Below are 115,343 nucleotides of genomic sequence, written 5' to 3'. Positions count from 1 at the left end.
TCAGGTATAAAATTTTCTGCAATTTTAATTTTGTAAAATACCAAACTTCCTAGAACAAAAGCGGCATTGAAAATATTTGAACCGATAATATTTCCAGTGATAATATCCGAGTTCTTCCCCTTCTTGCTTGTCATGATGGCCGTAACAAGTTCAGGAAATGAAGTTCCAAAGGCAACAAAGATGGCCGAAATAACATAGCTCGAAATTCCAAACTCGAGAGCGACGGCCGTACCACTCTTAACAAGTAGCTCCCCCCCACCATATAAAAGAGCAAATCCAGCAAAGAGATGAATGATTTCTTTTGGCCCAACTTTCTCTTCCTGACTTTGAGGCTGCTTCTGGTCTCCAAGGTGAGCACGATCCTTTTTCATAGAAGCGAATGTATCCCATAGATAGAAGGCCATAAATCCAATAAGAAGAGCACTTCCCCACCAATAAACTTGATCTTGTAGAAGAACAAGCGCAAGAATGGCCGTAAGAGCTAGATGTAGCAGGAGCTGTTTCTTAATCTCTTTCCCAGAGATAAAAAGTCGGCCCATAAGGCCAGATACACCTAGAATCAGAAAGAGGTTTGCAATATTTGAACCCACAATATTTCCCAGGGCAATACCCGGCTCACCGCGATAACTTGCCAACTGAGAAACAAAGAACTCTGGAAGAGATGTTCCGAAACCAACAATCAGGAGTCCAATAACAAGTGGTGATAATCCAAGGGCCAGTCCAATCTTTTCTGCAGATTCCAGAGCGAACTCTGCACCATAATAAAGCATAACAATAGCAAGAATTAATAACACAACTTGTAAAACCATATTTTATTTCCAATAATTAGCTTATGACTAATTCAAATAAGACATCTAATAAAAGTCTCAATGACATTTTTTCTAAGTTTAACAAAAAGACATTCAAATATCTAAATATTTCGACATGCTTGATTGCGGATACCTTTGTCGCTTTTTATCTTTATTTAGTTTACGCTAACCCGAAGACCTATCACGAAAGCTTCAAAATTGCTTATCAATCACTAAGACTAGTTGACCCAAGTATTGCAGATGGAATTAAGGATCCAAATTTTCAAAATCAGCTTATTCAACTGATGATCCAAACAGTGATTTCAATTATTTGTATCTACCTTATCATTCACTTTATTGTTTATATATTCCGAATCTATAATAAGAAATTTGCTTACGGCTATATTAAACTCTATGCCTGGACAGGAGGAGTTCTCATGACAATTACAGCGCTCTTCAACCTTGAAACACCAAGGGTTGCCATGTTTTTAATTCCTGGATTACTTCTACTCTTTAACGCACTGGGATTTAAGCACGAGAGTCAAATGAAGGAAGAATAAAGTTTGTTAAGTGAGGAAGGGTCCAATCTGGCATGCTACGAGCTTGCCCCTTAGCTTTTTGTAGCCCACAAACTGCTAGTAAGAATGAATCAAAGGCCCTTACATTCTTTACAATAACCTCTAGGTCATTGTCGTAAATAAAGATTCCCAATTTATTTTCAATCTTTTTAACAATATCAAGGCGGGCCTCAACTCCAAGATCAAGATCCGTTAGGTTTTGAATATTCTTTTTAAGAATGATTCGACTCTTTAGTAATTCTAGTAGAATTAGATTCACATGCCCTTCATAGAATTGGCACTCTTCAGGAAAGTGTCTCTTCATATAAGAAAAACGTGAAAGCATCATAAGAGATGTATTTCCAAATGAATCGAAAGTTGTATTAAATAGCTCTAAGAGTTGGTCGTGGTAAGAACACCAAATCCAAAAATCAAGTGAGCGATTCCAATAAGGAATAAAGCCTTTCTTAAGTCTTCTCTTAAAAGATTTAGAAAGCATAAAGTCATTTGAGTCTTTTCCGAATGTGTCGCGATCAAAGTGAGTGAGGTCCTCAAAATTTCTTTTTCGTTCATACTCTTTTGGACTCGATTCTTCCATCTTGCGATCCATCTCTAGGATTGATGCAATATCTTCGCGAACCTTCTGCACGTCTCCTACAGGACACTTCGCAACTCCAGGGCACTTAAGATCACAGTTATGACAAGGAGGCTTTGAAAGTGGAAAATCGATAATAACATGCTCAAGGTTATACTTATCAATCCACTGGTTGAGGATATCGTCACCATCCTCAACATCTTCATCACGAACTTCGTCTTTTACATGAAGAATCGACTTAAGAAACCAGCGTCCGCTTCCCTCGTGGTGATCAAGAAGACAGAAGAAGAAATTATCTCTTCGCCCACCCTTCATTGAAAGTCCTGCTACACGATTGAAGCTTAAACTCATAATGGCTTCTCTACACTAAACTCTAACACCTGCATATCTTTTGCACGTGAGAGCTCTTTTAAAACTTGGGCCTTATGTTGAGGTCCATGTGCAAGTAAGAAGCATCCGCCTCCACCTGCTCCACATACCTTCATTCCAATAACCAAATCTTTTTCACGTAATTTATTATAGACCTCACGCATATCATCTGTGACGATACCTGAGAAAAGTTTCTCTCTTTGGACACCTTCTTGGCAAAGCATTCCGAGGAAGTCATCGTACTCACCATTTCGAATTGCATTGTAAGCACTAAAAGTCAGATCACGAATTTTCCCAAGCCCTTCTCTTACACCATTTTGGTTATCAAAGAAGTCTTTATAAACTTGCCAATTATTAATTGCCGACAGTCTAAGTTGTCCCGAGTACACAAGTGTTAAGTGTGACTCCACAAAGGTTTTAAACTCTTCATTGTAAAGTTGCTCAACTTCAATACAACTATTTGTCGCTATTAATGCAAGCACGCCTCCGTAAAGAGCAGGATAGTAATCCTGGTATCCACATGGGCCCTTATTTAAAATCTTTGCCTCAATATTTTGAACTGTATTAATCGCAATTTGACGATCAAACTCAATACCAGCGTATTCACATAGTGCTTTATAAACAGTTACTCCCATTGATGATGAACCACCAAGGCCTGCCCCTGGAGGAGAACCTGACTCAGTAGTTAAACGAATACCTGTTGTTAACTTAAAGTGATGAAGGATTTGAGCAAGAAAAGACAGTGGTCCAAAAGTATCACTATCAAAATCTTCATATGTAAAATCAACGCTTGAGTGTCTAGTAACAGAGTCGTAATCTATTGAAACAAACTCAACACCTTCAAATTCAATCTCTTCAACCATAACCTTGGCCTTAAGAGAGGTTGCAAGGTTTAGAGTTATTGTATGTCTTAAAACCTGATTTAGTGGAACGATATCAAGTGTTCCACCAAGAAGGTCAACGCGAACTGATCCTTCGGCTCTAGCAATCTTATTATCCATTATAAATTCCAATATACGGAAGCTCTCGGTAGCGGCCATCAAAATCAAGTCCGTAACCGATAACAAATTTATCTTCAATCTCAAAACCGAGGTAATCGATTTCAACATTATGTTGTGTTTTAACTTTCTTATGTAAAAGAGTCGCTAATTTAATTGTCTTAGGTCCTCTCTCTTTTAACATCTTAGTAAGCTCACTAATTGTTAATCCAGTGTCCACAATATCTTCCACAAGAATCACATTCTTATCTTTGATATCGACTTTAATATCTTTGGTGATTGAAATCTTTCCAGTACTTTCAGTCCCCTTATAAGAGCTCGCTCCAATGAAATCAAAATATACAGGAGAATTCATTTGGCGAATGAGGTCGGCGACGAAGATGAAAGCACCGTTTAAAACTCCAATGACGACAACCTCCTCTCCTTGAAAGTCTGAATCAATCTTAGCGGCTAATTCTTTAATTCTTTCATTAATTTTCTCTTCAGAGAAATAAGTTTCGATTGCCATGAGTTCTTCCTTAATTCCTATACAAATGAATTATTTAAAATTTCTCCAACGCCACCTGCGCCAGGAACAATATACTGTTTTCCAGTAAGGCCAACTTCTTCATCCCACAAAGTCCCTGGGGCCGTCTTTAAGACGTGATCAGGAGATAATCCACGATCCAAGCGTAGAGCATAGATCTCAACATCTGGATGATCTTTTTGCATTCTCTTAATATACTCAGGAGTGACGATAAGATTAAGTGAAATATACTTAAGAGCACGCCCCTTAATTTTGTCTTTATAGTGATTAATCGCAAATGACATTGAACCACCAGTGGCCCCCATTGGATCAGGAAGAAGAACGATAGCGTTCTCTTGTCCACCACCAATCTTTGATCCTGAAACATCAACACCAATCACCTGTTCGTTCTCATCAACCTTACGTTGAACATAGAAATGATCTTGACGTATAAGCTCTGGATTTAAAAAATAGTTTAAGTTTTCAAAACAAACGTGACTTGGAAATGTTCCGGCCCGAGCAAGGTCAACACATAGAACAGGTTGGTCCCTCTTTATAACTTCTTGCTTAAAAATTGCCTTATCAGTGAGCCCGGCCATTCGAGATCGAACCTCAACAACCTCTTTTGGAAAAGAGTTTCCAAGTACTGATTCAAGAAGAATAAAATAGAGTTTGTGGATTAAATGATTTAATTCCGGCTGAATCACACCTTCACTGGAAAAGCGCGCTAATAAGCTTTCAGCAAGAGGATTGGAGAGAATAAAAACATTCTCTCCATATTTGTGTTCGATTTGACTTATTTTGTAATGATTCGAATTTTTAGATTGTGTTTTCATTATTCAATTTCACCTCGCCAATAGAGTTTACCTCTTTTAGGCCTCCAAGTGAAATCGAAAATGCCTTAACATCTTCATCTTCTTCGTAGTAATCAAAGTGAGCACGACAACGTGCTTCGTAAAGATCAGCTTCACCTACTAAAACTGTTTTTGAATTGTCAGTTGGTAGTCTGTATGACTTCGAAGCAGGTGCCCCACAAACAGTACAGATCGCTTGAATCTTCATCACATCATCAGCAATGCATAGTAACTCAGGCATTGGACCAAATGGCTTTGATTTGAAATCCTGATCTAGGCCAGCACAAATAACGCGAATTCCACGACGTGCTAACTTCGAAACAACCTTAATAATTGTTGCATCAAAGAATTGAACCTCATCAATGGCCACAATACGAGTTGAATCATATACCTTCTGTAAGATTTCAACAGCGTCTTTAACTGGTTCAGCTTCCACGTGTCTCTCTGAATGACTTACGACATTCGTTTTGTGATAGCGATCATCAATAACAGGTTTGAAAATTTGAACTTTTTGACGAGCAATTTGTGCTCTAGTTACTCGACGGATAAGCTCTTCCGTTTTTCCAGAAAACATTGGGCCGCATACGACTTCAATGCCACCAGTTGCGTGTGCGTGACTTGCGTACATTGACTTAAACTCCTCTTAATGTCAGATATTTTTTGTGTTGTGTCTCTATATTCTATTATGACGGCCGGGCCAGTTTTAGGCCACTTACATCTTCTTTCAAAACTGGAAGGCAACGCGCTCAACGCGTAAAGACTAAATAAAGCTTATCATCAACATCAGGTACATCATCATAAAGAGCATGAAGCCTACAATGAGTAAAATCGGAGACATAAGAATAAAGAAGCTCTGCACAAATGAGAAGCGCAGGTTATAACGCAGTCCAAAGTATAGGTAGATTGCCTGAGAAATAAATTTTAAAAAATCTCCAAAGATTGGAATAATTAAGAAGAAGTTCCCAACTAACGCACCTGCAATTACGTCTTCTAACTCAATATCCTTTAGGTCTTTATCAAAGAGACTAGCAAATATTGTGATAATCAGACGCCAAAACTTTACAAATACCCAAGCAGAAAGTGGAAAGAACACGACTTTAAATAGTGTCGAAAAGAGAAAAAGTTTTTGTTGGAACTCACTCGAAGAAAAAACAGCGGGTAAATATCCATCTTCGGCCATCTTGCCTGCTAAATTAATTCCAATATGAATTTGTGCTAAAGAGTAAAGGCCATAGATAAAAACAAATGGCCAAGAAGCTAGAGCGAAGTCAGCGAATTTTAAATTAATTCCGCGCTCACTCTCCTCTTTTACGATCTCAAAAAGCCTAGCTTCTTTAATACGATCAATCTCTAATCTATGCTCAGCAATATTTGAGTTCACAAGTTTAGGGTAAAGAAGATATTTAATGTATTGAATATATATTTCTAGCACGTCTTTATTTTAATCGAGTTCCTAATAAATTGAAACTAGGCAATGACCTACTTTTTCAGTTCAGTAAAGAAGAACTCTTTTGGTGTTTGTAAAACTTCACGAAATTTCTCGTATGGAATACTTGAGCGATCGCGATTCTTATCCTTTGCATCTGCTGGGAAAGCCGTTTCAAAGCGAGCAATAAGCCACGTCGTCTTTGCACCATCTACAACCGCCAAATAAAATGATTGATTTAATTCAATCTTTTTGCCCACCATGAAGCTAACAATTTTACCATTAGCAAAATTAAATGTGATAGTCTCTGCCCCATCAAACTTTAATAAGTCCTCGTTAACCTCTTCACTTTCAAGTATTCGATCAACCTTTAGCTTCTGAAGTTCATCGTAAAAAAGATTAAGATTTTCCTCAATTGCGTCTTTAACAATAATAGTATTTCCGGCGACACTAATTGAATTAATTTTTCCATAAGTTGAGAAACTTAGAATACTTCTTTTTTGATTTATTAATGCCACTTCTTTTTGTTCATCTTTTTCAACTAAGAAGTAAGCTGCAAATATTGAAAGAACTAATATGATAAAGAGATAACGATTCTTCATTAAGCTGAAAATTTCCTTCTCTGGAAAAGAACCAGAGCAATGACAAGGTAAGCAAGAGGCAGAACAACAATCGAAAAGTAAAAGATCACTTTCTTTTCAATATCTGAAACTAAAAGTGGAACCTCTTTAAACACCACTGAATTAAGTGAAGTTAATTGTCCTTGACCTGATAACCAGTGATAAAGGTTTGAAATATACTTAAAGTTACTTTGGTAGCTAAAGAATTTATTAGAAATAAAGGCCGAGTTCCCAATGGCCACCATTGCTGGTACACCATCTCTTGTAATTGCCGCTGCCATATCAATAGGCCCTTCAATATCTTCACTATCTTTTTTTACATCCCCTGCAATTACAGAGATCATCTTCTTCTCCGCCCAGCTCTCTGGAGTGGATGTAGCTAAAGCGTGATAATTCCCTTGTTCTTCTTGTGAAAGAGTTGATGAAATTGATGCGACAAGAGGAAAGAAAACTCTCTCTTTAAAATCAGAGTTAATATTTAAAGAATCAAAACGAGAAATAATTGGCGCTGTTCCCTTTGATGACTCAAGCCCATTTACTGGATCCATCACAATATCATTTGCTATATTAAGACCATTTGAAGAGAAGAACTTCTTAAGATTTGGAAGTTTCTCACCATGAAAATTTGGCATTAACGCAGCAAAAATACGCCCACCATTAAAATAGTAGTTTTCTAATTTTGAAATATCTTCCTTTGAAAAATCATTCGTAGGCTCAAGTATTGTGAAGACATCACATGATTTAGGAATTTCATTTGCTTTAAGAAGGTCCACTATATTTAAGCGATAAGCAGATTGCTTTAATACGTGTAATAGTCCTGTAAAACCGTTGTCAGAACTATCTTGAAATTTTGCATTATAGTTAAAACAGATTGCAGGATCTTTATCTCTTTCAAGACGAATTAGGCCATTGGTAATTCCTAATTCTAAGATTCGAGTCACCACGACTTTCTTAAGCTCTTCACCATTCTGCTTTGCTAAAACAATTGAAGGTGAAACTGTTACTCCATACTGAGCAATCATATCTGGCCTTAACTCTGGGTCATAGAATTTTGTCACAATTGATGAATTTTGATTTTTATAAAGTTCAAGAAGAGAAAGAATGGCATTCTTTGAGTCTTTATTAGAAAAGACCACCATCTCAACCTTATTATCAATTTTCTTTACTGTCTTTACAGTAAGTTCAGAAAGAGTATTGAGTTGCCTCTTGCTTAAATCCCAAATTGGCCCGCGTTTAAAGACAATTAGGTTTAAAACAGCAAGGATACAAAATAGTAAGAAGAACGCGGTAAAATTAGAAAGAAGATTCTTTCCAAAGGTACTCCTTACAAAATTTCTAATTTCTTCAAGATGAAAGTAGAAAGTTAGCAGCGTTAGGCAAAGAGCGATAATAAATGTCGCACCAACTAAGAATATATGCTCAGGGATGATAAGAAATAAGAAGCAAGCAATTAAATAGAAAATTGCACATAGGCTTAGGGAAATCTTTTTCATTTTCTAACCCCCAAGTTGCGAATGCCAATGAAACTAAAAAGGCCAATAAAAGAGAATATATAAACTAAGTCAAAGCTTGAAACTGCTCCTCTAGCGAAATAGAAGATATGTGAACTGAAACTAAAGTATCTCATCATGGCCTGAATCATTTCATTATCAATAACATTCGAGCTTGCATAAACAATTAAGAAAGAAAATAGTGCACCAAATGAAATAACAATAGATGCAATATAAGATCGACTCAATAACGAAGCATTAAGACCAACAATTAAGTAGCATAAACCTAGGCCGTAAATTCCCAACATATTTGTAAATAAAATAGCAAAGTCATTAAAGCCTTTTGGTGCTAAGAAAAGTGGAATAATAAAGATTGGTAAGGTAATAAAAATGAGCTTTGTAGCAGCGGCCAAATACTTAGCAAAGAAGATTGAGTCATCTGTTAAGTTTGAAAGCTTTAAGAGTCCAAAAGTATTTTCTCTCTTCTCTTTAACGAATGCGCCCATCGTAAGCATTGGAGCGAAGAAAAGTAGAATAAAATTGAGTGCTGAGAATGTCGGAGCAATCACAAAGTCTACTATTGTCTTATTAGTTAACTGTGGGGCCATTTGTAAATTATTATAAAAGATTGCAGACATAATAAAGTTTGAAATGGCCGCAAAGATATAAATAATTGGCGAAGAAAAACTTTCGCTAATTTCTTTCTTATAAATAAGTTTAATGCCTTTAAGGAGTGGAAGTTTCTTATTCACGAATCTCCTCCTTCTTTGCGGTTAGCTTCTTGAAAATATCCTCAAGCCCAACTTTGATATTTTGTTGCGATAAGATAGCGAGATCATTTTGAGCAAAGTATTTTGAAAGAGTAATTCTTAAATCACTATCTTGAGTTTGCCCACTAAATTCGTAAATGCCATCCTTATTACTAAAGTTTATTCCCATCTCTTTTAGGCCCTGAAGCTTGTCTTCATCAACTGACTCAAACTCTACTTCAACTCTTTGAGAGACCTCAAGTTTCTTCTCAATATCTTTAATTGGCCCGTGAGCAACAATGACTCCTTCGTGTAAAATTGCGATATCATCACATATTGAAGCAAGGTCACTCAATTGATGAGAAGAAATAAAAATCGTATGATCTTTTGAAAGCTCTTTGATCACATCTTTAATTTGTATAATGGCATGGGGATCAAGTCCAACAAGTGGCTCATCTAGCACAAGAAGCTTTGGGTTGTGGCAAATTGCCGCAGCAATCCCTACTTTTTGTTTATATCCTTTGGATAAATTTTCAATTCTTTGGTGTGCTACTTCTTTAAGTCCACACTTTTCGATGACTTCCTCAATTGCATAAGTATTATCTGCAATTTGGTAAATTTCTTGGACAAATTCTAGAAATGGCCTAACGCACATATGACGATATAAAGCAGGCTCTTCCGGAAGGTATCCAATCGTAAGCTCACTATCTTTAGTAAGGCCACCAGTTGTATACTCCTGCTCTTCAAGAATAATCTTCATAAGGGTCGACTTACCTGCACCATTTGGCCCAAGAAATCCTAAGACACCTTTTCGACCGATTGTGAGATTCACCCCTTTGAGAACATCTTTACCAGGAAATGTTTTTCTAATGTCCGACAACTCTACAAGGTTATTGTCACTCATTCTATAAGTCCTTAAATTAAAAATCCTTCTTTAAAATCCTAACAAAAAATGAAACAATAAGAAAAGTCTTAAAATTTAATCATTTACCTAACTCTGCCGACTAGGATAAATATGACCAGAAATATAGATCGCTTCAAAAAGCTTATTGAAAAAGCTAATAATATTGTTATTACAACTCACATCTTTCCAGATGCCGATGGTATTGGAAGTGAGATTGCCCTGTGCATGGCCTTAAGAAAATTAGGTAAGAATGCAATTTGTATTAACGAAGAAAAATTATTCGATCGCTATCGCTACCTAGATCCAGATGGTGTGATTACAAATTACAATGATTCAAAAGACTACTTTGATAAAATCGATCTATTTATCGTAACAGATACTAACGCTCTTCCAAGAATTGGAAAGAATGTACAGGAGCTTGTTTTAAAATCAAGTGAGCTTCTATTCATTGACCATCACCCTTGCCCAAAAGAGATCGCGGCCATTCATTGTGTGGATTCAACTAAGGCAGCTACAGGTGAGTTGGTTGGAGAACTTATTGAGGCGCTTGGAGTAAAACTTGATAAGAAAATGGCCTTGGCCCTTTATACTTCAATTATTATCGATACAAGTTCGTTTAGGTACCCTACAGTAACAGGTAACACTCACCGAATTGTCGCCAAGCTCATGGATACAGGGATCTCGCCTCCACAAGCATTTAATCAAATCAACGGTGTTAAACAAGTTGAGTATATGAAGCTAATTGGAAAGGTACTCTCATCCTGTCAAATGAGCCCAAATGGTAAGGTCGCTTGGATTTCTTTAACAGAAGAAGAGATTGAAAGCTTTGGTTGTGAAACTGAGGACACGCATGGCTTTATCAATCACCTTCTTATTCTTGAAGGAATTGAAGTTGCTTGTATGTTTAGAGAAGTTGGCGATAAGGTTAAAATTTCATTTCGCTCAGTTAATCAGACTGTAGATGTTGGTGTCATTGCACAGGCCCTTGGAGGTGGAGGTCACAACCACTCTGCAGCGACAATCATTGATGGAAACCTTGCTAAAGTTATTCCAGAGGTCATTGAAAAAATTGAATTAATGATTGAGTAGTAGGCCCTATTGATTCAGAATTTTTGCCAGAACATCTCTTTCCTTATCAGAGAAATTAAATGCACCTGCAGTTAACACACCCTTAAGCTTTTCTTGAGTTGCCGGATCTTTTGGATCATTCTTTGCTATATCACCAAATGGCTCACCTTCTGGAGTAATCTTCACTTCCGCCTTTGTTGCCTCTTCGATTACCTCTGCTTTCTTTTGCTCTTGAGAAGGCGTTGGTGCCGGAACCTTTGGTAGTTTTTGAGCCTGCTTACTCGCCTTATGATCAGCAATAGCAGCTTTCATTTTCTCTTCTTTTTCTCTTTTGTGATTTTCGATCTTTGCTTTAATTTCACCGCGACTAAGCTCAGAAGGCTTTTCCAGGCGTACTATCTTTTGTCCACTATTTGATCGAGAAGAGATTGAATCCGAAGAAACCTCATTGCGAATAACCCTTTTTGTTGTCGGAGTTGAATTCGTTCGTAAATTTGTTCTGTCACTTAATAATCTCACCCTTCTATTTTAACCTTTTCCATCATGGGATGTTAGGTGGAAAATTTCGTGAGGTCCCCTCTAATCAGACAAGGTTTCGACTAGTTAGCAAGGCGGTGTCCATTTTTTACGGCAGTTTTCAAAGTAAAACTCTCAAGTAGCCCACAAGATTTTCACCCTCAAAAAAAAACATCGACACCTCACCTAACCTTTTAAAATCACTGACGAAGTTTTCAAAAAATTTACACTTTTTTCAAAAAAAGTTAATTCTGGCCAACATCACCTTGTTTAAATTCTTGATTTCTTCATAATGCATTTATCGAAATTGAAGAGAGAACGATTTGTGGTCTTTGTCGTACGTCAGTGGAGTTCAATTAGTTGTAAAAGAGCACAAGCCTTCAAAGAGACTTCTATTAAAAGGAAAATTATTAATCAATAGAAAGTCATTTGAGGTAATTATGAAAAATTCTGTAGTATTTAAGCAATCGAAACTTTTAATCACATCTGCACTTATGACCCTGTCGCTACTAACGACGTCATGTGGTTCAGGAGACAGTTCTAAAAACTTAGACATTCCAGGTGTTGATGGCCCAACAGTTGTCCTTTTAGGTGATGATATCTTAGTTGATATCGTTCTAGAAAACATTTCTGTAGAAGGTGGTGCACGTTACAACATCCCTAACTACAATAACTCTTATGTTGAGATATCACCAGACCTTCAATCAAGCGGTACACTACTTGCGTTTTCTGTATCGTTAGATGATATTTTTGGAGACAAAGTTGATCGTTTAGATCCACTTACACTACCAGGTGGACGTGCCATCCCAGGTGTTTCTGGTGGTGCCCTTCCAGCTGTTGCTTTCTCAGTACCAAGTATTAAGAATATTGCTTTTTACGTAGGTCCACAAATCTTTGGTATTTGGGTACCAGTAAATAAACTTAATATGGCAGGAGCAATGCTTACAACTCGTTTCTACACAGGTAGTAAGAGAGTTGGTAACCTTTCACTAGTTGGTGAAGACGAAAATGGTGAAAACGGTGGTTTCTTCTTAGCACTAACAGTTTCAAGTTCACAAGAGAGAAAACTTGAAAAACTTGCTGATAGATACTAATTAGCGGCCCAAAACTTTCTGTAATATCTGACCAAAACATTCTATACAGGAAAAATACCCCTAGGAATCTAGGGGCTTTTTTTTCTTCAAAAAAAATTAAGAACCCCTTCATATCTGTCGATAGATGAACATACGAGAGAATTTTTTCCTATAAACTAGTGAGGTATGGATATGGAAATCACATTAAGAAAAAGACTACTGACAGTCATTGCTCTACTAAGCTTCTCTTTCTTCTCTGTTTCATGTGGAGAGGGAAATGTTGACATCCCAGGTGTTGATGGACCAAATGTTAATCTTCTAGAAGATAATGTTGTTGTTTCAATGGTACTTGAAGATGTATCAATAATGGCAGGTGCTACTTACAAAGTACCAAAGTACAAGAAGTCATTCATCGGACTTAACCCTAACCTTGAAGGTGCTGGTTCAGTTCTTACTTTTACAGTTTCACTTGATGATATCTTCTCATCAGATGTAAACAGACTAGACCCTAAAACTCTTCCTGGTGGACGTATGATCCCTGGTGTAGCAGCAGGTGCTCTACCTGCAGTAGCATTTACTGTAGAAAAAATTAAAAACATGGCATTCTATGTTGGTCCAAAAGTTTTTGGTATTTGGGTACCACTACATAACTTTAACCTTTACGGATTTGCATGGACAAAATCATTCAAAGCTGGTGACAAGAGAGTTGGAAATATCTCACTATTTGGTCAAGATGAGAATGGTGAAAACGCAGGTTTCTTCCTAGCTCTATCTGTTAAATCAGCATACGAGAAGAGACTTAAAAAACTAAGTCGTAAATACTAAGCATCTGCAAAATTGACTGGCTTAGGCCAGTCTATTGTTTGCAGTGCTAGCTCCCCTGCTCTTTAGCTAGACAATAGGAGCGAAATCGAGGGTTCAAGCCCGAGCAGTTCGACTCAGGAGCAATGGGAAAATTAAAGCACAAAAACAAGGCCCGCTTAAAGCGGGCTTTTTTTATGTTCAAAAGTATCGACGTACCGATCTATTCAGTTTGAGTAACCCATATCTTCCATCTAAACTTTGTCTCTTCATTATTATCAAGAACAATCTTAATAGGACGACTTCTCCCCTCGAGATCATTAATAACAAAGAATTCATTACCTAGAATACTTGTCATATTATAGAGACCTTGATGAAGGTTATAATCGATTAGATACTTAATAAAAGTTAAACTCATTGGAGCTTGAAGACTTCCTAAATTATCAATTCTCTTCATTTTAGAAAGTTGCTTTCTTGTTTGATAACTTCTTAACGAACCATTGAATCTCTCAAGAGTCTTCTTTGAAAACTTATAATCATTCTTAAAAGAAGTCATGGCAACTTCTGTCTGCTTCTTTGACTTCTCATAATTTAAGACGGCCGTTTCGAATGCAGAAAAAACAATTTCCTTAACAGGTTCTGGCTTCTTTGGTTCTGGCTTAGGCTTTCTGACAATCTTAATCGTCTTAATATCAACAGTCTTTACAACTTTAGGCTTTTTAACTTCAACCTTGGCAACGATCTTTGGCTCTTGCTTAACAACTTTTTCTTCAACGAGAGTAATTCCTTTCTCATCAAATTCACGTAGAGAACCAAACCAGAATACCTTTAGATCATCCTCATCTTTTAAAGCAGTACGAATTATTTCAGCACTCTTATTATCAATGGCAACCTGATCCTTAGTTAATTCTTCATAGCGAGAAAAACAAGCTTCTCCCTTCCCTCTAGCATTAATGATTTTATAAGCACTAGTCGTTAGAATTTCTTTTTTAATTTCTTCAACGTTAATCGCAGATAAGTAATAATCTTCTTCGCTACATAAGCTTTGAATTTCACTTTTAACAAATTGGCAGCTTTTAATAAGTGAAGACTTACTATCCCCACCAAAGCTCTTATTTAAAATTTTAACTAAGCTAGGGTGGTAATTGACCAAGTCAAAGCGACGATCTGTTTGTAGCTTGATTGGGTACTTCCCCCAGTCCACAATATCTGGAAAATAATCTGAGACCCTTTTAATGAAGAGCTTCATATCTTTTGACTTTGGTTTACATGACTTAAAGATACCATCATAATTTAGAGAGCAGCTTTTTTCATCACCTAATTGGTAAAGAGCAATGCTCGACTGACGATAGAACTCGTATAAGCTAGCAATACTTGTTAAACGAACAAGATAGCGCATATACTCAATATTCTCGGCCATTTCATGCTTTGAGCAAGCAAAGTTTGGATAGATATAGCGATCAAATTCTTGTGTTAAATCAAAGATAGCAGGCTCAAGCATTTGGCTAAAGTAAGTACGGCCAGTTACCTCATCTAAGAATTCTTGTTTTTCATTTTGATAATCAATAACTAATCTTGGATCCAGTGGACCTTCATAAATCTCAAAGTCCCACTCACCCTTTTTTACATCTAGGGCAGAGGCTGAAAATCCCAAGGCTAAAATTTGTAAGTATTTAAAAATATTCATCCTCTTTATTTTACCCAGATAAGACTAAGAGCAGGAACATAGGTAATAATGGCCAAACAAATTAGTAAAATAAAGAGGAATGGCAAGGCCGAGCGATATAGTTCAGTAATAGGTCTTTTAAATCGAATCGAACTAATGAACAAGTTAATCCCCACAGGAGGAGTGATATAACCAATTTCTAAATTTGTTAAAAAGACAATGGCCAAGTGAATTGGATGAATATCAAACTCTTGCGCCAGCGGTAAGATAAGTGGGACAACTACAATTATCGCACTAAAAATGTCCATTAAACTTCCTACGATTAGGAGGAAGATGTTCAAAAATGCTAAGAAAGCATATTTATTCGTAAGGATATGATTGAAGGCACCAAATAATTGATTTGGAATCTCTTCATCAACTAAGAAATTTGTTAGTCCAAGTGCACAGCAGAGGATTATGAGGATAGCACCTACCATGGTCATTGAGTCCACAACAATTTTTGGGACATCTTTAGTAAAGCTAAGATCACGGTAGACAAAGCACTCAATCATTAAAATATAAAATGCAGTAAAGGCGGCAGCTTCAGTTACTGTTACAACCCCACCGTAAATTCCTACAAGAACTGCCGGTACTAAAAATAACTCAAAGGCCGCACCTTTAAGTCCAACTAAAACCTCTTTTAGATCAAACTTCCCTTTTTCACTATTCTCTTTTGGGGCCTTTAAAATTGAATAAATTGCAAGTCCAATAATAAGAAGCATCCCTGGCACAATTCCAGCTTTAAAGAGTTGATCGATATCAACACCAGCTACAATTCCATAAAGAATAATTGGTAAGCTTGGCGGAAAGAGTAGCCCTAAAGATCCCGAAGTCGTGATAAACCCCATCGTGAATTTATCATCATGGCCACGATTCATAAGAATCGGATAAATAAGTCCACCAAGCGCAACGATTGTTACCCCACTTGCCCCAGTAAAGGCGGTAAAGAAGGCACAAAGTACAAGTCCTACAATCGCAACACCACCAGGCATCCAAGAAAGAAGTGCATTTGTGAAACGAAATAATCTCTTTGGTGCATTTGATTCAGCAAGTAAATAACCTGCAAAGGTGAAAAGTGGAATCGTTAAAATTGTTGGAGCAGATGCCAGCCGGTAAATTTCAACAGAAACTGCCGAAGGCTCTATACCACTGTGAAAGAATGCAGCAAGTGCAAGTCCGCCTAGAACGACAAATAAAGGCACTCCAATTAGTGCCAAAATAAGTGCGGCAATACTAATTGCTATGAGGCTCATACTCTTCCTTAAAATTCAAAAAGGCCAAGATCGTACGAAAGAAGATCAAAGCGAATCCACATGGAATAATTGCAACTAAAACAGATGAGTGTAGACCAAGTGAAGTTAAATTTCCAAATTGTTTTTCAACATTATAGAACTGAACACCTGAGGCAATGAGCCAAGTTGTTCCCACAATAATACATAATTGTGTCAGCTTTCTTAAAAAGAATAAAGAACGATACTTACCTTCACTCTCCAAGTATTTTGGTAGAATTTCGATTGAGATATGCCTCGACTTACCACTAGCAAGAGCTGCTCCTAAGAAAGCAAGAGCAAAAACCAAATGGCGAACAATAGGATCGACCCAAGAAAAAGAAATATCAAACCAACGCAAGATAATGGCAAAGACACTTAGTCCTAGCATAACAGCAACGTTGACTACAACGAGCCAACCAACAACCTGATCTGTAACTTCTTCTACTTTTTGTATCATACTTACTTCTGAGCTTTTAAGCTCTTTTCTAACCTCTGATAAGCTTCTTCAGAGAATAGCTTTCCCTTAAGTTTTTTAATTGTTACTTCACGAACTTCATGGCCACGCTTGATATCTGCTTCACTGAATTTAACAAATTCAACACCTGATGCCTTCATTAGATCGAGAGCATCTTGATTATCTTTTTCATTCGTTGCCTTTACAAGATCAATATACTTCTTAGAAATCCTAAGAACCTTCTTTTGATTTTCAGGTGAAATCTTTTTAAATACCTTATCATTAACTAGAAACGCCCCAACAGACATTGTTAGAGGGAAATCGATTAGGTACTTTACTTTTGTATTCCATTGCATTGAAAGAATCGCTAATGGCGGGGCATAAGCCGCCTCAATAATACCAGTAGAAAGTGATGAGAGAACATCTGGAAGAGGAAGCTGAACTGATACAAGCTTCATTTCTTCTAGAATTGTTTCGACTAATGGATCCCCTTCCCAAGACCAAATTTTTACACCTTTAAGACTGTCGATTGAAGAGATCTTTGTTTTTGAAACAAAATAAACCATTCCAATATCAAAGAAGCCTAGATTAACAAAATTACTTTCATTAATTTTCTTATTTAAAAAAGGTGTTAAGTCATCAAGAGTTTTAAGGGCCTTTTTGCGATTATGAAAAAAGTTAAATGGAATTTCAACAACACGTACATCGCCGTTGATATCACCTAATGTCTTTGCAGTAAAAACACCACCGTGAAGTTGACCAACTCGAATCTTTCTTAAAACATCAGGCTCGTCTCCTTGTGATCCACCAAAGTAGAATTTCACTTTTACTTCACCATTAGTTTCTTTTTTAATGGCCTTTGCCATCTTCTTTAAATTCTTCGCCCAATTCGTTCCTTCGGGAGTTAGAACACCAACTTTCAAAGTCAGGGCCATAACATTAGTCGTTAATAATAGAATTAGTAGTGCTTTCATTTTTGACATAATTTTTCCAATTAGAAGATCTCGTCTTCTAAGCCTTCAATTATTTCTAATCTCTTACGTGCAATTAAATTAAATAGGTTATTGTAATCAACTTTTGGTAGTTCAACTTTTCCACCACTCCAATAAGTTGACTCCATATTTTCTCTGTTAAATTTATTCATTTCTAACTTTTGCACACGGTAAATATTTTCTTCAAACATAGGTACTGCATAGAATTGAATATACGAGAGTCTAACGAGCATATTATTTGGCCACTTTTGGATGGCCTCTTCAAATAAGCGTTTGCCTTTAATTGGATCCCCGCCGAGACCACGTGGTCTTGAAGCTGCATAAGAAGCATTGAAGATATCACAAGCCCCTTGAGCAAGGTTAGCATTCTTCTCACATGACCAGTCATACATCACTTTTGCAAGAGGCAGATAAGCTACGGCACGCATATTATCTCTTTGAAGATTAATAATTGCGGCAAGTGTTTGTCCTGTATAGAAAACACCTTCAATATCTGTGGCATCATCGCTGAAGTTCTCATTTAATAATTTTTGAAATTCCTCAGGCGATGAAATATAGCGAGTAAAATCAAAATCTTTGAAACCCTTCACTTTAAAAAATAGAGCTGAGTATTTAAGAGCACGTGTGTAGTTTGCTAATGCACTTGTGCGATACTTTGAATTTGATCGTTCTTGTAATTGATCCTTAAGATAGTAAGTTTCGTCAATGGCAAATGCCTTACCACTATAGGCCTTCATTAGAGTTACAATGAATTCAGGATTTTCTCGATCAGCAGCGTAAAGGTTTTCAACTAATTTAATATTGCTATTAATTGTCGACTCAAATAAGTCCCAATTATCTTCAGTAAAAACGGCTTCAGATGTTTCAAAAATCATATCCCCCATCTGATTCGTGGCAACTTTCTTGATACTTGAGCAAGAAACTAAATTTATGAACAATACCACCACTGCCAATATTTTTTTGCGATTCACGGCCCATCCTTATAATTAATATAGTAGTAATTTGCCTTATCTATTTAGTAATTACAAGTGGTTAATGCATTTTCATTGACGCCCAAATCCCTTAGTGATAGCTGTGTTGCACCATTTCTAACCTCGTGATATAATTGGAAAATATTTGGAAAGGCTTAATTTCTAGCGAGATTGTGCCGAGTAGATATTTAAGTTATTAAACTTTGTCACGGAGTGACCATTGAGAGTAGTTTTTCTACGAGTAGATGAACTACTTACCTAATCGGATTTGAGTTCTGGAGTCTCTTGAATCTTATTACGATTAAGGTAAGTGATTTTTTAACCTTTAATCGTTTAATAAGGAGATGGAGATGTCATCACAAGAAACATCTAATGAAAAATTATCGTCTAATACTAACAACAGCGTAATTGGGCAAATTAAGCAGCAGACTCTTCGTAAGTCAGCTTCACTTAAGCCAAGAAAATCACTTTTAAAAGTGAGAAGCTTAAGACCAACTCGCGCAGTTCTTGGTAGAACAGCAACTCAAGAAGACGCGGAATAAGAAATAAGCTTACAGCTTTCTTCCTACTTATCTTCTCTTGCGGTTTCGCTTAGGCGAAATTAGCTGCTTGTCGTACGTAGCTTTTAAGCTACGTAGAGTTTCCTCGCGTATCTCTTCTAATTTCTTTAGCCTTTCATCATGTAAATGGTTTAGGTAATTCTTTTTGGCAATGAATAAATTATTGATATAAGTAACCTGAAAAGCTCTTAGCTCTCGGTAGCATAGATCTTTCTCTATCTTCGTTAACTTATGCTGACTCGATTCGATATCCTTATGATCTAAGACAAATGTCGAGTAATCCCCAGAACAAACACCTTTTTTAAGCTCAACATACTTATCAATTTCCTTTCTGATGACCTGAGTTTTTGTCACATAATCCTTTGGTGGGATATTCTTCACCTCTTCGATTTTTGCGTACATGGCCTTACTCATCTCTTTTTCAGATGGAGTCTCACCTTTTTCTGCTTGAGCATAAATAGTCAGAGTCGGTATGAATAAAAGAGTCATTAAAACTGATTTCAATTTAGGGCCTTCTTTATCTTTGATAAGTAATATTCACTATCTTTATTATGCGCAAAGACGAAGCTTATGGCCATTTTTTTAAACTTCGATTGAAGCCCAAAGGTAAGTTGAACCTGATTTTTCGCTACGCCAAATCTCTTTGCAACAAGCTTTACAATACCGGCGTTGGCCTTACCATCCTCTGGTGGTGATTGAGTGCTGACAATAAGTTGTCCAGTTTCAGCAACACTTACCTTTTCAACTTTTGCACCAGGCTTCGCCCAGACTTCAACCTCCAAAACCAATTCTTCTTCACAACTTGAAATAGTAGTGAAGTTTAATTTTTTTGAATGTAGAAAATCACTTATACGAATAACTCTCTCCAATTCTTGCTATCAAGACCCATCTCATCAAGAAAGGCTTTCATCTCAGCAATAAAGTCAGCAAGAGGAAAACCGACAACATTTGAATATGAGCCACTCATATGTTCAACAAAGAGAAGGCCCTGTCCTTGAATTCCATATGATCCGGCCTTATCGAGTGCCTCATCACTTTCAAGATAGAGATCTAAGATCTCCGGTGAGATATCTGTAAATTTAACTTTTGAGCATCTAGAAAAAGTATATTCTTTATCACCGCATGCCATATAAACAGCAGTGAAAACATCATGCTCTTTCCCAGACAACTCTAATAACATCTGCCTTGCATGCTCTCGATCATTTGGTTTTCCTAAAACCTTATCACCAAGGGCCACAAGAGTGTCAGAAGCGACAACAAAGACATTGTCATCTTTGGGAAACTCTTGTGAAAAGATGTCTCGCCCTTTTAGCTCGGCCAACTCTTCAACAATATCTTTAGGATGTACTTTCGTTGTTATTTCTTCAACATCAGATGGTTTAATTTGAATCGGAACTTTCATCCAAGAGAGTAGTTCCTTGCGACGTGGACTTCCTGAGGCCAGGATAAATTTCAGTGTAGATACCATTTAACTTCTTCCATAGTTCTTGTTTTTCAGAATTAAGCTTTGGAAAATAACTTCTCGCATTCTCCATCGCACCAACTTTATAGTAACTTTCTTGCGCCTTCGTGTAAAAATCTTTTCGTAAGACCTCTTTATCGCGACGATTGGCACGACTTAAGACAGATTTTCGATAGCGATCAGCAATAGCGAGATTAGTCGTTTCAACTTCCCTGACGTTAGTCCATAAAAAATCGAGACGCTTCTTAAGCTCTTCTTTACTCCACAGTCTTAGGCCAAAATTTCTTGCAAGCTGAACTTCATTACCTTCAGCAAATAGAGGCTTTCCGTAGCGCTCCAAAAAGATTTCACGAGTGTAGTAAATCCCATAAATACGCTTAGTAAATAATTCATTTTGACTTAAAACTTCAGTGTCTTTAGTGACAAACATATTGCGATTAATGAATGAGAACTTATACCAGCTTCCATATTCTAGATCTTCAAAACTATCATTTTCATAGCCGCGTAGATTTACTTTAGGAGTCGTTGCGAATTCATTCTTATAACCAAGTTGCTCTTCATCTCTAAACTTTAGGTAGCTATCACCACCTATTGAAACATATGTTTCAAATGATGGAGCGTAGGCCTCAAAAGAATAAAGTGGCGACTGAATAAAGAATCGACTCTTTCTCACAACACTCTTGTTATTCTTTTCAATGGCCTCATTAATGAAGCGAGCACGAGACTTATAACGTAGTCCATCTTTAAAAAGATATTCGTTCATTGAAACATTTTTATCAAATACGACAGGATTCGTTTTATTAATAGGTAATGGAAAGAAAACTGCATCTGTATCTCTTTGTTCGAGATCCGCAAGTTTTTCTTTTGAGCGTGAGATTAGAAGAATATTTCCGACATTCATTCGAATATTGAAAAAAACTTCTTTTTTTAGAACATTCATTTCTTTAAGTGAAATTGAGCTTTCAGGGGCCATGCGAATAAGGGTACCGTCAAAGAGCATAAGCCAAAGATAGCTATCAACTCCTGTTTCAATATCATCATTTTCTTTTATAAGTGATCGGTATCCAACTTGGTTATTCCCAAGAGCTCTAAAAAGAGTACACTCACCTACGCATTTTATGACACGACCTATTTCTTCATCAATGCCCGAGATTTTTTCAAGGTCACGCCATAAAGGGTAACTTTCCTTAAAGCGTAGCTCTTCTTTCCACTCATCAAAGTCTAACCATTTCTTGGCCTTAATTTGATCCCACCTAATTAGGGACTTTCTATCATCCTTGAACTTAGTTTCAAGATCTGAAGGCCCAGCGAGGGTTGAAAGTGTAATAGTTAAAATCAATAAAATACGTAGCATCATGAACTTTATCGACAATTTCGGCCACTGGCCCTAAATCTGTAAGAAATTGAGACTTTTTCGGCACTTTATGCCCTATCCAAACTGTCAAAATCATAGGTTTCGTGATAAATTTTGGGCCAAATATTAATTTACACAAAACTATAACAGACAAGGTTGATACGATGAGTCAGGATAACGGACAATTTTCTTTTGTTAACACAGAACATGAAGTCTTAAAATTTTGGGAAGAGAATGAAATCTTCCAAAAATCACTAGAACAAACAAAAGAGAAAGAGCCATATATTTTCTATGATGGCCCTCCATTTGCCACAGGCCTTCCTCACCACGGTCACCTACTTGCGGGAACTTTAAAGGATATCGTTCCAAGATATTGGACAATGAAAGGCCGCTACGTTCAAAGAAGATTTGGATGGGATACGCACGGCCTTCCGATTGAGCAAGAAATTAATAAGAAGCTTGAAATGACAGCACACGAAGCACTAGAGAAACTTGGTGTTGCTGGTTACAACCAAGAATGTCGCTCGATTGTTGATCGCTACACAGCGGAGTGGCGTAAAACAGTTACTCGACTTGGACGTTGGGTTGATTTCGACAATGACTATAAGACAATGGACCCAACTTTCATGGAATCATGTTGGTGGGTATTTAAGTCTCTTTGGGATAAGGACATGGTTTATAAGGGAACAAAAGTTGTTCCTTACTCAACAGGCCTTGGTACAGGACTTTCAAATTTTGAAGCAGGTCTTGATTACCGTGATGTGCAAGATCCGGCCATCACAGTTCTTTTTAAATTAGATGATCCCGCAAAAGCAGGTGCTGATTATGTTGCAGCATGGACAACAACTCCATGGACTCTTCCTTCAAACCTTGCTCTTTGTGTTGGCCCAGATATCGACTACGTACGCGTAAAAGACAACGATCGTGGTGTCACAATTATCTTTGCTGAAGCTAGAGTTGAGGCATTCGCTAAGAAGCGTAACCTTGAAGTTGTTGGTGAGTCTTTTAAAGGAACTGAGCTTCTCGGTCTTACTTATGAGCCACTCTTTGACTTCTTCGCTAATCTTAAAGCAGAAGGTGCGTTTACAATCTTTAATGACGACTACGTAACAACTGATAGTGGGACAGGTATTGTTCACCAAGCACCAGCGTTTGGTGAAGACGATAATAGAATCTGTAAAGAAGCTGGTATGATGGCCGAAGTTTGCCCAATCGATGATGCTGGCCAATTCACAAAGGAAGTTCCAGCATACGCAGGAAAGTATGTAAAAGACGCTGATAAAGAAATCATTAAAGCATTAAAAGATAATACAAAGTTATACGATCACGGAAACCTCGTGCACAGCTACCCATTCTGCTACCGCTCAGGAACTCCACTCATCTATCGCACAATCCCTCAGTGGTATGTAAAAGTAGAAGAGATCGTGGACAAACTTGTAGCTAATAACAAAGAAATTCACTGGGTACCGGGACATATCAAAGCAGGTCGCTTTGGTAAGTGGTTAGAGAACGCTCGTGACTGGGCCGTTTCTCGTACTCGTGTTTGGGGAACTCCACTTCCAGTTTGGATCAACGATGAAACAGGAAGCATGAAGTGCCTTGGTTCAATTGAAGAGCTAAAAGATCTTTCAGGTGTTGAACTTACAGATCTTCACCGTGAGTTCACTGATGAAGTAACATTTACAATCGAAGGTGAAGAAGGAACGTATAAGCGTATCCCAGATGTTTTCGACTGTTGGTTTGAGTCTGGTTCAATGCCATACGCACAACTTCACTACCCATTTGATAATAAAGAAATGTTTGAAAATGGATTCCCTGCTGAGTTCATTGCTGAAGGACTTGATCAAACTCGTGGTTGGTTCTACACACTAACAATTCTTTCAACTGCCCTATTTGATAAGCCAGCTTTCAAGAACGTTATCGTTAACGGTTTAGTTCTTGCTGAAGATGGGAAGAAAATGAGTAAGTCTCTAAGAAACTTCACAGCTCCAGATGAGCTAATGGAAGAATTCGGTTCAGACGCTCTAAGACTATACCTAATCAACTCAGGTCTCGTTAAAGGTGAAGAACAACGCTTTACCGATGCAGGTGTTAAGGACATGGTTCGTCGTGCCCTACTGCCATGGCAAAACTCTTTTAAATTCTTCCAAACATATGCATCAATTGATGGGTGGAATTTTAACGAGCACGCAGAAAGTGGTGACAACATCACTGACAACTGGGTTATCTCAAAGCTACAAACACTAAAAGAGAATATTGAAGCGGAAATGGCACAGTACCAACTGTACAATGTTGTCCCAGCGCTTTTTAACTTCATTGAAGATCTTACAAATTGGTATATTCGTTTAAACCGTTCTCGTTTTTGGGGAGAAGGACTAACAACGGACAAGAAGCAAGCTTACACAACTTTATATACAACGCTAAAAGAAGTAACAATTGCCATGGCACCATTTGCGCCATTCCTATCAGAGCATATCTTCGCTGAACTTAAGAAATTTGATTCAAGCGAAGAAACTCTTTCAGTTCACCTATGTGACTACCCTGTTGCAAACACAGAACTAAAGAACTCTGTACTAGAAGATGCAGTTGATAGAATGCAACAGATTATCTTACTTGGACGTCAAAAGCGTAATCAAGTACAAATCAAGGTTAAGACACCACTTGCTCGTCTAAGTGTTATTCACAAAGACCAAGCGCTCCTTGATGAAATCAAAAAACTTGAAAGCTATATTCAATCAGAACTTAACGTTAAATCTGTTGAGTACACAACTGATGAAGATAATTACATCAAGCTCTACGCGAAACCAAACTCACCAGTTCTAGGAAAACGTCTTGGAAAAGAATTTGGTAAGTTTATGGGAATGATCTCAAAGCTTGGTGCGGCCGAACTTAGTGAATTAGAAGAAAAAGGAAGCCTTGAGCTTGCAGGTGAAACTTTTGCACCGTCTGATATTCTAATCTTTAGAGAAGCGAAAGAAGGAACACAGGCCCTATCTAATCGTTATATCTCAATTGATATCGACACAAATCTTTCAGAGGATCTGATCCTTGAGGGTCTTGCTCGTGAGGTTGTTAATAGAATCCAAAGAACAAGAAAGGATTCTGGTTTCAATGTTGAAGATCGTATCGAAGTTAGCTTTGCTGCTACAGAACTTCTTGCAAAAGCAATTGAAACTCACACTGATTACATCACAAAAGAAACTCTTGCTAACTCACTAAATGTTAGCAGTGAGACTTTAGATCATGAATTTAAGGTTGATGATGAGAATCTTAAAATGACAATTACGAAAGCTTAATCAGCATATAAAAGAAAGCCTCCACTACGGAGGCTTTTTTATTTCCTAAGAGCAACTAGGACAAATTCCCGTTATTTCAATATGATGTTTAAGTCCAGTGTAACCGGCCTTCTTCAACTCCTCTTCTTTTTTTGAAAGAAAGCAGCCATCAAGAGGCTCAATCTTATTACACCTATTACATTTAAAATAATGTTCGTGATGGTGGTGGTGATCATGATCATCCCCATGTTCGGCACATCCGCAAAGAGAGTACCTTGCGGCCTCACCTTGAAAGATACTTTTTTTAACTATTCCCAACTCCTCAAAAGAAGAGAGAGTTCGATAAACTGAGGCCTGGTCACATTGAAACTCATCAGACTTTTTAATTGATTGAAAGATTTCTTCAGGCGTTAACGGGTGCTCTTCACTTACCACAAGAACAGCAGCAACCCCCTGACGGGCCTGGGTAATTCTTAGGCCACGGGATTTAAGAATTTCAATTAAGTCCTGAACTCTACTCATTATATACATCTCTCAAATATTCAAACTTCATTATATAGCCTATCCATTGTAATCAATTTTACACATTGTATCAATCTCACTCCAACCTTATTGCAAACTACTTGCAATAAGATCCCTACAATGGTAGAAATTGTTCACCAAAGTTAATAACTAGCTAAAAACACGGAGAAAATATGAAACTATTCTCAATGCTAATCTCACTACTATTAATTACTAATGTAAACGCATCAGAACTTAATGGATTAAATATTATTGAAACAACTGAGACTGCCCTCACAGAAGCTTCAATTGAAGTTGGAGCAGATTCAATCATCGCTTGGAATGCAGAATTAGAAGGTCATGAAGTTGTTGTTAGTGTCCTTAATGAGCACGACATCAATATCACTTATGGTTGTCACTACCATGGCCCAGTGGCCGCATGTCATGAAGAATCATACACTCAAGGTGATGATCACAAACATAAAGATGCACAGATTACTCTAGACTATATAAAAGCAGCAAATCAAAGTGCGCTTTCTAAATTTGAAAAAACATTAAGTCGCAAAGGAAATGACCTTTCAAAAGTTGAAGCTGTAAAAGTATGGCTTAGCATTGAAGATGATCACGACCACGACCATGGTCACCATCACCTAGCAAAAGCAGATGACCATGATCACGGCGCTGATGTTTGGACAAAAATTAATTACAACATTACAGGTAAAACTCAAACAATCTACGTTCTTTGCCACACTCATGGTCATGAAGCAGACTTCAGCTGCCACTACAGACTAAGTGGTGAAAACGAGCCTTCACTTTAATAAAAGGCCTTTGGAGAAGTTGTGAAATATATCGCCAATATAATTTCAATTTTTATTCTAAGCTCACTACTCATTTCATGTGGTGAGCTTAGCGGATCAAATACAGGTGCTAACCTACTTCCAAACTCTGCTGAGTTGGTAGGAGGTCTTGACGCTGTTAAGTCCGGAGACAACCGCTATCTTTTAAGTGGAACTGTCGATAACGGAGGAAACTCAGGGCATAGTTTTAGAACAAAATTTAAGCTCAATAATGGAGAGACTATTAAGTTCTACTTCTTTGCTTCAAAGAAATTAAGTGGTGGTGTTGTCTACACATTCACTAGAGCAAATGGTGTTGTAACATTAGAGATGACACTTAACGGACTTACTGACACAGTCGAATTATCTCAATTTGAAAATATCGAAATAATCGATCTTGATATCGATATTCATAATGATCACACAGATATTCACCACCTCGTTTGGGACTACAACGGTGAACACAGTGATGCAGAGGAATGCACATTTGATGGTGACTGTCTTTACAATAGCGAAGACTTCGCTTTTGATGTCTGGCTTGGTGTTGGACGTGCAAGTGGTACATTCTGGGGATTTGAAGGCGATAAGTCTCAAGTCATAATTTTAGAGGGACCTTTAGAGGCCATTTCAAATGCATAAGATTAAAATATTATTTTACTTAATACTAGTTTCATTTAGTTATTCTTCATACGCAATTTTAGGAACAGGTTTAGAAATTTCTGTTGCTGGAGATCTTGTCTATGAACAAGGTATAAATAAAGATAGTCAAGCGCAAGATAAACTTATCACAAGAGTGGGTGAGTTTATGTTCTACGCTCCTATTGATCATCAATTCGATGGAGTTTTAAGTGCTGCTGCTCACGATGAAAATGGTGAAACAGTATTTGAACTTCACGAACTCTATATTGCAACTTCAAAACTAATTCCACGCTCTAACCTGAAGGTTGGGCAATTCTTCCTTGGAGTAGGACGATTAAATCGTTTTCATCAACATGACTGGGCATTTACAAGGGCCCCAAAAGTTCATCGTACATTCTTTGCAGAAGAAGGTGTCTTTGATGCTGGAGTTGAATATAATTACCTTATCCCCTCTAGTATGAATATGAATCTAACTGTTGGTGTAACTAGCGGCCATCGTTATGGACACTCTCACACAGCAGGTAGTAAGCCAAAGTCCCCTACTCACTACACAAGGCTCTCAAGCTTCCTTCCATTTAGTACAACTAATGGAATGGAGTTCGGTTTAAATTATCTTGGCCGCACAGATGCACAAGATAATCAAATGATGCTTGCGGGAATTGACTTAACAGGAAAGTGGAAAGAAGGAAAAACCTTAAATTACCTTCTCCAATCTGAACTTTGGTATAAGAGTGAAAAAGATATAGATGGTGACATCACAGAACAAGTTGGTCTCTATGTCTTTAATGACTTTGCAACAGGAGCCCAAACGAGTGTTGGTTTTCGCCTCGATGCTTTTAAAGATCTTTCAAAGAGAAACTCATTAACAGGAAAGAAAATTAATAATATTAGCTATGGTGCTCTTCTTCAAACAACATATACATCGAGTGAGTTTGCAAAGATACGTCCAACAATTTCACACGAATTTGACCGAGAAGAAGGTGCGACAACAGCAAAAGATACACGTTTATCACTACAGTTTATCTTTATTTTAGGGAGTCATCCGGCCCATGAATTCTAAAATCATAATAATTCTATTTCTAGCATTTAGTTTCAATGCAATGGCAAAACTAAAGGTCATAACGACAACAACAGATATCGCTTGGCTTGCTCAACGTATTGGTGGCGAGAAAGTTGAAGTTGAATCACTTCTTAACGGGACTGAAGATCCACACTATATCGATGCCATGCCTCACTTTATTGCAAAGGCCGCAAATGCTGATATCTTTTGTATGGTAGGACTTGACCTTGAGGTCGGATGGGCGCCAAAGATTCTTACTCGCTCAGGTAATCGAAAGATTCAACCAGGAGGAAAAGGATACTGCGAAACAGGAAAAACAGTAAAAGCACTAGATGTTCCAACAGGAAAAATTGATCGTTCGCACGGAGATGTACATCCACAAGGAAATCCTCACTATCATCTAGGGCCAACAGCTTTTCTTCAAGGTGCTGAAACAGTCTTAAATGTTCTTATTGATATTGATTCAAAGAACGCTGCCTACTATTTAAATAATTTTGAAAATACGAAAAAAGATATCAACAAACTTAAATCAAAAATAGCCAATCAACTTAAGAATGTTAAAAATTTAAAATTCATGGAGTACCACCGTGAATTTTCATACTTCTTAAATGAATTTGGAATAAGTAATATTGGTGCCATTGAATCTGTTCCAGGTGTTCCACCTTCAGCAGGGCGACTTGCTAGAGTATCAATTGAGGCCAAACAAAAAGGTGTCTCACTTGCTCTTGCTGCTACAACTTCTCCAAAGAATTTAACTGATAAATTTCAAGAAATGAGTGGAATTCATGTAAGCCGCGTCCCAATTAGTATTGAAAAGGAAGGCAAGGTTAAAACCTACGAAGATCTACTTAGCTATATCGCTAAAGATATCCTTGAGAATGCTAAGGTTAAAGCTAAATAATGAAACACTGCTACCTCAATATAGAAGAGCTGGCCATTGGCCACAAATCCCCACTTTCAAGTGGCATTAACCTAAGCCTAGGTGCTGGTGAAATCCTCTATATTCAAGGTACTAATGGAAGTGGGAAAACAACTCTAATAAAGACGATTCTGGGGGCAATCCCTAAAATATCTGGTTCTTATAACTGGACGATCCCTAAATATGCAATTTCATACCTTCCACAAATAACAAACCCAAATACAAACTTCTCATACACAATTGGAGAAATCCACGATCTTTATGAGGCCATGGATTCAAGTAATGAGCTTATCACAGACTCTCTAAGAAAAAAGAGATGGATTAATGCAAGTGGTGGGGAGAAACAAAAGGTCATGATCTTAACTCGTCTAACAAAGAATACGAAAGTTCTTATCCTAGATGAACCATTTAATCATCTCGACAAGGACTCAATTAAGATTGTCTCTGATCTTTTAATTAAAGTTAGTACGGTTTTAGGAATTTCTATCATTCTTGTGAGTCATCATGTCATCGATATACCAGAGAATCGATTAAAGGTCCTCGAGGTGAAGCGCCATGACTAGTCTCTTTGCCTTTTACAAACTCTCATTTATTGTAGCGGCCTTTTCGGCAGCAGGACTGACTCAAATTGGTAAGCATTTCTTTTCTCGTGGCAATATTTTAGAAATCTTCCTTCTTTCACAACTTGCCATGCTTGGAAATCTTGTAGCAAAACTCTATTTCCATGATCAATACTCTGGCTTTCTATGTAGTTATACCCTTTTTGCAGCAGGAAAATATGCTCTTTATAAACTAGAGATTAAGAATGATAAGAAGAATAATTTTATGGTGGGAGGATACCTTGTTCTAACGTCCCTACAATATCTTCTTATTAGCTACTTTCCACAACTCGACTCACATATGAGCATTGGCTTCTTTGGCAATATGGTAACGGCCTCAGGTTTTGAAAATATCTTGGCCATTTCAGCATTTTTTCTCTTTGGAATTCTTTATAAATTAATGGCCAAGTCAATTAATAAGAGAACTTTTGAGATAAGTGTTCTAGGTCGAACAAAGGACTCTCTTATTGAGTTATTTCTGTTTACGATTCCCTTAATTACGTCCTTATATGTCCTTGGATTTCTCTATACGATGAGTTTTTTAATGCTTCCAGCACTAGTTCTAGGTTCATCATTTAAAAGTGAAAAGAAGGCTACATTAACATTACTACCGACTGCTATAATTGCTGCACTACTTGGTCTTGCAGCTTCTATTATATTTGAAAGGATTAGCACCACACCAATTCAAATAATTATATTAACCTTACTTCTATATGTAATTAAAACTATCCTTTCAAAGCGCAAATAAAAAAGCCTCCATTTCGGAGGCTTTCATTATTCCTTAATAAGGATATATCCGCTTAATTTAGGTTTAACCGGATAGCACCTTTTAACTTTATAATTACTTTTAAAATCAATATATTCACCATTAATATGAACCGATTGAAATGATTGTTTTCGTGCAGATTGGTCGTCAAGAGTCATCCATTTCTTTTTTAATTCTGAGTACGACTGTATTGCTAAGATTCCTTCTTCTTCACAAATTTCATTATCTAGTTCTTTGATATCAAGTCCAAACTCGTTATTTACAATATTATAAAATCTATTAACTTCTAACTCTTGTTCTTTCATATATTTAAAAATACGGTAATTTAAACGAATAAGAGGGGCCGGTATTGTATAATTTTTTCCATTAAATGGATTTTTTCTACGAGTTGCAGGAATGTAATAATCAACGTTTTCCATATTAAAGTCAGAGTTTTCATTATAAACAGGAGCATTAACCACTGCCTTAAAATTTGTGATAACCTTAAGGTTTGGACACTGACCACGAAGATCTTCAATATTTACATCTTCGACATTAAATAAACCAGTATCACAATTTTGGTCTTCTTCATCACGAACAGAAACAGGCCTTACTCCACTTGTATAATAATCTTCCAATTTTAAATAAACCTCATGCGCAAGGAAGTCTCCAATATTCTTCTCTTTAAAATTCAGATCACTCTTTCCATCAAAGAAAACAGTTTCACTTAGACGTTTTCCATATTTTGAAACGAGGTAAAAACGAGCCTGAAGATCAGCCTTGGTAGAAATTCTAAGAGTGATAAGTGAAAGATCATTTAAAGTATTAAAATCGATATCTTCTTGATCAGCAGAGAATAAGAATAGCTTCTCTTCATTGATAAATGTCGTTGGACAAGAAATTTCTTCACTTGAAAAATTGAATTGAATTGACTGACATTGAATTTGAGTTGCAATAAGTGACTGGCCTTTAAAGCTCGGATTAAGGCCTTGGTCAACAAGTACACTTTCATTTGGTTTTCCACATGAAAGAAGTAGAATCATGGGAATCAGAAAAATTGAACGCATAAAAAATCTCCTTAGAATTATTTTTTGCCGTTATAGCGAAAATCAATTCTAAGGAGACTATATTTCTAATTTGAAATAGAACTTTTTAATTGTGGGATACTTAAGCGCCAAAGCCTTTAAGTTGCTCACCGCCAAGTACATGAAAATGCGTATGATAAACAGACTGACATCCGTGATCGTTAATATTTGAAACCACACGAAAGCCATTATTCTCGAGTTCATTCGACTGTGTGAATTCTTTAATGGCATCAAACACCTGGGCCATATCATCGCGATCCATCTCATTCACATTCTTTGAGTGATTGCGATGAATAAAGAGATAGTGCTCTTTTGCAAGTGGTTGAATATCCTGAAAGCCATAAACGCTTTCATTTTCAAATACTTTTGTTGAAGGAATTTCACCATTTAGAATTTTGCAAAATAAACAATCACTCATTACGCTTCTCCCTATTCGTTTACGAGTTCAACACTTGCACCAAGCTTCTTAAGCTTCTCCGGTAGATCTTCATAACCACGCTGAAGATGGTAAACACGATCAATTTTCGTTTCACCGTATGCACAAAGAGCGGCAAGAACGAGAGCTGCTGAGGCACGAAGATCTGTACACATTACAGGAGCTGCCGTTAGAGGCTTTCCACCTTCAATAAAGACAGAGCTTCCTAATTGCTCAATACTTGCACCTAGACGAGTAAGTTCAGGCACATGCATGAAACGATTTTCAAAAATATTTTCTGTCACAAGAGAGTTCCCTTCAACAACAGTTAAAAGTGCAACCATCTGTGCTTGAACATCAGTTGGGAAACCAGGAAATGGCTCAGTAATAACTTTTGAACCTTTAAGTGAAGATGGGTATGTCTTAACAAAGTTATCACCGATCTCAAGCTTTGCTCCCATGCCTTGAAGGTTTTCAAGAACATTAAAAAGATGCTTTGGATTGAAGTTCTTTATCGTAACCTCAGACTTTGTCATAAGGCCTCCGATAATATAAGTTGCGGCCTCAATTCGGTCACCAATTGCTTGGTAAGTTCCACCATTAAGTTCCTTAACTCCGTCAACAACAATACGAGATGTTCCGATTCCTGAAACCTTCGCACCTAGTGAGTTTAAGAAATTTGCAAGGTCATCAATTTCTGGCTCCATTGCTGCATTCTCAATAATAGTCTGACCGTCAGCAAAGACACCCGCCATAATTAGGTTCTCCGTTGCCCCAACAGATGGAAACTTAAGCTTTACATGAGCACCTTTAAGGTGATCTGTTTCTGCGTAAACGTAACCACTTTTCATTTCAATCTTAACATTCATCTTCTCAAGGTTGTCGAGGTGAATATCAATTGGACGAGTACCAATGGCACAACCACCAGGAAGTGATACTTTAGCTTTTCCAAGACGCGAAAGAAGTGGCCCAAGAACAAAGATCGATGCACGCATTGTTTTAACAAGCTCATAAGTTGCTTCGTGAGAACTTAGAGAAGAAGCATCGAATGTAATATCCTTTCCATTTCGATCACATTGTACGCCCATCATCTCAAGAAGCTTAAGCATTGTATTAATATCACGAAGCTTTGGTAGACTCGTTAATGTAACTTTCTTATCTGTTAAAAGGATTGCCGCTAAGATTGGCAGACAGGCATTCTTGGCCGGAGATATTTCAACTTCACCAGAAAGACGTGCTGGTCCTTTAACTATAATTTTATCCATTTTTAATTCCTTTTAGAAAACGGTAGCGATCAGTGTAGTCCTTAATCAGTTCAAGATTAGAGAATTGATATTCACTTAAAATATCTTTTAAGTGTTCTAAATGCAATTCACTACCTTCCATTATGAACAGGCCACCGGTATTCAACTTTTCCTCCACTTGTTGGAAGAAATTTTTAAACCAATTATCGTAATCTTCATCTTTTAAGTAAAGAGCAAGATGAGGTTCAAAACGATGAACCTGTCCATGTACTTCACTTAAGTCAGCGGCTTCCTTAATATATGGAGGATTACTAATGATGATGTCGAATTTCTCATCGAGATTTGTTAATAAATCAGATTCTTCAAAGACAATTTTTACAGTCTTTGGATAGCGGTATCGGTGAAAGAATTTATTGGCACGAGCAACTTCTAAGGCCATAGGACTAATATCACTGGCCACAATTCTCGCTTCAATTTCTCCAATTTCTCCTGCTAAACTTAGGGCAATTGCCCCACTTCCTGTGCCGATATCTGCAATAGAGATATCATTGAGCTTATTCTTCTTAATATATTCAGATGTCCACTCCACCATGATTTCCGTTTCACTTCGAGGAATAAGAACATTTTCATTTACATAAAAAGAAGAGCGATAAAAGAAAGCACGATTGCTAATGTATTCGAGAGGTGTCCCCTGTCTGACTTTTTTTAAGAACTCTTCAATGACACCTTTATTTTCAGAAATATAAATGTCATCGAATTGAGACTCGAGGATACGACAGAAGTCCTTCAGCTCGGCCTTTAAACGAGAAAGAGTAATTCCAGGGTAGTTTGCCGCTAAGAATTTTTTATTCTCATTAAAGAACGAGCCGATGTAGTCCCCAAGTGTAGTGAAGCTCATGCTACTACTTATTCCTCTTGGCCTTTAAGCAACTCTGCTTGGTTATGAGCAATTAGTGCATCAAGAACCGGGGCCATATCACCCTCAATAATCTTATCAAGAGAGTAAAGAGTCAGACCAATACGGTGGTCAGTTAAACGCCCCTGAGGATAATTATAAGTTCTAATACGCTCAGAACGATCACCTGTACCGATTAAGCCTTTTCTCTCAGCTGCCTCAGAAGCATTCTTTTCTTGTAGCATTTTATCAAAAATACGTGCTGCAAGAATCTTCTTGGCCTTTTCTTTATTTTTAAGCTGTGACTTTTGATCTTGGTTATAAACTGCAATTCCCGTTGGAATGTGAGTCATACGAACCGCAGAGTCAGTCGTGTTAACGTGCTGCCCACCTGAACCAGAGGCACGCATAACCTCAACACGAACATCATTCATGTCGAGTTCCCACTCAAGATCCTCAGTTTCAGGCATTACTGCAACTGTAATCGTTGAAGTGTGGACACGCCCTTGAGATTCTGTTTTTGGAACACGTTGAACTCTGTGGACACCAGATTCATATTTCATCTTTGAGTAAACTTTCTCACCAGAAATTGAAAAGATAACCTCTTTAATCCCTTCATCGTTTTCAGAAAGAGAGTCAATTTCAACTTTCCAGCCTACCGAGCGAGCGTAGTTCTGGTACATTCTTAGAACATCACCAGTGAAGATCGAAGCTTCGTCCCCTCCAGCACCGGCACGAATTTCAACCATAACGTTCTTATCATCTAGTGGATCTTTTGGCAGAAGAAGGATCTTAAGCTCATCTTCAAGCTCAGGAATTAATGGCTCATTCTCATCGAGAACTTCTTTTGCCATCTCCTTCATATCAGGATCACTTTCCTTAAGCATCTCTTTTGCTTCGGCAATATCCTCTTTAATTTGCTTATATTTTTTGTAAGCAATGACAACTTCTTCAAGATTTGCACGTTCTGCTGAAATCTTTTTGAACTCCTCTTGCCTATCATATAATGTTGGGTCTGCCATTTTTTCAGTCAGTACCTCAAAGCGCTGTACAACTGAATCAAGCTTATCAAACATGCTCATTTAAAATCCTTTTAGCTTTTTCTTAGCTATTCATTGAGTCCATGAATTCTGCATTAGTTTTACTCTTCGTAATTCTTTGAAGCATAAATTCCATTGCATCAATAGTACTCATTGGGTGAAGAACCTTTCTTAGAACATAAGTTCTTTGTAGATCTAGTTGATCCATAAGTAGATCTTCCTTACGAGTTGAAGATTTGTTGATATCAAGAGCAGGGAAGATTCTCTTCTCAAGAAGCTTTCTATCAAGTTGAATTTCAGAGTTACCCGTTCCTTTAAATTCTTCAAAGATAACTTCATCCATTCTTGAGCCTGTATCAACAAGTGCAGTAGCGATAATTGTAAGAGAACCACCATTTTCAATATTTCTAGCAGCACCGAAGAACCTCTTTGGTCTGTGTAGTGCATTTGAGTCAACCCCACCAGAAAGGATCTTTCCAGATGGTGGAACAACAGTGTTATATGCACGCGCAAGACGAGTAATTGAATCAAGAAGGATAATAACATCTTTGCCAGCTTCAGTAAGACGCTTTGCTTTTTCAAGAACCATCTCCGCTACTTGAACGTGACGGTTTGCAGGCTCATCAAATGTTGATGAAACAACTTCCGCGTTAACATTTCTCTTCATGTCAGTTACTTCTTCCGGTCTTTCATCAATTAGAAGAACGATAAGAACTGATTCTGGGTGATTTTCAGTAATTGCGTTTGCAACCTCTTGTAATAAGTGTGTCTTACCAGCTTTTGGAGGAGCAACGATCAGACAACGTTGTCCGAACCCTTGTGGCACGAACATATCGATCATACGAGTTGAGTAATTGCTTGGATTAAACTCAAGGTTAATCTTCTTTTGTGGGTATAATGGAGTTAAGTTATCGAAAAGAACTGTCTTCTTGTGAGCAGCAGGCTCTTGATCGTTGATTGTGCTTACTTTTAAAAGAGCGAAGTATCTTTCGTTATCTTTTGGTGGACGAATTTGTCCTTCGACAGAGTCTCCTTTTTTAAGGGCAAACTTTCTAATTTGACTTGGTGATACATAAATATCATCGGCACCAGGAAGGTAGTTATAACCAGGAGATCTTAAGAATCCGAAACCATCTGGTAAGATCTCAAGAACACCGTTTCCAAAAATGTCCTGTTTTTCTTTTGCGTGTGCTTTTAGAATAGCAAAGATTAGTTCGTGTTTTTTCATTCCCGCAGAGTTTTCAATTTTTGCCTTTTCAGCAATTTTGTTTAACTCTTTGATTTCCATCTCTCTCAATTCACTTAAATGCATAAAATGTACTACTCCTGAAATATCTGAATATATAAAATTGGATTTATTTAGAATTTGCCTCTATTAATGATCCATTAATGGCATGGATTTATTAGATTAAATTGGTTGGTATTGATTTAAATAGATAAACTCATCATAAACCCTCCCCCCTTGCTAGTCAAGCTGACTTTCGAGATTGACTTGAGGCACCAAAATGGGCATAACTATCTAATATGAATGAGTTTTCTAGCTATCCTAAATTTGAAGAACTTCGCGGTCTTAATATCCTCTCAATCGACTACGGTGAGAAAGTGATTGGTCTTGGCTTCTACTGCCCTGGCCGAGAGCCATTTCCTATTGGTGCCGGTAGAATCATCAATAAAGGGATCGGCCACTTTTATAGTGAACTTGCAGAAGTTATTGAAGAGCAAGTCGTAGAAGTAATCGTTATGGGTATACCTTACTTTGTTGATGGTAATGAAAGTGAAAAGACTAAAGAACACAAGGCCATTTTCAACGCATTAGTTGAGAAGTTTCCTAGTGTAAAATTCTATCAACAAGATGAAACCTTAACGACTAAGTCGGCCAAGGAACGAATGTTAAACTCTCCAGAATATAATTTTCAGTTTGACCCAACAAAAATTGATGAACTTAGTGCCGTGATTATCTTGGAAGATTTCATAAGAAGTTAATTTCACAAAATCTAAAAATAAGATATCCTATTGCTATTATGACAAAGAAAAACTTATTTATTTTTTTGGTGCTTGCACCTGCATTATCGATCTGCCTCTTAGTGGCACACACTTACTACAATATTTATCATTGGCAATACGGTGGACCCGAAACCGAATTCCAGATTAACAGTGGAGACACTTTTGGAACGATTAACTATCGTTTAGCACAAGATAAGATCATCTACTCACCGCGCCTCTTCCATCGTTATGTAAAATTCGAGGGGAAGCTAACAAGTTTTAAGGCCGGTCGCTATATCATCCCAAAAGGTATCACAATGGATGAGCTACTTGCTTTACTAATTAGTGGTAAGAGCTTAACTGTCCGAGTGACAATTCCAGAAGGCTATAACCTATTTCAAATCGCCAAGGCCTTGGCCGATGAGAAGATTGTTGATGAAAAAGACTTTATCAAGGAAGCAAAGGATAAGAAGTTCGTTCACTCTCTAGGTATTCCAGCAGGTCGAGTAGAAGGCTATCTATATCCTGACACATATCAATTCCATGAGAAGATGAAAGCACGTGCAATTATCCATCGCATGTATGATAACTTTAAAGATAAAACAAAAGACTTAGACTTTTCAAAAGTAAGGCTAACAAAGCATCAGCTAGTAACTCTTGCCTCAATGGTTGAAAAGGAAACGGGTGCAAAATTTGAAAGACCAACTATTTCAGGTGTTTTTCACAATCGTCTTAAAAAGAGAATGCGTCTTCAATCTGACCCAACAACGATTTACGGAATCTGGGAGTCATATAAAGGCAATATCAGTAAGAAACACCTTAGACAAAAGACTCCATACAATACTTACAAGATCTCAGGTCTTCCAGTTGGACCAATTGCTAATCCTGGTCTTGCGGCACTAAAAGCAGCACTTAACCCCAAGAAGCACGACTTCCTTTACTTTGTCTCTAAAAATGACGGAACTCACGTTTTTTCTAAAACATATAAAAAGCACAGTCAGGCCGTAGACTTTTGGCAAAAGAACAGAGCAAACCGAAAGGGACGTAGCTGGCGAGATCTTAATAAGAAACAATAAGTATTAAAGAAGTATAAAAATATGAAACTATGGTCATCTTTCGATCAAGAATATATTCTCAAAAGGCTCACTGAGCTCCACGAGGATTGTGCTGTTTTGAAGTTTTGGCAAAACAATGAAGATATGCGTGAAGAATACACTGCAACTTTTAAATCTGTTACAGTTGAGAAATGCTCAATTAAATTAACAAAGGAAAGTGCACCTTATTACACTCGTATCGCTCCCCTTTCTCCAGTTTTCTTTCACTATCCAGCTGGGGATATGATATTTAAAAAAGATATCTTCAAGTTAGAAGATGGTGGACTCTCATTTAAGACACCTAGTGAAGTCCGAATGCGTGATCGTCGAAGTGTGGAGAGATTTACATACAAATATCCAGACTTCAAAAATATCTCTTACGAAGTTGAAGGCGAAAACGAAGTCCAACATGATATTATTCTCGACATCTCACTTAGAGGGCTTGCTTTTGTTATTGATGCCAAAAGAAAAGCAAAGTATGAGATCGGTAAAGTAATTTATATCACTTCTATTACGGATCAAGAGTTACCACAGCAACATGAAGCCAAGATCGCTTCAGTAAACCGCTACCGCCTCTCAGGAGAAGGCTTACAAACTCACCTTCTTCGCATTGGCGTTGAATTCACCCAAACGCTAAATTCAATTACATATGACTCAATTGGTTCTCTTGTTAAAAAGAGAGAAAATAAATTAAAAGGTCTTGATACAAACCTTTTCAATGGTTTAAATCCTGATGATTATCAAAAGCAACTTGCTAAGATTCACGACAAGAACCCTCAGCTTGCTATCAATATTTCTGAGTCAGTAGAAGATATCGATCGACTCCGATATATGACAACAGATATGAAGCGTGAATTCTTCTTAAACTTCAGCCTTGACCTTATGGCCTGTGCTTTAAGAATGTCATCCAAGGAATTAATTAACGACCTTCTATCTGAGGTTACCGCAGGTGTACGAGAAGAGTTTCTCATGAAATATGATCAACCCAAGCCTGCATCAGCTATCAATAAGGCACAAGACGAATTAAGAAAGTATATCCATGAAAAGGAGCGCTTGGGTGAGCTAGTTCTAAGCCCGAAGTCTTTTGTTAAATATGTATAATTTGCTCCATTGGCAAATATACCTCGTAACGCTCATTCTATCGCTCAGTGAATAGACTCTTATCTAAAGCTGAAGAACTTCCCCTAATTATTGGCACCCCCTCTGGTTCCTTCTCCACTAACATACTGTAATCACGATAGGTTTAGTGAGAAGCATATTAAAGTTTATTATTGAGATAGACGATAATTTATTTAGTTAACTAGCTGCCTGAGGAATTTATGAAAGTTATCAATATGCTACTTATTCTATTTACTATCATCCTTACTTCATGTGGAGGAAAGTCCTCAAGTGTTAAAGTTAAACTTCAGGGTGCTTTCTCTCAAGTAGCAGGACTCTTTGATAATGGAGCTGTTATGTTAGCTGTTGGTGGACCGTCAGACCGGCCACCTCTTCTTCATGTTGTTCCTCTCTCACAAGCAAGCCTTGACCACGAATTTGATAATGGAGTTTGGAAAATTATGGTTCTAGGCTGGCATGGCTCGAGCGCCGGAGAAATGATGAAGGGTGACCTTTATTGCTCAGTCGTAAAGAATGCTTCAATTCCCGAACAAACAACCTTTAACTTTAATCTGACAAAAGTTGATGGAGTGGCACCGGCTAATGTTGTAGACACAGGCCATCCTTGTGCCGAATTTATTGATGGCCTTCAAACTGCCAAATATATGTCTATTTGTGAAACGACAAATTGTAATATGGGTGAATATGTAAGGTTTAACGCGACAGACTTGTCTTTAAAATTTGGTATTCCTCACTACGAAGGACCTATAAACCGCAATCAAATCCATACCCAATCAAAGTTCACTGAAGCAATGAATACGTGCTACAGCAGCACTAATGGTAACCTAGTAGATGGAAGCGACTACGCAAAAATGGTTCTTGATTCTTCTATTGGACTTGTTCTACCTATTAGACTTAAAGGTGGCTTTTACTTACCTCTTAGAATTGAAGGTTATGAAGACAGTAACGGTGGAACTACAAACTGTTCAAGCGGGCTAAATGGCAAACTCACTACGATGAATAGTATTGGGGAAAAAGATGCTTCCGGTAACGATCGCCACTTCTACGATGGGACATATTTTAAATATATAATGCCACCTACCCCTTTTGAGATCTCGCTTTCAGGTTCAACTTATTCATTTGAAAGAAACACTTCACTTACAGTACAAGTTGGCGGGCCATACGATGTAGACAACGATAGCTATAAAGGAAGTTCAATAAACTATACCTGTGAATATAAGGTGGCCGGAACAGATGACACATCATTAGTTGCATGTAGCTACCCTGTTGGCTCTGATCCTATTTCATACGATGAAAGCACTGGTGACGTTCTTCTTGATGGGAGTTCATCGAACTTTAATATTGATGATACATTTGAGTTCAAGTTAACAGCAAGCTACTTTGACTCTAGCCTAGGTACAGATGTCACATCACCAGAAAAGCGCTTTACTGTTACGGCCCAAGAAATTGTTACGGCCTCGCACTCTGACCTAACACCAGCTCCAAACACTAACATTAATATTTCTACTTATGGATATGCAGATATTTATGTAACAAATAATACTGACAACACACTACACTTTATAATCTCTTCAAGTCCTGATTCGCTAACACTTGGTGGAGATACCTCTTGCTCAATTGGAACGACATGTTCAATTAGAGTATCTGGCACACCTACTCAATCAGGTAACCTAACCTTAAGTACTAATACTGGACAGGAATTCATCTATATGTATGACTAGAATGACACTATAAAGTGGCATCTCCTTGACTAATCATTCACCTAAAACTCTGAAATCCGGTATTTTTTTGTCTCTGATTCTTTAAAGGTTACTATTTTCTTAACCGATAGGTTTTGTGGATTATATTGAATTTGGGGACCTTATGCACCGTCATATTTTTGGATTATTTCTAGTATCACTACTACTTTCTTCATGTGGAGTAAAAACATCAAATACTAAAGTTACATTTTCTAAGTCACAATTTCTAGTTGGTGATTTAAGTTCAAATTTTGATGGTGGTGTACTTATATTTGGACGAAATAATACGACAAAACAAGTGTTTCAAATTGGGCTTGATCCTAGCTCATCTTCTGAAATTGAAATTGAACTTCCTTTTGGAAATTACGATGTTAAGGCCATTGGTTGGCACAGTGGAGCAACTCCATCAAATCTTACAGGAACAAAGTACTGCTCTCAAATAAACACTGATGTGAATTCATCTCAAACACCAATGAACCTAGTAATGACTACCTCAAACTGTGCGTCTCTTACAAATACAGTTGTTCACGACAGTTCGACTGGAAATCAATTTAAGGTTGAAACTTGTCACGGTGTTGTTCAGGTTGTGGGAAAAGGAAAAAGAGATAGCTGTGATGAGGCCCCAAGTAATGCTCAATCACTTAAGATTCGCTACCTGACAACTAATGCGGAAGGAGTTGTCGATCCTAGCCTAACTCTAGAATCAAAATGTTTAACGCCAAATGCTGGAAATATCTATACTTATAACCTCACTAACGAATATAACGTCGTTACAAGTGACAAAGGGTTTTATAATCCGGTTGAGATTATAGCTTATTATGATAATAATTGTTCAGGTGCATCACTCTCTCAAAAACTTCCAAAGTCATTAGGCCTTCCATCTAAAGATTACTTACTAGCGAAAGAAGACTCAATAAATGGCTTAACTTTCCTTGTCGGCTACAATTCCTGCGCCTTTGATGGTGCTGCTTCCGGCTCCCCTTTTGCCGCCGATAGTGCTGCTTCAAGAGGAATTAATATAATTTGTACATCAACTCAGTTTAATAATATTGTATCGTACCCTTCCGATGGCTACATCATCGGGAAAAAGATTGATTTCGCAGGAAGTACTCCAGCAACAACTAGTACAGACTTCACAGGAAGTATTCAAGGAGACATTCTTTTAAGTGTTAGTAGTAAACCTCATATCGTTGGTGCCTCTGATACATTATTTAATAGCATAGGAACTAATGTAACAGATGAATCTGCTAGTATTGAACATTTAAATATCGATGTGAACTCTCTAACTAACGGGCCTATTTTTGCCAAGTACCTTGGAGACTCTTCCGAATTTCACGAATTAATGATCACAGGATCAATGACGAACTCGACACCATCGACAACTCCTTCTGGCCCTAGTGTTGGTTACTCATGTGGTGCACTTGTAAATCAATCTTACTTTGACGGTACGATATCAAAAAATGTGAATACAAGATTCGAAAGAATTTCTTTTGATGAATTTAAACTTAAATGTACTGGACTTCCGACTTCTGATAGTAATTACATAGGTGCACTAGTTGGTTCCTTAACGAGTGGAGCAACCGATACGACATATAATCGAGAAGTTCAAGTCTATGATATAAAAGGCAGTATCAATATAGAGATTGACTCATCAAATATACAACAATCGGTAGGAGGACTTATTGGTTTCTCTGAGAACAATACCAATATAGATAGCTATAGCAATAATTACGCATTTATTAATTCATACACCTCTAATGCTCCGGCCGTTATTGGTGGAGTCCTAGGGCAACACATGTCAACTGCCGCAAATAACTATGGCCGACTTGAATTAGGTGGAAGTAATGTACACCTTGATATCAATAGTGATTTATCTTACGGCCCTGCACAAGCAGCAGGAGGTATTGTTGGTAAGATATACAACCCAGAAACGTTACAGATTCGTTCATCTATAACAACTGGAAGCATAAATACAACATTAAAAAATGCAGGTGGAGTTATCGGTCATGCATCATATGCTAATACTAGCGATTCACTTAGAGTATATAACTCATCAACAAGAGCAATTGTAAGTGCTGATGGAAGTGCTGGTGGACTCATTGGTCATTTAAGCCTAGATGAAAGTTCAGCGAATTTCGGCCTTAATCACGTTGAATCAAGTTCAATCTCAGGAGCGTCTATAAGCTCTTCAGGACTTGAAGGTGCTGGTGGTGCGCTGGGAACATTAACTTCAACTATTAATTACTCTTCTGTTAACTTTAATAATAACTTCTATTCAGGGTTTCTTTTTACGGACCTTGGTTATGCCACAGGGAACTCAAGCGGATCTCTTATTGGAGTTATGCCTAATTCAAATAGCCACGTTATAGTAAATGGTCACCACTATACAAGATGGGGAGCTAGTACTTCTAATATTGTCGATTACATCGGATTTATCAACGAAACATCATTATCAAATATATTAAGTCGAATTACGGTAAATGATATTGTTTATCAAGGCTATACAGATAGCTCAACGGCCCTTGCTCAAAGAGCACTAAATTATGGAACTCCTGGAGGCGAGATTAGTATTACATTTAACGACCTTACAAATAAATCTCTACCTTCTACCTTTACTGGAAGCCAATTCTTCACAGCAGATGGAAACTCGAGATTGGATATTGCATTTAATCGATTTATGAGATTTACATCAAACGGACGTGCTATAGTAACAGGCTCAGAATTTAGTCCATTTTTAATTTCAAATTCAGAAGATTTATTATTCATTAGAAATAATTTATTCATGAGTAACTTCAATTTTAGATTAACGGCCAATATTGATATGGGTGGACAATTCCTTCAACTGTCTGCTGATAATAGTCCATTTAACGGTTCATTTGATGGTGCCGGATTTACTATTTCAAATATTAATAATGACTATACTGGCCTTTACAAAAGCTATAATGGAATTTTTCCTTATGTTGAATATGGACGAATTAAAAACCTAAGAATTGCCAATTCTACGATGAGTTTTGATTGCGATACCTCTGGTGATGCAGGTTTATTAATGGGTAGAATCAATCACTATAATAATTATGGTGATGACCGTGCACAATTTTTCAATATTCAATTCGAAAATAATACGATTGAAGGCAGTACAGGATGTGCAGCAACAGGCTTAGTTGCCGGAACATACTCAACTGAGAATACTGGTGACTCTTTAATATTTGAAAATATTAGTGTGAAGAATAATAACTTTGCATCCCCTATTGGTTCACTCTTTGTTGATAAGATTGATTATTCAATGTCGACTTCTGAAACATTTGCCTTTAAGAATCTTGAGTTCATTGGCAATATGTTCACTGACCCAGCTCCAGTTAACACATATGCATTCTTCTCAAACAAAGGAACAAATACGTTTAATGTTAGTTATGAAAATGTTCTATATATAGGTCATACTGATGGGTATAATCCAACAGATATTCATAGTAATAATAATGCTGGTTCGGCCATTTCTCTAAGTAATCACTATGTCTTTATCAACCCCAATTCATTCGTTGGAATACTTGATACTGGGGTTCTTACAAATGGTACGAGTTACGTCCTAGCAGATATGGCCACGACAACTTTCGACCAGTACTTCATAGTCAATTCAAACACTGGCGCCGTTAGTCTTAACCGACCGTATATCAAAGAAGAGATGGATCAACGATAATCATAGTTTAATGCCAATAAATTTAGGCGAAAAAAATGAGGACGCGTTCAGCGTCCTTTTTTTATTACCGGCAGAACTTACCGATATTATTAGTAAAAAGAAATTAACTTAATTATTTTCCACCCACATACGAAGAGTGCCTACAATAGGTTCCCAAGGAGCTTCAGAGCGAAGCAAAGGCTGAGGTTTTAGGGCAACTATTGAAAATGAATTAAAAGCAACAATTGCCGACTTTTAAAACAACTTTTGAACTAAATAAATTCAAGGTTAAAATTAAGTGTCGCGTAATAGTTTAACCAACAAACTTTGCTTGTTTTACTTCGTTAAGGAGGAGGACTAAATGGAAGCTGAAAAACTAGATTATTTTAAAAAGAAGTTATTGGCCGCTAAAGCTGAGATTCTTAACGGTGGTATTCTAACAAGTACTGAAGACCTTAAGATGTCGACAGATGATCTACCTGATGAAGGTGACGTAGCAAACGCAGTAATTAACCAACAGGTTACATTTAATATGCGTGCTAGAGCAATGACTAAACTAAGACAAATCGAAGAGGCCCTTCACCGTATTGAAGACGGTACTTACGGACACTGTGAAGATTGCGACGAGCTAATTGGTAAGAAAAGGCTTGAAAACCAACCATGGGCCGATTTATGTATCACACACGCTGAAGAAAGAGAGCGTGAAGAACAACACATGCGAAGAGCATCGTAGCTTTTTACATATTCCAAATGTTAGTTAAAAAAGCCTGCAACTGCAGGCTTTTTTATTATAGGGCCATCCCCTCGTCTACACTAAAGGTCTCCTTCTTTATATAGACATATTTTGATATATCCCTTTGTAAAACTTTCTTAACTTGTTCATTTGATTTGAGGATCTCCTCTACCTTAGGACTCGTAGTACTTGAATTTGTGTTATTAATTGGTGCTACGATCATGACATATGCAAAGACAAAGATGCTAATTGATAATGTCCAAATTGTTTTCACTGAATTACCCTCCATGGTAAGTTCTTCTTCTATTCATAATTAAGCACGGGCCATGCCAAAGTCTGATATAATAATTACGGTAACTTAATAAAGTGGAGTAATGAACACGGTGGCCTTTTGGCCTTATTTTCTATCACCACTTTCAAAATAGTGTATAAGATTTTGACACCTATCTATAAACTATCCATATAGGCTATAGGTGAACGGTTTAAGTAGGTAGAATTCTGTCATAGTGTTGGCACATGCTGTGCATTCTATAACAGTGAGTTTGAGTTACTAAGGAGCACTTTTTGAAACTAAAATCTTTTCTTCTACTTTCTACTTTAATTGCTAGCTCTTTTGCTTTTGGAGCTGAAAAAGGTCAAAAATTATCATTTGATCAATTAAGACAACGTGTTTTCAAAAAAGAATACCAAAAAGAAACATCAAATACTGATGTACTTAGATCTCGTTTTTCAAGCTGGGGAATTAAGAATAACTTTGCGCAAGGTTCAATTAATCTTCCAGGAGCACTTAAGAAGCTAACAACTCAAAAAGAAGTTGTAGTAGCAGTAATTGATACAGGTATTGATCCAACTCACCCATTCCTTAAAGATAATATTTATGTACCTAAAGGTGATGCTAGTATTACTAACTTTGGCCTAGACTTCTCTAAGGGCGCAAGTAATGTGAATACTCCTTATGATAAAAACCGTCACGGAACTCACGTTTCAGGGATTATTAAATCAGTTTTCCCAAATGTTAAGATTCTTTCACTTAAGTATTACAATCGCCATGCTTCAGGTAAGGATAACTTAAACTCAACAATCAAGGCACTTCGTTATGCAGTTGATCTTGGTGTTGATATTATCAACTACTCTGGTGGTGGACCAGAGCCAGATTTAGAAGAACTTGAAATTCTTAAAAAAGCAGAAAGAAAGGGAATTATCGTTGTCGCAGCAGCTGGTAACGAGCAAGAAAATATCGATAACAAGAAAACAGCATATTTCCCAGCAAGCTACAAGTTATCAAATATCATTACAGTAACTGCTCACGACCAGTCAATGAAGATCCTTAATTCTTCAAATTGGGGAGCACAAACTGTAGACGTTTCAGCACCAGGATATAAGATTAACTCTGCTATTCCTACATCAAGAAATGGACTACTAACAGGTACTTCACAAGCAACAGCATTTGTTTCGGGAGTAGCTGCAATGTTAAAAGCTGGATACCCAGGTCTTTCAGCAAAACAAATCAAGAAGATTATCTCAATCACTGCAAAGAAAGAGATCACTTTTAATGGAAAGGTTAAATCTTCAGGACGTGTTGATGCGACAGCAGCAGTTGAACTTGCAGAGAAGCTAAACACGAAAACGAACGGAAAACTTGCTAATTACAAAGGAAGCAAGAGAGAAGTAGCAAACACTCCAAAAGTAATTATCAGAAAATAATATAATTTCTAGATGGCCCTTAAATAGGACGTAAGCGCAAGGGTCGTCCCCATAATAAAAATCACCGCCAGCATTCCATATAATAAATAAGATACCTTAAAAAATCCCATCATTTTATAATCAAGAAAACTTTCGACTTGGCTTTTATTATGCTCTCGTGTTTCAGAAATGGCCTCTTTAATACGTTCATAGAGAGAGATTTCATCAATTCCCTTCTGCGTATAAGGTTGCCAAATTTCTTGCTCACTCACACCTGAATTCATCATCTCAATAACAATATCGACAAGCTCTTGTAGATATAAAGGTCTAAGTTTATCGTTCTTCGACTCTTCGCTATAGAAGTAATCAAGAAGATTATTATAGCGGCGACGGACTTTAATCATGAACTTCTTAAACTTCACATCACCTTGAAAAATCGCAGGGTTTTCCATTTCAAGAGGAGATAATGTTAGCCAATACCTCTCTCGAAAAGTATAGAAACTCTTCTCCCCTAATGGCTCTCCTAATGGATTGAAAGATAAATCGAAGTCGCAATTTTGGCAACGGGCCTCAAAGATATCTTCACTATCGCACTTCGGACATGTTATAAGTTGCACTTCCTGTGCAATATTATCTTCCATGAAGAGATGTTGATGTTTTTGTATGTCGTTTAAGAATTCTTTATCCATAAGAATATTGTAATTTCATAAGCTTAGTATTGGCAAATGTTAAATCATATACGACAATAAAGTATGTCTAGCCTGCTGAAATATAAATTCTTCCTGCCAGTTGTACACATTCTTGCAGGTATCATTTACGCGTTAAATTTCCCATTCATTGGTAAATTCACAATCTTTCCAACCATTTTTTTAAGTGCGGCCATTCTTTTTTACGGATTAAAAAATGAAAATCGATTTAAACATAATCTCTTAAATATTTTCTTATTCTGTTGGGGATATAATTTTGCTGGATATTACTGGTTAACTTTTACGTTAAATGAGTTTGGAAATTTATTCTTTCCTTTCAACTTTATTCTGTGGCAACTTTTTTCAGTTATTATCGCCCCTCAGTTCTACCTCTTTCTCATCATTGTCTTCTTTCTAAAGAAGTATGTGAAAGTTGATACACTAGCAGGAGGAATCCTCTACTCACTAATTTTTGTAGTTCTAGAATACTTTACACCACAACAATTCCCAGCTCTTTTTGGTCACCCATGGCTTAAGATCTCTCCATTTCTAAAGCCAGCAAGACTACTAGGTGTACCATTCTATAGCTTCTTAAGCTTATTTATAGGACATCTTATTTTCATGTTCTATCAAAAACAAAAGCTCCACAAGGTACAAGGTGGAATAATTCTATCACTCCTACTTGTTAACTTTGGTGTAGGTCCTATTAAGGCCAAAATTGGAGATGACCTTAAGATTCGCATTGTACAAGGAAATATTGGGAACGACTTAAAGCTCAAATCTGAACAAGGCCTTAGGCTTGCTTCGTCTGAGGTAATTAATATCTATAAGGATCTAAGTCTAGCTGATGGAGTTGATGATATTGACCTTGTAATTTGGCCTGAGACATCGTATCCGAGATTTGTTTTTTCAAAGGAAAATAAAAAACTTGCTAGTGAGTTAACGGAGCTTTTCGTTAAAAGTGAAGCTAGTTACTTCATTGGAACATACGATCTCGCCTCAGCAGATCCGAGCGTCTTAGAAAATACTTATAATGCGACTATCTTATCTCGAGGAGAAGGGATCATTGACCAAGTTTATCACAAACAAGTTCTTATTCCATTTGGAGAGGGCCTGCCTTTTGGTCCACTGAATAAGTACCTTGCCCCTCACCTAACTAATATTTCATTCTTTGCAAGTGGAACGAAGTACACAAATTTTGAAGTCAAAAATAAAAACTTTATATCACTTATCTGTTATGAAGTTCTCTTCCCTCGCTATGTTAGGAAGTATATTAAAGAAGTTAAGAAGCGTGGAGAGAAAATAGACTTCATTGTCAATGTTACTAATGATTCTTGGTACGGGCCTTATTCAGAACAAGAGCAGCATTTATTCTTAGCAAAGTGGCGAGCTGTGGAATTTAACCTTCCAATTATAAGAGCAACAAATACAGGGATCTCGGCCGTAATCAAGCAAGATGGACGAGAACTAATTCGAACAGAGAACTTTAAACAAGAAATTAAGGATTTTTCACTTTAGGGCCAACTAGAAGCCTTCCTTCAGTAGGTCGTGCATGCGAATAAAACCCTTAAATTCAGTCCCATCAATAACAGGAAGAACATAAATCTTATTCTGTTCCATTAGTGCAAGCGCATCGATTGCAAGATCATCTGAAGAAACCTTCTTTGGCTCATTTGTCATGATTTCACTTAGTGCCGTTTCAAGCGCATTGGCGTTCTTAGCAATTGAGCGCCTGATATCACCTTCCACAAGAATTCCACTAAAGTTGCCATTATCAATAACGGCCAATGCCCCTAGAGGCTTATTCGTCATTTCAAGAACTGCATCTTTTAGAAGATTAGTTGATTTAAGTATTGGACATTCTTTATAAACCCACATTAAATCTTTTACCTTCATCGTAAGGGACTTTCCTAATTTTCCACCTGGATGATTAATTGCAAAACCTTCACGCGAAAGTCCTACAAATTTCTCATAGGCGACAGCAATTGCATCCCCCATAGCAAGAGCAACGGTTGAAGAAGTTGTTGGAGCGAGATCATTAATACAGGCCTCACGCTCTACAGAACAGTCAAAAGATATTCCACATTCAAGGGCAATTTGCTTTGATAAATCACCTACGAGTGCTATTCGATTTTCTTTTCTAATTCTTAGAAATGGAATTAATTTAAGAATTTCGCTCGTTGTGCCAGATTTCGATAAGAAGATAATTGCATCGTTTTCACTAACTCTCCCAAGGTCACCGTGCAGGGCCTCTGTAGGGTGAAGAAAAATAGAGCGAAGACCTAAAGAGCTAAATGTTGAAGATAGTTTCTCACCAATAAGTCCAGACTTTCCAACACCACATAAAACCATTTGTCCGTTGTGGGCATGGAGATACTCGAAGACATCTGTCAGTTTATTACACATCGTCTCATCTAAGAGATCAATAACTCTTAGAATTGAATCAGCTTCAAGTTTTAAAACTTCCTTCATCTGACCAAAATGCTCCACTACCGTCTCCTTTGGTGTCAATTTTTCTATCTCGATCGAGTCTATGACTATGTTATTATAATTATATGAAAATGTTAAAAATAATAGTGCTTTTTTCCCTGCTATTTAGTTGTAGTTCGTACGAGCAATTTGAACAACTTGTTGAAGAATCAGAGATTCCTTCAAAGACCTACAAGTCCAATTTTAATCAAACATGGCAAGCAGTTTTAGAAATTATGCAACAGTACGATATTTCAGTTAAAAACCAAGAAGCTGGAGTCGTAAAAACTCGCTGGATCAACAATACGAGTCAAATTAACTTCTCTGATGCCTTTGGCTCTAAAGAAATGGTAAAGGCAGCTCAATTTAAATTAGTTATTAATGTCATTAAAGGGTATCGCGGAAAACAAGAAGTTTCTAAGGTTTCAATCTATCGTCGCCAGATGATTGAAAAAGACTTCCTACAAGGATGGCGACTAGTTCGCTCAGATGGAATCCTTGAAAAGACCATCCTCTACCGCATAGATCGTATTCTCAAAAGAGAGGCAATGATCAAGAAAATTGAAGAGCAAAAAGCAAAAGAAGCGGAGAAAGAGTTATTCTAATGAATAACACTTTCTTCTTCTAACTTATTAGTTACGATAACAACTTCATCAACTTCTTCAATAATTTCCTCAACTATTCCTTTTCTTAAAATTTTACGCTTAAAGAAAACCATAAAGTCTCTTTGAATAAGTAGCATACAAGGAAGGACAATAAGGGTTAGAACTGTTGCAAAAAGTAGTCCCCATCCCATACTCATGGCCAGCCCCTTAGTAAATCCAGAGTCTCCACCAATTGCATAGGCCATTGGGAAAACACCACCAAGAGTTGTGATACTTGTTAGAATGATTGCTCTAAGTCGACTTCCTGCTCCTTCAAGGATTTCAGGGCGGTGAAAGCTAAACCAGTCTCTTCTTTTCTCATTAATTGTCACAACAAGAAGTAAGCTGTCATTAACAACAACCCCGGCCATTCCAATGATACCGATAATTGCCATTAAGCTAATATCTAGTCCCTGAAAGTAGAATGCCCAAATAACTCCAATAACACCAAATGGAATAGCAGAACAAATAAGAAGTGGTTGCATGATACTTCTAAGAACAATTGCAAGAACGAAGAAGATACCAAGAAGAGCAAATGCAAATTTCTTAATCATCGAATTCTTATTCTTTCTCGACTGCTCATCAGCATCTTGTGCATTAAACATTAAGTCTGGATATTTTTTTGAAAGCTCTTTTGTTAGAAGATCAACTTTTTTAATCAGTACTTCTTTTTTTACAATCTCTTTATCAAACGGAAGATCTACTACAACCTTTCTCATTAAGTTTGAGTGTCTAATTACTGATTGCTTCTTCTGCTTCTTCCAAGTACCAATCTCTGAAGACTTAATGACTTCACCATTTGCAAGAACAACAGGAAGGTTTCCAAGCTCTTCAAAAGTTAAGTCATCCCCATCAGCAGCATAAGTTAAGAAACGAATTTTACGATTACCACTTGTGTACTCATAAACTTCATTCTTATTAATAAATTGAACAAGTTGACTAGAGACCTGTCCAAGAGAGAGCCCACGAGATTGTATTTCATTTTTCTTAGGAGTGAAAACCCAAGCATCCTTAAAAAGAGAATCATCTAAATCTACCGACTTTATACCTTCAATCTGTAAATCTTCAATGGCCTTCTTTGTATACTCTGTTACCTCTTCAACATTAAATGGAGAGAGGGACTGAATTGTTACTTCAACGAGATTTTCACGACTTTCATCATTTCCACCTTTTGCAATTTTTACTTCCAATCTTTCAAACTTACCTGTTTTCTCTAGTTCTTTGAGCTGATCCTTAAGATAGTCTTGAACATCTTTCTTATTGGCCTCAACATTATTATCAAGCTGAGAAAATGAAACTCGATAGCTAAAATATTGTGGACCTTCTTGTTTCTTACCATTTGTATAATTTTGGCCAATCGTAAATTGATAATTATTATATTTATTTTTATCAATCTTATTCATTACCTCTTCAAGCGGAGCAAGTTGTTTATACGAATCATCAAGGCCCTCAGACTTTTTTAATGCTCCAATAAATTCAACAGTCTCAGAAGAGATACTTAAATTGAAATTGAAATTGATATTCTTGCTTGCAAATATAATTGAACCAATCATGGCCACAACAAAGCCTGCTAAAACTATATAACGCCACCTTAATGCGCCATCAAGAAGTCTCAGGTATCCGCGTTTAAATCGTTGAAAGTAGCTTGACTCATGATGTGCATTTGCCTTTGTCACAAAGTGCTTTAAGTGGTTTGGAAGAATAAAGAAACTTTCAAACAAACTCAAAAGAAGAGCAGAGAAAACAACAACAGGAATTGCCATTAAGATATTTGACATTGAATCCTTTCCAACAAGGATAGGAGTAAAGGCAATCAGAGTGGTAGCAACGGTTCCACAAATAGGCTTCCAAGTGGAAAGGACTGCTCCAACAGCAGCGTCTTTAGAGCTTGCACCCTTTTCAAGATTTTGCATATATTGTTCTGAAATAATAATAGCATCATCAACAAGAATACCGATTACGAGTAACATTCCTACGACAGAGATTAGATCAATTGAGATCCCCATTGTTTCAAGTACAGTAAAGGTAAAGAAGTAAGCAAGAGGCATCCCAATAGACGTCATAATTGCCGTCTTAAAACCAAGAAACAAACAAAGAGTGATAAGAACAAGAATGATTCCCATTAGAGCATTCGACTGAAGTGCATTAATTTGCCTTTCAATAAATGCAGGGCCATCCTCAACACTAATGATATTTATTTCTTCTGGAGCTTCTTTATTTATCTTAGCGAGTTTATCTTCTAACATCTCTTTTAATGTAATTGAGTCAGCTTCAACATCTTTAAAGATATTAAAGCTTATCCCCGGCTTACCATTTGTATAATTAGTTCTGTTAATCTTGGGCAAACGGTACTCAAGAGTTGCTAAGTCTTTGAGGCGAAGCGTGTGGCTTGAGTTATTAGAACGAATTAAAAGATTATTAAGAGACTCGATATCATATTTAAGATTTTCAATTTCAATTGAGTAAGAATCACTTCCCTTGCGAATACTTCCTAGAGGGTAAATTCTAAATGTTTCTTTAATTTTATTATAAATATCAGAAGGAGCAATTCTGTAGCGGGCCATATTATCAACTTTTAGCTTAATATAGAGATCTTTAGTGTAGCCGTAAGTATCAACTCTTGAAATACCATTAATCCTTTCAAGTTCTTCTTCAATTTTTAAAAGCCAATTCTGATGGAGATCGCTATTTTGATCAAAGTTTAAAATTGCATAGTAGTTAAACCAAGAGTCTGTTTGCTTAATATGGCGAACGACAATATCTTTAGTTTCAGAAGGAAGGTCTCCACGAATCGTTTCAATAGAGTCTTTAATGCGTGTTTCTAGATCATTGATTTCTTCAAATTCGTCTTTTACATCAACATTGATACGCATATACCCTTGTTGTGAATTTGACCAAATCTTATCAATACCAGCACTACCTTTTATGGCACGCTCAATTGGATAAGTAAGAAATCTCTCAACTTGAGAAGCGCTTGCACCTGTTAGAGTGGCCGTTACTTGAATTCTTTTTGAAGACCAATTAGAGATTAAGTCTCGTTTCATATGGGCAAGGGAGATAATTCCAAATAGCACCATCATGATACTTAATAAGTTTACTAGAAAACTATTTCCTACAAAGTATGAAACTAATTTTTTCACAAGCTACTGTCCTATTTAAATTTAAAAACAGTAGCTTGTAGCATTGAAAAGGGAAATTTATTTATTTTTTGTGTATTTATATCGAATTTACATTCACTAACCTACTGAAATCAGATTAATAGGCCATAATATAGGTTACCCAAGACTCACAATTTTCTTCAACTGATGAGCGATAGAAAATCCCATCGCCTGAGCCATCATCATCCTCACCTTCCCAGTAAGTGATAATATTCTCAAAACCAGCATCCTTCATTATGTCTTTGATCTCACCTATTGACCAATGTCTCCAATCATAAGAGAAGGCCTTGCGATAAAGTTTTCCATCACTATGTGTCTTAAAGTGAATATAGTATTGTACTTCTTCAGTTAATGGATTGTAGCTATCGCAATCCCAGAAGTATGTATGGTCATCGTGCTCTGTTTCTTCCTCTAACTCTTGACGACACTCTTCTCCACCAAAGATATCGACCATGAAAACACTCTCTGGTCCCATATTCTTCTTTACCTGCTTAAAGTAATTAAGAAGGACATTTCTTTCTTTGAAAATAAAGTATGAAAAATTAAAGGCAACAGTAACATCTGCTTTAAAATCATAATTATCAAGCACATTTCCATTGATATAATGCATACGTGTTTTCTCTTCGTCTGTTAGACGAGAGTAGTGATTTTCAATTCCATACGCTTGTGGCTCTTCATCAAGATCAATTCCCCAAGCTTCTCGATCACCAGCTTCTTTTACCCAGTCACATGCCATCGCGGCCGTACCACCAAAGTCTTCTCTTAAAGTTCTTGGAGAGCGTCCAAAAATCTTCTTATACTCTTTGTTGATAAATTCAATATCAGCTTCGTGATTTTGAACTGACTTTTCGTAAAGTTGGTACTTCAAATTCGTTGGAATTTTCGACATTAAATACTCTTTTGTTATTTATTTATATGATTTGACTTCTTTTATGCCAGAATTGTAACTCATATTGATTGAATTTTTAACCTTAAATCTCAAATCATTTGTTTTATAGACACTACGTGCCAGAGAGATAAATTCATCACCAAAGTCGCAGGCCTTCTCTTTCAAACGAATATCATCTTCAATTACCCAAAGCTTCTCATTAATTACTTTTAGCTCACTGATAAACTTATCCATATCTTCTAGGTTTAGCTTGGTCAAAATTTTTTCAAGCTCATCATATTCTGCTTGAGCAAGACGGACACGCTCAGCATCTTCAATTCTTTCTGTCTTAATTTTTAAAATTGTCATTTTATCAACTAATTCACCGAGGGAAACTGGACATTCAATTATCATCTTATACCTCTATATCAATATAATTAATTTCTATAATTGTGTATTCAAAATCATCACCTGGGGCCTGAACAATAACCTCATCCCCTTCTTCCTTACCAATCATGGCCCTTGCAATCGGAGACTTCCAACTAACAAGTCCCTTTGTCGTGTCAACTTCATCAACTCCAACAATTGAGTATTTCTTTTCATTACCTTCCTCATCTTCCAAGATAACCGTTGCGCCAAATTGAATTTTTTCAGATGAGACAGAAAGTGGGTCCACAATTAAGGCCGCGTTAATTCGAGTATTTAAAAAGCGAATTCGTCGATCAATTTCACGAAGTCTCTTCTTTCCATATTGATAGTCAGCATTTTCTGAACGATCACCTAAAGAAGCTGCCCACTTAACTGTGGCCGTCACCTCAGGTCTTTCCGTCTTCATTAAAAAAGTCAATTCTTCTTCAAGCTTAGTGTACCCACGAGGAGTAATATAATTATCTTTCTTTATTGCCATATTGATTTAGAATTCCTTCTACTCCATTTTCAACGAGGTCCATTACTTCTTCAAAACCCCTTGCCCCTCCAAAGTACGGGTCAGGAACTTCTTCATAAGAAGTATAAGGGCCACTACAAAAGCTACAAAATAATTTCACCTTATTCTTATACTTCCCCTCAATGTCTAGCTTAAGAATATTTCGATAATTTGACTTATCCATTGCAATAATAAGATCAAACTCTTCGAGATCCCGTTTGGTAAAACCTCTTGATATACTAGGGAGTGTATACCCTCTTTTATTAGCATGCTCTTGCATACGTCGATCCGCTCCTTCTCCTTCATGATATGCACTCGTACCAGCAGAGTCCACCTGAATTTGTTCAGCTAAGTCGAGCTCTTTTATTCGATGAAGAAGAACTCCATCAGCGGCAGGTGAACGACATATATTACCAAGACAAACAAATAAGATTTTCATATTAAAATTATGATAGAATCGAGGGTGAAAGTAAATTTAAAGGAATAAAATTATGACAGTTCAAAGAATCAGAACAATGGGCGATCCCGTATTAAGAGAAATAGCGCAAGACTTTACAAAAGAAGAGATACTAAGTGAAGAAACAAAGCAGCTTCTAGAAAATATGAATGATTCAATGATAGCAGCTGGTGGTATCGGAATCGCAGCTCCTCAAATAGGAGTATCTAAGAAAGTTACAATTATTGACGTACCAGAAGACTCTCGCTACGAAGACGCTAACCCTAGTGGTAAAATGATTATCTTTAACCCTAAAATTGAATTTTTAACGGATAAAGAAGATGGTTACTGGGAAGGATGTCTTTCTGTCCCAGGCCTTAGAGGATATGTGGAAAGACCAAATCATATTCGTGTAACCTATCTAAATGAGAAAGCAGAAGAAGTTACTTTTGAAGCGAAGGACTTTTTAGCAACAGTGTTTCAACACGAGATTGATCACCTTTATGGAAAGCTTTACGTCGATAATGTCAAAGATATTAAACAACTCGTTTACGAAGAAAATTTATAAAAATAATAAAAGGCCCTCCATAGAGGGCCTTTATTTTTTGTAGAAGGTATTATTTATTCTGAAACAATCGCACGCATTACATCTAGTGTTTCAGGAGAAAGAGAAGATTCGTAGCGTGCCCAAATTTCTTTAGTTTCTGCTACCGATGTATCGCGATCCATTTGCGAAATAACTTCTTCTAAAATTAAATTCGCTTCTTCAACTTCAGAGTTATAAATAGCAATTTGATCAGCATTTACACCTTTCATAGTTCCATAAACAGGACCAAACTCGGCCAGTCCCTCATTATCTAAAACGATTAAACCAGCTAGTCCAATCTTTGCGGCCTTCGCCCAGTCTTTTTGTTCACCAGTAAAGATCGCTTTAACTGAATAACCTACACCTACTTTCATTGCAAGAAGTCCTGTGTAAGCGATGTAGCAATTACCTGTTAACATACCAACTGCTGCAGATGCATTAAACGAAAGACCTGTTGCAAGAATTAGACTTAGAATTACCTTTTTCATTTTTTTCCTCCATGTTTTTTTGGTTGTAAATAACGATAACTTCCATCCGAATTTTTCTAAACTTAAATAAAGGTAATATGTAGGGAGGTAATATATAAAAAACAATTAGACTTTTTTACAAGCAAAAGAGTCTGACTTTACTTCTATCACGTACTTTCAAGGTATTACGAATAAGAAGTAAAGTTTTTGCATTTAAAAGCCGACAAGAGAAGAAGGATATTTACAAATTAGAGAGACATATTATGAAAGAAGGTAAGAAACAAAGTTTTTTCGCTTTAGCGTGCATACTTAGTGTTAATACATTTGTCGCGTATCAATTCTTTTCTACATCAAAATTTGATAACGTCTATTCAAAAGAAAAGATTCAAGAACGAAGGGCCCCAGCCTCACAAAAGGTTCCGGGCGAATACAAAGAATACCAACAGCTTTTTCCTTTTGAAGACTTTCTCATCTACGAGGACTTCAACGGTAACGTTGACTACAAGATGTCAGTCGATTTCTGGTCAGACAAAGGTGCAAAGTATTTCACAAAAAATGGAAAAGAAGCAATTGAAAAGGGTCTTACGGCCGGTTTCAAAAGACTTATTGAAAAAGGTAATCAAGATGGAACAACTCTTAAGTCAGAAGTTCTTCCTGAGTTAACAAAGGAATTCCTTAATACCTTTGTCTATACAATAAAAGTACACAAGCTTATCGATTCAAATTTTGAATTCGATATTATGTTTACGCCTTATAACAAAGATACTGTTTCTTACAAAGATGAATTAAAAACAAACCAGCTTATAAACCTTGAGTCTCAAGGAACACTTTATGAAGCTTACCAAACATATAATAAGAATTTTTCTCACCGTGTACTCGACACACAGATTCCTGTTTCCAATGATATCTACCAATACCTTGGTGGGGCAATCACACTGACATCAGAACTGATTGATACAGACTGGAAAATTTCTCAACCGATTCCAAAGCCTAGGAAAAACGGTATTAAAGGATATGTTCGACTTCGTAAGTACTACCGAGTTAACTACCCTACAGACTTAAAGATTGAATCTTTCAAATCGAAGTACTTAAATATTACAGAGCAGGAATTTGAAGCGAAGAAAGAAATGCCCCATGTTCTGACTGTTGATACCATTTATGAGTACAATCTTTCCAGTCTAATTCCAAAGAAGACAAAAACCATCTTTCACTTTGGTGAAATCGTATCTTTAGACAAGAAGCATGATAGCTTTTTCAAGAGAATCTTCAGCTTCTTTAGCAAGAAGAATGATATTCAGACTTCAAAATTTAAAATCAAAGGCGACTACTCGAACGGTACTATTCGTACAAATTTTACTGGTGAAATTAAAACGCTTGTCTACAGTCACAAAGATAAGAAGTTCACCAAGAAAAGTCGTGTAACAACTAATCCTAGAGATTATGACTTAAGAATGCATGTTAAAGATGCAATTAAGAAAACTCTTCTACAAGAGAATACAGGGTACCTAGTAGAAAAACTTAACTTAGAAAAATTTATTAAATAATAGGATCGACTATGAAATCGACAAAGAAATTATTAACAACAGCTCTACTTTCGACACTTGCAGTCCAATCATTTGCTACAAGTTTCAACATTAAAGATCGACTTGACTCTCAAAAGTTATTTCTAGAGTCTTATCAGTCAGTCTATGGCCAGCGTGACTATGCTCATGCACCATCTTTCTTTGATACGATCAAAGAGCTAGACAAATCAAAAGAGAAAGCTGCTGTTAAATTTCTTAAAGAAGTCGACAGTGTGCTTCCAAGTAAAATTGCCATGCCGGTTACTTACTGGACAAAGGTCTCGCCAAATGAAAAAGAGCTTGGAAAAGTTATCTACTACTTCTTGGCCTACAAACTCTTTATCCTTAGAGACTTTATTGATAATCCACTCACGAAAGATAAGGATAAGAAAGCGGCCCAAAAGCTTCTGTCTAAAATTACGAGAAAGGGAATCAATTCAAATTCTATTTCAACATACTTTCCTACTTTAAAACTTCAAGCAATGAAGATCGCCAGTAGTAAAAATGTAGTTGAAAGCATTAAAGAAAATGAAATTGCAACGATCGACTTCACAGAGACATTTAGTGATATTAATAACTACTCACTCTCTGCACTTGGCTTTGTCCCTTCAAATAAAACAGAGATTGTATCAGAAAATGAAAGATCCCTTGATCGTATCGATTGGCTTAATCAAAGGGTTATCTTTGCTGGCGGGACGCTAGACTTTGACTCAGACTATATAAAAATGCCAACAGCTGACGACCCAACAGGAAATATCATTTTTCAACAGGATCCAATCTACATCAAAATTCGTGATATGATTGCAAGCTCTAAGGATTCAATCTTTATCGATATTTTCCTATTTGGGGGAACACTAGGTGCAACTCTTTCGGAGTACCTTTTAGATCAAACTAAAGAGAAGCTTAAGGCAAACCCAAATTTTAAAGTTGTCCTACTCCACGACTACGCAACTAACTACAATATGCTAGATGAAATGATGCCAATTTTTGAATATATCAAAGAGCGCCGTGAAAAGGATCCTGTATTAAAGAAGAGCGTATCTCTCCTACAAGCAAATATTCAGCGCCACCCTCCAGGAATTCCTTTTGGTATTACAAAGCTAATTCCAAAAACAGCTGAAGCTATTAAATATTTTGAGTCAGGTAGTACTTATTTTGAGTCAAAAATCGACCACTCTAAAGTAATTGTCGTTGATGGAAATACTGAAAATGCACAGGCATATTTTGGTTCAAAGAACTGGACTGATCACAGTGGTGGTTATTACTACGATGATGCAATCTACGTGACGGGAGCAGCTGCCGGACTTGTTCAGGCTTCATACTACCGAGATCTAGAAGCAGCACTTACAGAAGATCCAAAAGAGCTCATTGGGTTCTATTATAAAGAGCAAGGCTTTGATAACCGCGCTTATCTCGCTAAAAAAGATCAAATTCTAGAAGATATGAGAGTAAAAAAAGAGAAGTATGAGGTTAAGGGTGATTCTGTCATTCGCCTTGCTGAAGCTGATGTTGATGGAACAATTAAGAATGTTCGAAATATCTTAGTTGATATGATCTCAAAGGCCGAAAAGAATATCTTTATGGAACAGCTATTCTTGTATGATTCGTATGTAATAGATGCTCTTGTAAAAGCAAAGAGACAAAATCCTCTACTTGATATCAAGCTTGTTATCGACCATAACGGAAACTTTGGAATGAATGGACTACCAAATACCCTATTCGTAAAAAAGCTAGTTGATGCAGGAATTCAAGTACGTGCTCGTAAGACTTACGGTATCACAGCAAACTTTCCAGACGGATCGACGAAAGAATATCACCAAGAAAACCATAGAAAGATCACATCAATTGATGGAATCACTGTTTTAGGTGGCTCTTCCAATATTAACCCAGATACTCTCCAGGGCTCATTTAGAGAGTTTGGTGCCCAGATCTTTGATAAGAAAGAAGTTGCGAGTTTTGAAAGACGATTTAGTCGTGACTGGCATGATTCAGACAAGATGGAAATTTTTGATATTGAAAATTTTGAAGCCAATGTGCAGGGAGTGGCCTTAGGGAAACGTTCCTCGGCCATTATCAACGGCCTTGGAAGCATGATCTATAAATCAAAAGACGATATCGAAAAACGCCACAAATAAAGACTTCTATATTTAAAAAGGTAGCTGTTATCCGCAACAGCTACCTGAATTTCCTTTATCTTCAAAATATTTTTTAATTCTTTTAGGAAGCTCAACAAATACAAGCGAGCGAAGAAGTAGCATTGTAAATGCAACTGCTAGTGAAATTTCCCACCAACTTGATGAGTCATGATTATGATGAGAAATATTAAAATTAAGTGGCCAAGAAAAAGCGCTGTATAGATAATCCGTTAAAAATGAAAAACCTAAAGCAACAAGTGCAATTGAAAGAAGGTTAATCACTACTCCTCTCTTACCTATATACTGACCGATAACAAGAATATTTGATATATTTGTAGCAGGACCAACTAGAAGAAATAATAAGGCCATACCAGGGCTCATTCCTTTCATTACAAGAGATGCAGCAATTGGTGTTGTCGCAGATGCACATATATAGAGAGGAATACCAACAAGAAGGATTGCTCCCCTTCCGGCCCAACCAGAAAGTCCATCAAAGAAATTTGCAGGAAGAGCAAAATCAATAAGTGCACCGGCCACAATTCCAAAGGCCAACCAAATTGCCATATCATCAACAAGTTCAATAAACCCAAAATGAAATGAGGCCTTGGCCTTTTTTCCAAAGCTTTGCTTTACTATAACACTTTCATCTTTCTTGTTAGAGCTTCCACAACAGCTAGCTTTAACTTCCGCTTCCATCTGAACTACATCACTATCCGTTTTAAAAACTAACTGAAGCGCACCTGCTACAAATGCTGAAACGAAAGCAGCAACTGGACGAATAACTGTCATTGGGATATCCATCATTCCATAAGTCATGGCAATTGAATCAACCCCAGACTCAGGGGTTGCAATTAGAAATGCAGAGGTGGCGGAGTTTGAAGCTCCCTGTTTCTTAAGTGTAGCAGCGGTAGGAATAACAGCACAGCTACACAGAGGAAGTGGGATTCCAAGGAGTGATGCTTTTATAGCACCCATCAGGCCCTTACCACCCATGGCCTTTTTAATTCTCTCAACAGAGATAAATGCCTTAATAATACCTGCAACAAGAAGCCCGAACATTAAAAATGGGGCAGAGACTAAAATATAATTCCAAAGTGACGTTAAAAAACTCATAAATTTTACCTTTTTTATCTTGGCTAATCTTAGCAGAAATAATCTAAGACGTCCTTTATTACTGGTATTTTTACTACTCAGTAGACAAATTTTATAGAAGGGCAAAAAAAAATTGAACTTTTTTTAAATTTTTCTATTGACGAATGAAACCGAAATCCCTATATTAAGTCTTACGAAATGAGGGGGCGTAGTTAAGTTGGTTATAACGTCTGCCTGTCACGCAGAAGGCCGAGGGTTCGAGTCCCTTCGCTCCCGCCATTTTTTTCATTTCGTAACATTCAAGTTTTAATCTCTTCGGAGACTAAGATATTAAAGCCGAGTTAACCCACTCGGCTTTTTTTTTGCTTGCGGCCATCTGTAGGAGCAGATTACGCAAGACAACCCAGAAGCGACCACGATGGGAGCTTTCGGGTAACCAACTCTGCAATCTCACTAACATTTTCGATAACACTAAATTTCAAATTGGTAATGCCAGCACCTTCGGTACGTCGATACTTTTGGTACAAATAACAACTTACAAGTCTAGTTCCGCCAATATTGACCATATTTTCGCAATTATCACTCTAGATCGATGAAAGATGTAAAATATCTTGTGAAGAATACAGTCTTAAGATGCAAGAAAAGAGAAATCACCTCTCAAAAGAATATAAGTCGTTAAAAATGCCAAAAGTATCGACGTACCAGAAAACTTAAAACCCTGCTTTCTGTATGGAAGCATATTGGGCCATAAAAGAAGTAATCCCGCTAACCTATTTTAATCGACTTCGCTTTACTTGCAGCACGTCTGCGTCTCGCACTTCTTTGTTGATTATTCGATTTACTCGTCTTATTGCCTTTAGACTTCGCACCACTTCTTGAAGATGTCTGCTTCTTCTTTTCTGGACGTCGATTATTTTGGGGTTGTGCAGGAGTTCCTGCGACACCATGAAACGGGTGATCCTTATCTTGAGGAATTTGATACTTAATTGTTTTCTCAATATCTTTTAAAAGGTTCTTTTCTGTGTCATCACAAAATGAAATAGCAACTCCATCTCGGCCAGCTCTTGCTGTTCGCCCGATTCTGTGAACATAACTTTTAGGATCATCTGGAAGATTGTAATTTATAACGTGAGTGATGTGAGAAACATCAATTCCTCGAGCAGCAATATCAGTTGCAACAAGAACTCTAATGTCACCTTTTCTAAATCCACCAAGTGCCTTCTCGCGTGCACTTTGCGACTTGTTACCGTGTATCGCCGCGGCCGTAATTCCCACTTGCTCAAGATGCTTTACGACACGATTTGCTCCATGCTTTGTTTTTGTAAAAACAAGCACGTGCTCAATTGTTTGATCTTCTAAGATACTTTTTAAAAGTTTTGGCTTATTTGTTTTATGAACGAAATTGATTTTTTGATCAATTCTTTCGACTGTTGTTGACTCTGGAGTAACCTCTACTTTCTTAGGCTTAACAAGAAGCTTCTTTGATAGGTTCACAATATCTTGAGGCATTGTTGCCGAGAATAGCAGTGTTTGTCTCTTCTTTGGAAGCTTGGCAATGATTTTATTTACATCGCGAATAAAGCCCATATCAAGCATACGGTCGGCTTCATCAAGAACAAAGGTTTCAAGTTGAGTAAATTTGATATGATCATCACCCATGAGATCTAAAAAGCGACCTGGAGTTGCAATAATGACATCCATTCCCTTCTTTAACTGTTGAATCTGAGGCCTTGGTTTAACTCCACCAAAGATAACCGTACTCTTTATGCCTAGGCCCTTCCCATACTCTTCAATATTTTCGTTAATCTGCGATGCTAATTCTCTCGTTGGCGTAAGGATGAGAGTCCTCATATGCCTTGGCTTTGTTTTAACTTTATTAGAACTAAGATTATTTAGTATTGGTAGCGAGAACGCAGCAGTCTTTCCAGTTCCAGTTTGAGCAATCCCAAGAATATCTCCACCATTTAGTAAGTGAGGGATTGAGCCCGCCTGAATAGGAGTTGGTTTTGTGTAGCCCTTCTTTTTAAGACTAGAGAGAATTTCTGGTAATAACTTAAGAGAATCAAATGAATTGACTGATGACATAGTAAATACCCTTGCTTTAAAGCATTAGTGCCGTTGCTTAATCCAAATACTAGCAATGGCAAATATTTAATATGTATCCAGATCAATACACTTCATCTCTTTATTTATGGTACAAGTCAATCTTTATCATTCAAAGCGTAAACTATATTTACTGACACCCCTTCTTAGAAAGGATTTTATTTAACGAGTTCGCGAACTTCTGCTTATCCTTGGGGCCAAATGCATCTGGGCCACCTGTAACCATTCCACCGTCTCTTAACTCTTGCATGAAGTCTCTCATTGAAAGGCGCTCTCCAATATTCTCTTCATCATAGAGCTCTCCGCGTGGGTTAATAGCAAGCGTCCCTTTTTTTACAACCTCTGCTGCCAAGGGAATATCAGCAGTAATAACAAGGTCTTGAATCTCTACATGTTCGGCAATATACATATCAGCAACATCGGCTCCACTTTCAACTTTTACAAAAGAAATTAATTCATGAAGTGGAATATTCATATAAGAATTAGCGACAAGAACGAGTGGGATTTGTAAACGTACAGAGGTTTTAAAGAGAATCTCTTTTACAACTTTAGGACAAGCATCTGCATCCACCCATATTTTAAACTCTTGTTTTTTCATTAACTAAGTTCCTATAATTCCCATTTAACGTTCAAGAACTTTAAAAGAGCCGAAGGTCAACTAACTTCACATTTCTCTCAATAAAAGCTCATACCATCTCATTAATAAGCAGAGTTTTAAATCTCTTGTTTGATATTATTTTCTGATATCGGCAAAAAAACGGTCCCACCTAAATGAGATCGGATCTACAGCGTGCTTCATGACATACTCATAAGACATATAACCATAACCTTCATCACCCCAATCACTAGACCAGCTATTCTTAAATTGAAAGATTTTCTTTTCTTTATCAAAACCAGTAAAGTGAATCGCATGGCCATAGCAGGCGACTTCACCCGATTCACACTTTGCAAAAGTTTCATCAGGAAGTGTCACATGAGCATTTTCCCAAAGTGGAGAATAAACGAGAACTGTTGCTACAAGTCCATTCCCACTTCTAATTTCATCCTCATATAAATCAGTTTTAGATTTCCAAGAGCTCCACAAATTGGTGACCATTTTTACTTCTAATCCATCCACTTTCACTCTTTTAAGTGAGTTAGTATCGACTGGAGCATGAGAGAAACAGTAAGACGGCGTACTTTGATCAAATGGATCATATTGTGAGCAAGGGCCATTATTTTCAAAGTAACTCATTTGGTAAGGAAGCTGTGCCTCCTCGATAAAGAAGTATTGATTACGAAAATTACGTGCAATTTCATAAGTGTATCCATGCTCAGCATTTGGGTATTCACCAAAGTACTCTTTTCCATAGTAAATTTGAAATTGCTCTGAAATATCAAACTCCATATCAAATCTCTTTTTAATAGCACCCTCAAGCATGGCCGTTACCGCAAAGTATGCACATGTATTTCTGTCTTTTTGGTTCTTAACTGGAGTTTGATATTGTCTAATCGACACCATTTCGGCGTTAACACCAAGAGATAATAATAGGCTTAAGATTGTGATTTTCATGAATTTCCCTTCTTCTATTCTCGCTGAATTTAGTAGAAAGGATGAGCTTCTTCAAATGACTTCTAAGGAATCAGTTACTTTTACAATATTTTTGGAAAATAAAGGCTTGAAAATATGTACAAACAAGAATGCCTCCACTTAAGGAGGCCTCTAAATTATTTAATAATGATAGTACCTAAATAGTTAAACATAATATGCTCCTTCTATTATTCATCTAATAATATTTAGATGATGAAAAAACCATACCCCATATTGAGATAGTGCAGAACAACTGATTTCAAAGTACCAAAATATGGAACTAATTAAAGTTATTAGTTACTTAAAAGTTAGAAAGTATTTGAGCTAAGTGCACAACTTATAAAGCACCACTTTATGAATGCCTTAGCTTTAAAAGACTTTAACTTCGACATACAGCAGTGACTTTTCAACTTCCCTCGAAGCAATACTTGAGTGGTCACTTACTTCTAACAAAAGAAAAATGCGAATTATAAAGTAGCGACAAAGCGGCCCTTAAAGCTTGCTCTTATACTGTCTCCTACCATAATCTTCGAGTGAACATTTAAGCGTCCGACCTTTCTGCGTTTAAGAGATCGAATGAAGATAGCAACTGAAACCTCGTCAATTTCTGCCACAGCTTCAAAGTCTGAATCAACAGGCATAAGGTAATCAATTTCACTATTTTGAATAACGAGAGATTTAAAATCAATATCGTGAATTTTCATCGTATGATGAGTTAGGAGATAACAAGATAGAATCGCAAGAGTATTGATACTTCCACCAAATGCCGTTCCTTCATAATTAATATTCTTATTTAAAGGAGCCTTTAGTACGATTTTCTGATCATCTACAGTCTTAATCTCAAGATTCATATCCGAGACAACAGGAATTGACTCTAATAGATCACGCTTATACTCTTCGGAAATCTTTTTCACTATAATAACCCCACTAACTCTAAGCTTTTACACAAAGTCACGCACAGACAATTACTTGCTAAAACTCTCCTCATCAAATAACACCTCTTGGGTTAATTGAAAGAGCTCCAATCTTAAAAAGGAATACTCATTAAAGAAATCCTAACTTAAATCTCCTCTTCTTAATTTTTCCTTTTCTAAGACTGTGAACAACATGTTTAATAAGATCAGCTTTAACAGCAATGTAGCTCTTATTCTTTGTTACTAAAATATCTCCGATTTCTTGCGAATTAATACCGGCTTCTCCAACAATTGCTCCCACAAAATCACCAGGTCTTAGTTTATCCCTTTTACCTGCGAGAACATAAATAGTCGCCATCTCTGGTTTAATACTATACTCATTTTCACCAGAAAGAGCATCTAACCCTTTTAATTGATAATCAGCTTTTTGATATTCACAAATATTCTCAAAGCTCTCTAATTCTTGTTCGACAAGAAAGCTAACAGCTCTCCCCTCATTACCAGCTCGTCCAGTTCTTCCAATTCTATGAACATAAACCTCTGGATCATTAGAAAGGTCAAAATTCACAACAAGATCGAGATCTTTAATATCAATACCTCTTGCCGCAACATCAGTAGCGACAATTCCATTTAAGCTCTTATTTGAGAACATCGTTAGTGCAGCAGTTCGCTCGTTTTGATCAAGGTCACCGTGGATTGACTCAACAATTACTCCGTTCTTACATAAATCATCGGCCACAGTATCAGAAATTCTCTTTGTTTTACAAAAGACAATAAAACGCTTCGCCTGATAGGCGGCCAAAACTTTAATAAGAGCAGACATCTTATCTTTATGAGAATCAAGTTGAAAAAACTCTTCTTTGATATTTGATCCTTCATGAGTAACGTCAACACTAACCCTTACGGCATCATTTTGTAGCCTCTTCCCAAGCTCTTCAATGTCTTCAGGAAAAGTGGCAGAGAATAAGAGGGTTTGACGATTTTTAGGAACATAAGTCGAGATTCGTGAGATATCATCAATAAAGCCCATATCTAACATTCGATCAGCTTCGTCGAGCACATATTGTTTTACAAAATCAAGAATCAGAGCTTTTCTCTTAAGTAGCTTTATTACTCGCCCGGGGGTTCCAACTATTATATGAGCACCATGTCCCAGAGATTTCTCTTGATGGTATTCAGAGCTTCCACCCGTTATCGTTAAAACTTTTAAGTTTGCAATAGCTCGAGCAAGCTTTCTTAGCTCCATGGCCACTTGTTCAGCAAGCTCTCTTGTCGGGCACAAGATTAAGCATTGAGGTCTACTTTGCTTTAAATCAATAGAGTTAAGAACTCCCAACCCAAAAGCAACGGTTTTTCCACTACCTGTTTTGGCCTGAGCGATTATATCTTTTCCTTCAAGAATAATAGGTAGAGCTTCCTCTTGAATAGGAGTCATCTCTTCAAACTTTAAATCTTTTAGGTTTCTCTTTAAACGGATATCAATTTTTAAACTAGCGAAATTATTACTCATAATAATCTTTTCTCTTTTTATTGACGCCTCGTCAACCAAAACAATAAGAGTTAATCACCACAACTTAGTTTAAATTAATCTTCTAACAATCTTAAATAAATCTTCACATTCCTGTTCACTAAAGTGTGCATTGAATTCGCCAGATATAATTTCATACATCTCGGATGCAGATTTAATTTCAATATCTCTTCTCTGCTCACCACATATTTCCGAGTACAGAAGATTACTAATAAATTTTGTCCCATTTTCAGTTTGCTGAGAGAGAACAAGAGATGTTGTAAATTTTGAATCATCATGAGTATTGGTATAGTAATTTGCTACTTTAAAGTCAGCATCATTATAATTAGCAAGGTTGAATTGATAGAGAGAAAAGAAACCATCTTTCTTTTCAATCTCTAGTTGATAATCAATCTCATTTATTTTTGTAACTCGGTAAACTCTCTTATTAAAGCTCTCAATCTCTTCTCCACTCAAAGGTATAACTGCTCCAGGAGTATATGGCCCAAAGCCAACATCGACTAGATATTGCTTATTATCAATCGTAATAACTGTAGCCTGATGAGATCTTGGTTTATCATCTGGTGTATCTCCATAGACAACTCGGCCAAGAACTCTCCGAACCTCCTTTACCCCTTCTTTCAATTGAGAATAGAAGTATTGATTATTTTCAAAGCAGTAACCTCCACGTTTTCTTATAATTAACTTATCGTGAAGACTTTCAGTATCGAGTTTTAAAATAACCCTATTACTAATTAATATATCAATATTGTTGAAAGTATTTTCAACTAAGAACTTTTTGATTTCATTATTTAATTGTTTCATTAATTGCACTCCAATTGATTAAGTATACACCTGTAAATAAAAAGGCCAACAACACTAAGGATATTACCCTATTAATATGACTTCACTCTAAATGCCTCTTGCAGCTCATTCCAGAAATTACTTGATAGCTCGTGGTGTTTGGTGGCTTCCATAGCTAATACTGTAATAATGAAGTTTAGCTCAGACAATAATCTTGTTAGAGCTTAATAAATTTTAATTAGAGTTTTTTTATAATAAAAATCAGGTTTTTTCACCGAGAATCTTCTAACGGATGGTTTTAATTAGGCTTCAGAATTGTAAACAAATTTTCCTCATGACAAAGAAACTAGTGCCTTCTATAAAGTTATTTAGCAATCAATCGATAACCCAATTAACAATATTATTTTATACTAATAAAAGGATAGTTAATGAACATTAGTAAATTTTCCCTAAGTAAAAAATTGGTTCTCGGCTTCTTATTGGCGGGCCTACTACCTTCATTAACAATAACATTCGTGGTTCTTAACAATGTCGATAAGACTCTACATAAGAATGCTGAAAATATGCTTATTTCGGTACGTGAAGGACGAAGCTTTCAACTCGAAGAACTGTATAAAACAATGGGCGGCCAAGTCTCGGCATTGGCCCAAAATATTTCAACTATTGATGCTGCAAGAAAATTCAAAAAAGCTTTCCAGACTTATGAAATAGAAACAAGAACTGATTTCAATGAAGCGAAATCAGCACTCACATCCTTCTATGCTAACGAGTTTGGGGGCCAATATAATAAAACGAATATTGGATATGAATTTAATAGAACAAGTGAAATCATTAGAGAATTAAGCAAGAATGAGTTACTTCTTCAAAACGCATTTATTAGCTCTAATAAGAGTCCTCTAGGCTCAAAAGATGAGCTAGTTTCACTTAAAGATGGATCAAATTATTCTAAAACACATGAAAGATATCATGATGCATTTCGTACATACCTAAATAAGTTTGGTTATTATGATATTTTTCTAATTGATGCTCAAAAGGCCCAGGTTATTTACTCTGTCTACAAAGAAGCTGACTTTGCCACAAACCTTAAAACTGGTCCTTATGCAAGCTCAGGCCTAGCGCAAGCTTATAACTTAGCACTTAATGCAAAATCTAAAGATGCGTTCTTCTTTACAGATATTCAAAAGTACTATCCAAGTTACGAATCGCCAGCACAATTTATCTCCGCACCTATTTTTGAGAATGACAAGTTAAGTGCTGTACTAGTTTTCCAAGTACCAGTTGCTAAGATCAATCAAATTTTAACAAGTGATAAAAAGTGGAAAGAGCAGGGCCAAGGAGATTCAGGAGAAACTTATATTATCGGTAAAGATAAAGTGATGAGAAGTGTTTCAAGAGCTCTTGTAGAAGACGAATCAAACTTCTTTAAAACAATGCATAAAGTAGGACTAAGCGAGAGTGCGATTAATTATATGAAGTCGAAAAAGACATCTGCCCTTGCTGCTAAGATTGATACTCTTGGTGCAGATCGTGTTGTAGACGGAAAAGCTGGAGCTGAAATCTTTAAAGATTATCGTGATGTAAACGTTATTAGTGCATATAAGCCACTAAATATTGCAGGACTTGATTGGTATATCTTAAGTGAAATGGATGAAGATGAAGCTCTTGCATCACTTTATACAGTAAGAAATGTAATCATGACTTTAATTACAATTTCTGGGATTGCAATTTTACTACTTGCTCTAACATTTTCAAAAGCTATCTCTAATAGTCTTGTGAAGCTTGCAGAGGGGCTTAAGGTTGGAGCACATAATGTTCTAAACTCCGCCAACGCTCTTGCACAGAGTTCATCTGATCTCTCATCTGCAACAGAACAGCAAGCGGCCAGTCTGCAAGAGACCTCCGCTTCAATTACTGAAATTTCAGCGATGGTCGATAGAAACTCTGAGAATGCTACTACAACCTCAGACCTTTCAGAAAAAAGTCAGACCAAGGCACAAGAAGGTAAAGAGTATGTAAGTAGTGTAAAACATAAAATTGAGGATATTCACAAAAATAATGAAGTCCTAATTCAAAGTGTAGAAGAAAATAATGTTGAGATTCAAAATATAACAAAAGTAATTGATGAGATTTCAGAAAAAACAAAAGTTATCAATGATATTGTTTTCCAAACTAAGCTACTCTCTTTCAATGCTTCAGTTGAGGCAGCAAGAGCTGGAGAACATGGGAAAGGCTTTGCAGTTGTAGCAGAGGAAGTTGGTGCCCTAGCTGCGATGAGTGGAACGGCGGCCCAAGAGATTACAGAACTACTAGAGCGAAGTATTGGCCAAGTTCACCGCACTGTTGAAAACTCAAAATCTAAAATGTCTGGGATTATTGAGCACGGAAAGAAATCTGTTGATGAAAGTTTAGTTGAGATTAAAACATGTGACTCTGTCTTAAGTGAGATTCTAGAAAGCTTTAACGAAGTAAATAGCTCTGTTAAACAAATCGCTGCTTCATCAACTGAGCAATCAGCAGGTGTAAACGAGATCACAACTGCTGTTCAACAACTTGATGCAGTAACGCAACAAAATACATCAGTTGCACATACTTCTTCATCAAAGGCAGCAGAACTTAAAGAGCAATCAAATGATCTTTCAAGAATTGTCGAAGATATTCAAATGATTGTATTTGGTCAAAATGTTTCAGATGAGCAACCTGTAGTGGCAAGTCCAGTTAGGCCAGTGATCAAGATGCCATTTGCTAAAAAGAAGAAAAGTTTAGAATTAGTGGATGCAGATTCAATTAGTGCAGATGACTCAAGATTTAAAGATGTAATATAAGTGATAGCGCCGCGAAAGTGGCGCTTCTATTTCTCGTCCCTCGACTTTTACTTTTTCATTTACTTAGTAAATACGTAATCTGATGCCCTAAAGTCAGTGGCCAGATAAGACATGAAAGTTATACTTTCAAGCTTCTCACTTCCATAAAGAAGCTCCTCTCTCTTTGACCTCTTAGCAAATTCTAATTGTAAATCATCAAGGGCCTTAAGATAGTCAGTAACTGACTCTTTTTTTAAATAAAAGCTTCCTCTAGATCCACGTGAAGTCTTTTGCTCTAACTTGAATTGTTCCTGGGCATATTCGAAGAAATATCGATCAATATTAAAACTTACCAAAGCTCCAAGTTTAGAAGAGATATTGATATCACTTCCTTTAAACAGTAGCTTTACTCGATCATTTTCTCCCAATTCAATGAGATTAACCTTATCCAAGCTTCTAAGCATTGATAGAGATTCGCTCTTATCAAGGCGGTGCTTTTTAACAACGGCCTTCCAGTCACCATCAGTAGAAAGTAACTCTGTGAAAAAGTGATAGATAATTGGTTCTTTTAGGAATAAAGCTTCTTGTTTATCATCTAACTTTAAGACTGGTTCACTGGACTGCTGAGCAATCGAAAATAACTCTGCTAAATTGATATTTAGCGCATCACATATTTGGTCTAATTTACTTAAAGAACAGTCCTGACCGGCCATAAGCTTCTTAAGGCCCGATTCAGACATCTCGATACGAGCGGCCAGCTCCTTATAATTAACCTTTCTAACTTTCATTACGTCTTTTAGTGCAACAAATACATCATTTCTCATTTCATTCTCCTTGCTATGTAAGTTAATGAAGAGAAAGTAGTTCACCACCGAACTACTTTAAAGAACTACCACAAAAGTACCATTACTTGGAACTAGGAAGCTAATTTAGAGTAAATTTTATCGAATTTATCCCTTATTTTTGATTTAGAATACGAGATAGAGCGTGAACACCACCAGCATTGACTACCTTCTTAAACCCGAGTCTCAGAAGATGTAGTCTGGCCATGGCGCTTCTTCCACCAGAGGCACAGAAGACAATGACCGCTTTGTTCTTATCAAGTTTTTCGTAATCAGAGCCTAAGCGATCGATTGGAATATTAATTGAATTCGGTATTGAAAACCCTTGAAACTCCCCTTCACTTCGAACGTCGACTAATTGAAAATTATTCTCTTTCAATATTCTTTGAACTTCGTTCTTGGCCTTGAAAAAGCGATAAATTCGCCACAAGATAAAGGCGAAAATAAAAACAAAAATCATATTGTGTCGTATAAATTGAATAAGTTCTTCCATATAAATCATCCTATGCCATTATCTTGAATAAATATTTGATGTAGGTCAAATATCATTTAACTATTTAAGTGTATGCTAATTTTAAATCAAATAAACAAAGGAATTATATATGAAATCGATAACAGCTCTTTTTACAACTATTCTCATGGTAGCGTTCTACATTGGATGCTCAACTTCTCACAATGTTGAAAAAACACCAATTATTACAACTTATGAAGAAGCAAAAGTTGTAAGTCACTTAGCTATTGCCCCACAACCAACAAAACCTACATTGAGTAAGGCCAAGAAAGATGGCTATGAAGTTGTAATAAACCTAAGAGGGAAGAATGAATTCAAAGGTTATGATGAAGAAGCAACAGCAAAGATGCTTAATCTTGAGTATCATCAAATTCCTTTCTTCAATAAAGACAAGGAGATCGATGAAAGATCACTAAATGAGATCTCAAAAATCATCAACAATAACAAAGATAAGATGATTTATGTTCACTGCTCAAGTGGAAATCGTGCCGCTGCTTGGTATTTAACTCATCTCTATCAATACGAAGGGCTATCAATAGAAGAAGCTACTAAGACGGCCAGAAAAATAGGCTTAACAAAGGCTCCATTAGAAAAGAGAGTTATTAAGTTTCTAAATGAAAAATAATTTACTATTTTAACTCTCATAGTAATTCAATGGCTTGCAACTTATATAAAGAATTGCAGGCCCCACATCCCTAATCAGGATTCACATATTGTGAAAACATTGTTTGCTATATCGTGAAATTTTATTTACAAAATTCTCACCACTACATAGTTTTAGTTTAGATTTTTAAGAACATAAGATTCAACAGAGTCAAACTAACTATAGGGAGAATTTAAATGAGAAAATTAATTACACTAATTGCAGCACTATTTGTCTCAACGTCAGTTCTAGCAGGAATGCCTACTGAACAAGACTCTTGGGATACTATCAAAGACAACTTCATGAAAGTTACTTTCAATGAGCCTGCATTAAATCTAGATAATGGTGGCGCAATTTCAGTATTCTTCGCTTGTCTTGATGGAGAGACAATTAGAACGAAGAAAATGCTTAAAAGATGTGTAGAGTGGCAACACCGTGGTGGAGACAGAGATAGCATCTGTACTGCTTATACAAGCTACTATGGAACAGCTGAGATCGTAACTGAAAGAGAAAGATGTGTACGCTGGTCACACCAAGGGCAAAGAGATGGCCGTCAGTACTGTATGCAGTATGAAACATACACATATACACACCCACTTTCGTACGAAATTGATGTACATAAAACTCTTCACGGTAGAAGACATGACAATAAACTGGGTAGAAAACTATTCACGAAAAACTACTCTATTGAAGCTTGTGAATAATTAAAAGATGTAGGGCCCTTCCCTAAAGGGCCTTTCTTCACTTAGGGAACAAATGGAAGAAGAACTTAAAATAAAAGATCCAAGAGTTTCAATTTTTGACTTTGAAAATTATTGTGACTTCCTTGTTAAGGCCGGCATGCCTGATGGCCTTTATTCTCATACTGCAAATAACTTAAAAACTTGGGCAAATCGCCTTGGATACAAGTCCCCTAGTTCACTAACAATGGTCATCAAAGGACAAAGATCACCTAGTCTTGAAATGATCAATGCTCTTTCTGAAGATTTAAAATTAGATATGAAAGAGAAGCAATACTTCATGCTTCTGGTTCAACTTGAGAAAGCTCAAAAAAAGAACAAAGATACTAAAGAAATCTTAAAGAAAATTGCCACACTGAACTTAAAAGAAAATGGAATTTCACTCAGTCTAAAAGAGTTCAATGCGATAAGCGACTGGTACTTCCTTGCAATTAAACAACTTATTTCCATGCCTTCATTCGTTGAAGATAATCAGTGGATTCATCAAAAACTTAGAAAAAAAGTTCCCCTCAAACAAATTAAGTACGCAATTGAAACAATGCTTGATACTAAAACTATCGGAAGAGATGAAGAAGGTCGCTTAATTGTTCTAAAAGAAGGGCTTATTACAACAAATGATGTCCCAAGCTCAGCAATTAAGAGACACCATCATGGAATGCTTAATCGTGCTCTTGAATCAATTGAAGAACAATCTGTAAATGAGAGACAAATAACAGCAGTCACAATGAAAGTGAAAGATAGTGATATCGCTGAAGCTAAAAAATATATCTTCGATTTTATTAAAGATTTTAATGAGAAGTTTTCAACAAATAATGCTGACAATCTCTATCAGCTAAATACACAATTCTTTTCCCATACGGATCAAGTTGTTAAGCACTAGGAAGAACAATGAGAAGTTACTTAATTTTAACAGTACTACTATTTTCAAATTGTATTTTTTCAAAAGAACTTGAAAGACTCACCCCTTCCCAAAGCTATATCTTAACAAAGAATTTTAATAAAAAATCTATGCCAATCATTAAGGCATTAGGCTCTGGTGATATTGTTGGAAATGGTTCTGGTCTAATTGAACAAAACTTCACCTTTGCTTATTATAATCTTCAAAATGCAATTTTTAACTGTCTTGGTGACAAGTATAAATGCCAGGTAGACTCTCAAGAAGAATCGATCTTAAGAGAAATAAATCAGGCATTCATCGCTAAGGCCGATATGAAAAGACCCCTTATCTTTGTTAGTAAAGAATTTGCTGGTGATTTCTTTCATAACAAAATCGATATCACATCTCGGATTGCAAAAACCGGCTTTAGTCGACGAGCCCATATTTTTATAAACCTAGAAGAGTCTATATTTATTGCTAATGATATCCCTGCAATGATTAGCATCTTAATACATGAACTAGGACACCAAATTGGAGTTATTAGTCACAGTTTTTTGGATCAGTTAGGGACAAAAGTTAGGAATCAATGGAATGAAAACTGGCAATCTTTTGAATTTGAAATAAATGGGGCACCATTAACACTTCGTCTACTTTCAAATGCAAATAACTATATTAGTTCGAATCTAAGTTATACATATAATGGAAAATTAGAATACCTAGGAGAGACTATTTATAAGTATCTATCTTGTGGAGACAAAGAATTTGTTTATGGTTTTAATTTGAATAATGGCCATTGGCAAAGGCCGATCTATAGTGACAACGAGGCAATTATTAGAATGAACTTTTGGCTAGACACTTATTGTGAGGGCCAAGATAAGATGATCAGAGTTAAGCAAAACGACTTATCAATTGAATTCATTCACAAAGATGGCAAAATTCAAGCGGAGATTATAAACTTTAGAAAGGTTCAATCCCCTCACCATTAATAACATTAATATTGTAGTGTATTTTAGGGCCCCCATCCGATATTGAAGCGCTTAATGAGAAAGTTGAGTTCGAGTTAGGAGCCTTTAAGTCTCCTTCTACTGTACAGACACCTGTAAAAGCACCTTCAAATCCGTAGACCTGACTTTTTATACACTTTAACGAATTCGAATAAATTCTAATATGATGACTTCGTTGGATTTTTTCTTTTTCTACTAAGATCTGGGCCACTAAACCATTTGCAACGGCCTGCTTCTGACACGTCTTCTCGCTTATCTCTAGCTTCTTCTTGTGAATCCTAATACTTGCTTTCCCATCATACATACTAACAGAATCTAATTTCATATACTTTTCGCCAACATAAGCAGCAATTGGAATATTCGAGTTTAAAATAAATCTGTAATCACCACATTTTGCCAGGTAACTATTAAAAGTTAGCCTAGGTGTTCTTTCGATGATTTTATTAGAGATAGTATAGTTATCATCATTAACACCACTTGCTCTAAGAAGCTCGTGTAGAACAAGCCATTTCACATTATCACTTCTTTTAATGTAGTTAAGCCAAATCTCTTCATTTAATGTAATCTGACCTTCACTTGCAAAGGCATCAACAATTGAGCCAGTATTATCAATTAACTTCTTTGAAGTAACTTTGATAAATTTGATATCGAGGATTTCCTCTAAACTGTTTAGAGAGACAAGGCCTTCAATTGATTTGGGATGACTTCTTAGCTCATTTAAGATTTCCCTAGCTTCAGAAATAAAGTAGTGGCGAATATTGTCTCCACCACCACTGCTTCCGACACCAAGTCGTTGAGTTTGAACTTTATAATTCTGATAAAAGTCTTTCTTTATCTCCTTAGGAATCTTTAAGGATGGTACGCACTTTACTTGCTCAGCTAGTGCAGACTGAACCAAGAATAAAGATGTTATAAAGAATAAGCCTTTCATCATATCTCCAAATTTATCATCAACTAAATGATACACATGTCTTTTTGAAATAATTACGTCCAATGTCCGTAAACTAGACAACTACTCTTCACATTGAAGCATTAACACATTGTATGAAAATTCCCTTACAGAGATCATAAAATCACAACTTGAGTTTGGCGCTTTTAGATCACCTTGAACAAGACAATAACCAAGCTCCTGCTGACCCCTTCCACTCTCAGAAAAGCATTCAAAAGATGTAGGTTCAATATTAATTTGAAACTCTTCTTCAATAACTAGCTGATCTGTGAGAATTCGTGAGCTTAAATCTGAGGCGCTGGCCGCTGCCACAGAAAGTGAAATTAAAGAAAATAATACGTAAATTACTGTTTTCATGTATATCTCCATTGATATTTATTAATGTGTAGGCTTTATATCTAAATAAATGACACGTATCTATATAAAAGTTATAATCTTATTACTTATTATGTTATAAAATACTAACTTATGAATATATATGATTTTACTGACTATAGAGAATACCTAAGAGAATGCCTTGGCCCAAAGTCGAAGAATTTGACGAGAAAATCCCTGAGCGAAGAGCTTAATTGCCAGCTTTCCTTCATTAATCAGGTACTAACTTTTCGATCACACCTTTCTCTAGAACATGCAATTAAAACATCAAACTACCTACAATTAACGGATGAGGAAAAAGACTATTTTCTTCTCATGATACAAAAAGATCGTGCTGGAAGTGTGGAGCTTGAAGAGTATTTCCTCGAAAAAATTAATGAAGTACAAAACAAGCGTAAGGAGATCACGAATCGAATAAAGGCTTCCAATACACTTACGAGTGAAGTTCAAATGAAGTACTACTCAAGCTGGTACTATGTTGCAATTCACATTCTAACGGCCCTTCCTACATTCAATAAAGCTCAGGATATCGCATCTCATTTAAAGTTAAGTATTAAAGTTGTTAAAGATGCTCTTGATTTTCTTATTGATAAAAATTTTGTCACTATTGACCTTAATGGCAATCTTGCCATTGGTAGTACGAGAATCCATCTCCCCCAGGGTTCTGATATGCTTCCACGCCATCATGTTAACTGGCGACAAAAGGCCATGGAATCAGTTGATGATGTGAAAGAAAATGATCTTCATTATTCAAGCTTACTTGGTATTTCAAGAAAAGACCTACCGGTACTAAAAGAAAAGATTTTAAAACTACTCGAAGATTTTGAAGTCGTCTTAAACGAAACGGGGGAAGAAATTCCCGTTGTCTTCACATTGGATCTATTTGAGTTATAAGAAGTTCCACACTTAACCTTTCTTAAGGTTGGCCTAATAAGTTTCTATACTAGAATCTAAACAGTAAAAAAGGAATTGTGATGGAATTTAGGATCGAAACCGATAGTATTGGTGAAATTAAAGTAGAGTCTTCTCGCTACTGGGGAGCACAAACTCAACGTTCATTGCAAAACTTCAAGATTGGCAGGGATCATTTTACACGTGAAATGATAAGAGCACTTGGAATCCTTAAAAAAGGTGCAGCTCTTGCTAACCAAGAGCTTGGGAAACTATCAAAAGAAAAAGCTGACCTCATTACACAAGCAGCTGACGAAGTTATCAAAGGAAAACTTGATGAACACTTCCCTCTTGTTGTCTGGCAAACTGGATCTGGTACTCAAACAAATATGAATGCAAATGAAGTTATTTCAAATCGCGCTATTGAAATTAGTGGTGGAATTATGGGATCCAAAAATCCAATTCACCCTAATGATGATGTCAACAAGTCGCAGTCATCGAATGACACATTCCCAACGGCCATGCATATTGCGGCCGTAGAACAAATTGAAGATCATTTAATTCCATCACTCAATCGTCTTATCAAGGCCTTTGAAAAGAAGACAAATGAGTTTCAAGATATCGTAAAAATTGGAAGAACACACTTAATGGATGCAACTCCACTTACTCTAGGGCAAGAGTTTTCCGGCTACACAGCACAACTTCAAGGAGCGAGAAAAGACATACTCCATTCGATAGAAGGTTTAAGAGAAATTGCTCTAGGCGCAACAGCAGTTGGAACAGGACTTAATACACATCCAGAATATGCAAAACTAGTGGCACAAAAAATCTCAGAGATTACGGGAAAAAAATTTATCACTGCACCTAATAAGTTTGCATCTCTTGCTGCACACGATGCTATTGTTACAGGCTCAAGTAGTATGAGAAGGCTTGCAACGGCCTTGTTAAAAATTGCAAATGATATTAGGTGGTTGGCCAGTGGGCCACGTTGCGGAATTGGAGAAATTTCAATTCCAACTAACGAACCTGGTTCATCAATCATGCCAGGGAAAGTAAATCCTACGCAGTGTGAGGCCATTACGATGGTGTGTGTACAAGTCCTAGGTAATGATGCCACGATCGGCTTTGCAGGAACTCAAGGAAATTTCGAGCTTAATGTTTATAAACCCGTTATGATTCATAACTTTCTCCACTCACTCATACTGCTTACTGACTCAATGGATTCTTTTAATGAGAATTGTCTCACTGGAATTAAACCAAATTATGAAAATATAAAAAAGCATCTAAGTAATTCTCTAATGCTTGTGACAGCTTTAAATCAACATATTGGCTATGATAATGCAGCTAAGATTGCAAAGAATGCACATGCTAAGGGGTCAACACTTAAGGAATCGGCAATTGAACTAGGACTTTTAAGTGCAGATGATTTTGATAAATACGTTGTGCCATCTAAGATGACACAACCTTTATAAAATATATTATTGTTTTTTGTAGTGATAAATTGGAGAACCGCCAGCTTCACGACATGTCTTATAATTTGTAAAAGTATCTTTCACACTAAGAACAAGCTTTCCATCGCTATACTCGTAATCAAAAATTGATCCATTTGATTCAACACCAAAGTGTTGCTTCTTTAAGATTCCTTCCCATACACCAAGATTACACTTAACTTTAGTCATTTCAAGTCCGCCTTGATACTGACCAGGGCCAATATACTTAAACTCACCTGAATTAACTTGAGTACAATTTAGTAAGTATGGTGCCCACTTTGCACTCTTTGCAATTGCCGTCATCTCAGCATTTTCTTCTGCAATCTTAAGAGTCACATTATATCTCATAAATGCTCCACCAAGTTTAAGAGTCTCTCCAGTCGTACACTCAATACGATCGAGAAGATATGTCCCTTGAGGAATCGTTGCAAATGCTGATGTTACCATTAAGAATGCTAAAATTGTTTTCATTAAAAACTCCGTTTATTAAAAATGCTTTATTTTATATTGAAGACTCATTTTAAAATTTCGACCAACTTCATGAATATATGAGCCGTGTCTTCGATATGATTTATCAGTTAAGTTATCAAGCCTAGTCGTTATCTTAAGACCATTTAAAATTCCATAAGAAAACTCTTTTGAAGCAAAAATATTATGAAGAGTATACCCTGGCGTTGCCGTTGTTCTCTCAAGTGAAGCGGGGTTCACTCGATCTTGCCTCATTGCCATCAGTGCACCGTACCCTAGCTTTATACCATATTGATCAAGGTAATAGCTGAAACCTAGTGTATAGGTATTTGCTGGCATATTAGAAAGCCACATCTTTCTTGAATTGTCCCAACCAACACTTCGAGAATACCCTGCGGTAAGCTCAAATTGATCATAGAGATACTTAAGGTCAAATTCCTGTCCGTACAGAGTCACCTTATCACGGTTAACAAATTGAGTTGTACCATTTTTTCCATCAATAATGGCATAATCAATTACTTCTTGATCAATATAGTCACGTGCTTTTGAGATATAACCGCTTGCCCTAAATGTAAGGAGATCCAAATCAGAAAAAAGTTGTTTCTTAAACTCTGTTCCAAACTCAAGTGTGTTTGATGTCTCAGGTTTTAGATCTAAATTTGTCACAAAGTAATTATCGGAAATGAAGAATCCATCCCCTGGGCGATGTAGTCCTGTTGCATAGACCTCTTGTACATCTGGAGAATTAAAACCTTGTGAGAAATTAGAGAAAAAATTAAAACCTTTGAATTCGTAATTTACAAAGATTTTTGATGAAAGATTATTATCTTTTACATCCGCAAAGTTTGAATTCTTCGACTCAAGTTTATAGTCACTAAAGCGGATTCCTGGTGCAACGCTAAGTCCCCCTGCTTTATAATTCATCTGTGCAAAAGCCGCTGCTTCTGTAATCTGACCATCAGGATAGTCTGAGACACTACCACTTGAACTTTTGCCAGTAACCTTATCAATTGTTGCGTCAGCGCCAATAACAAGTTTTAAATCATCTCTTAAATTGAGCTGATCTTTTATTCGCGTACCAATTGTTTCGATATTTCTCTCTTCCTTTCGGCCATCACTATCACGTAGCTGTTTATTAAACTGTTCAGAGAAATAGAGATTTCCTACAAGCCCCTTTCTCTTATACTCAGCACTAACAGACTCACGCTTTATGATCGTTTTCCCCTGAAGGGTTGTCAGATCACTTGGAGGATCAAGAGTTGCATTTAGCGGAGACTCATCTTCAAGATTATAAATCTCTGCACTAAGTTTAACTTTCTGAGAACTCTTTAAATCAAAAGCAAATTTTGTTGAAAAATTATATGATTCAAAGGCAGAGTTTTTTAACGTCGTATCATCGCTTAGCTTAAGATCCTTTGAGTCTTTAAAACCGGCACTAAGGAGATAATCTCCGCCATCCATAAGCCCAAATGTTTTTACAGACTCAGCATTCATATTTGAAGCTTCTTCAAAAGAGTATTTTAGGATACTCCCTGATTTTTCACCGGCCTTTAAATAATCGCTCCCATCTTTAGTGACAAAGGACATTCCGCCACCAAGACTGATTCCCTGAGAGTAGTCTGTATTCGACTTAAAAATATCAACTTTCTTTATACTGTCTGGATCAACTGCGAGATGAGAGTAGTTATGATTTGAAAAATAAAAAGTTTGTTTAACACCATCGATATTTACAAATAACTTATTTGCTTCAAGGCCACGAACTTGTGGGGTTTCACCAATAGAGCGCGGACCTCCTTTAGTAGTAGCACCAGAAGTATTTTTTAGAACATCATCGATACTTTGAGCGACTTCTTCTTCAAGTTCATCAGATGTAATTTCATCCTGTAATCCTAAAGTAGTACTTTGTCCCTCTTCATAGGCCTCTACCTCGTCGGTAATATAAATCGACTCAAGACGGTTTACATCTTGCGCAAAGATAAGTGAATTTGTGAGAAGGCCTAAAAATACTAATAAGTATTGGCCATCAAACTTTTTTATCATATAGGCAAACTAGCATATTTGAACTGATTTTTGGAATGGTTTTAATAAAGAAGTTAGTTTTTACAGTGCGTCAATCCTGTTACAATAACTCATATTTAATCGGAATTGCGACCTTAAGAACTTCTGACTTTAGAAAATCTGGCATCCGAGGTAATTTCCCAAGGGCCTCTATTGTCTCTAGGGCGGACCTATCGAGAATGGCATGACCGCTGCCCTTTTTAATCTGAATATTAGAAAGATGGCTTGGGTATGAGACCTCAAAGTAGATATCAACAACACCTTGTTTTTTTAACATCTTGGCCACCCTAGGATAGCGTTTCTGGGCAAGAATTTGATCTCTAATCGATTTGAGGTACTTGGCCTTCTCACTCGCCACTCCAGTGTCGATGACTTTTTTAATCACTGGAGCGTTCTCTTGGGACTGCTCAACTAGCTTAGTAGCTTTCTTCTGCACTAGCTGTTTTGAACGGGCCTTTTTTTGAGTAAGCTTCTTAGGTGATTCAGTGACTTTCTTTACTTTCACTAAACGTCTGATCTGAATGGCCGGAGCCTGATTTACTGAAAAATGCGTACTCGAAGACTTTGGCCTCAAAACTGAAGCTGTCCCAAATATTAATAATCCATGAATTCCTATCGAAAAAATTGTCGAATAGAGAAAACGATTCTTGCGCATAAGCCTTATTATCACCAAATGGATCTAAATTCACAAATGCTTTTCTATTCATGAAGAATTTTCAATAAATGAGAGGGAGACAAAGCCCCCTCAAGATCAAGCGGCCTTGTTTCTTTGTTTGTCCTCATCTTTCTTTTGATTTTTTTGTTTAGTTTCACTGGCCTTAATATCATTTGGGCCAATGATATCAAAAGTTGGAACAATGGTCTTAACACGAATTCGATAGTCCATATAGCGACTCCCCCATTGCCTAACAAGATCCCTTTCTTCAATAGAAACTCCACCGACAATATAGGCCGAAAAAATTCCACTAAACATCAGATGGTCAACGGTCATTTCTGGAGAAAACCACATACCGATAAGTGAACCTGTCATAAGCGGGTGACGATCAAAACTGTACATCCAGCTCTCTTGAAAAGGGATACGCTGAATTGGTCTTCCTCGATAATAATTATAAACTTGTTCCAATCCAAATAACTCAAAGTGATTTAAAGCAAAACTTGCCACAAATAAGTAGGCCCATCCAGCAACTCCAATACTCATAATGAGAGTAGATGCCACCGCATTTTCGATATTCCACATAACAACACCATTCTTAGGCCAAAATAGAATTGCACAGTGAAGAGTAATTCCGGACATCATTACATAAAGAGATCGTTCAGCGGCTTCAGGAATATACTGATTAATAAATTTTTTAAATCTTTCTCTGGCCATTATTGTATGCTGAGCTATAAACAAAGCGGAAAGTCCAATGGCAATAACAAATGCACTACCAAGAGAATCCGTAGTGTAATCCACAATTCCATATTGAAATGGAATTACGCCTAACATGCTACCTATCCAACCAACGAGAGCTGAAAAGCCCACTAAATAACTAATCACCCCAAATGTTAAGACACCTGTTTTGTTCGTCATATTATCCTTCCTATGTTTTTGTGAGTTCTTTCATTATAAAATGAAAATCAACACGGAAGTAGAGCTCCTAAAGGGCCATACGAAAAGCTCTAAACACTTAATTGCACTGCAAGTTTAGATAAATTAGTAATTTTTGGTTTTTTATAAAATCTTAACGATTTTGCATCTCTCTTAGAACCATTTGCAAAATACCACCATGTGTATAGTAATCCACTTCGGCTTGAGCATCGACTCTTAGAATAACTTCAAATTTTTCGATACTACCATCTTCACGTTTCATCTTAATCAAAAGCTCCTTACGAGGTGTTATTCCTTCTGCAATCCCTTCGATCGAAAATGTTTCTAGACCTGTTATTTTGAGAGTTCTAGCATTTTGACCTTCTTTAAACTGCAAAGGAAGTACACCCATGCACACAAGGTTACTACGATGAATTCTCTCGTAGCTTTCTGCAAGTACCGCCTTAATACCTAAGAGAGTTGTTCCTTTAGCGGCCCAGTCACGAGAACTTCCCGATCCGTATGCACTACCTGCGACAACAACAAGAGGAACTTTTTCTGTTTCATAGCGTTTAGAAGCATCATAAATACTCATTTGTTCCCGACTTGGTAAATGAGTTGTCCAAGGGCCTTCTGTACCTGGGGCCATTTCATTTCTTAAGCGAATATTTCCAAACGTCCCACGAATCATAACTTCATGGTTTCCTCGTCGTGAGCCAAAACTATTAAAGTCTTTTTGTGAAACACCTTGCTCAATTAAATACTTTCCAGCTGGAGAATCCTTTCCTATCGTTCCGGCCGGTGAGATATGATCTGTCGTAATTGAGTCTCCAAGTAAACACATAACCCTTGCATCATTAATATTTTCTAATGGTGCAACTTTTTCAGGTAGGTTTACGAAGAAGTCTGGTTCTCTGACATAAGTTGAGTCATCTTGCCACTCAAAAAGATCACCTTTAGGAACGGCCATACTCTTCCACTTCTCATCACCAGCAAAGATTCTTCCATACTCATATTCATATTGCTCAGAACTAACAGAAGAAGAAATGAGCTCTTGCACTTCGGATGCCGATGGCCAAATATCTTTTAAATAAATATCTTTACCATTTGCATTCTGACCAATTGCTTCACTCGATAGATCACAAAGAAATGTTCCTGTCAGTGCATAAGCAACACACAGAGGTGGAGAGGCCAAGTAACTTGCTTTAATCTGACTATGTACTCGTCCTTCAAAGTTTCTATTCCCAGACAAAACTGAAACAACCGCAAGATTATTATCATTAATATCTTTTGCAACATCTTCTGGTAGAGGGCCAGAGTTACCGATACAAGTAGTACAACCATAACCAACAAGATTAAAGCCTAACTCTTCAAGATATGGTAAAAGCCCTGCTTTTTTTAAATAATTAGTTACCACTCGAGATCCTGGAGCTAAAGAAGTTTTAACCCAAGGTTTGGTTTTGAGACCGGCTTCAACGGCCTTCTTTGCCACAAGACCTGCAGCTAACATGACAGATGGGTTTGAAGTATTTGTACAACTTGTAATTGCAGCTATTGCCACGTCACCGTGTTTGATAACTTTACCATCATTTTTTTCAACCTTAAAATTATCATCAAACGACTTACGAGCACTACCAAGGCCAACTCTTTGCTGAGGAAGTTTTGGCCCGGCTAAACTTGGAACAACACGACTCAAGTCGAGATCAAGCACTTCACTAAATTGTGGTTCCTTGTCTCCATCTCTTCTAAATAACCCTTGTTCTTTTGTATACTTTTCGACTAGCTCAACCTTTTCACCTCGACCAGTCATAACTAAATAATCAAGGGTAGCTTGATCTACTGGAAATAAGGTTGCTGTCGCACCAAATTCTGGTGACATATTTGAAAGAGTTGCGCGATCTGCAATACTTAAATTACTTAGGCCATCTCCAAAAAACTCAACGAATTTTCCAACAACACCATGACTTCGTAACATCTCAGTAAGCGTTAGTACTAAATCAGTAGCAGTTGCACCGGCAGGAAGAGTTCCTTTCGTTCGTACACCAATAACAATTGGTTCAGGTAGAAACATCGGTTGCCCAAGCATTGCCGCCTCTGCTTCGATTCCACCAACTCCCCATCCTAGAACCCCCAGTCCATTAATCATAGGAGTATGAGAGTCCGTTCCAACTAATGTATCAGGAATCGCCCAGCCTTTTTTACTTTGAACAACATGACCAAGATGTTCCAAATTTACTTGGTGGCAAATTCCCATGCCAGGAGGAACAACACGAAAGTCTTGAAAAGCTTGCTGTGCCCAATTTAAAAGAGCATATCTTTCTGCGTTTCTTTCATATTCAAGTTCGAGGTTTTTTTCATATGCCTGTGCATTACCAAAATTATCAACTTGGACAGAGTGATCAATAACCAGATCAACGCCTACATAAGGGTTTACTTTTTTGGGATCGCCTCCGGACCTTGCCATAGCGCTTCTCATTGCGGCCAAATCAACAACAGCGGGTACACCTGTAAAGTCTTGCATTAAAACACGTGCAGGCATAAAGGCCAGTGCAGCATTCTTATCATAACCACTTCCCCACTTAACCAAAGCTTCAACATCAGTTAACTTCACATCTTTTCCATCAACTCTTCTCGCAATATTTTCAATAAGAATTTTAATGGTATGTGGAAGAGACTCTAATTCAACATCATATTTTTCACATAAGTTTTTAAGACTTACATATGAAAGCTTTTCATTTTCTAACTCTAATAACATCTCTATTTCTTTGGCCATATTTTCCATAAAATACCCTTGATAAAAATTTAAAATGTTTTTCTATATTTTACTTTTCGGATGAATATTAATGATATTAAATTTTTATCATTTATTTTTTTTCGAATTGAGTGATAGAATAAGAGTAACTAACTAAACTAATAAGGAATATATATGAATTATGAATTACCTCCCCATAACGTCGGTGTTGAAGAGTTTAAAGGCAATAAGATTTTTAAAATTTATAAAGTAGATGATGAAGGTAACGAACTAGAAAAGTACGGTACTGTTATGAGCTTTGGATTAACAAAGGCCAAGTATATTCTTGAGCACGTTGATGAAATCAAAAAATTTGTAGATACATTTTCTAAGGAATAGAACAAGGAAGTTTTAAATCAAAAAAGTAATAGCTATTTTGCTAGTGAATGCTACAAGTCATTATGGCCAGGAAGCTGGCCGCACGTCTTAATTTTTCTTAAGATTCTTACTTTTGACTGAATCTGCTCTTAAAGTCTCCAATCGTATTTGCAATAAACAATTTGAGCTATTATAGTTTCTCCAAATTTACTTAGGGATAAAATTTTATATTGTAATACATAGGATAGTAATATGAAGTACTTTTTATTCCTTGCCGTCTTAGTGCAAAGTTTTTCATTCGCATTCTCTCATGAAAGCACTCTCAACAACGAACTAAAGTCATTATTCAATGGTTTCAAAGAAGATATTATTTTCAATATCAATAAAGAGATTAAAGAGAATTTTAACAATAAAGAAATTGGAAGCAATTTAAAGCTTATGAGTGCAAATATTACAAAAACTAATATTCTCGACTTTCCTATTGAATTTTATGAGATTGCAGATAGTAAAATTGTAGTCGGAATTCCAGAGTCTAATAAGTGGAAATTAAAACTTAGAGCTCGCTTAAGATATGAAACGAAATGGTTTCGTATGACAAAACTGATTAAGCTAAATATTAAGGAGCTTAAATTTAAATACGTTATCAACTACGATAGAGACGAAAATAGTGTCATCAGAGTGAAGTCAATTGATACTATCGATAAAAAGTTAAGAATTGATCTCAAAGCATCTAATGTGCTGATTAATGGCCTTCTTGCTGTGGCCAAGAAAGTATTAAAAAAGAAAATTAACAAATCTTTTGATAAGCTTCTACTTCAAGGTAGCGAGCAACTTAAAACAGTATTTGACCTGAACGAACGTTTTAGGCAAGCGACACCAGAGCGTCTTAAGTCTCCTCCAAGATATAGTTTCTCAGACCTAGAAGACACAATCGAGAATATCGAAGATAAAATTGCTCAAAAGCATATGATAAACGGAACTGTTTTAAATCTTAGATATAATAAAAATGATTATATTTCTTGGTTTGATGCATATGGGCCGGATGGACAAGGAACACAAGGCGAAGTTATAGGTTTCGGAACATTCTCAGATGCAGCGATCTGGAATGGAGCCTATCTTGCTTCACAGGCATTTCGCTACAGAGTCTCTCAAAATGAGAAGGCCTTAAATAATATCAGGAGAAATCTAGAAGGAATTGGCAACCTACTTGGTGTTAATGGCTTTACTGGCCTTCTTTCAAGATCTGCTCAACCTCTAAATAGTATGGCCGGCCGAGCACTGATGAAAGATAGAGACCCTCTTGATTATGAGATTGTTGATTATAAAGGCGAGAAATGGGTCAACCATCACGAGAAAAAAGGAATTACAAGAGATCAGTATACTGGAATTATCTTTGGCCTAACAATTACTTATGACTTAATCGAAGATGAAGAGATTAAGACGAAGGCAGCTTCCTATTATCGTATGATGCTTGATTATTTAATTAGAAATAATTGGACGATATCTGAAGATCGTGAAATCAGCATCACACCTTCAAAAGTAATTGCGCCGACAGTTTGGTTTGGAAGTCCTGAGCAGCAACTTAATATGCTTGTCATTGGTGAACACATGTTCCCTGGTCAGTATACGCAAGAGCTTAACCGCATGTCTGAGTTAAGTAAGACGGCCTATATTTTTCACAATATTACGGCCAAGGATAATGTAAATAAGTATTACAAATTCAACCTGCTTAATATGCACTTTTATAACTACTTTAGGTTAGAAAAGGATCAAGAGCGTCGTGCAGATATGCTTAGGTCTTATAAAGTCATTAAATATAGTACAGGTCACCACGATAATTCTTTCTTTAATTTAATTGAGTACTCTTTTAACCCAGAAGCTGTATCAGAAGAAAAGATTACTCGTATTCAAGAAAATCTCGTGCGATTCTTAGAGCGTTCACCAAGGAATGTAAGTATTGTAAAACCACCACTTGAGGATATCGAACTTGTCCAATACCCTGAATACGGCGGAAAAGGTTTCATGTCGATTTCAGCAGACGCTCTTGATATTAGACATCGCCACGCTGGTGGTTCATTCATGTGGCAAAGAGAGCCTTACACAGTTGGTTATGAGAAAAGAGGTGCGGCCTCAGATGAAAATCCTGGCTACGATATCACCCTCATTTACTGGATGAGTAAGTACTACGGCCTGTAGTACTTATTCGACTCAATGGTAATGAGGACGCCCCGCCTTCGAAAACGAGAAGAAGTTAATTTCTTTAATCTCTTTTGTTTGAATTGTTTTGATGTAGCCAAATGATGTCTCTTTCATAAACTCTCCTTATCTCACATTATAAGAAAGAAGAAGTATAGAGAAATTCATAATTGGTATATTTACTATTCTAGGTAGGAATAAAACCTGACCGAGTTGTCTCACTCGGCCAGGCATATAGTCTTATCTTTTCAGATCAAAGCGATCAGCTTGCATTACCTTAGTCCAGGCCTTAACGAAGTCTTGCATGAATTTCTTCTGTCCATCGTTAGCAGCATAAACTTCAGCAATAGCTCTTAGTTCTGCATGAGAACCAAATACTAAGTCTACTGGAGTTGCAGTGTACTTAACTTTTCCTGATTTTCTATCAACACCATTATATAGACCAGGAGTGCTTGATTTCGTCCACTTATTGTCCATCGTCAGAAGGTTTACAAAGAAGTCATTTGTAAGTTTTCCAGGACGCTTAGTGAATACACCATTTTTTGATCCATCTGCATTTGCGTCAAGCGCACGCATACCACCGATTAGAACAGTCATTTCAGGAACAGTTAGACCTAACATATTTGCTTTATCAATTAGCATATAAATAGGAGTTCTTCCTGAATCTTGTGTATAGTAGTTACGGAAAGCATCTGCCTTTGGCTCAAGGAAAGCAAATGAAGTTACATCTGTTTGTCTTTGAGTCGCATCTCCTCGCCCAGAAACAAATGGTACCTTAACTTTGTTACCAGAAGCCTTCTCAATTGCAGCTGCTCCACCAAGAACAATTGTGTCGGCCAGAGAGACTCCATATCTTTTACTAATTTTTTCAAGCTTAGGAATTACTGTATCAACATTAGATACTTTGTTAATTGCCCAATCTTTTTGTGGCGCCAAGCGAATACGTGCACCATTAGCACCACCACGCATATCAGTTCCACGGTATGTAGAAGCTGATGCCCAAGCAGTTCTAATAAGATCAGACACTGATAGCCCTGATTTTAGAATATCAGATTTAATTGCCGAAGCTGTTGTATTAGAAAACTTCTTTCCTTTAGGAGTTGGATCTTGCCATTTAAACGACTCCTTCGGAACTTCTTTACCAATATAGCGCGCCTGTGGCCCCATATCACGGTGAGTAAGCTTGAACCAAGCCTTAGCAAATGCGTACTCAAATTTCTTTGGGTCATCTAAGAAACGTTGTCCAATTTTGTTATAAATAGGGTCTTCTTTTAAAGCTAAGTCAGTTGTGAACATAATTGGTGCATGACGCTTACCCTTTATATGAGCATCAGGAACCATTGCCGCAGCACCGTCATCAGTTGGTATCCACTGGTGTGCTCCTGCTGGAGACTTAACTAACTTCCATTCAAAAGAAAATAAATTATCGAGGAAACCTGTTGTCCACTGTGTAGGAGTAGCATTCCAAGCACCTTCAAGTCCTGAAGTAATTGTATCTTCTGAGTGACCCTTTCCACACTTATTCTTCCAACCAAAACCTTGATTCTCAATAGGGGCCCCAGCTGGATCTTTTTCAAGACAATCATCAGGCTTATGAGCACCGTGTGCCTTACCGAAAGTGTGACCACCAGCGATTAGAGCAACTGTTTCTTCATCATCCATTCCCATTCTTCCAAATGTTTCACGAATATCTTTTGCAGCTAGTAATGGATCTGGTTTTCCGTTTGGCCCTTCAGGATTTACATAGATTAATCCCATTTGAACGGCAGCAAGAGGTTTCTCAAGCTCTCTCTCACCTTTGTATCTTTTATCTCCTGCAAGCCACTGAGTTTCAGGGCCCCAGTAAACAAGATCAGCTTCCCAATCATCAGTACGTCCCCCGGCAAAACCAATTGTTTTAAATCCCATATCTTCAAGAGATACGTTCCCAGCTAGAACCATTAAGTCGGCCCATGAGATTTTATTCCCGTATTTCTTTTTGATAGGCCAAAGTAGACGCCTTGCCTTATCGAGGGAAACATTATCTGGCCAACTATTAAGTGGCTCAAAACGTTGTTGGCCACCACCGCCACCTCCGCGGCCGTCGTGACTTCTATATGTACCAACACTATGCCATGCCATGCGAATAAAGAATGGCCCGTAGTGACCATAGTCTGCTGGCCACCAGTCTTGTGATGTCGTTAATGTTTTTCTAATGTCTTCTTTTACTGCAGAAAGATTTAGCTTTTTAAATTCTTTTGCATAATTAAATTTAGGTCCTAGTGGACTTGATTCCACTGAGTGCTGTCTTAGAGGTGTTAAATCGATTCGGCTCGGCCACCAAAAGCTATTTGGCTTGGCTTCACCGCTTGCAAATTGCTGGCCCATTTTTTCATTTGAGTTAGATGCACAACTCAAAAGAGCTACAGTAGCAATCAGCAAAGGTAGTTTTCTTTTCATATTTGGCTCCTTTGAAAATCTATGTTTTCGATGCAATCAGTATCGATGAAAGACAGATCTAAAGATAATATATTTTGTCTATATCAGAATAGATTTTGACTATGAAAGCTCAAACTTAATTTTTCTTAACTATCAATGCTAGAGGTCAAAATATTATTAAATAAATAGAATAATTAGATATCGTAAGGAAAAAATTGACTGTTTACCCTCAATACAGAGATATATCGAGGGCATTAGATTTTATTTGTTCTTTTGTAGTTGAGCTAATTTTTTAGAGACGTGATCCGCATCTAGCATTGGATCAACATCACGATCAATTGCCACAATCTTTAAATTTGGATCTATGATAAAAGTCCATCTTTTAGATATATTAAATACGGCCATCTTCGCTCCAAACTTCTTTGTGACTTTACCATCCTCGTCAGAGAGAAGATCAAATTGAAGAGAATGCTCTTCATGAAATGCTGCTTGATCTTTTACAGAGTCAGTACTGATTCCGTAAACTTCGGCACCGAGTTTTCTAATTGATTTGATACTATCGCGAAAAGCACAAGCTTGCTTTGTACAACCAGGAGTTCCTGCTTTTGGATAGAAATATAAAACAGTCCACTCTCCTTTTCGTGACATCATAGAAAAATCTTTGCCCTCATGATTCTTTACAGTAAACTTCGGAACATTTTGTCCTAGCTTAACTTCTTCTCCATAGGCAAAAGAGAACATGATACACATGACTATAAATAAACGTCTAATTACATTCATACTTCCTCCAGAAATTTAAAATTAGTTAATTTTAGCTCTCTTAATTATATATACGCAATAAACTTCAAAATAGATTACTTAATCATAAGTTCTTTTTAAGATTTGAAGGTGCTATAATTGCCACATGACTGATAGACAAATTGAGTTTCATTCAAAATTTGGCACAATTTATATTTGTGCTAATGAAAATGGAGTTTCTTATCTTGGCTGGGAAGATCAAGAATACGACGGTCCTCACTATGAGGATGATGAGCGTATCGCTAAATATCTCAATGAGGCCCACGATCAACTCGAAGAATACTTTGCAGGAAGCCGTAAAAAGTTTTCGATTCCATTAAGTATCAACAAGGGAACGGTCTTCCAAAAACAAGTTTGGGCGCAGCTTCTCAATATTCCTTATGGTGAAGTGACGACATATTCTGATATTGCTCAAAAGGTTGGCTCACCTAAGGCTGTGCAAGCAGTGGGAAGTGCTAATGCCAAAAATCCAATTTGTTTAATCATTCCTTGTCACCGTGTCATCGCAAAGTCTGGAGAACTCTCGGGTTACGTAGCCGGAGCAGATATTAAAGAGGCCCTTCTAAATCATGAGGGTGGTACGCGGACACTTTTCGACAATTCAATGAGTTGAGCACCGTACAAAGAGACTTCACCTCGAATTTATCCATTTTAATAGGATTATTTGCGAATTATCGTCGTAATTTAATAAACAAGGTGGGCCTTTTGCCAAATATGAATGAAAAACGCCTTGAAAGAGGCAATTTGTGTATCTAACTACCTATTTTTGCATAAAGTGTCCGCGTACCCCAAAAGCATCTTTTCATATGAAGGAGTTCTTTCAGCAAGTTTAAATCTTGGATGCTTTAGTGCACGTTTTAAAATTGAAATAGTATCTGCTCCGAATCTTCTTTCAAAATAAGTCTGCTCATCCGCGTAGTGAAAGTGTGGCCTAAAGTTAATTAACCTAGCCTCATAGCTTGTTATAAATAATGAGGAATATGGGTAGTCTCCACATGACTCAGCTATACCTGCACGAATTGGATTTTGATAAAGGTAGCGATAGACATTTTTTAAGTAGCTCTGGTTATCGATAATACTCCAACGATAGCGATTGCTAAATTTCTGATTGATGCGATTAGAGTTCTTGGCCAATAAAGACGAGAAACGAGAGTTAAAGAATCGCATGAATATATCAATATCCTCGTTGGGTGTCGTTAGAATCATATGATAATGATTACTCATTAATACAAAACAATTTATTTCCACCATACATTTACTCTGGGCATAAATTAATGCTTCTTTGCAAAGATCCCAAACCTGGAACATTGGAAGCGGAAACCATTCCCTATTATTGGTTCTTGTTATTACGTGATACGGAAACTTACTTTGACGAATGAGACTTTTTCTAGGCATGGCCATACTTCCCCTACACTAACTCCCTATGTCATCTCACAAAAGATAATTTGGATAACTTTTGCAAAAGAGAAATATAGACGAAGATAGGCCCACGGTGTTAAATTTGAACCCATGAATGAAAATAAAAAGAATAAAAAAGACATGCGTCCAAAACAGGACATTCCAACAATCCTATCTCGCGTTAGCCGCCCTAAGAAAGCAGTTATTACTGCAGGTATGCCGTATGCTAATGGCCCAGTTCACATTGGACACTTAGCTGGTGCCCATGTTCCAGCAGATATCTACTCTCGTTGGATGAGGCTACTAGTTGGCGATGAAAATGTACTATTTGTTTGCGGTACTGATGATCATGGATCAACAAGTGAAGTTGCGGCCAAGAAACTTGGTAAGACAACGCAAGAATTCATTGGTGAAGTTCATGCAAAACAATCAAAGACAATGGAGCGCTACTCAATTGGTTTAGATACTTATACAGGAACTTCAAAGGAAGAAAATTACGAGGCCCACAAAGAGCTTTGCCAGGACTTTCTAAGAAATATGCATGCCAATGGAATGCTCGATAAGAAAACAAGCCAGCAATGGTTTGATCCAAAACTTAATATGTTCCTACCTGATCGCTATGTTCAGGGAGATTGCCCAAATCCAGAATGTTCAAATACAAAAGCATATAGCGATGAGTGTGATGTTTGTGGGAAAAACTATGATCCACATGAGTTAAAGAATCCTATCTCAGCAGTTAGTGATGCGACTCCGGAGCTAAGAGACACTGATCACTGGTATCTGAATATGTGGAAAGTAACTGATCAATTAATTGAATGGTTAAATACAAAGCAGAAAACTTGGAGAAAGCCTATTCTTCAAGAAGCTTTTGGTACGGTTTATCCTTGTGTAACTTTCACAAATAAATCTGAGCCAGCATATAAGGAAATCAAAGAAGAACTTCCAAAGCATAAGAGTCGTTATGCTCCAGGCAGAAAAGTTCTAGTTCAATTTGAAAACTTAGCTGATCTTGCTTCAGGTAAGAAGCAATTAGAAGATAAAGGAATTGAGTGTGATCTAAATGATGGTTGGGCACACAGAGCGATTACTCGTGACGTTTCATGGGGAATCCCTGTTCCAACTGATATTGAACCTGGTATGGAAGGTAAGACTTTATATGTATGGCCTGAGTCTTTAATTGCACCAATTTCATTTACAAAAGTTGCTCTTAAGAAAAAAGGACTTGATCCAGAGCTTTACAAAGAATTCTGGACTGATCCTGAAGCAAAGGTTTTCCAATTTCTTGGAACTGATAATGTTTTCTTCTACGTTCTTATGCAGGGAGCGATGTGGTTTGGAGTGCAAGAAGATCCAATGAGACAGGCGCTAAAAGGAGAATTCCAACAAACTGACGTCTTCTCTAACTTCCACCTACAAATCAATGGTGAGAAAATGAGTAAGTCGAAAGGAAATTTCTATACTGGAGATCAACTTATTGATGAAATGGGATATACAGCAGACCAAGTTCGCTACTTCCTTTCAACTCTAAGCCTTTCTGAAAAAGCTTCTAATTTTGACTTTGAGGTTTTCAAGGCAAAGAATGCATTTCTAGCAGGCCCTATGAACGCTGCATTTGAAAAGCCAATCTCTGCGTGTCACAAGCAATTTGGAGGAGTGGTTCCTAAGGGTGAGCTTATTGGTAAGACAGAAAAAGAAACTCTTAAGATTGTTCAGCAATATACGAAATTCATGGAAAAGGGAGAATACCCAAAAGCACTTGGTGCCCTTGAAAACTATGCTCGTATTATTAACGGACTATTTAATCAGTATAAGCCACATGATGATCGTTTTGATGAGAAAGAAAGAACTGATGCACTTTACTCTTGTTTCTATATTCTAAGAAATATCTTAGTAATGCTTAGGCCATTTGCGCCAGAGACAATGGATAAGCTACGCGTGTCTTTAAATCTACCAGAAAGTGTTTATTCAATTGATGAGCTTGCAAAAGAATTTCCTGAAAATCATAAGATTGGGGAACAAGTAGAATACTTTCCAGCAGTTGATGCTGAGTAAATAACAAAGGGAGCTTAAAGCTCCCTTTTTTTATGATAAATCTTCTAAAGTCCCTCTAGCTGACTTTTTATTTTTTCTTTTAATTGCTTAAAATTAATATCTTCAATTTCAACAATCATCCCTTCATCAATTTGCTTTGCTTCAACGTCATCAAGATCATCTTCGTCGGCAACACCAATAACTTGCTCGAGAGCAATGGACATATCACGATGAACAAATGGATCAAGCTCATCAAGTCCTGCAGCAAAAGTTGTTCCTACTGCTGTACCTGACGGAACACCAAAGAAGAACCCACCAGCAGCAGCGACTCCACCATCAAGACTAACTCCAGTTCCAATATAGTAAGCGGCCGTGGCCTTTGCTCCAATAATCAAACCAAGATAAGCTGAAACTGCCAAGATTGCGACATCTGCGCCTGCTGCGTAAAGAGCATGACGTCCATTCATATCTGCCATCTTCTTAATATCGCTTCTGGCAAAAGTTCTGTAATCAGAAAAGAGATTACGGCACTTTAGCTCTTCTCTATTCCCATGACATTCTTCAAAGATATAACGGTCATTTACAATTTCCGTCGCCTTAATATATTTATAAGGCGTCTCTTCGGCCTGAATAAATGTCGAGGCCTGATTAAGTTGTGAGAGTAAGAGAACTCCCGTTAGAGCAATTTTCTTAAGTTTTGGGCTTAGTGTTTTCATAGTTTAAATTTATCAAAAAAAGACATTGAGATAAGTGATTTAGTAAAAATTCCAGAGGGTGCATAATACTTATTCACTTGTATAAGTCACTGATACATCATATTTTTCAGGAGAAACTAATAAAAAACTTATTCAAAATAGAGAATTACTTTTTCTTTAATTTGCCTTTTTTTCAAAATAGACAAGATCAATAAAGACAGATGTTGCTAAGATAATTTTCTTTTCATCTATCGTTAAGGCCTGACTTTTTAAATCAATGGCGAAATTGTCACGATCCGTGAATATTTCCGAAAATAGTCCAGAAAACTTTTTTAAGACACAGGCAACCTCTTGCCCACGAGAATAAAAAGGATAAGTCCAAGGCTTCCAAATTGGCGAGCGCATCTCCATGATGACATTTCCATGAGCATCTAAGACATCAAACTTCTTAGTTATTAAAGAGAACCTTTGCTGAAGTGAGCCAATCTTTTGGCCATTTATATCTTGTACTTCAAGGCGCTGAAACAAGAAACAAAACGGATGCTTAGCAATCATATACTCATTGCGGCCTTGGTCAAAAAAGTGAAGGTCAAACGTTCTCCAATGCCCTAAGAATTGGCGCATCATAAAACCAAGAAAGCCCTTTTGCTGTTCAGCTGCGTAACCAATAGGGTTTTGTGCTTCATCCAGGAATTGATACTTATTTCTTGTCTCATAACCCAAAAGCTCCCAATTTTCTCTTACCTGCTGCACAAGAAGCTTACTATGCTGATTTAAGTCCATTACCCCTCTCATTTATTCTAAAAATTTATGAATAAATGTTAACACAGATTACATCTAACTTATTAGTTTTACTTAAAATGCGATTGTTAAGGTATTAGTATTGACCCCTATTTCATCTAAATATTATTGAACTCAGTTTATTATTACTGTAAATCTATACTGAGTTCACATATATAGGACAAGAATGAATTTAAGATTATACCCAAAAAGACCAACAGAGAGCATTAAAGATATTTTAAGGATTATGGACTTCACTCTCGGTCCATTCACAATGCTCTTTGCTATTTGTGTTGGTGTTTATGAATATCAAATCTCACAAAGACTAAATAGCTTCTTTGGGATCTTCTCTTTTCTTATTTTTAATCTCACAATTTCTCAAATAAGTATTCGACTTAAGAACTCCCTGAACATTGAGATCTTTCGACAAGTTTTTGCAATCTGTATCCTTTGTCCTTTTGCTATTTATATCGTTGAAGGGCCATTCTCACCGTTTTGGTATCTCTATCTCATTATGATTGTCTCCAGTAATAATATTTTCTTTGAAGTAACTGGAAAGCATATCTATAGTGGCCTTATTACTCTCTTAGCAGTTATTAGCTATATCGCTTCAAGTTACTTACTTCTTGATGAGCCAGAAACTTCTCTTATCGTAATTCATTCTCTAACTATGATTATGCTTAGCCTTCTCTTCTACAGACTCCTTAGTCTTGTGGATCGTACTTATCGAAGTGAGGTAAATAAATCCATCGCCTTACAAGAGACTATGGATAAGCTCAATAGCACTAAAGAAAGCCTTATCTATAGCTCACGCTTAAGCGCAATCGGTGAGATGGCCGGAGGCATTGCTCACGAGATAAATAATCCTCTAACTGTAATCTATGGCTCTATTTATCAAATTAAGCGTTTACTAGATACAGGAGAAATGAATAAAGAAACATACGATATTCACATTAAACGTATACTTGATACAATCGACCGTATTACTCGTATCATTTCGAGCCTGAAGGTTGTTTCTAGAGAATCTGGAGAGATAAAAAGAGAAGTAATATCTCTAAAGGATATTCTTGTGGACTCAACGGCCATTTGTGGCGAAAAGTTTAGGGCCCACGGAATCAATCTAAAATTTGATCTTGAGGATAAGGCCTTCAATGTAGAAGTTGATGCTGACAGAGTTCAAATCTCTCAAGTTTTTATCAATCTTTTAAATAACTCTTACGATGCCATCGAAACATCTGAATCACCTTGGATAGATATTTTAGTGAAAGAAATTGAGGACTTTGTTCTTGTCAGTGTAATAGACTCGGGCCCAGGTATTGACACCAAGCTCCAACGTAAAATATTCGAACCTTTCTACACCTCAAAAGAAGTTGGAAAAGGAACAGGATTAGGACTGTCGATTTCAAAAGGAATCCTTGAAAAGCATCAAGGGGAATTATTCTTAGATACAAACGAGAAAGCAACCTGCTTTGTGGTAAAGATCCCCAAAGCAAGTTGAAATGTTTCTATATTAGAAACAGGTAATATACGAATCACCGATGCTACCTAGGAGCTTAGACCCAGATTCATCGAAAATATTTCCATAAGAGTTACCACCATCACAACTGTCTTTAACAGTAACGACGATTGTATAGACTGTACCAGTTTGTGTCGCCTCAAGCCTTCTAAGCTCTAGGGCATCAGCACAATACTCATAATCAAAATCTGCTAATTCAGTGTATTTTGCAAATTCTTCTTTTGATAATTTTGGAAGGCGTTCAGAGTAAACTTCAGTGTATTCATCACGATCATAACTTGAAGCAAGATCAACATTATTCAATTCTGGACAGGCCGTAGCATAGCTTAAAAGAATAACTGATAAAAGAGCAACAACTGATTTCATAACGACCTCCACTTAAATACAGGCTTTATTTACCGCGAGACCGCTTACTTATCAATTATATAAAAAATATAGATTTCATCTAATTATGAGATATTTATAAGATGGCCATCATCACTTGGTGACTGTGTTACTTCCCAACGGTTTCCATCTGGGTCCATCAAAAGAAAGCTCTTCTCTCCCCATGGGTGATCCTTCGGCTCACCACTCACCTCAAATTGATATTGAGACCTTAAGGCCATTAACTTTTGATAGAAGTCATCAACATTTTCAACAGTCACACCATAAGAGACCTGTGCTGGATTATCCACTAATTCAAAGAATTTAGCGGCCTTTCCCACAGGTCGAAAAAAGGCAATGCGACTTTTGTCAGGAAGAACAAAATCTGCAAAGTCTTCATTGGCAAAGTGGGCCTTAACACCAAAGACATCTGTGAAAAAATTTGAAATATTCGTTACATTGCTAGAAGTAATTACTAAGTGAGATAGAGCTTTGATCATAATTCATCCTATTTCTATTCATGTTATAACAATTCGATTGACTTAGATAGCCTTTAAGATTAAATCATCTCATCCATTATTTTGGTGGCCAATCCTTCCTGCCACCCTTTGAGGCCCTAGACCTAGTGAGAACATTTAGATGCAAGAGCTTGATGCGCTGATCGAAGCTTTAACCGAGAAGCGATACTATGTGAGCGATACGCTTATTTCAAACGAACTGGCCCATGCCCTAAAGGACGAGGCCCAAACGCGTTTTCATATCGGTGACTTTCAGGAAGCTAAGGTTGGACGACAATTAACAAAGCGACTAGACGAAAGAATCCGTGGCGATCTAACGTCTTGGATTGAAGGAGATATGGCCAACCACTCACTCGCGCTTCAACAATATTTAAAGTTTCTTGATAATCTTAAAGATCAACTTAACCCTATCTTCTACTTAGGAATTCGCTCATACGAAGGACACTTTGCCTGCTACGATGAAGGAGCCTTCTATCGTAAACATGTGGATCAACACCGAGGAAGAGGGCTAAGACGCCTAAGTGTAATTCTCTATTTAAGTGATATGAGTAATGACGATGGTGGAGAGGTCGTTATCTATCATCATCAGAAACAAGATGTGGAAGTAACTCGTATTAGGCCTAAGCTTGGAAGACTTCTTATCTTTCTATCTGAAGACCTTCCTCATGAAGTTCTCCCTGCTTACAAAGCGAGACTTTCATTAACAGGTTGGTTAAGGGCCTAAAGCCTAAAAAGGTCTCATTAACGTCGTTCCATTAGTTACTGAAATCAAGGGTAAGAAGGCCCACGATAATTTATTCTATGATATAATCTCTCTTACAAGAGAGGTAATACTTTGGATGTAAAAAAGCTCATTAAGTCTGAATTAGGCTTTGATGGCGTAACACTCTATATCGACAAGCGAAGTAAGTTTTTCTTTTTCATGAAATATGAAAAGGAAAACTTTATGGTGCTATTAAAAAATGAAATTGAAAGTGAAGCTCTCCCATTAATGAGAAAATTTACAGATGAATACCCAGAGCTTCCAACCCTTATTAAAGAAACAGACTCTCTTATTCTCTATGATATTCCAAATGGGAAACTTGCAAGAGTTGTCGAAGAAAAAGTTAATGAAGAATTGGCAAAGCAAATCACAGAAATTCAATTTCGCTTAAATGAACTAACGGCGCCATATGGTTATCATTTTGAGTGGCAACTCAATTACTTTTTTATTACTAAAAATAAACTTATGTATATTGATTTAGAAACATTAGAATTTGGAGAGAAAACTAAAACCATAGATATTCAAATCTACGATCAATTAAGTTTAGAAGAGCGCGTGAAGCTTAAAATCAAAAAAGAAAATAAGAGACAAAGCAATCACGAGCGCTTCATAAGGTGGTTAAAGTAGATCCTACATAAAAAGATAAACACTAAGGCCTATTAAAAACAAGACCCCAACGATCTTTCTTTCCTTTTTCATTGTATAAGCTAGGTATAGTCCACTTAAAATGATAAGCAGTAAGAAAACTCCGATAATCTTTTCAACATACCTTAAAAACTGTGGCCCATGACCTTTATGAAGTTCAATCAGTTTTTTTAGAAGACTTGGCTTCACATAAGAGATATGCGTCCCATCTTCTTTTAATTGAAACTTATAGTAATTACGAGTTGTCGGTCTAGTAATTGCCCCATCTCCGACTTTTTTAATATATGCGAAATCAAAGTTTTCATCGATCTCATTTAACTCAAGTGAAATATTTTCTTTTGTTAACTGGGCCTTTGAAAGTTGTACGACTTTTACAGGTTCAATAATTTCACTTCCCTTAAAGCCTAGTAAGTAGGATACACCGGTAAAGGCCATCATTAAAAGTAGCGGCGAAGCAAGAGCTGATAAATAAAGGTGAATTTTAATAAAGAATGGGCGATTGAATTTCATATTCTATCCTTTTATTCCACAGCGAGAAAATGCTTGTGGTAATGATAATAAGTTAAGACCAATTTCTTCATCCATCTTTCTTTCTATTTTTTGAATGATTGGAAAGAAGTAGATTTCAGTTGTCACAGCAACAGTGGCACGAAATAGGTGTCCACCTTTACAAGAAAAGTCCTCATCTCCTAAAACAGTGTGAATATGGAAGAATGGTTTTCCTTCTAAATGGGATAGGTTTCCATCAAGACTTAATAACTCAAAATCCCCATTAAATTCTTTGCGGTCATATGTTTTCGTATCAAGGTGATAAAACCCAAGCTCAACATCTTTTAATGCACCTATGCCTTTAAGCATGCCAGCTCCAAGGTTCTCCGCCGTCGCAAATTTTTCGAGAGAGGTAAAAAGGTCTTCATCCTTATATAATTTAATTAAATAGCATTCTTCTTGCTTGATATATTGCATGATAAGCTCCTGATTTTATTATATAATTATATCAACTTCACTATTAAAGTCTCGACTCGTTGCTCCCTGAAAAGCTTCTACACTCTATTTACTCCAACTAGGCCAAATGATAGAAATTGAGTATGAGAACGCTTCCACTCATTCTCGCCTTCTTTATATTATTGGCCCAAGAGTCGATGGCAATGGAGTGTTTTAAAGAACATCTCGAGGCCGCAATCTCAAGCAATCGAAACCGTCGAGGAATTTACTCAGATCATTCAAATTCTAAAAGTAAAAAAATTTCAAATAGTCTGATCTTCGCTGAAAAAATATCTCTAATCTATGCAAAACTTTTAAGCCCAAGCTTAGAAAAGTATCGTCGGGCCGGTATCCCAGTTCTATGCCTCGACTTTATTGAAATGAGCAAGGTTCCTGATATACCAAGTGACTTTTCTATCCCTAATTATAAATATGAAGATATTGATTCAGTTAATATAAAAACACTTCGCTCAGAGATTTCGAAACGACTTAAGGCTGAAGACTATAATGGTATCGTAGAGTATATCGAAGAGGAGATTTCAAATAAGAAAAAGTATAATCGATACAATTGCATGGTAAGACACGTACTTGAATCCCTCGGCCGAAGCGCATTTTTAACTCCATATTATATTGAACACGCGAGTAGATTAGGACTTCAGTCTCCCCAGAACTTACTAAACAAATATCTAAGAAGAAATATCTTTGCCTTAAAGTATTCCCACTTTCTTGATAAAGAGGCCAGTTCTCTTCAAGAAAGAGGAATTTCAATTTTATGTGGAGATGTCCCCCATATTCCGATAAGATTAGACTATGAGATGGAACTTTCTAAATACTAAAATTGGTCTTGCCCTTGGTGGAGGTGCCGCAAAAGGTATCGCCCACATTGGTGTCTTAAAAGCATTTGAAGAACAAAATATTCCAATTTCCTATATATCAGGAACAAGCGTTGGCGCTATTGTTGCTTCCTACTATGCCTTTGGTAAGAATTACAACGACTTTCTATCCTTGGCAAAGAAGCTAAACTACAAAGACTCAATAAGCTTAACAATTCCTAAGAAAGGCTTTTTTAGTACGAAGTCCATACGAGAAATGCTCATCAAAGACCTAGGTGATGTAAATATCGAAGATGCAAAGATTCCTCTGGCCATTTGCACAACTGATATTTCAACTGGTGAGCAAGTTGTATTTTATAAAGGCAACTTGGCCGATGCAGTTTGTGCCTCGGTTTGTGTTCCTGGTGCATTTGTTCCTCAGGTAATAAATGGTAGAACCCTTGTTGATGGAGGCATTACAGAAAATGTTCCAGTTTCCCCACTTGAAGATATGGGCGCAGGAATTATCGTTGCAGTCGACTTAAATGGAGTACAAAAATATCAAGAGCCTGATGACACTTTCGCCATCATTAGTAATGCCATGGATATTGCCATTGACCTTAGAACAAGAGAACAAATTGAAGATGCAGATGTAATTCTCTCCCTCGATTTAAGTAAGTACAATCGACTCGATAATTCAAAGTGCATACAAGAACTCATTAATGAAGGTTATGAGCCTATGACTCGAAACCTCTCTAGTTTAACTTGGTATCGTAGGGCGAGCTACCTAGAGTTCATTAAAAAGCTTATAATCGAAACTGTCCCATTTAAAGTACCGAAAGTAATTTCAAATCTTTATAAGGAAAAGCTTACTAAAATCTCAATCAAATAAGCTTCTTTTTTATTTCATTTAAATGCGATAACATTTAAAAAAAATAATTTAAGATGGAGATAACATTGTTTGATATTAATCGTGTCTTTGCACTCATTTCAGGAAAACTAACTTTTTGGTACGAAGCATTTATTAAGAATATCCCAAACTTAATTGTTGCAATTGTTGCCCTATTTGCTTTCTTCTATCTTGGTAAAACTCTACGTAATTTAGTTAAGAAAGTTTTACAAAAAGTTTCTTACAAGAAGTCTGTTAATGAAATCCTAGGAACAACGACAAATGTCATTGTCATTGTTGTTGGTATTTTTACGGCCTTAGAGATTATTGGTCTTGAAAAAACTGTTACATCAATTCTTGCAGGGGCCGGGGTAATCGGTTTAGCACTAGGTTTTGCCTTTCAAGAAATTGCAGCAAATTTTGTTTCAGGAGTTCTCATTGCTTTTCGTGAACCATATCAAATTGGTGATATTATCGAAGTTGATAAGATTGTCGGTCAGGTAACAAATATCGAGTTAAGAACAACAGGAATCACGACATTCCAAGGACTTGAAGTTTTTATTCCAAATAAAGATATGTTTACAAAACCTTTTATTAACTACACAAGTACACCACGACGTCGAGTGGATATTTCTGTAGGTGTTTCGTATCACGATGATCTTGAAAAAGTTGAGAAGGTAACAAAAGAAGCGCTTGAGGCCATCAATGGTAGACTTGAAAATGTTCCGGTCGAAGTTTTCTTTGAAGAATTTGGAGCAAGTTCTATCAATCTTACAGCCAGAGTTTGGATTGATTATAGAGCAGGAGTCGCATTTTATAAGGCACGCCATGAAGCCGTTATGAATATTAAAAAATATTATGATAATAATGGAATTTCAATTCCATTTCCGATTCGAACAATTGAATTTTCAAATCAACTCGATGTAAATAAGAACTAATTGCGTCCAGTACACATTCTTTCCCAGCCCTTAACATCCTTAAGGGCCTTATTATAGTCACTACGGCATCCTTCATTAGGAACATATGAATAATAGAGGGAGCCGTTATTGATTTTTTCCATAATCTCTCGGCCTTCACCCGGTACGAATGCAGGACAACCAAAACTTCTTCCCATTATATTACCACGATTATAATAAGCCTCGTGCATTACAACACCTTGCGAACGGGCCTTATCATTAACGCCTTTAGACAGTCCATCTAAGCGCATTCCATTATAATTTCTTCCTGAAGATTTAAAAGTTGGCCAACCTCTTTGCCCTTTCACTCTTTCATCATGGCCACTAGACATATAAAATTCACCAGTTTTAAAAAAGCCTGGTCTCGTCATGGCCCATTGATCATGCTTAGGTTTTGCCTTTGCTGGTACACGACAGCGAACGAGTTTTCCAACATGGTTTGATGCCCTAGTCACTCTACCACTATCAGAGATTGTTGCATCGGCGTAAGTAACACCTCTAACTTTTCCACTACCATGAGACACTTTATACTTCTTAACTTCACCAGTTTTCATATCCAATAAGTAGAAACGTTTATTTTTAGAGTTCTTAGAATAGTCTGCAATTGTAATATAGTTCTTATTTTTAAATTTACTCTTATTTTTCTTATAATAAAGTAATGACTGTTTTAGCGCCTCGATTGGCACATCCTGATCGAGAAATTTTTCATAAAATTGGCAATCTTCACCTCTTGCAGCAGCTTCTGCTATTGCCAGCCCTTCTTCTAGAGCTCTTTTAGCCTCTGGGGCATGGTTTTCTATTACAGTATTAGGATCACAAGTAACTGCACTTTCAGGGCTCGAAATAGGATCCATTTCCACATCTTCAACTGCTTCATTTACTACGTTATCAATTTGGTTTTCGATGTCTTGGGCGTAGCTTGAGCTAGGCATACTTTCATAGGTATTAACGACAATGGCATTTGCATATGTATGTACGGCCAGTACACAAAGCAGAAAATAAACCTTTCTCACTGCTCCCCCTCCCAAAGATATCTCTCAATACCTTATCGGAGGACTAGGATATTTCCTTAATAATTATTCTTTATATTTCAATAAAATCAAGAAACTACACCATCTTCAACAATAGTCTCTTCAATAACTTTAAGCTCTTCTTCAGTAATTGGATCAGTTAAGTTCTTAATCCATCGATTCTGCTTAATGATGAAAATTGCAATGGATGCACCAAGAATATTACCAACAACAAATGAAAGATAAATTCCTGTTTGCCCAAGTGGTGTATGTTTTGAAAGAACATATGCAATTGGAAAGCGAATGACCCATAAAGAGACAATGGCCACCATCATGGAAATCATCGGGCTACCTCCCCCCCTCATTGCACCAGAGGCAACTTGTTGAACCCCAATCAGTCCAAAAGTCAGAGCGATAATTCTGATGAACTTTGCCCCTTCATTAATAACTGCAATTTCATTAGGAACAAAAACTTGTAAAGTTTGCTCAGCAAAAATAAAAAAAACAGCTCCAGCAATCGAAAGAGTAATGAAGATCACCCATAGCGCCTTACTAGTCACTTCTTTAGTTCTTTCAATTTTTCCCGCACCAATATTTTGTCCAACGAGAGTTGAAGTTGCCATCGCAAATCCTAAGCTTGGAATAATCATCAATGTTAGAACTCGAATTCCAATACCATAAGCTGCTAGTGCGATATCACCAAAGGTAGCAATGAGAAATGTCATCACCATCATGGCCATCGCTCGTGAAGATTGTTCCGTCGAAGCAGGAAAGCCAAGGTGAATAATTTTTTTTGCCAAAGAAAAATCAAAAGTGATTTTTGTGAAGTCTATCTTTATTCCACCTTTCCCTTTTGCAAGTAGGTAGAGTCCAATAACAGCAGATAGTCCTTGAGTACAAATCGTTGCGTACGCAGCTCCATCAACACCATAGGCTTTAATTGGTCCATATCCCATAATTAAAATGGGATCGATAACAAAGTTTAAAATAACAGAGAAGAGAACAATATAAAAAGGCGTCTTAACATCTCCGACTCCTCGGTACAGAGATTGGAACATCATATAGAGATAGCTAAAGATCAGACCTATAAATGAAATTCTCAAATAAGAGATAGTTATATTTTGTATTTCAACAGTTGGAGTCATAGCTCGAATGACATATGGAATTACTGCATAAGCAATACCAGCTAATACGGCCGATGTAATAAGAATAATAAATAAAGTATGAAGACATACTTTTGAAACCATCTTTGTATTTTTTTGACCAGTGAATTGAGAAACTAAGATCGTTCCCGAAACAGCAAAGCCTGCTCCCATAGAAATTAAAAGAAAGATTACTGGAAATGAAAGAGAAAGGGATGCGATGGCATTTGTCCCTAAGCGCCCAACCCAAAAAGTATCCGTTAACTGATAGGCCGTTTGTAGAAAATTAGCCATGACAATCGGTATTGATAATTTAAACAAAGACTTGATGACAGATCCTTGTGTAAGATCATAAACTCCCACAAATATCCTTTAGTAAGTAACCTAACTAAATTTAGGCTGCATGTAACTCTTGTGTATCATCATCTTCTTCATCTAATTCTTCAATCTTTTTTTTTTCAAAACACTCTTGTGCTGCTTCTAGGTCCTCTTTTAGTTTAGTTACTAAAAGAATTTTATCCCCTTTTTCAAAAACTGTAGCTCCATCCGGAATAATGAATGCCCCATGTCGCTTGATAAATAAAACGATTGCCCCAACTGGTAATCCTAGGTCAACTACTCTATTTTCAACAGCATAATCAGATTGCTTAAGTTCAAGTTGAACAATTCCATGCTTGGTTTGTTCGAGAAGTTCCATATCAACAGGAAAGTTTACTTCATCTTCTTGTTCAACAATAAGTCCTAGTTTCCTAGCAATAAATTTTAGGGTTGATCCCTGCATAAGAGCTGAAATAATCACAACAAAGAACACAATATCAAATAAGACATGGGCCTTTTCTCCAATGTGAGTTGCTGCAAAACTAGCAAAGACAATTGGTGTTGCCCCTTTGAGTCCGGCCCATGAAATAAAGAGTTTTTCATTTAAATTGAAACGACTCTTAACTAAACATAGGAAGACAGTAATTGGCCTTGCTGCAAATGTTAAGAAACAAGCAATGAAAAGTCCTGCCGGCGCAACTGTAAGGAGTCGATTTGGAAAGACTAGTAAACCTAACATAATGAAGAGACCAATTTGGGAAAGCCAAGTTACGCCATCAAAGAATAGGGAAAGTAAATTCTTATGAAGAATTTTACGATTTCCGATCATCATCCCAAAAACATAAACTGCTAAGAAACCATTTCCGCCAAGCTTTGTTGTTAAAGAATAGCCAAGAAATAACATGGCCATTGTAAGAGGTGGGTAGAGTCCATTAAAATCTAGTTTTACTACATTATTGATTAAGATGAATGAGTGAGCAGTTACCCAACCACCAATTAGACCAATAATAGGATTTGAGATAAACATGATTGCCGTCGTTTTGACATCTCCCATTCCTTGCTCAATGAAGCCAATGATGACAGAGACAAGAAAGTAGGCCATAGGATCATTACTCCCCGATTCAAAACGAAGAATATTTTTAACATCACCAACTTGTGCAGTTGGATCTTTAAATGCAGAGAAAACAGCTGCAGCATCAGTTGCCGAAAGAATGGCGCCGATAAGCAAGGATTCAAGTAAGCCTAAGTCTGTTACAAGATGAGTAAAGCCACCGACTAAGAAAGTAGTGAGCATAACTCCGATTGAAGAAAGAACGACTCCTCTTCCAAAGTCTTTTTTTACTTTGTTAAATGGAGTTTCAAATCCCCCGTTGAAAATAATTAGGCATAGAGCAACTAGGCTTAAAGAATGAGTTAGCTCATAATTACTAAAATTAATTCCCCCAATTCCATCTGATCCGGCCATCATCCCGATGAAGAGGAAAAGCACAAGAACTGGCAAACCAAAGCGGCTTGAGGACTTGCTGAGCACAATGCTTAAGAGTAGTAAGATTGATGCTCCTAATAGGAAATTGTTTAAGAACTGCTCCATAGGAATGGGCTTATCGGCAAAAATTGTCATAACTTTAGTAAAAACATCAGGTTATTAAGCTTTTTTTAGTGTGTATCAATCAAAATTTCACACTAGCTTTACTCTTTAACGAGACGAGAGTATGAATAAGAAAATTAATGTTTCAACCGCCAAACAAATATTAAAGGATCGAAAAGATGAAAAAACTCCTTCTAGTTATACTCATGATATCAACAGCTTACGCAAACGAAGTTACACCAAGTGCAACAGATATGAAGTTTGTGACTGATTTTACGACTTTTGCCTGTAAGAGCTTTCGCGATAAAGTAGCTGCACCCAACGAGATTGCAGCACTAAATGTGTCTTTTACAAAATTAGGGATCTCTGACTCGACAAGAAGAATTATTCTTGATGTCGAATCTAATGACGGGCAATGCTTCTATAGCGCTGACTTCTCAAGACAAAAGGGCTTTAAGAGACTTGATTTTGAAACATCATATATGACTGACTCTCCAAATTGTATAGAACTTAAAGAAGAGCTAGACCGCTATATTTCTCCAGGTTTTAAGTATGTCATTAAATACAATGCTTATATTTCTATGCTATTCTTAACAAAAGAGTTAACAAGCGTTTGCGATGAAGTAAGCGGAAATAAACTAATCGAGTTTCAGTGGAAAATTTAAAAGAAATTGAAAAATATTGCTTAAAAAAATCTAATATACCAAGTGATCTTTGCGTCGAACTGGGTGATTATACAAAAGATAATCACCCTCTTGGGCGCATGATATCTGGTGAGCTCGTGGCCTCACTTCTAGGCTTCTTTATTCGTTCAAATAATTACAAGAATATTTTAGAGATTGGAACTTTCACTGGCTACTCTGCTTTGGCCATGGCCGAGAATATTCCAAGTGATGGAAAAGTTGTTACAATTGATAAGAATAAAAAGATTAATACTTTTGCAAAATCCTACTGGGATCGTAGCGAAGTAAAAGACAAAATAGAGGCCCGCTTTGGCGATGCAAACCTAGTTTTAAAAGATTTAGAAGGCCAGAGGTTTGACCTCATCTTTATCGATGCAGATAAAGGAAGCTATAAGAACTACCTTGAGCTCTCTCTTGAGCTACTTAGTGAAAATGGTATGATTGTAGTCGATAACGTACTCTGGAACGGTAAAGTCACTAGTGAGACCATCGATCCAGAAGATAAGACAACGAACGCTCTTGTGGAGTTTAATAACTACATTGAGTCAAGAGATGATCTTTACAAGACCATGCTCCCTATTCGTGATGGACTTTATCTCATTCAGAAAAATAAATTTGCTTAAAGTCTTTTTTCATACTTATTAAGTTCACGAAGTACTTATCCCCTTCAGTTAGAACTTTATCTAATTTTCCAACATGAGATTCTCTATCGTAAGCAAACTCACGTACGCTATCATCGTGATGAATGATCCCGACAAATGACTTAAATTTTGAATTTAAGCTCGTATACTTCCCCATAGCAAAGTCACCATCAGAATTACCTAAAACAAAAACAGGAACCTTTCCAATATGTTCTAAAATCCCCACTGGCTTATTTTCTTTATCATTTAAGAAAGCAAGTTTGGCCTGATTTTGAAATTTAATTGAGCCATTCTCTAAAAATTTCTTTCCAAATCTTGTTCCAATAACTTGATAAGAAGGTAGATGGTAAACAATTTTATTTAAAACTCTAACAAAGTGAGTTCCCCCACCCGTTACAATAAACACCTTAAAATCAAAAGCTTCTAGTGTTCTCATTAGCTCAACACTTGGAGCATAAACTAGTTCCGTATATTTCTTATTAAGTTTCGGATGTTTTTTTGTTGCAAGCCAATTTGCCATATATTCCATATATTCATCATTCGTAACACCGGCCTGCATATCAAGTAGTGCCTGATATAGCTTTCCCTTGTCATCTACCTTAGGAAATTGTTCGACTACCTCATCAACAAGAGCATTACGTTTATTATACTTCCCAACAACGATATCTTTATAAAAGTCTATTAGTGCAATAAACTGAACATACATCGGATACTCACCCCAAAGGGTTCCATCATTATCAAAGACAGCGATCCTTTCACTCGCAGGAATAAAGTTTTTAGACTTTTCATCTGAAATATCTTTCAAATAATTCTTTATCTTTTTTGTTACAGGAGTTTCATTCCAATACTTCAGATCAGCTTTTGAAGAGGACTTTTTATTACAAGAAATAAAAAGAAAAATAGATATTAAAAATACTTTTTTATACATTCTCTACTCGTCTATTGTTAAGCTCATGTAAAATACTTGTTTATCCATCCCTACAGGAAGTTCAAAAGGAATTGTTACTGTCCTTGGCCCAGTAATGCGATCAATGCTTACATGTTCTCCCAAAATGACTTTTGGAGTCGTTCTCTCGACAGTAAGGCCAGTTATCTTATTTATTTCAGACTTAGCTTGACCAAGAACCATGTTAACAAATTCAGCTGCAGAATCAGTAATTTCACAGTTAAGTTCTTTTTGGTTTTCAGAGAACATTGTATTATAAATTGTTAGAAAACTAGCTTTATTAAAACAAAGGGCAAGTTCCCCATTGATCTTCTCACTACTTATTCCTATTAAACCCACAATATCAATTGTATCTTTAAATTCGTAATTAGGATGAACCTCTCCGGCCTGCAGCGGGATATTTAGTTGTTTTTTGAATACTTCAAGTAAAGCATTCAAGAATGGTTCGATTAACTCCATTAATAGCTCCAATTTCTCAATTAAGTAATTTTAATTGAGAAAAATACTTCGCACAAACAATTACCTCATTTTGCCGATAACCGGCCTATTATTAATCTAGTTTTTTAATCAGTTTCTAAGTCGCTAAAATGTGTAATTAAATAATTAATGCTTTCAAATAACAGTTATCGTAAACCAATGAAAATTGGCATTTTTAACCAGAGCACCAATTGTACAAAAAAGTAAATCGTGGTTAAAATAAATATAGATAATTTAGGAATTAAAATTTTAATAATGAACATAAAATAGTTTTTTATAAAGGAATCAAGTTATGAAAAGAATTTTAGTTATGGCCATCCTATTTGGTCAATTCGCTCACGCTCAATTTAAGTCAGAAGATGAGATAACATTCATTACTTCTGGTGGAAATACTAACAAAAAGACTTACGACTTTGCTTCTCGTAATTCATATAAGTGGGAAACAAACACACTAACTTTTAATGGTACGTACTCTTATGGTGAATCTGATGATGAAGTTGATGATGAAAACTGGAGTGCCCTACTTCGTTTCGATCATATCCTTTCAAAGAAAATAGATATTTTTGCAGCAGACCTACTTGAATCAGATCGATTCAAAGGCTTTTGGGCAAGAAATAATATCGATGTCGGTTTCAAGTATAAGTTCATTGATGAAGATAAATTTAAAATGCTTACTGAAATTGGCTATCGTTATACGAGAGAAAACTTTGTTCAAAATGAGCCTGACAATCATGAACAAAAACTTCGCCTTTACTATCAAGTGAGTAAAGAGCTTAGAAAAGGTGTAACCGCACGCTATTGGCTCGAATATATTCCAAGTCTACAAAATAGTGAAAACTATATTATAAATATGGAGCCTTCAATTCGAATGCTAATCAACAGTACATTCTCACTCAAAGCAGGTGTCCTTTGGGAATATGAGAATGAGCCAGTTGAAGGAAGAGACCAACATGACTACAAAACAACAATTAGTCTTCTTGCAAATTTTTAGGAGAATAAATGAAAGAATTATTAAGTGAAGTAAATATTAATAAACTTACAAACGTAGCAGCAGATTATGGATTTCAATTTATTAAAGTAATTGTTGTCTTAATTATCGGACTAAAAGTTATCAACTTCATTGATAGACTCGTTGATAAGGCCCTTCAAAAGAAAGAAGTTGAGCTTTCTTTAAGAGGGTTCATTACTTCTATAGTAAGTATAGCTCTTAAAATTGGGTTATTTATTACTATCATTGGCATGGTAGGGATAAAGACGACGAGTTTTGTCGCAATGCTTGGTGCTGCTGGTCTTGCCTTTGGTATGTCACTTCAAGGAGCACTTGGAAACCTTGCGGGTGGTGTTCTAATTCTTTTCTTCAAACCATTTAAAGTTGGAGATGTGATAGAAGCACAAGGTTTTACAGGTAAAGTAAAAGAGATAGGTCTCTTCTGTACAATATTAAATACAGCAGATAATAAGACAGTTATTCTACCAAATGGATCTCTTTCATCAGGAAGTATTGTTAATTTCTCAGCTGAGAATATTAGAAGAGTTGATATGACTTTTGGAATTGGATACGGAGATGATATCAAGAAGGCCAAAGAAGTCTTAGAAAAACTGACAAAGGAACATCCATTAATTCTTAACGAACCTGAAACCCTTATTGCGGTTTCGGCCCTTGCGGATAGTTCTGTTAACTTCGCAGTAAGGCCATGGGTAAAGTCAGCGGACTACTGGCAAGTAATGTTTGATATGCAAGAGAATGTAAAATTAGAATTTGATAAAGAAGGAATTTCAATTCCTTTCCCTCAGAGAGATGTTCATATCTACCAAGAAAAATAAACTCAAGAATATAATTTTCGAAAAGGTTCTTTGCTTACGCTTAGAACCTTTTTTCGATACCAATACCCAAATAATGTTGAATATCTAAATTTGGATTCAAAAATGACTTTCCATAATCTTCATACTCGCGAGAGTAGTGATCATCTTCAATGCCCATTCCTACTTTAATATAGACAACTGATTTCTTTGTTTTATAAACATTTGTCTTGGCCTCGACACCGTATTTATGGTTTATCTCACCATTTTGAGTGTATTGGCCATCATAGTAGAAGCGAGTTTCCACAGCAGGAAACTTCCCCTCACTATTTTGTGGCTCAAACTTAACTTTAAACTCACCACCTACTCCAATATAATTTTCATTACCACTTAATTGTGAGATTTGCCCTCCAGTATAAAATTGAGAGGCCGTTGAAAAAGTTCCTTCATCATTTTTATAATCGTAGATCTTTCCAACCTTAAATGTAGCCTTAGGCGATATCACTTGTTCCATATGTCCATAGTTCTTATACTGAACTGTTCCATTATTCTTAGACATTTTATGCCAAGCTCTTTGTGTGTTCATAGCAAGGCCATTATCATCTAAAATAGTTATACCTCCACCAAGTTGGACAAACGATTTTTTATCATCACCTACTTTTCGGTAAACACTAATATCAATATCATCTCTGTTAATACCTTCTTGATTCCAAGATCCGTCATCATTCTGATAACAGTATCTTTCATATAATCGTCCCATTATTTCAACCATTCCACATGGTTTTTCAACTAGTTTAGTATATGCCTTCGAATTATAGCTAAATAAGATATCTCCATTTTCAAATTTTAATTTCGCTGAAAGCTTAGAACCAAAAGTTAATCCTCGATCATCCCCTTCAAATCCACTACGATCATTAAAACTAGTTACACCTAATGCCATAAGACCACCATGTAATGGATTATCATTGGATGTATTTAATTCAAATTCGGTCCCTTCAAGTGCACCTAATCCAAATAGCCCCACCCTTTTAACATCGAGTTTTTCAATTTCTAACTCTGCGGTAAAAGCAACTTTTTCATCGCCAATAGTGATTCGAGAGTCACCACAGCCGTAGTTATCCGATTCATTAATTTTAGCAGCATCTGCTAAGCTCTCTTGTAAAATCTCCTCTGGTGCAGGTGCAGAGAGATGGTACGTTTTCTTTACTAACTTTAACCGTCTTTCTATTTCGCCGTGATCCTCAACAGGAATGCGGTTAAATTTTTCGAGAATCAGGTCGTTGTAACGAAATCTTGAATACTCAGAAATAGACTTTTCATCGCGAAAGATAAATTGATCTTTACTTCGATCATAGGTGATTGAAGT

113 protein-coding genes and 1 tRNA gene (2 of these 114 only partly in view) are annotated in these 115,343 nt (G+C 36.8%); 46 read left to right on the top strand and 68 right to left on the bottom strand.

The genetic code is table 11. The features are described 5' to 3' along the window. Positions 1-809: the 5' portion of a calcium/sodium antiporter gene (locus tag M902_RS12785; protein WP_021267978.1), read on the bottom strand. The gene continues 130 nt to the left of window position 1, outside the view; 809 of the gene's 939 nt are visible here — the first part of the coding sequence; its start codon is at positions 807-809; its stop codon lies beyond the left edge, outside the window. Between the two features lie 23 nt (positions 810-832). Here M902_RS12785 and M902_RS12780 point away from each other — a divergent pair, with 23 nt between their 5' ends. Continuing rightward, the gene (locus M902_RS12780) at positions 833-1,348 is read left to right on the top strand and encodes a hypothetical protein (protein ID WP_021268173.1); all 516 of its coding nucleotides are present in this window, start codon (positions 833-835) and stop codon (positions 1,346-1,348) included. Here the strand turns inward: M902_RS12780 and M902_RS12775 are convergent. From M902_RS12775 to M902_RS12730, 10 genes are all read right to left on the bottom strand, one after another. After that, positions 1,317-2,291: a hypothetical protein gene (locus M902_RS12775; RefSeq protein WP_021267778.1), complete on the bottom strand. Its 975-nt coding sequence runs from the start codon at positions 2,289-2,291 to the stop codon at positions 1,317-1,319. The genes M902_RS12780 and M902_RS12775 overlap by 32 nt on opposite strands. Then, positions 2,288-3,310: a GHMP kinase gene (locus M902_RS12770; RefSeq protein ID WP_021268001.1), complete on the bottom strand. Its 1,023-nt coding sequence runs from the start codon at positions 3,308-3,310 to the stop codon at positions 2,288-2,290. Before M902_RS12770 ends, M902_RS12775 begins: the two co-directional genes overlap by 4 nt. Then, positions 3,303-3,815 (bottom strand): hypoxanthine phosphoribosyltransferase, encoded by a 513-nt coding sequence (hpt, locus tag M902_RS12765; RefSeq protein WP_021268379.1) that lies wholly within the window; start codon positions 3,813-3,815, stop codon positions 3,303-3,305. The genes M902_RS12770 and hpt overlap by 8 nt, the downstream gene beginning before the upstream one ends. A 17-nt stretch (positions 3,816-3,832) precedes the next feature. Beyond that, the gene (locus M902_RS12760; RefSeq protein WP_021268527.1) at positions 3,833-4,648 is read right to left on the bottom strand and encodes a uracil phosphoribosyltransferase; all 816 of its coding nucleotides are present in this window, start codon (positions 4,646-4,648) and stop codon (positions 3,833-3,835) included. Beyond that, positions 4,632-5,294 carry a thymidine kinase gene (locus M902_RS12755; protein ID WP_021268660.1) on the bottom strand — a complete coding sequence of 221 codons (663 nt, stop codon included), beginning with the start codon at positions 5,292-5,294 and terminating at the stop codon, positions 4,632-4,634. The genes M902_RS12760 and M902_RS12755 overlap by 17 nt, the downstream gene beginning before the upstream one ends. Positions 5,295-5,426: 132 nt before the next feature. Next, positions 5,427-6,098, bottom strand: a complete 672-nt coding sequence (locus tag M902_RS12750; protein WP_040314823.1) for a hypothetical protein — start codon at positions 6,096-6,098, stop codon at positions 5,427-5,429. 47 nt (positions 6,099-6,145) lie between these two features. Then, the gene (locus tag M902_RS12745) at positions 6,146-6,694 is read right to left on the bottom strand and encodes a hypothetical protein (protein ID WP_021268213.1); all 549 of its coding nucleotides are present in this window, start codon (positions 6,692-6,694) and stop codon (positions 6,146-6,148) included. Further along, on the bottom strand, positions 6,694-8,205 hold the full coding sequence (locus M902_RS12740; protein WP_021268733.1) for a Gldg family protein: 1,512 nt from the start codon (positions 8,203-8,205) through the stop codon (positions 6,694-6,696). The genes M902_RS12745 and M902_RS12740 overlap by 1 nt, the downstream gene beginning before the upstream one ends. Next, complete coding sequence (locus M902_RS12735; protein ID WP_021268361.1) at positions 8,202-8,954, bottom strand: ABC transporter permease; 753 nt, start codon at positions 8,952-8,954, stop codon at positions 8,202-8,204. The genes M902_RS12740 and M902_RS12735 overlap by 4 nt, the downstream gene beginning before the upstream one ends. Further along, the gene (locus M902_RS12730; protein ID WP_021267896.1) at positions 8,947-9,855 is read right to left on the bottom strand and encodes an ABC transporter ATP-binding protein; all 909 of its coding nucleotides are present in this window, start codon (positions 9,853-9,855) and stop codon (positions 8,947-8,949) included. Before M902_RS12730 ends, M902_RS12735 begins: the two co-directional genes overlap by 8 nt. A 111-nt stretch (positions 9,856-9,966) precedes the next feature. On the opposite strand from M902_RS12730, the gene M902_RS12725 reads away from it, so the two are divergent. Then, entirely contained in the window at positions 9,967-10,944 is a 978-nt protein-coding gene (locus M902_RS12725; RefSeq protein WP_021268708.1) for a bifunctional oligoribonuclease/PAP phosphatase NrnA, read from the top strand. A gap of 6 nt (positions 10,945-10,950) precedes the next feature. Here the strand turns inward: M902_RS12725 and M902_RS12720 are convergent, their stop codons facing one another. Then, on the bottom strand, positions 10,951-11,442 hold the full coding sequence (locus tag M902_RS12720; RefSeq protein WP_021268121.1) for a hypothetical protein: 492 nt from the start codon (positions 11,440-11,442) through the stop codon (positions 10,951-10,953). Positions 11,443-11,879: 437 nt separating this feature from the next. On the opposite strand from M902_RS12720, the gene M902_RS12715 reads away from it, so the two are divergent. Both M902_RS12715 and M902_RS12710 read left to right on the top strand, forming a co-directional pair. After that, entirely contained in the window at positions 11,880-12,533 is a 654-nt protein-coding gene (locus M902_RS12715; protein WP_084710569.1) for a hypothetical protein, read from the top strand. A gap of 171 nt (positions 12,534-12,704) precedes the next feature. After that, positions 12,705-13,337, top strand: a complete 633-nt coding sequence (locus tag M902_RS12710; protein WP_021268215.1) for a hypothetical protein — start codon at positions 12,705-12,707, stop codon at positions 13,335-13,337. 199 nt (positions 13,338-13,536) lie between these two features. Here M902_RS12710 and M902_RS12705 read toward each other — a convergent pair whose 3' ends face one another. Genes M902_RS12705 through M902_RS12685 form a run of 5 tightly spaced genes read right to left on the bottom strand, consistent with a single transcriptional unit; the run spans position 13,537 to position 18,706 of the window. After that, positions 13,537-14,967 carry a hypothetical protein gene (locus M902_RS12705; RefSeq protein WP_156979856.1) on the bottom strand — a complete coding sequence of 477 codons (1,431 nt, stop codon included), beginning with the start codon at positions 14,965-14,967 and terminating at the stop codon, positions 13,537-13,539. Between the two features lie 38 nt (positions 14,968-15,005). Next, positions 15,006-16,271 (bottom strand): TRAP transporter large permease, encoded by a 1,266-nt coding sequence (locus tag M902_RS12700; protein WP_021268686.1) that lies wholly within the window; start codon positions 16,269-16,271, stop codon positions 15,006-15,008. Further along, entirely contained in the window at positions 16,252-16,746 is a 495-nt protein-coding gene (locus tag M902_RS16145) for a TRAP transporter small permease (protein ID WP_021267802.1), read from the bottom strand. The genes M902_RS12700 and M902_RS16145 overlap by 20 nt, the downstream gene beginning before the upstream one ends. Positions 16,747-16,748: 2 nt before the next feature. After that, positions 16,749-17,726: a TRAP transporter substrate-binding protein DctP gene (gene dctP, locus M902_RS12690; protein WP_021268386.1), complete on the bottom strand. Its 978-nt coding sequence runs from the start codon at positions 17,724-17,726 to the stop codon at positions 16,749-16,751. Between the two features lie 11 nt (positions 17,727-17,737). Beyond that, positions 17,738-18,706, bottom strand: coding sequence for a TRAP transporter TatT component family protein (locus M902_RS12685; protein ID WP_156979853.1), 969 nt, complete (start codon positions 18,704-18,706; stop codon positions 17,738-17,740). Between the two features lie 350 nt (positions 18,707-19,056). On the opposite strand from M902_RS12685, the gene M902_RS12680 reads away from it, so the two are divergent. Continuing rightward, positions 19,057-19,248, top strand: coding sequence for a hypothetical protein (locus M902_RS12680; protein ID WP_021268392.1), 192 nt, complete (start codon positions 19,057-19,059; stop codon positions 19,246-19,248). Positions 19,249-19,275: 27 nt separating this feature from the next. On the opposite strand, the gene M902_RS12675 is transcribed toward M902_RS12680, so the two are convergent. From M902_RS12675 to M902_RS12660, 4 genes are all read right to left on the bottom strand, one after another. Beyond that, complete coding sequence (locus M902_RS12675; RefSeq protein ID WP_021268374.1) at positions 19,276-19,770, bottom strand: hypothetical protein; 495 nt, start codon at positions 19,768-19,770, stop codon at positions 19,276-19,278. Next, positions 19,767-20,048, bottom strand: a complete 282-nt coding sequence (locus M902_RS16140) for a DUF167 domain-containing protein (RefSeq protein WP_021267926.1) — start codon at positions 20,046-20,048, stop codon at positions 19,767-19,769. Before M902_RS16140 ends, M902_RS12675 begins: the two co-directional genes overlap by 4 nt. A gap of 65 nt (positions 20,049-20,113) precedes the next feature. Continuing rightward, positions 20,114-20,668 carry a nucleoside triphosphate pyrophosphatase gene (locus tag M902_RS12665; RefSeq protein ID WP_052607435.1) on the bottom strand — a complete coding sequence of 185 codons (555 nt, stop codon included), beginning with the start codon at positions 20,666-20,668 and terminating at the stop codon, positions 20,114-20,116. After that, positions 20,646-22,085: a hypothetical protein gene (locus tag M902_RS12660; protein WP_156979850.1), complete on the bottom strand. Its 1,440-nt coding sequence runs from the start codon at positions 22,083-22,085 to the stop codon at positions 20,646-20,648. Before M902_RS12660 ends, M902_RS12665 begins: the two co-directional genes overlap by 23 nt. A gap of 161 nt (positions 22,086-22,246) precedes the next feature. Between M902_RS12660 and ileS the strand changes: the two genes are divergently transcribed. Further along, positions 22,247-25,378, top strand: coding sequence for an isoleucine--tRNA ligase (gene ileS, locus M902_RS12655; RefSeq protein ID WP_021268426.1), 3,132 nt, complete (start codon positions 22,247-22,249; stop codon positions 25,376-25,378). A 45-nt stretch (positions 25,379-25,423) separates the two neighbouring features. Here ileS and M902_RS12650 read toward each other — a convergent pair whose 3' ends face one another. Then, positions 25,424-25,879: a Fur family transcriptional regulator gene (locus tag M902_RS12650; RefSeq protein WP_021268271.1), complete on the bottom strand. Its 456-nt coding sequence runs from the start codon at positions 25,877-25,879 to the stop codon at positions 25,424-25,426. A gap of 173 nt (positions 25,880-26,052) precedes the next feature. Here M902_RS12650 and M902_RS12645 point away from each other — a divergent pair, with 173 nt between their 5' ends. From M902_RS12645 to M902_RS12620, 6 genes are read left to right on the top strand one after another with little or no spacing between them, the layout of a single operon-like run. Beyond that, positions 26,053-26,676, top strand: coding sequence for a hypothetical protein (locus M902_RS12645; RefSeq protein ID WP_021268668.1), 624 nt, complete (start codon positions 26,053-26,055; stop codon positions 26,674-26,676). Between the two features lie 21 nt (positions 26,677-26,697). Further along, entirely contained in the window at positions 26,698-27,333 is a 636-nt protein-coding gene (locus M902_RS12640; protein WP_021268593.1) for a hypothetical protein, read from the top strand. Next, positions 27,326-28,393, top strand: coding sequence for a hypothetical protein (locus M902_RS12635; RefSeq protein ID WP_021268586.1), 1,068 nt, complete (start codon positions 27,326-27,328; stop codon positions 28,391-28,393). Before M902_RS12640 ends, M902_RS12635 begins: the two co-directional genes overlap by 8 nt. Continuing rightward, complete coding sequence (locus M902_RS12630) at positions 28,383-29,294, top strand: metal ABC transporter substrate-binding protein (protein WP_021268681.1); 912 nt, start codon at positions 28,383-28,385, stop codon at positions 29,292-29,294. Before M902_RS12635 ends, M902_RS12630 begins: the two co-directional genes overlap by 11 nt. Continuing rightward, on the top strand, positions 29,294-29,875 hold the full coding sequence (locus M902_RS16135) for an ABC transporter ATP-binding protein (protein ID WP_021267785.1): 582 nt from the start codon (positions 29,294-29,296) through the stop codon (positions 29,873-29,875). The genes M902_RS12630 and M902_RS16135 overlap by 1 nt, the downstream gene beginning before the upstream one ends. Further along, positions 29,868-30,659, top strand: coding sequence for a hypothetical protein (locus tag M902_RS12620; protein ID WP_021267912.1), 792 nt, complete (start codon positions 29,868-29,870; stop codon positions 30,657-30,659). Before M902_RS16135 ends, M902_RS12620 begins: the two co-directional genes overlap by 8 nt. A gap of 26 nt (positions 30,660-30,685) precedes the next feature. Here M902_RS12620 and M902_RS12615 read toward each other — a convergent pair whose 3' ends face one another. From M902_RS12615 to rho, 6 genes are all read right to left on the bottom strand, one after another. Beyond that, positions 30,686-31,723 (bottom strand): hypothetical protein, encoded by a 1,038-nt coding sequence (locus tag M902_RS12615; protein ID WP_021268032.1) that lies wholly within the window; start codon positions 31,721-31,723, stop codon positions 30,686-30,688. A gap of 100 nt (positions 31,724-31,823) precedes the next feature. Then, positions 31,824-32,159: an HIT domain-containing protein gene (locus tag M902_RS12610; protein WP_021268086.1), complete on the bottom strand. Its 336-nt coding sequence runs from the start codon at positions 32,157-32,159 to the stop codon at positions 31,824-31,826. 11 nt (positions 32,160-32,170) lie between these two features. Then, a complete protein-coding gene (gene murA, locus M902_RS12605; RefSeq protein WP_021268093.1) occupies positions 32,171-33,421 on the bottom strand; it encodes a UDP-N-acetylglucosamine 1-carboxyvinyltransferase in 1,251 nt (416 codons plus the stop codon). After that, positions 33,414-34,298 carry a HemK/PrmC family methyltransferase gene (locus M902_RS12600; RefSeq protein WP_021268194.1) on the bottom strand — a complete coding sequence of 295 codons (885 nt, stop codon included), beginning with the start codon at positions 34,296-34,298 and terminating at the stop codon, positions 33,414-33,416. The genes murA and M902_RS12600 overlap by 8 nt, the downstream gene beginning before the upstream one ends. Positions 34,299-34,306: 8 nt before the next feature. Beyond that, positions 34,307-35,371 carry a peptide chain release factor 1 gene (gene prfA, locus M902_RS12595; RefSeq protein ID WP_021268618.1) on the bottom strand — a complete coding sequence of 355 codons (1,065 nt, stop codon included), beginning with the start codon at positions 35,369-35,371 and terminating at the stop codon, positions 34,307-34,309. Between the two features lie 28 nt (positions 35,372-35,399). Further along, the gene (gene rho / locus M902_RS12590) at positions 35,400-36,647 is read right to left on the bottom strand and encodes a transcription termination factor Rho (protein WP_021267786.1); all 1,248 of its coding nucleotides are present in this window, start codon (positions 36,645-36,647) and stop codon (positions 35,400-35,402) included. Between the two features lie 212 nt (positions 36,648-36,859). Here rho and ruvX point away from each other — a divergent pair, with 212 nt between their 5' ends. The 6 genes from ruvX (at position 36,860) to M902_RS12560 (ending at position 45,676) form a co-directional block, all read left to right on the top strand. Then, the gene (gene ruvX, locus M902_RS12585; protein WP_021268279.1) at positions 36,860-37,318 is read left to right on the top strand and encodes a Holliday junction resolvase RuvX; all 459 of its coding nucleotides are present in this window, start codon (positions 36,860-36,862) and stop codon (positions 37,316-37,318) included. A gap of 38 nt (positions 37,319-37,356) precedes the next feature. Beyond that, the gene (gene mltG, locus M902_RS12580) at positions 37,357-38,394 is read left to right on the top strand and encodes an endolytic transglycosylase MltG (RefSeq protein WP_021268537.1); all 1,038 of its coding nucleotides are present in this window, start codon (positions 37,357-37,359) and stop codon (positions 38,392-38,394) included. A 21-nt stretch (positions 38,395-38,415) separates the two neighbouring features. Then, positions 38,416-39,513, top strand: a complete 1,098-nt coding sequence (locus tag M902_RS12575; RefSeq protein ID WP_021268019.1) for a FliG C-terminal domain-containing protein — start codon at positions 38,416-38,418, stop codon at positions 39,511-39,513. A 218-nt stretch (positions 39,514-39,731) separates the two neighbouring features. Continuing rightward, positions 39,732-41,252, top strand: a complete 1,521-nt coding sequence (locus tag M902_RS12570) for a hypothetical protein (protein ID WP_021268100.1) — start codon at positions 39,732-39,734, stop codon at positions 41,250-41,252. A 142-nt stretch (positions 41,253-41,394) separates the two neighbouring features. Continuing rightward, on the top strand, positions 41,395-44,964 hold the full coding sequence (locus M902_RS12565; protein WP_021267765.1) for a hypothetical protein: 3,570 nt from the start codon (positions 41,395-41,397) through the stop codon (positions 44,962-44,964). Positions 44,965-45,304: 340 nt separating this feature from the next. Then, positions 45,305-45,676, top strand: a complete 372-nt coding sequence (locus tag M902_RS12560) for a TraR/DksA family transcriptional regulator (protein ID WP_021268656.1) — start codon at positions 45,305-45,307, stop codon at positions 45,674-45,676. Between the two features lie 55 nt (positions 45,677-45,731). Here M902_RS12560 and M902_RS12555 read toward each other — a convergent pair whose 3' ends face one another. Continuing rightward, positions 45,732-45,950, bottom strand: a complete 219-nt coding sequence (locus M902_RS12555; RefSeq protein WP_021268600.1) for a hypothetical protein — start codon at positions 45,948-45,950, stop codon at positions 45,732-45,734. A 290-nt stretch (positions 45,951-46,240) separates the two neighbouring features. Between M902_RS12555 and M902_RS12550 the strand changes: the two genes are divergently transcribed. Then, a complete protein-coding gene (locus M902_RS12550; protein WP_021268263.1) occupies positions 46,241-47,380 on the top strand; it encodes a S8 family serine peptidase in 1,140 nt (379 codons plus the stop codon). 8 nt (positions 47,381-47,388) lie between these two features. Here M902_RS12550 and M902_RS12545 read toward each other — a convergent pair whose 3' ends face one another. Continuing rightward, positions 47,389-48,048, bottom strand: a complete 660-nt coding sequence (locus M902_RS12545; protein WP_021268101.1) for a hypothetical protein — start codon at positions 48,046-48,048, stop codon at positions 47,389-47,391. A 63-nt stretch (positions 48,049-48,111) separates the two neighbouring features. Here M902_RS12545 and lnt point away from each other — a divergent pair, with 63 nt between their 5' ends. After that, positions 48,112-49,563 carry an apolipoprotein N-acyltransferase gene (gene lnt / locus M902_RS12540; protein WP_021268467.1) on the top strand — a complete coding sequence of 484 codons (1,452 nt, stop codon included), beginning with the start codon at positions 48,112-48,114 and terminating at the stop codon, positions 49,561-49,563. A 6-nt stretch (positions 49,564-49,569) separates the two neighbouring features. Here lnt and M902_RS12535 read toward each other — a convergent pair whose 3' ends face one another. Further along, entirely contained in the window at positions 49,570-50,535 is a 966-nt protein-coding gene (locus M902_RS12535) for an SIS domain-containing protein (RefSeq protein ID WP_021267798.1), read from the bottom strand. A 65-nt stretch (positions 50,536-50,600) separates the two neighbouring features. Between M902_RS12535 and M902_RS12530 the strand changes: the two genes are divergently transcribed. Continuing rightward, a complete protein-coding gene (locus M902_RS12530; protein WP_156979846.1) occupies positions 50,601-51,119 on the top strand; it encodes a hypothetical protein in 519 nt (172 codons plus the stop codon). Here M902_RS12530 and M902_RS12525 read toward each other — a convergent pair. The 5 genes from M902_RS12525 to M902_RS12505 all read right to left on the bottom strand — a co-directional run bounded on the left by M902_RS12525 (position 51,116) and on the right by M902_RS12505 (position 56,548). Further along, positions 51,116-54,298, bottom strand: a complete 3,183-nt coding sequence (locus M902_RS12525; RefSeq protein WP_021268156.1) for an efflux RND transporter permease subunit — start codon at positions 54,296-54,298, stop codon at positions 51,116-51,118. The two genes, M902_RS12530 and M902_RS12525, sit on opposite strands and share 4 nt — an antisense overlap. A 115-nt stretch (positions 54,299-54,413) precedes the next feature. Next, positions 54,414-55,205: a hypothetical protein gene (locus M902_RS12520; protein WP_021267840.1), complete on the bottom strand. Its 792-nt coding sequence runs from the start codon at positions 55,203-55,205 to the stop codon at positions 54,414-54,416. 18 nt (positions 55,206-55,223) lie between these two features. Further along, positions 55,224-55,598, bottom strand: a complete 375-nt coding sequence (locus M902_RS12515) for a DUF6165 family protein (protein ID WP_021268416.1) — start codon at positions 55,596-55,598, stop codon at positions 55,224-55,226. 1 nt (position 55,599) lies between these two features. Beyond that, positions 55,600-56,091: a transcription elongation factor GreB gene (greB, locus tag M902_RS12510; protein WP_021268531.1), complete on the bottom strand. Its 492-nt coding sequence runs from the start codon at positions 56,089-56,091 to the stop codon at positions 55,600-55,602. Next, on the bottom strand, positions 56,072-56,548 hold the full coding sequence (locus M902_RS12505) for a low molecular weight protein-tyrosine-phosphatase (RefSeq protein WP_021268750.1): 477 nt from the start codon (positions 56,546-56,548) through the stop codon (positions 56,072-56,074). The genes greB and M902_RS12505 overlap by 20 nt, the downstream gene beginning before the upstream one ends. 52 nt (positions 56,549-56,600) lie before the next feature. Between M902_RS12505 and def the strand changes: the two genes are divergently transcribed. Beyond that, positions 56,601-57,113 (top strand): peptide deformylase, encoded by a 513-nt coding sequence (gene def / locus M902_RS12500; protein WP_021268520.1) that lies wholly within the window; start codon positions 56,601-56,603, stop codon positions 57,111-57,113. A 53-nt stretch (positions 57,114-57,166) separates the two neighbouring features. Here def and M902_RS12495 read toward each other — a convergent pair whose 3' ends face one another. Next, positions 57,167-57,619 carry a hypothetical protein gene (locus tag M902_RS12495; protein ID WP_021267965.1) on the bottom strand — a complete coding sequence of 151 codons (453 nt, stop codon included), beginning with the start codon at positions 57,617-57,619 and terminating at the stop codon, positions 57,167-57,169. 242 nt (positions 57,620-57,861) lie between these two features. On the opposite strand from M902_RS12495, the gene M902_RS12490 reads away from it, so the two are divergent. Both M902_RS12490 and M902_RS12485 read left to right on the top strand, forming a co-directional pair. Next, positions 57,862-59,142 carry a hypothetical protein gene (locus tag M902_RS12490; protein WP_021267808.1) on the top strand — a complete coding sequence of 427 codons (1,281 nt, stop codon included), beginning with the start codon at positions 57,862-57,864 and terminating at the stop codon, positions 59,140-59,142. Positions 59,143-59,153: 11 nt separating this feature from the next. Further along, a complete protein-coding gene (locus M902_RS12485) occupies positions 59,154-61,295 on the top strand; it encodes a phosphatidylserine/phosphatidylglycerophosphate/cardiolipin synthase family protein (protein WP_021268127.1) in 2,142 nt (713 codons plus the stop codon). Between the two features lie 27 nt (positions 61,296-61,322). Here M902_RS12485 and M902_RS12480 read toward each other — a convergent pair whose 3' ends face one another. Then, on the bottom strand, positions 61,323-62,408 hold the full coding sequence (locus M902_RS12480; RefSeq protein ID WP_021268294.1) for an SO_0444 family Cu/Zn efflux transporter: 1,086 nt from the start codon (positions 62,406-62,408) through the stop codon (positions 61,323-61,325). A 181-nt stretch (positions 62,409-62,589) separates the two neighbouring features. Between M902_RS12480 and M902_RS12475 the strand changes: the two genes are divergently transcribed. Further along, positions 62,590-62,666 (top strand) — tRNA-Asp (locus M902_RS12475). Between the two features lie 486 nt (positions 62,667-63,152). On the opposite strand, the gene M902_RS12470 is transcribed toward M902_RS12475, so the two are convergent. From M902_RS12470 to M902_RS12445, 6 genes are all read right to left on the bottom strand, one after another. Continuing rightward, positions 63,153-64,472 (bottom strand): DEAD/DEAH box helicase, encoded by a 1,320-nt coding sequence (locus M902_RS12470; RefSeq protein ID WP_021268399.1) that lies wholly within the window; start codon positions 64,470-64,472, stop codon positions 63,153-63,155. A gap of 148 nt (positions 64,473-64,620) precedes the next feature. Further along, the gene (locus M902_RS12465) at positions 64,621-65,088 is read right to left on the bottom strand and encodes a YaiI/YqxD family protein (RefSeq protein ID WP_021268748.1); all 468 of its coding nucleotides are present in this window, start codon (positions 65,086-65,088) and stop codon (positions 64,621-64,623) included. A 135-nt stretch (positions 65,089-65,223) separates the two neighbouring features. Then, positions 65,224-66,042 carry a C1 family peptidase gene (locus tag M902_RS12460; RefSeq protein WP_021268511.1) on the bottom strand — a complete coding sequence of 273 codons (819 nt, stop codon included), beginning with the start codon at positions 66,040-66,042 and terminating at the stop codon, positions 65,224-65,226. A gap of 485 nt (positions 66,043-66,527) precedes the next feature. Further along, positions 66,528-66,974, bottom strand: a complete 447-nt coding sequence (locus tag M902_RS12455) for a YiiD C-terminal domain-containing protein (RefSeq protein ID WP_021268627.1) — start codon at positions 66,972-66,974, stop codon at positions 66,528-66,530. Between the two features lie 130 nt (positions 66,975-67,104). Then, on the bottom strand, positions 67,105-68,484 hold the full coding sequence (gene dbpA / locus M902_RS12450) for an ATP-dependent RNA helicase DbpA (protein ID WP_021267986.1): 1,380 nt from the start codon (positions 68,482-68,484) through the stop codon (positions 67,105-67,107). A 69-nt stretch (positions 68,485-68,553) separates the two neighbouring features. Beyond that, positions 68,554-69,306: an arylamine N-acetyltransferase gene (locus M902_RS12445; RefSeq protein ID WP_021267805.1), complete on the bottom strand. Its 753-nt coding sequence runs from the start codon at positions 69,304-69,306 to the stop codon at positions 68,554-68,556. Positions 69,307-69,713: 407 nt separating this feature from the next. On the opposite strand from M902_RS12445, the gene M902_RS12440 reads away from it, so the two are divergent. Next, on the top strand, positions 69,714-72,107 hold the full coding sequence (locus tag M902_RS12440; protein WP_021268432.1) for a methyl-accepting chemotaxis protein: 2,394 nt from the start codon (positions 69,714-69,716) through the stop codon (positions 72,105-72,107). Positions 72,108-72,166: 59 nt separating this feature from the next. On the opposite strand, the gene M902_RS12435 is transcribed toward M902_RS12440, so the two are convergent. Together M902_RS12435 and M902_RS12430 are read right to left on the bottom strand one after the other, a co-directional pair. Beyond that, positions 72,167-72,910 carry a helix-turn-helix transcriptional regulator gene (locus M902_RS12435; protein ID WP_021268221.1) on the bottom strand — a complete coding sequence of 248 codons (744 nt, stop codon included), beginning with the start codon at positions 72,908-72,910 and terminating at the stop codon, positions 72,167-72,169. A gap of 133 nt (positions 72,911-73,043) precedes the next feature. Then, complete coding sequence (locus M902_RS12430) at positions 73,044-73,421, bottom strand: rhodanese-like domain-containing protein (RefSeq protein ID WP_021268022.1); 378 nt, start codon at positions 73,419-73,421, stop codon at positions 73,044-73,046. 109 nt (positions 73,422-73,530) lie between these two features. Between M902_RS12430 and M902_RS12425 the strand changes: the two genes are divergently transcribed. The 4 genes from M902_RS12425 to M902_RS12410 all read left to right on the top strand — a co-directional run bounded on the left by M902_RS12425 (position 73,531) and on the right by M902_RS12410 (position 76,685). Then, the gene (locus M902_RS12425) at positions 73,531-74,064 is read left to right on the top strand and encodes a beta-lactamase hydrolase domain-containing protein (RefSeq protein ID WP_021267871.1); all 534 of its coding nucleotides are present in this window, start codon (positions 73,531-73,533) and stop codon (positions 74,062-74,064) included. A 215-nt stretch (positions 74,065-74,279) separates the two neighbouring features. Beyond that, the gene (locus tag M902_RS12420; RefSeq protein WP_021267766.1) at positions 74,280-74,786 is read left to right on the top strand and encodes a hypothetical protein; all 507 of its coding nucleotides are present in this window, start codon (positions 74,280-74,282) and stop codon (positions 74,784-74,786) included. A gap of 52 nt (positions 74,787-74,838) precedes the next feature. Beyond that, complete coding sequence (locus tag M902_RS12415; protein ID WP_021267911.1) at positions 74,839-75,702, top strand: DUF4423 domain-containing protein; 864 nt, start codon at positions 74,839-74,841, stop codon at positions 75,700-75,702. Between the two features lie 8 nt (positions 75,703-75,710). Next, a complete protein-coding gene (locus M902_RS12410; RefSeq protein WP_021268696.1) occupies positions 75,711-76,685 on the top strand; it encodes a hypothetical protein in 975 nt (324 codons plus the stop codon). Here the strand turns inward: M902_RS12410 and M902_RS12405 are convergent. Together M902_RS12405 and M902_RS12400 are read right to left on the bottom strand one after the other, a co-directional pair. Beyond that, positions 76,657-77,637 carry a hypothetical protein gene (locus tag M902_RS12405; protein WP_156979844.1) on the bottom strand — a complete coding sequence of 327 codons (981 nt, stop codon included), beginning with the start codon at positions 77,635-77,637 and terminating at the stop codon, positions 76,657-76,659. The genes M902_RS12410 and M902_RS12405 overlap by 29 nt on opposite strands. Before the next feature lie 78 nt (positions 77,638-77,715). Further along, the gene (locus M902_RS12400; protein ID WP_021268565.1) at positions 77,716-78,009 is read right to left on the bottom strand and encodes a hypothetical protein; all 294 of its coding nucleotides are present in this window, start codon (positions 78,007-78,009) and stop codon (positions 77,716-77,718) included. A 111-nt stretch (positions 78,010-78,120) separates the two neighbouring features. Here M902_RS12400 and M902_RS12395 point away from each other — a divergent pair, with 111 nt between their 5' ends. Beyond that, positions 78,121-78,921: a TIGR02147 family protein gene (locus M902_RS12395; protein WP_021267959.1), complete on the top strand. Its 801-nt coding sequence runs from the start codon at positions 78,121-78,123 to the stop codon at positions 78,919-78,921. A gap of 80 nt (positions 78,922-79,001) precedes the next feature. Then, positions 79,002-80,390, top strand: coding sequence for a class II fumarate hydratase (fumC, locus tag M902_RS12390; protein WP_021267885.1), 1,389 nt, complete (start codon positions 79,002-79,004; stop codon positions 80,388-80,390). A 6-nt stretch (positions 80,391-80,396) separates the two neighbouring features. Here fumC and M902_RS12385 read toward each other — a convergent pair whose 3' ends face one another. From M902_RS12385 to acnA, 5 genes are all read right to left on the bottom strand, one after another. Continuing rightward, positions 80,397-80,879, bottom strand: coding sequence for a hypothetical protein (locus M902_RS12385; protein ID WP_021268602.1), 483 nt, complete (start codon positions 80,877-80,879; stop codon positions 80,397-80,399). Between the two features lie 15 nt (positions 80,880-80,894). After that, on the bottom strand, positions 80,895-82,916 hold the full coding sequence (locus M902_RS12380) for a TonB-dependent receptor domain-containing protein (RefSeq protein WP_021268439.1): 2,022 nt from the start codon (positions 82,914-82,916) through the stop codon (positions 80,895-80,897). A 79-nt stretch (positions 82,917-82,995) separates the two neighbouring features. Next, on the bottom strand, positions 82,996-83,589 hold the full coding sequence (locus M902_RS12375; protein ID WP_021268188.1) for an energy transducer TonB: 594 nt from the start codon (positions 83,587-83,589) through the stop codon (positions 82,996-82,998). Between the two features lie 96 nt (positions 83,590-83,685). Beyond that, entirely contained in the window at positions 83,686-84,504 is an 819-nt protein-coding gene (locus tag M902_RS12365; protein WP_021268349.1) for an isoprenylcysteine carboxylmethyltransferase family protein, read from the bottom strand. A 151-nt stretch (positions 84,505-84,655) separates the two neighbouring features. Next, the gene (acnA, locus tag M902_RS12360; RefSeq protein ID WP_021268591.1) at positions 84,656-87,283 is read right to left on the bottom strand and encodes an aconitate hydratase AcnA; all 2,628 of its coding nucleotides are present in this window, start codon (positions 87,281-87,283) and stop codon (positions 84,656-84,658) included. Positions 87,284-87,427: 144 nt separating this feature from the next. Here acnA and M902_RS12355 point away from each other — a divergent pair, with 144 nt between their 5' ends. Both M902_RS12355 and M902_RS12350 read left to right on the top strand, forming a co-directional pair. Then, positions 87,428-87,631 (top strand): hypothetical protein, encoded by a 204-nt coding sequence (locus M902_RS12355; RefSeq protein ID WP_021267799.1) that lies wholly within the window; start codon positions 87,428-87,430, stop codon positions 87,629-87,631. A 231-nt stretch (positions 87,632-87,862) separates the two neighbouring features. After that, a complete protein-coding gene (locus tag M902_RS12350) occupies positions 87,863-89,806 on the top strand; it encodes a hypothetical protein (RefSeq protein ID WP_021268517.1) in 1,944 nt (647 codons plus the stop codon). Positions 89,807-90,046: 240 nt separating this feature from the next. On the opposite strand, the gene katG is transcribed toward M902_RS12350, so the two are convergent. Both katG and M902_RS12340 read right to left on the bottom strand, forming a co-directional pair. Then, on the bottom strand, positions 90,047-92,245 hold the full coding sequence (gene katG / locus M902_RS12345) for a catalase/peroxidase HPI (protein WP_021268653.1): 2,199 nt from the start codon (positions 92,243-92,245) through the stop codon (positions 90,047-90,049). Positions 92,246-92,485: 240 nt separating this feature from the next. Beyond that, positions 92,486-93,004 (bottom strand): peroxiredoxin, encoded by a 519-nt coding sequence (locus tag M902_RS12340; protein ID WP_040314793.1) that lies wholly within the window; start codon positions 93,002-93,004, stop codon positions 92,486-92,488. Positions 93,005-93,128: 124 nt separating this feature from the next. On the opposite strand from M902_RS12340, the gene M902_RS16790 reads away from it, so the two are divergent. Next, on the top strand, positions 93,129-93,635 hold the full coding sequence (locus tag M902_RS16790; protein WP_021268107.1) for a methylated-DNA--[protein]-cysteine S-methyltransferase: 507 nt from the start codon (positions 93,129-93,131) through the stop codon (positions 93,633-93,635). A 143-nt stretch (positions 93,636-93,778) separates the two neighbouring features. Here M902_RS16790 and M902_RS16380 read toward each other — a convergent pair whose 3' ends face one another. Next, positions 93,779-94,417 carry a transposase gene (locus M902_RS16380; protein WP_021268288.1) on the bottom strand — a complete coding sequence of 213 codons (639 nt, stop codon included), beginning with the start codon at positions 94,415-94,417 and terminating at the stop codon, positions 93,779-93,781. 114 nt (positions 94,418-94,531) lie between these two features. Here M902_RS16380 and M902_RS12325 point away from each other — a divergent pair, with 114 nt between their 5' ends. Then, on the top strand, positions 94,532-96,472 hold the full coding sequence (locus M902_RS12325) for a methionine--tRNA ligase (RefSeq protein WP_156979841.1): 1,941 nt from the start codon (positions 94,532-94,534) through the stop codon (positions 96,470-96,472). A 44-nt stretch (positions 96,473-96,516) separates the two neighbouring features. Here M902_RS12325 and M902_RS12320 read toward each other — a convergent pair whose 3' ends face one another. Then, on the bottom strand, positions 96,517-97,167 hold the full coding sequence (locus M902_RS12320; protein WP_021267903.1) for a hypothetical protein: 651 nt from the start codon (positions 97,165-97,167) through the stop codon (positions 96,517-96,519). A 156-nt stretch (positions 97,168-97,323) separates the two neighbouring features. Beyond that, positions 97,324-97,929, bottom strand: coding sequence for a phospholipid scramblase-related protein (locus M902_RS12315; RefSeq protein ID WP_040314789.1), 606 nt, complete (start codon positions 97,927-97,929; stop codon positions 97,324-97,326). Positions 97,930-98,113: 184 nt separating this feature from the next. On the opposite strand from M902_RS12315, the gene M902_RS16130 reads away from it, so the two are divergent. After that, positions 98,114-99,424: a sensor histidine kinase gene (locus M902_RS16130; RefSeq protein ID WP_021268041.1), complete on the top strand. Its 1,311-nt coding sequence runs from the start codon at positions 98,114-98,116 to the stop codon at positions 99,422-99,424. 12 nt (positions 99,425-99,436) lie between these two features. On the opposite strand, the gene M902_RS12305 is transcribed toward M902_RS16130, so the two are convergent. Both M902_RS12305 and M902_RS12300 read right to left on the bottom strand, forming a co-directional pair. Further along, positions 99,437-99,808: a hypothetical protein gene (locus tag M902_RS12305; RefSeq protein ID WP_021268575.1), complete on the bottom strand. Its 372-nt coding sequence runs from the start codon at positions 99,806-99,808 to the stop codon at positions 99,437-99,439. A gap of 83 nt (positions 99,809-99,891) precedes the next feature. Further along, positions 99,892-100,305 (bottom strand): VOC family protein, encoded by a 414-nt coding sequence (locus tag M902_RS12300; protein WP_021268166.1) that lies wholly within the window; start codon positions 100,303-100,305, stop codon positions 99,892-99,894. Between the two features lie 139 nt (positions 100,306-100,444). Here M902_RS12300 and M902_RS12295 point away from each other — a divergent pair, with 139 nt between their 5' ends. Both M902_RS12295 and M902_RS12290 read left to right on the top strand, forming a co-directional pair. Continuing rightward, a complete protein-coding gene (locus M902_RS12295; protein WP_021268042.1) occupies positions 100,445-101,047 on the top strand; it encodes a 2OG-Fe(II) oxygenase in 603 nt (200 codons plus the stop codon). Positions 101,048-101,158: 111 nt separating this feature from the next. Then, positions 101,159-101,713 (top strand): hypothetical protein, encoded by a 555-nt coding sequence (locus tag M902_RS12290; RefSeq protein ID WP_021268321.1) that lies wholly within the window; start codon positions 101,159-101,161, stop codon positions 101,711-101,713. Between the two features lie 3 nt (positions 101,714-101,716). Here M902_RS12290 and M902_RS12285 read toward each other — a convergent pair whose 3' ends face one another. Together M902_RS12285 and M902_RS12280 are read right to left on the bottom strand one after the other, a co-directional pair. Next, on the bottom strand, positions 101,717-102,241 hold the full coding sequence (locus M902_RS12285) for a PepSY domain-containing protein (RefSeq protein ID WP_021268729.1): 525 nt from the start codon (positions 102,239-102,241) through the stop codon (positions 101,717-101,719). 3 nt (positions 102,242-102,244) lie between these two features. Then, positions 102,245-102,697, bottom strand: a complete 453-nt coding sequence (locus M902_RS12280) for a PPC domain-containing DNA-binding protein (protein WP_021268720.1) — start codon at positions 102,695-102,697, stop codon at positions 102,245-102,247. A 122-nt stretch (positions 102,698-102,819) separates the two neighbouring features. On the opposite strand from M902_RS12280, the gene M902_RS12275 reads away from it, so the two are divergent. From M902_RS12275 to M902_RS12265, 3 genes are all read left to right on the top strand, one after another. Then, a complete protein-coding gene (locus tag M902_RS12275) occupies positions 102,820-103,551 on the top strand; it encodes a hypothetical protein (protein ID WP_021268564.1) in 732 nt (243 codons plus the stop codon). Then, entirely contained in the window at positions 103,526-104,419 is an 894-nt protein-coding gene (locus M902_RS12270; RefSeq protein WP_021267951.1) for a patatin-like phospholipase family protein, read from the top strand. Before M902_RS12275 ends, M902_RS12270 begins: the two co-directional genes overlap by 26 nt. A gap of 65 nt (positions 104,420-104,484) precedes the next feature. After that, the gene (locus tag M902_RS12265; RefSeq protein ID WP_021268287.1) at positions 104,485-105,354 is read left to right on the top strand and encodes a mechanosensitive ion channel family protein; all 870 of its coding nucleotides are present in this window, start codon (positions 104,485-104,487) and stop codon (positions 105,352-105,354) included. On the opposite strand, the gene M902_RS12260 is transcribed toward M902_RS12265, so the two are convergent. The 3 genes from M902_RS12260 to M902_RS12250 all read right to left on the bottom strand — a co-directional run bounded on the left by M902_RS12260 (position 105,351) and on the right by M902_RS12250 (position 109,463). Continuing rightward, positions 105,351-106,385 (bottom strand): murein L,D-transpeptidase catalytic domain-containing protein, encoded by a 1,035-nt coding sequence (locus tag M902_RS12260; protein ID WP_040314784.1) that lies wholly within the window; start codon positions 106,383-106,385, stop codon positions 105,351-105,353. The two genes, M902_RS12265 and M902_RS12260, sit on opposite strands and share 4 nt — an antisense overlap. Before the next feature lie 86 nt (positions 106,386-106,471). Next, a complete protein-coding gene (locus tag M902_RS12255) occupies positions 106,472-107,887 on the bottom strand; it encodes an MATE family efflux transporter (protein ID WP_021268053.1) in 1,416 nt (471 codons plus the stop codon). Between the two features lie 31 nt (positions 107,888-107,918). After that, complete coding sequence (locus tag M902_RS12250) at positions 107,919-109,463, bottom strand: potassium/proton antiporter (protein ID WP_021268035.1); 1,545 nt, start codon at positions 109,461-109,463, stop codon at positions 107,919-107,921. Positions 109,464-109,609: 146 nt separating this feature from the next. On the opposite strand from M902_RS12250, the gene M902_RS12245 reads away from it, so the two are divergent. Further along, complete coding sequence (locus M902_RS12245) at positions 109,610-110,095, top strand: hypothetical protein (RefSeq protein ID WP_021268694.1); 486 nt, start codon at positions 109,610-109,612, stop codon at positions 110,093-110,095. Then, complete coding sequence (locus M902_RS12240) at positions 110,083-110,736, top strand: O-methyltransferase (protein ID WP_021268601.1); 654 nt, start codon at positions 110,083-110,085, stop codon at positions 110,734-110,736. Before M902_RS12245 ends, M902_RS12240 begins: the two co-directional genes overlap by 13 nt. Here the strand turns inward: M902_RS12240 and M902_RS12235 are convergent. Both M902_RS12235 and M902_RS12230 read right to left on the bottom strand, forming a co-directional pair. Then, positions 110,711-111,682, bottom strand: coding sequence for an HAD family phosphatase (locus tag M902_RS12235; protein WP_021268608.1), 972 nt, complete (start codon positions 111,680-111,682; stop codon positions 110,711-110,713). The genes M902_RS12240 and M902_RS12235 overlap by 26 nt on opposite strands. Positions 111,683-111,685: 3 nt before the next feature. Continuing rightward, on the bottom strand, positions 111,686-112,159 hold the full coding sequence (locus tag M902_RS12230; protein ID WP_021268475.1) for a chemotaxis protein CheX: 474 nt from the start codon (positions 112,157-112,159) through the stop codon (positions 111,686-111,688). 310 nt (positions 112,160-112,469) lie between these two features. Between M902_RS12230 and M902_RS12225 the strand changes: the two genes are divergently transcribed. Together M902_RS12225 and M902_RS12220 are read left to right on the top strand one after the other, a co-directional pair. Continuing rightward, the gene (locus M902_RS12225; RefSeq protein ID WP_021268373.1) at positions 112,470-113,168 is read left to right on the top strand and encodes a YdiY family protein; all 699 of its coding nucleotides are present in this window, start codon (positions 112,470-112,472) and stop codon (positions 113,166-113,168) included. Between the two features lie 8 nt (positions 113,169-113,176). Then, positions 113,177-114,001, top strand: a complete 825-nt coding sequence (locus M902_RS12220; RefSeq protein WP_021267992.1) for a mechanosensitive ion channel family protein — start codon at positions 113,177-113,179, stop codon at positions 113,999-114,001. A gap of 40 nt (positions 114,002-114,041) precedes the next feature. On the opposite strand, the gene M902_RS12215 is transcribed toward M902_RS12220, so the two are convergent. Then, positions 114,042-115,343, bottom strand: partial view of a hypothetical protein gene (locus tag M902_RS12215; RefSeq protein ID WP_021268396.1) — the 3' portion only. The gene runs 60 nt beyond the window's last position; the window shows 1,302 of its 1,362 coding nt (coding positions 61-1,362); the start codon falls outside the window, past its right edge; the stop codon is at positions 114,042-114,044.

Source organism: Bacteriovorax sp. BAL6_X, assembly GCF_000443995.1.
Taxonomy (GTDB): domain Bacteria; phylum Bdellovibrionota; class Bacteriovoracia; order Bacteriovoracales; family Bacteriovoracaceae; genus Halobacteriovorax_A.
The sequence above is the reverse complement of the archived record's forward strand: the minus strand, read 5'-3'. Positions and strand labels throughout refer to the sequence as shown.

What these genes read in the sequence shown, in the direction of transcription:
- M902_RS12425 (WP_021267871.1), top strand. Translation starts at nt 73,531, where the DNA reads ATGAAATCGATAACAGCTCTTTTTACAACTATTCTCATGGTAGCGTTC.
- M902_RS12225 (WP_021268373.1), top strand. Translation starts at nt 112,470, where the DNA reads ATGAAAAGAATTTTAGTTATGGCCATCCTATTTGGTCAATTCGCTCAC.
- M902_RS12770 (WP_021268001.1), bottom strand. Translation starts at nt 3,310, where the DNA reads ATGGATAATAAGATTGCTAGAGCCGAAGGATCAGTTCGCGTTGACCTT.
- M902_RS12570 (WP_021268100.1), top strand. Translation starts at nt 39,732, where the DNA reads ATGAAAGTTATCAATATGCTACTTATTCTATTTACTATCATCCTTACT.
- M902_RS12600 (WP_021268194.1), bottom strand. Translation starts at nt 34,298, where the DNA reads ATGAGCTTCACTACACTTGGGGACTACATCGGCTCGTTCTTTAATGAG.
- M902_RS12725 (WP_021268708.1), top strand. Translation starts at nt 9,967, where the DNA reads ATGACCAGAAATATAGATCGCTTCAAAAAGCTTATTGAAAAAGCTAAT.
- M902_RS12560 (WP_021268656.1), top strand. Translation starts at nt 45,305, where the DNA reads ATGGAAGCTGAAAAACTAGATTATTTTAAAAAGAAGTTATTGGCCGCT.
- M902_RS12515 (WP_021268416.1), bottom strand. Translation starts at nt 55,598, where the DNA reads ATGATAATTGAATGTCCAGTTTCCCTCGGTGAATTAGTTGATAAAATG.
- M902_RS12630 (WP_021268681.1), top strand. Translation starts at nt 28,383, where the DNA reads ATGAATTCTAAAATCATAATAATTCTATTTCTAGCATTTAGTTTCAAT.
- M902_RS12445 (WP_021267805.1), bottom strand. Translation starts at nt 69,306, where the DNA reads ATGAAACAATTAAATAATGAAATCAAAAAGTTCTTAGTTGAAAATACT.
- M902_RS16790 (WP_021268107.1), top strand. Translation starts at nt 93,129, where the DNA reads ATGACTGATAGACAAATTGAGTTTCATTCAAAATTTGGCACAATTTAT.
- M902_RS12320 (WP_021267903.1), bottom strand. Translation starts at nt 97,167, where the DNA reads ATGAAAACACTAAGCCCAAAACTTAAGAAAATTGCTCTAACGGGAGTT.
- M902_RS12530 (WP_156979846.1), top strand. Translation starts at nt 50,601, where the DNA reads ATGAAAATGTTAAAAATAATAGTGCTTTTTTCCCTGCTATTTAGTTGT.
- M902_RS16380 (WP_021268288.1), bottom strand. Translation starts at nt 94,417, where the DNA reads ATGCCTAGAAAAAGTCTCATTCGTCAAAGTAAGTTTCCGTATCACGTA.
- M902_RS12660 (WP_156979850.1), bottom strand. Translation starts at nt 22,085, where the DNA reads ATGATGCTACGTATTTTATTGATTTTAACTATTACACTTTCAACCCTC.
- M902_RS12440 (WP_021268432.1), top strand. Translation starts at nt 69,714, where the DNA reads ATGAACATTAGTAAATTTTCCCTAAGTAAAAAATTGGTTCTCGGCTTC.
- M902_RS12480 (WP_021268294.1), bottom strand. Translation starts at nt 62,408, where the DNA reads ATGAGTTTTTTAACGTCACTTTGGAATTATATTTTAGTCTCTGCCCCA.
- M902_RS12420 (WP_021267766.1), top strand. Translation starts at nt 74,280, where the DNA reads ATGAGAAAATTAATTACACTAATTGCAGCACTATTTGTCTCAACGTCA.
- M902_RS12405 (WP_156979844.1), bottom strand. Translation starts at nt 77,637, where the DNA reads ATGATGAAAGGCTTATTCTTTATAACATCTTTATTCTTGGTTCAGTCT.
- M902_RS12385 (WP_021268602.1), bottom strand. Translation starts at nt 80,879, where the DNA reads ATGAAAACAATTTTAGCATTCTTAATGGTAACATCAGCATTTGCAACG.
- dbpA (WP_021267986.1), bottom strand. Translation starts at nt 68,484, where the DNA reads ATGAGTAATAATTTCGCTAGTTTAAAAATTGATATCCGTTTAAAGAGA.
- M902_RS12365 (WP_021268349.1), bottom strand. Translation starts at nt 84,504, where the DNA reads ATGACGAACAAAACAGGTGTCTTAACATTTGGGGTGATTAGTTATTTA.
- M902_RS12395 (WP_021267959.1), top strand. Translation starts at nt 78,121, where the DNA reads ATGAATATATATGATTTTACTGACTATAGAGAATACCTAAGAGAATGC.
- M902_RS12325 (WP_156979841.1), top strand. Translation starts at nt 94,532, where the DNA reads ATGAATGAAAATAAAAAGAATAAAAAAGACATGCGTCCAAAACAGGAC.
- M902_RS12375 (WP_021268188.1), bottom strand. Translation starts at nt 83,589, where the DNA reads ATGCGCAAGAATCGTTTTCTCTATTCGACAATTTTTTCGATAGGAATT.
- M902_RS12465 (WP_021268748.1), bottom strand. Translation starts at nt 65,088, where the DNA reads ATGAAAAAACAAGAGTTTAAAATATGGGTGGATGCAGATGCTTGTCCT.
- M902_RS12245 (WP_021268694.1), top strand. Translation starts at nt 109,610, where the DNA reads ATGAAAAAACTCCTTCTAGTTATACTCATGATATCAACAGCTTACGCA.
- M902_RS12740 (WP_021268733.1), bottom strand. Translation starts at nt 8,205, where the DNA reads ATGAAAAAGATTTCCCTAAGCCTATGTGCAATTTTCTATTTAATTGCT.
- M902_RS12520 (WP_021267840.1), bottom strand. Translation starts at nt 55,205, where the DNA reads ATGTCGAAAATTCCAACGAATTTGAAGTACCAACTTTACGAAAAGTCA.
- def (WP_021268520.1), top strand. Translation starts at nt 56,601, where the DNA reads ATGACAGTTCAAAGAATCAGAACAATGGGCGATCCCGTATTAAGAGAA.
- M902_RS12410 (WP_021268696.1), top strand. Translation starts at nt 75,711, where the DNA reads ATGAGAAGTTACTTAATTTTAACAGTACTACTATTTTCAAATTGTATT.
- M902_RS12460 (WP_021268511.1), bottom strand. Translation starts at nt 66,042, where the DNA reads ATGAAAATCACAATCTTAAGCCTATTATTATCTCTTGGTGTTAACGCC.
- dctP (WP_021268386.1), bottom strand. Translation starts at nt 17,726, where the DNA reads ATGTCAAAAATGAAAGCACTACTAATTCTATTATTAACGACTAATGTT.
- greB (WP_021268531.1), bottom strand. Translation starts at nt 56,091, where the DNA reads ATGGCAATAAAGAAAGATAATTATATTACTCCTCGTGGGTACACTAAG.
- prfA (WP_021268618.1), bottom strand. Translation starts at nt 35,371, where the DNA reads ATGTTTGATAAGCTTGATTCAGTTGTACAGCGCTTTGAGGTACTGACT.
- M902_RS12715 (WP_084710569.1), top strand. Translation starts at nt 11,880, where the DNA reads ATGAAAAATTCTGTAGTATTTAAGCAATCGAAACTTTTAATCACATCT.
- M902_RS12565 (WP_021267765.1), top strand. Translation starts at nt 41,395, where the DNA reads ATGCACCGTCATATTTTTGGATTATTTCTAGTATCACTACTACTTTCT.
- M902_RS12700 (WP_021268686.1), bottom strand. Translation starts at nt 16,271, where the DNA reads ATGAGCCTCATAGCAATTAGTATTGCCGCACTTATTTTGGCACTAATT.
- ruvX (WP_021268279.1), top strand. Translation starts at nt 36,860, where the DNA reads ATGAATGAGTTTTCTAGCTATCCTAAATTTGAAGAACTTCGCGGTCTT.
- M902_RS12495 (WP_021267965.1), bottom strand. Translation starts at nt 57,619, where the DNA reads ATGAAAAAGGTAATTCTAAGTCTAATTCTTGCAACAGGTCTTTCGTTT.
- M902_RS12435 (WP_021268221.1), bottom strand. Translation starts at nt 72,910, where the DNA reads ATGAGAAATGATGTATTTGTTGCACTAAAAGACGTAATGAAAGTTAGA.
- M902_RS12250 (WP_021268035.1), bottom strand. Translation starts at nt 109,463, where the DNA reads ATGACAATTTTTGCCGATAAGCCCATTCCTATGGAGCAGTTCTTAAAC.
- M902_RS12620 (WP_021267912.1), top strand. Translation starts at nt 29,868, where the DNA reads ATGACTAGTCTCTTTGCCTTTTACAAACTCTCATTTATTGTAGCGGCC.
- M902_RS12665 (WP_052607435.1), bottom strand. Translation starts at nt 20,668, where the DNA reads ATGAAAGTTCCGATTCAAATTAAACCATCTGATGTTGAAGAAATAACA.
- M902_RS16130 (WP_021268041.1), top strand. Translation starts at nt 98,114, where the DNA reads ATGAATTTAAGATTATACCCAAAAAGACCAACAGAGAGCATTAAAGAT.
- M902_RS12235 (WP_021268608.1), bottom strand. Translation starts at nt 111,682, where the DNA reads ATGTATAAAAAAGTATTTTTAATATCTATTTTTCTTTTTATTTCTTGT.
- M902_RS12545 (WP_021268101.1), bottom strand. Translation starts at nt 48,048, where the DNA reads ATGGATAAAGAATTCTTAAACGACATACAAAAACATCAACATCTCTTC.
- rho (WP_021267786.1), bottom strand. Translation starts at nt 36,647, where the DNA reads ATGCATTTAAGTGAATTGAGAGAGATGGAAATCAAAGAGTTAAACAAA.
- M902_RS12470 (WP_021268399.1), bottom strand. Translation starts at nt 64,472, where the DNA reads ATGTCATCAGTCAATTCATTTGATTCTCTTAAGTTATTACCAGAAATT.
- M902_RS12355 (WP_021267799.1), top strand. Translation starts at nt 87,428, where the DNA reads ATGAATTATGAATTACCTCCCCATAACGTCGGTGTTGAAGAGTTTAAA.
- M902_RS12350 (WP_021268517.1), top strand. Translation starts at nt 87,863, where the DNA reads ATGAAGTACTTTTTATTCCTTGCCGTCTTAGTGCAAAGTTTTTCATTC.
- M902_RS12710 (WP_021268215.1), top strand. Translation starts at nt 12,705, where the DNA reads ATGGAAATCACATTAAGAAAAAGACTACTGACAGTCATTGCTCTACTA.
- M902_RS12300 (WP_021268166.1), bottom strand. Translation starts at nt 100,305, where the DNA reads ATGATCAAAGCTCTATCTCACTTAGTAATTACTTCTAGCAATGTAACG.
- M902_RS12275 (WP_021268564.1), top strand. Translation starts at nt 102,820, where the DNA reads ATGAGAACGCTTCCACTCATTCTCGCCTTCTTTATATTATTGGCCCAA.
- M902_RS12575 (WP_021268019.1), top strand. Translation starts at nt 38,416, where the DNA reads ATGAAACTATGGTCATCTTTCGATCAAGAATATATTCTCAAAAGGCTC.
- M902_RS12505 (WP_021268750.1), bottom strand. Translation starts at nt 56,548, where the DNA reads ATGAAAATCTTATTTGTTTGTCTTGGTAATATATGTCGTTCACCTGCC.
- M902_RS12430 (WP_021268022.1), bottom strand. Translation starts at nt 73,421, where the DNA reads ATGGAAGAACTTATTCAATTTATACGACACAATATGATTTTTGTTTTT.
- M902_RS12745 (WP_021268213.1), bottom strand. Translation starts at nt 6,694, where the DNA reads ATGAAGAATCGTTATCTCTTTATCATATTAGTTCTTTCAATATTTGCA.
- M902_RS12415 (WP_021267911.1), top strand. Translation starts at nt 74,839, where the DNA reads ATGGAAGAAGAACTTAAAATAAAAGATCCAAGAGTTTCAATTTTTGAC.
- acnA (WP_021268591.1), bottom strand. Translation starts at nt 87,283, where the DNA reads ATGGAAAATATGGCCAAAGAAATAGAGATGTTATTAGAGTTAGAAAAT.
- M902_RS12760 (WP_021268527.1), bottom strand. Translation starts at nt 4,648, where the DNA reads ATGAAAACACAATCTAAAAATTCGAATCATTACAAAATAAGTCAAATC.
- M902_RS12645 (WP_021268668.1), top strand. Translation starts at nt 26,053, where the DNA reads ATGAAACTATTCTCAATGCTAATCTCACTACTATTAATTACTAATGTA.
- murA (WP_021268093.1), bottom strand. Translation starts at nt 33,421, where the DNA reads ATGGATAAAATTATAGTTAAAGGACCAGCACGTCTTTCTGGTGAAGTT.
- katG (WP_021268653.1), bottom strand. Translation starts at nt 92,245, where the DNA reads ATGAAAAGAAAACTACCTTTGCTGATTGCTACTGTAGCTCTTTTGAGT.
- hpt (WP_021268379.1), bottom strand. Translation starts at nt 3,815, where the DNA reads ATGGCAATCGAAACTTATTTCTCTGAAGAGAAAATTAATGAAAGAATT.
- M902_RS12285 (WP_021268729.1), bottom strand. Translation starts at nt 102,241, where the DNA reads ATGAAATTCAATCGCCCATTCTTTATTAAAATTCACCTTTATTTATCA.
- M902_RS12615 (WP_021268032.1), bottom strand. Translation starts at nt 31,723, where the DNA reads ATGCGTTCAATTTTTCTGATTCCCATGATTCTACTTCTTTCATGTGGA.
- M902_RS12490 (WP_021267808.1), top strand. Translation starts at nt 57,862, where the DNA reads ATGAAAGAAGGTAAGAAACAAAGTTTTTTCGCTTTAGCGTGCATACTT.
- M902_RS12755 (WP_021268660.1), bottom strand. Translation starts at nt 5,294, where the DNA reads ATGTACGCAAGTCACGCACACGCAACTGGTGGCATTGAAGTCGTATGC.
- M902_RS12610 (WP_021268086.1), bottom strand. Translation starts at nt 32,159, where the DNA reads ATGAGTGATTGTTTATTTTGCAAAATTCTAAATGGTGAAATTCCTTCA.
- M902_RS12305 (WP_021268575.1), bottom strand. Translation starts at nt 99,808, where the DNA reads ATGAAATCAGTTGTTGCTCTTTTATCAGTTATTCTTTTAAGCTATGCT.
- M902_RS12315 (WP_040314789.1), bottom strand. Translation starts at nt 97,929, where the DNA reads ATGGACTTAAATCAGCATAGTAAGCTTCTTGTGCAGCAGGTAAGAGAA.
- M902_RS12295 (WP_021268042.1), top strand. Translation starts at nt 100,445, where the DNA reads ATGCAAGAGCTTGATGCGCTGATCGAAGCTTTAACCGAGAAGCGATAC.
- lnt (WP_021268467.1), top strand. Translation starts at nt 48,112, where the DNA reads ATGTCTAGCCTGCTGAAATATAAATTCTTCCTGCCAGTTGTACACATT.
- M902_RS12650 (WP_021268271.1), bottom strand. Translation starts at nt 25,879, where the DNA reads ATGAGTAGAGTTCAGGACTTAATTGAAATTCTTAAATCCCGTGGCCTA.
- M902_RS12230 (WP_021268475.1), bottom strand. Translation starts at nt 112,159, where the DNA reads ATGGAGTTAATCGAACCATTCTTGAATGCTTTACTTGAAGTATTCAAA.
- M902_RS12680 (WP_021268392.1), top strand. Translation starts at nt 19,057, where the DNA reads ATGTCATCACAAGAAACATCTAATGAAAAATTATCGTCTAATACTAAC.
- M902_RS12635 (WP_021268586.1), top strand. Translation starts at nt 27,326, where the DNA reads ATGCATAAGATTAAAATATTATTTTACTTAATACTAGTTTCATTTAGT.
- M902_RS16135 (WP_021267785.1), top strand. Translation starts at nt 29,294, where the DNA reads ATGAAACACTGCTACCTCAATATAGAAGAGCTGGCCATTGGCCACAAA.
- M902_RS16145 (WP_021267802.1), bottom strand. Translation starts at nt 16,746, where the DNA reads ATGATACAAAAAGTAGAAGAAGTTACAGATCAGGTTGTTGGTTGGCTC.
- M902_RS12775 (WP_021267778.1), bottom strand. Translation starts at nt 2,291, where the DNA reads ATGAGTTTAAGCTTCAATCGTGTAGCAGGACTTTCAATGAAGGGTGGG.
- M902_RS12730 (WP_021267896.1), bottom strand. Translation starts at nt 9,855, where the DNA reads ATGAGTGACAATAACCTTGTAGAGTTGTCGGACATTAGAAAAACATTT.
- M902_RS12270 (WP_021267951.1), top strand. Translation starts at nt 103,526, where the DNA reads ATGAGATGGAACTTTCTAAATACTAAAATTGGTCTTGCCCTTGGTGGA.
- M902_RS12400 (WP_021268565.1), bottom strand. Translation starts at nt 78,009, where the DNA reads ATGAAAACAGTAATTTACGTATTATTTTCTTTAATTTCACTTTCTGTG.
- M902_RS12280 (WP_021268720.1), bottom strand. Translation starts at nt 102,697, where the DNA reads ATGCAATATATCAAGCAAGAAGAATGCTATTTAATTAAATTATATAAG.
- M902_RS12485 (WP_021268127.1), top strand. Translation starts at nt 59,154, where the DNA reads ATGAAATCGACAAAGAAATTATTAACAACAGCTCTACTTTCGACACTT.
- M902_RS12380 (WP_021268439.1), bottom strand. Translation starts at nt 82,916, where the DNA reads ATGATAAAAAAGTTTGATGGCCAATACTTATTAGTATTTTTAGGCCTT.
- M902_RS12340 (WP_040314793.1), bottom strand. Translation starts at nt 93,004, where the DNA reads ATGAATGTAATTAGACGTTTATTTATAGTCATGTGTATCATGTTCTCT.
- M902_RS12220 (WP_021267992.1), top strand. Translation starts at nt 113,177, where the DNA reads ATGAAAGAATTATTAAGTGAAGTAAATATTAATAAACTTACAAACGTA.
- fumC (WP_021267885.1), top strand. Translation starts at nt 79,002, where the DNA reads ATGGAATTTAGGATCGAAACCGATAGTATTGGTGAAATTAAAGTAGAG.
- mltG (WP_021268537.1), top strand. Translation starts at nt 37,357, where the DNA reads ATGACAAAGAAAAACTTATTTATTTTTTTGGTGCTTGCACCTGCATTA.
- M902_RS12780 (WP_021268173.1), top strand. Translation starts at nt 833, where the DNA reads ATGACTAATTCAAATAAGACATCTAATAAAAGTCTCAATGACATTTTT.
- ileS (WP_021268426.1), top strand. Translation starts at nt 22,247, where the DNA reads ATGAGTCAGGATAACGGACAATTTTCTTTTGTTAACACAGAACATGAA.